Origin of the sequence: Nostoc sp. (genome assembly GCF_036916575.1) — a bacterium.
Classification (GTDB): domain Bacteria; phylum Cyanobacteriota; class Cyanobacteriia; order Cyanobacteriales; family Nostocaceae; genus Nostoc.
The window spans coordinates 1-115,343 of the sequence record NZ_JBALGC010000133.1; the positions used below are offsets into that span (position 1 = coordinate 1).

General features: G+C 41.1%; 112 protein-coding genes, 1 tRNA gene and 2 pseudogenes (1 of these 115 running past the window's edge). 38 read left to right on the plus strand and 77 right to left on the minus strand.

Annotated elements, in window-relative coordinates:
- Positions 1 to 274: 274 nt before the first annotated feature.
- The 7 genes from V7L29_RS29245 to V7L29_RS29275 all read right to left on the minus strand — a co-directional run bounded on the left by V7L29_RS29245 (position 275) and on the right by V7L29_RS29275 (position 4,343).
- Positions 275 to 655 (minus strand): DUF423 domain-containing protein, encoded by a 381-nt coding sequence (locus tag V7L29_RS29245; RefSeq protein WP_334689987.1) that lies wholly within the window; start codon positions 653 to 655, stop codon positions 275 to 277.
- Positions 656 to 705: 50 nt separating this feature from the next.
- Positions 706 to 1,185, minus strand: a complete 480-nt coding sequence (locus V7L29_RS29250; protein WP_334689988.1) for a hypothetical protein — start codon at positions 1,183 to 1,185, stop codon at positions 706 to 708.
- Between the two features lie 330 nt (positions 1,186 to 1,515).
- The gene (bchM, locus tag V7L29_RS29255) at positions 1,516 to 2,202 is read right to left on the minus strand and encodes a magnesium protoporphyrin IX methyltransferase (RefSeq protein ID WP_334737682.1); all 687 of its coding nucleotides are present in this window, start codon (positions 2,200 to 2,202) and stop codon (positions 1,516 to 1,518) included.
- A 488-nt stretch (positions 2,203 to 2,690) separates the two neighbouring features.
- Entirely contained in the window at positions 2,691 to 3,038 is a 348-nt protein-coding gene (locus V7L29_RS29260; protein ID WP_334737683.1) for a DUF5615 family PIN-like protein, read from the minus strand.
- Positions 3,035 to 3,355 (minus strand): DUF433 domain-containing protein, encoded by a 321-nt coding sequence (locus tag V7L29_RS29265; protein WP_334737684.1) that lies wholly within the window; start codon positions 3,353 to 3,355, stop codon positions 3,035 to 3,037. The genes V7L29_RS29260 and V7L29_RS29265 overlap by 4 nt, the downstream gene beginning before the upstream one ends.
- A gap of 257 nt (positions 3,356 to 3,612) precedes the next feature.
- Complete coding sequence (locus V7L29_RS29270; RefSeq protein WP_334737685.1) at positions 3,613 to 4,062, minus strand: HNH endonuclease; 450 nt, start codon at positions 4,060 to 4,062, stop codon at positions 3,613 to 3,615.
- A gap of 2 nt (positions 4,063 to 4,064) precedes the next feature.
- Positions 4,065 to 4,343, minus strand: coding sequence for a hypothetical protein (locus tag V7L29_RS29275; RefSeq protein ID WP_334737686.1), 279 nt, complete (start codon positions 4,341 to 4,343; stop codon positions 4,065 to 4,067).
- Between the two features lie 217 nt (positions 4,344 to 4,560).
- Between V7L29_RS29275 and V7L29_RS29280 the strand changes: the two genes are divergently transcribed.
- Positions 4,561 to 4,800, plus strand: coding sequence for a type II toxin-antitoxin system HicA family toxin (locus V7L29_RS29280; RefSeq protein WP_334737687.1), 240 nt, complete (start codon positions 4,561 to 4,563; stop codon positions 4,798 to 4,800).
- A complete protein-coding gene (locus V7L29_RS29285) occupies positions 4,797 to 5,027 on the plus strand; it encodes a type II toxin-antitoxin system HicB family antitoxin (RefSeq protein WP_094341749.1) in 231 nt (76 codons plus the stop codon). Before V7L29_RS29280 ends, V7L29_RS29285 begins: the two co-directional genes overlap by 4 nt.
- Before the next feature lie 102 nt (positions 5,028 to 5,129).
- Here the strand turns inward: V7L29_RS29285 and V7L29_RS29290 are convergent, their stop codons facing one another.
- Entirely contained in the window at positions 5,130 to 7,757 is a 2,628-nt protein-coding gene (locus V7L29_RS29290; RefSeq protein ID WP_334737688.1) for a tetratricopeptide repeat protein, read from the minus strand.
- Between the two features lie 44 nt (positions 7,758 to 7,801).
- On the minus strand, positions 7,802 to 8,230 hold the full coding sequence (locus tag V7L29_RS29295; protein ID WP_334737689.1) for a hypothetical protein: 429 nt from the start codon (positions 8,228 to 8,230) through the stop codon (positions 7,802 to 7,804).
- A 981-nt stretch (positions 8,231 to 9,211) separates the two neighbouring features.
- Here V7L29_RS29295 and V7L29_RS29300 point away from each other — a divergent pair.
- Positions 9,212 to 12,238, plus strand: coding sequence for an SMC family ATPase (locus V7L29_RS29300; protein WP_334737690.1), 3,027 nt, complete (start codon positions 9,212 to 9,214; stop codon positions 12,236 to 12,238).
- On the opposite strand, the gene V7L29_RS29305 is transcribed toward V7L29_RS29300, so the two are convergent.
- Positions 12,235 to 13,686 (minus strand): peptidoglycan-binding protein, encoded by a 1,452-nt coding sequence (locus V7L29_RS29305; RefSeq protein ID WP_334737691.1) that lies wholly within the window; start codon positions 13,684 to 13,686, stop codon positions 12,235 to 12,237. The genes V7L29_RS29300 and V7L29_RS29305 overlap by 4 nt on opposite strands.
- Before the next feature lie 268 nt (positions 13,687 to 13,954).
- On the opposite strand from V7L29_RS29305, the gene V7L29_RS29310 reads away from it, so the two are divergent.
- Positions 13,955 to 15,721: an MHYT domain-containing protein gene (locus tag V7L29_RS29310; RefSeq protein ID WP_334737692.1), complete on the plus strand. Its 1,767-nt coding sequence runs from the start codon at positions 13,955 to 13,957 to the stop codon at positions 15,719 to 15,721.
- 73 nt (positions 15,722 to 15,794) lie between these two features.
- Here the strand turns inward: V7L29_RS29310 and V7L29_RS29315 are convergent, their stop codons facing one another.
- The 12 genes from V7L29_RS29315 to V7L29_RS29370 form a co-directional block, all read right to left on the minus strand.
- Complete coding sequence (locus V7L29_RS29315) at positions 15,795 to 16,304, minus strand: SH3 domain-containing protein (RefSeq protein ID WP_334737693.1); 510 nt, start codon at positions 16,302 to 16,304, stop codon at positions 15,795 to 15,797.
- Between the two features lie 24 nt (positions 16,305 to 16,328).
- Positions 16,329 to 16,514, minus strand: coding sequence for a hypothetical protein (locus V7L29_RS29320; protein WP_334689471.1), 186 nt, complete (start codon positions 16,512 to 16,514; stop codon positions 16,329 to 16,331).
- Between the two features lie 56 nt (positions 16,515 to 16,570).
- Positions 16,571 to 18,082, minus strand: a complete 1,512-nt coding sequence (locus V7L29_RS29325; RefSeq protein WP_334737694.1) for an AAA family ATPase — start codon at positions 18,080 to 18,082, stop codon at positions 16,571 to 16,573.
- Complete coding sequence (locus tag V7L29_RS29330; protein WP_334737695.1) at positions 18,079 to 18,234, minus strand: hypothetical protein; 156 nt, start codon at positions 18,232 to 18,234, stop codon at positions 18,079 to 18,081. Before V7L29_RS29330 ends, V7L29_RS29325 begins: the two co-directional genes overlap by 4 nt.
- 786 nt (positions 18,235 to 19,020) lie before the next feature.
- Positions 19,021 to 19,539 carry a YceD family protein gene (locus V7L29_RS29335; protein WP_334737696.1) on the minus strand — a complete coding sequence of 173 codons (519 nt, stop codon included), beginning with the start codon at positions 19,537 to 19,539 and terminating at the stop codon, positions 19,021 to 19,023.
- Between the two features lie 145 nt (positions 19,540 to 19,684).
- Positions 19,685 to 20,212, minus strand: a complete 528-nt coding sequence (locus V7L29_RS29340) for a Jag family protein (RefSeq protein WP_334737697.1) — start codon at positions 20,210 to 20,212, stop codon at positions 19,685 to 19,687.
- Positions 20,209 to 21,360: a membrane protein insertase YidC gene (yidC, locus tag V7L29_RS29345; RefSeq protein WP_334689476.1), complete on the minus strand. Its 1,152-nt coding sequence runs from the start codon at positions 21,358 to 21,360 to the stop codon at positions 20,209 to 20,211. The genes V7L29_RS29340 and yidC overlap by 4 nt, the downstream gene beginning before the upstream one ends.
- A 99-nt stretch (positions 21,361 to 21,459) precedes the next feature.
- Positions 21,460 to 21,735, minus strand: a complete 276-nt coding sequence (locus V7L29_RS29350; RefSeq protein ID WP_334737698.1) for a hypothetical protein — start codon at positions 21,733 to 21,735, stop codon at positions 21,460 to 21,462.
- A gap of 43 nt (positions 21,736 to 21,778) precedes the next feature.
- The gene (locus V7L29_RS29355) at positions 21,779 to 22,171 is read right to left on the minus strand and encodes a PH domain-containing protein (protein ID WP_334689478.1); all 393 of its coding nucleotides are present in this window, start codon (positions 22,169 to 22,171) and stop codon (positions 21,779 to 21,781) included.
- Positions 22,158 to 22,580, minus strand: a complete 423-nt coding sequence (gene rnpA, locus V7L29_RS29360) for a ribonuclease P protein component (protein WP_334737699.1) — start codon at positions 22,578 to 22,580, stop codon at positions 22,158 to 22,160. The genes V7L29_RS29355 and rnpA overlap by 14 nt, the downstream gene beginning before the upstream one ends.
- 25 nt (positions 22,581 to 22,605) lie before the next feature.
- Positions 22,606 to 22,740: a 50S ribosomal protein L34 gene (rpmH, locus tag V7L29_RS29365; RefSeq protein ID WP_099102484.1), complete on the minus strand. Its 135-nt coding sequence runs from the start codon at positions 22,738 to 22,740 to the stop codon at positions 22,606 to 22,608.
- A 447-nt stretch (positions 22,741 to 23,187) separates the two neighbouring features.
- Positions 23,188 to 23,700 (minus strand): DUF2808 domain-containing protein, encoded by a 513-nt coding sequence (locus tag V7L29_RS29370; protein ID WP_334693664.1) that lies wholly within the window; start codon positions 23,698 to 23,700, stop codon positions 23,188 to 23,190.
- Positions 23,701 to 24,563: 863 nt separating this feature from the next.
- Between V7L29_RS29370 and V7L29_RS29375 the strand changes: the two genes are divergently transcribed.
- From V7L29_RS29375 to V7L29_RS29390, 4 genes are all read left to right on the plus strand, one after another.
- A complete protein-coding gene (locus V7L29_RS29375; protein ID WP_334693665.1) occupies positions 24,564 to 25,736 on the plus strand; it encodes a Re/Si-specific NAD(P)(+) transhydrogenase subunit alpha in 1,173 nt (390 codons plus the stop codon).
- Between the two features lie 73 nt (positions 25,737 to 25,809).
- Entirely contained in the window at positions 25,810 to 26,103 is a 294-nt protein-coding gene (locus V7L29_RS29380; protein ID WP_109009004.1) for an NAD(P) transhydrogenase subunit alpha, read from the plus strand.
- Positions 26,100 to 27,506: an NAD(P)(+) transhydrogenase (Re/Si-specific) subunit beta gene (locus V7L29_RS29385; RefSeq protein ID WP_334693666.1), complete on the plus strand. Its 1,407-nt coding sequence runs from the start codon at positions 26,100 to 26,102 to the stop codon at positions 27,504 to 27,506. Before V7L29_RS29380 ends, V7L29_RS29385 begins: the two co-directional genes overlap by 4 nt.
- A 173-nt stretch (positions 27,507 to 27,679) precedes the next feature.
- Complete coding sequence (locus tag V7L29_RS29390; RefSeq protein ID WP_334737700.1) at positions 27,680 to 27,970, plus strand: hypothetical protein; 291 nt, start codon at positions 27,680 to 27,682, stop codon at positions 27,968 to 27,970.
- A 439-nt stretch (positions 27,971 to 28,409) separates the two neighbouring features.
- On the opposite strand, the gene V7L29_RS29395 is transcribed toward V7L29_RS29390, so the two are convergent.
- The 4 genes from V7L29_RS29395 to V7L29_RS29410 all read right to left on the minus strand — a co-directional run bounded on the left by V7L29_RS29395 (position 28,410) and on the right by V7L29_RS29410 (position 30,252).
- Positions 28,410 to 29,219, minus strand: a complete 810-nt coding sequence (locus tag V7L29_RS29395) for a DUF3800 domain-containing protein (RefSeq protein WP_334737701.1) — start codon at positions 29,217 to 29,219, stop codon at positions 28,410 to 28,412.
- Positions 29,220 to 29,547: 328 nt separating this feature from the next.
- Positions 29,548 to 29,838, minus strand: coding sequence for a DUF5615 family PIN-like protein (locus V7L29_RS29400; protein WP_334737702.1), 291 nt, complete (start codon positions 29,836 to 29,838; stop codon positions 29,548 to 29,550).
- Positions 29,839 to 29,848: 10 nt separating this feature from the next.
- Complete coding sequence (locus V7L29_RS29405; RefSeq protein WP_334737703.1) at positions 29,849 to 30,028, minus strand: DUF433 domain-containing protein; 180 nt, start codon at positions 30,026 to 30,028, stop codon at positions 29,849 to 29,851.
- 89 nt (positions 30,029 to 30,117) lie between these two features.
- Positions 30,118 to 30,252 (minus strand): hypothetical protein, encoded by a 135-nt coding sequence (locus tag V7L29_RS29410; RefSeq protein ID WP_334737704.1) that lies wholly within the window; start codon positions 30,250 to 30,252, stop codon positions 30,118 to 30,120.
- A gap of 228 nt (positions 30,253 to 30,480) precedes the next feature.
- On the opposite strand from V7L29_RS29410, the gene V7L29_RS29415 reads away from it, so the two are divergent.
- Positions 30,481 to 30,615: a type II toxin-antitoxin system ParD family antitoxin gene (locus V7L29_RS29415; RefSeq protein ID WP_334737705.1), complete on the plus strand. Its 135-nt coding sequence runs from the start codon at positions 30,481 to 30,483 to the stop codon at positions 30,613 to 30,615.
- Between the two features lie 245 nt (positions 30,616 to 30,860).
- Positions 30,861 to 31,031 (plus strand): annotated as a pseudogene (locus tag V7L29_RS29425) (type II toxin-antitoxin system RelE/ParE family toxin); the annotation flags it as partial.
- 541 nt (positions 31,032 to 31,572) lie between these two features.
- On the opposite strand, the gene V7L29_RS29430 reads toward V7L29_RS29425, so the two are convergent.
- The 4 genes from V7L29_RS29430 to petN all read right to left on the minus strand — a co-directional run bounded on the left by V7L29_RS29430 (position 31,573) and on the right by petN (position 36,197).
- A complete protein-coding gene (locus tag V7L29_RS29430; RefSeq protein ID WP_334737707.1) occupies positions 31,573 to 32,328 on the minus strand; it encodes a hypothetical protein in 756 nt (251 codons plus the stop codon).
- A 336-nt stretch (positions 32,329 to 32,664) separates the two neighbouring features.
- Entirely contained in the window at positions 32,665 to 35,784 is a 3,120-nt protein-coding gene (locus tag V7L29_RS29435) for a GAF domain-containing protein (RefSeq protein WP_334737708.1), read from the minus strand.
- A 154-nt stretch (positions 35,785 to 35,938) separates the two neighbouring features.
- Complete coding sequence (locus V7L29_RS29440) at positions 35,939 to 36,103, minus strand: hypothetical protein (protein WP_334693950.1); 165 nt, start codon at positions 36,101 to 36,103, stop codon at positions 35,939 to 35,941.
- Between the two features lie 4 nt (positions 36,104 to 36,107).
- Positions 36,108 to 36,197 (minus strand): cytochrome b6-f complex subunit PetN, encoded by a 90-nt coding sequence (gene petN, locus V7L29_RS29445; RefSeq protein WP_012408302.1) that lies wholly within the window; start codon positions 36,195 to 36,197, stop codon positions 36,108 to 36,110.
- Positions 36,198 to 36,523: 326 nt separating this feature from the next.
- Between petN and V7L29_RS29450 the strand changes: the two genes are divergently transcribed.
- From V7L29_RS29450 to V7L29_RS29465, 4 genes are all read left to right on the plus strand, one after another.
- The gene (locus tag V7L29_RS29450; protein WP_334737709.1) at positions 36,524 to 38,410 is read left to right on the plus strand and encodes an ATP-binding protein; all 1,887 of its coding nucleotides are present in this window, start codon (positions 36,524 to 36,526) and stop codon (positions 38,408 to 38,410) included.
- A gap of 30 nt (positions 38,411 to 38,440) precedes the next feature.
- Positions 38,441 to 39,706, plus strand: coding sequence for a sensor histidine kinase (locus V7L29_RS29455; protein ID WP_334737710.1), 1,266 nt, complete (start codon positions 38,441 to 38,443; stop codon positions 39,704 to 39,706).
- Between the two features lie 122 nt (positions 39,707 to 39,828).
- The gene (locus tag V7L29_RS29460) at positions 39,829 to 40,263 is read left to right on the plus strand and encodes a hypothetical protein (RefSeq protein ID WP_334737757.1); all 435 of its coding nucleotides are present in this window, start codon (positions 39,829 to 39,831) and stop codon (positions 40,261 to 40,263) included.
- Between the two features lie 192 nt (positions 40,264 to 40,455).
- Positions 40,456 to 40,599 (plus strand): hypothetical protein, encoded by a 144-nt coding sequence (locus V7L29_RS29465; protein ID WP_334737711.1) that lies wholly within the window; start codon positions 40,456 to 40,458, stop codon positions 40,597 to 40,599.
- Between the two features lie 65 nt (positions 40,600 to 40,664).
- Here the strand turns inward: V7L29_RS29465 and V7L29_RS29470 are convergent, their stop codons facing one another.
- The 21 genes from V7L29_RS29470 to V7L29_RS29570 all read right to left on the minus strand — a co-directional run bounded on the left by V7L29_RS29470 (position 40,665) and on the right by V7L29_RS29570 (position 62,892).
- Complete coding sequence (locus V7L29_RS29470) at positions 40,665 to 41,204, minus strand: WcaF family extracellular polysaccharide biosynthesis acetyltransferase (protein WP_334693909.1); 540 nt, start codon at positions 41,202 to 41,204, stop codon at positions 40,665 to 40,667.
- Between the two features lie 128 nt (positions 41,205 to 41,332).
- The gene (locus V7L29_RS29475) at positions 41,333 to 41,827 is read right to left on the minus strand and encodes a YdcF family protein (protein WP_334693946.1); all 495 of its coding nucleotides are present in this window, start codon (positions 41,825 to 41,827) and stop codon (positions 41,333 to 41,335) included.
- Positions 41,828 to 42,214: 387 nt separating this feature from the next.
- Positions 42,215 to 42,982 (minus strand): glycosyltransferase family 2 protein, encoded by a 768-nt coding sequence (locus tag V7L29_RS29480; protein ID WP_334693910.1) that lies wholly within the window; start codon positions 42,980 to 42,982, stop codon positions 42,215 to 42,217.
- A gap of 27 nt (positions 42,983 to 43,009) precedes the next feature.
- A complete protein-coding gene (locus tag V7L29_RS29485; RefSeq protein WP_334737712.1) occupies positions 43,010 to 43,666 on the minus strand; it encodes a class I SAM-dependent methyltransferase in 657 nt (218 codons plus the stop codon).
- 22 nt (positions 43,667 to 43,688) lie between these two features.
- A complete protein-coding gene (locus tag V7L29_RS29490) occupies positions 43,689 to 44,882 on the minus strand; it encodes a glycosyltransferase (protein ID WP_334737713.1) in 1,194 nt (397 codons plus the stop codon).
- A gap of 2 nt (positions 44,883 to 44,884) precedes the next feature.
- Positions 44,885 to 46,033, minus strand: coding sequence for a glycosyltransferase family 4 protein (locus V7L29_RS29495; RefSeq protein ID WP_334737714.1), 1,149 nt, complete (start codon positions 46,031 to 46,033; stop codon positions 44,885 to 44,887).
- A 6-nt stretch (positions 46,034 to 46,039) separates the two neighbouring features.
- The gene (locus V7L29_RS29500) at positions 46,040 to 47,326 is read right to left on the minus strand and encodes a hypothetical protein (RefSeq protein WP_334737715.1); all 1,287 of its coding nucleotides are present in this window, start codon (positions 47,324 to 47,326) and stop codon (positions 46,040 to 46,042) included.
- A gap of 137 nt (positions 47,327 to 47,463) precedes the next feature.
- Complete coding sequence (locus V7L29_RS29505) at positions 47,464 to 48,600, minus strand: glycosyltransferase family 4 protein (protein ID WP_334737716.1); 1,137 nt, start codon at positions 48,598 to 48,600, stop codon at positions 47,464 to 47,466.
- Positions 48,601 to 48,622: 22 nt separating this feature from the next.
- The gene (locus V7L29_RS29510; protein WP_334737717.1) at positions 48,623 to 49,681 is read right to left on the minus strand and encodes an acyltransferase family protein; all 1,059 of its coding nucleotides are present in this window, start codon (positions 49,679 to 49,681) and stop codon (positions 48,623 to 48,625) included.
- 10 nt (positions 49,682 to 49,691) lie between these two features.
- Complete coding sequence (locus V7L29_RS29515) at positions 49,692 to 50,444, minus strand: hypothetical protein (RefSeq protein WP_334737718.1); 753 nt, start codon at positions 50,442 to 50,444, stop codon at positions 49,692 to 49,694.
- Positions 50,445 to 50,731: 287 nt separating this feature from the next.
- Positions 50,732 to 51,610, minus strand: a complete 879-nt coding sequence (locus tag V7L29_RS29520; protein ID WP_334737719.1) for an FkbM family methyltransferase — start codon at positions 51,608 to 51,610, stop codon at positions 50,732 to 50,734.
- Positions 51,611 to 51,905: 295 nt separating this feature from the next.
- On the minus strand, positions 51,906 to 52,856 hold the full coding sequence (locus tag V7L29_RS29525; RefSeq protein ID WP_334737720.1) for a glycosyltransferase family 2 protein: 951 nt from the start codon (positions 52,854 to 52,856) through the stop codon (positions 51,906 to 51,908).
- 3 nt (positions 52,857 to 52,859) lie between these two features.
- Positions 52,860 to 53,756 carry a glycosyltransferase family 2 protein gene (locus V7L29_RS29530; RefSeq protein WP_334737721.1) on the minus strand — a complete coding sequence of 299 codons (897 nt, stop codon included), beginning with the start codon at positions 53,754 to 53,756 and terminating at the stop codon, positions 52,860 to 52,862.
- Between the two features lie 214 nt (positions 53,757 to 53,970).
- Positions 53,971 to 55,191, minus strand: a complete 1,221-nt coding sequence (locus V7L29_RS29535) for a glycosyltransferase family 4 protein (protein ID WP_334737722.1) — start codon at positions 55,189 to 55,191, stop codon at positions 53,971 to 53,973.
- Positions 55,179 to 56,375 carry a glycosyltransferase family 4 protein gene (locus V7L29_RS29540; protein WP_334737723.1) on the minus strand — a complete coding sequence of 399 codons (1,197 nt, stop codon included), beginning with the start codon at positions 56,373 to 56,375 and terminating at the stop codon, positions 55,179 to 55,181. The genes V7L29_RS29535 and V7L29_RS29540 overlap by 13 nt, the downstream gene beginning before the upstream one ends.
- 250 nt (positions 56,376 to 56,625) lie before the next feature.
- The gene (locus V7L29_RS29545) at positions 56,626 to 57,225 is read right to left on the minus strand and encodes an acyltransferase family protein (RefSeq protein WP_334737724.1); all 600 of its coding nucleotides are present in this window, start codon (positions 57,223 to 57,225) and stop codon (positions 56,626 to 56,628) included.
- Between the two features lie 14 nt (positions 57,226 to 57,239).
- Complete coding sequence (locus tag V7L29_RS29550) at positions 57,240 to 59,060, minus strand: ABC transporter ATP-binding protein (protein WP_334737725.1); 1,821 nt, start codon at positions 59,058 to 59,060, stop codon at positions 57,240 to 57,242.
- 108 nt (positions 59,061 to 59,168) lie between these two features.
- Positions 59,169 to 59,891 carry an FkbM family methyltransferase gene (locus V7L29_RS29555; protein ID WP_334737726.1) on the minus strand — a complete coding sequence of 241 codons (723 nt, stop codon included), beginning with the start codon at positions 59,889 to 59,891 and terminating at the stop codon, positions 59,169 to 59,171.
- Between the two features lie 46 nt (positions 59,892 to 59,937).
- Entirely contained in the window at positions 59,938 to 60,894 is a 957-nt protein-coding gene (locus V7L29_RS29560; RefSeq protein WP_334737727.1) for a GDP-mannose 4,6-dehydratase, read from the minus strand.
- Positions 60,895 to 60,974: 80 nt separating this feature from the next.
- Positions 60,975 to 61,403 (minus strand): hypothetical protein, encoded by a 429-nt coding sequence (locus V7L29_RS29565; protein WP_334737728.1) that lies wholly within the window; start codon positions 61,401 to 61,403, stop codon positions 60,975 to 60,977.
- Positions 61,404 to 61,515: 112 nt separating this feature from the next.
- On the minus strand, positions 61,516 to 62,892 hold the full coding sequence (locus tag V7L29_RS29570; RefSeq protein ID WP_334737729.1) for a glycosyltransferase family 4 protein: 1,377 nt from the start codon (positions 62,890 to 62,892) through the stop codon (positions 61,516 to 61,518).
- Between the two features lie 245 nt (positions 62,893 to 63,137).
- On the opposite strand from V7L29_RS29570, the gene V7L29_RS29575 reads away from it, so the two are divergent.
- From V7L29_RS29575 to V7L29_RS29595, 5 genes are all read left to right on the plus strand, one after another.
- On the plus strand, positions 63,138 to 63,371 hold the full coding sequence (locus V7L29_RS29575) for a hypothetical protein (protein WP_334737730.1): 234 nt from the start codon (positions 63,138 to 63,140) through the stop codon (positions 63,369 to 63,371).
- A gap of 896 nt (positions 63,372 to 64,267) precedes the next feature.
- Positions 64,268 to 66,535 (plus strand): GumC family protein, encoded by a 2,268-nt coding sequence (locus V7L29_RS29580; protein WP_334693947.1) that lies wholly within the window; start codon positions 64,268 to 64,270, stop codon positions 66,533 to 66,535.
- 241 nt (positions 66,536 to 66,776) lie between these two features.
- Complete coding sequence (locus tag V7L29_RS29585) at positions 66,777 to 66,908, plus strand: hypothetical protein (RefSeq protein ID WP_334693929.1); 132 nt, start codon at positions 66,777 to 66,779, stop codon at positions 66,906 to 66,908.
- Between the two features lie 164 nt (positions 66,909 to 67,072).
- A complete protein-coding gene (locus tag V7L29_RS29590; RefSeq protein ID WP_334693930.1) occupies positions 67,073 to 67,813 on the plus strand; it encodes a hypothetical protein in 741 nt (246 codons plus the stop codon).
- A 6-nt stretch (positions 67,814 to 67,819) separates the two neighbouring features.
- Positions 67,820 to 68,227 (plus strand): thiamine pyrophosphate-dependent enzyme, encoded by a 408-nt coding sequence (locus V7L29_RS29595; protein ID WP_334737758.1) that lies wholly within the window; start codon positions 67,820 to 67,822, stop codon positions 68,225 to 68,227.
- A 402-nt stretch (positions 68,228 to 68,629) separates the two neighbouring features.
- Here V7L29_RS29595 and V7L29_RS29600 read toward each other — a convergent pair whose 3' ends face one another.
- A complete protein-coding gene (locus tag V7L29_RS29600) occupies positions 68,630 to 69,985 on the minus strand; it encodes a hemolysin family protein (protein WP_334693931.1) in 1,356 nt (451 codons plus the stop codon).
- Between the two features lie 404 nt (positions 69,986 to 70,389).
- Here V7L29_RS29600 and V7L29_RS29605 point away from each other — a divergent pair, with 404 nt between their 5' ends.
- The gene (locus V7L29_RS29605; protein ID WP_334737731.1) at positions 70,390 to 71,445 is read left to right on the plus strand and encodes a M28 family peptidase; all 1,056 of its coding nucleotides are present in this window, start codon (positions 70,390 to 70,392) and stop codon (positions 71,443 to 71,445) included.
- Positions 71,446 to 71,695: 250 nt separating this feature from the next.
- On the opposite strand, the gene V7L29_RS29610 is transcribed toward V7L29_RS29605, so the two are convergent.
- Together V7L29_RS29610 and V7L29_RS29615 are read right to left on the minus strand one after the other, a co-directional pair.
- Entirely contained in the window at positions 71,696 to 72,148 is a 453-nt protein-coding gene (locus tag V7L29_RS29610; protein WP_334737732.1) for a hypothetical protein, read from the minus strand.
- 294 nt (positions 72,149 to 72,442) lie between these two features.
- The gene (locus V7L29_RS29615) at positions 72,443 to 72,664 is read right to left on the minus strand and encodes a hypothetical protein (RefSeq protein ID WP_334737733.1); all 222 of its coding nucleotides are present in this window, start codon (positions 72,662 to 72,664) and stop codon (positions 72,443 to 72,445) included.
- 126 nt (positions 72,665 to 72,790) lie between these two features.
- On the opposite strand from V7L29_RS29615, the gene V7L29_RS29620 reads away from it, so the two are divergent.
- From V7L29_RS29620 to V7L29_RS29640, 5 genes are all read left to right on the plus strand, one after another.
- A complete protein-coding gene (locus V7L29_RS29620) occupies positions 72,791 to 74,437 on the plus strand; it encodes an alpha/beta hydrolase (protein WP_334737734.1) in 1,647 nt (548 codons plus the stop codon).
- A 68-nt stretch (positions 74,438 to 74,505) separates the two neighbouring features.
- Positions 74,506 to 74,691 (plus strand): hypothetical protein, encoded by a 186-nt coding sequence (locus V7L29_RS29625; protein WP_334693935.1) that lies wholly within the window; start codon positions 74,506 to 74,508, stop codon positions 74,689 to 74,691.
- A gap of 844 nt (positions 74,692 to 75,535) precedes the next feature.
- Positions 75,536 to 76,249, plus strand: coding sequence for a DUF6875 domain-containing protein (locus tag V7L29_RS29630; protein ID WP_334693936.1), 714 nt, complete (start codon positions 75,536 to 75,538; stop codon positions 76,247 to 76,249).
- Positions 76,250 to 76,564: 315 nt separating this feature from the next.
- Positions 76,565 to 76,759, plus strand: a complete 195-nt coding sequence (locus V7L29_RS29635; protein ID WP_334737735.1) for a hypothetical protein — start codon at positions 76,565 to 76,567, stop codon at positions 76,757 to 76,759.
- Positions 76,760 to 77,742: 983 nt separating this feature from the next.
- The gene (locus V7L29_RS29640; RefSeq protein ID WP_334693938.1) at positions 77,743 to 77,946 is read left to right on the plus strand and encodes a CopG family transcriptional regulator; all 204 of its coding nucleotides are present in this window, start codon (positions 77,743 to 77,745) and stop codon (positions 77,944 to 77,946) included.
- A 40-nt stretch (positions 77,947 to 77,986) separates the two neighbouring features.
- On the opposite strand, the gene cls is transcribed toward V7L29_RS29640, so the two are convergent.
- From cls to V7L29_RS29675, 6 genes are all read right to left on the minus strand, one after another.
- Positions 77,987 to 79,429, minus strand: coding sequence for a cardiolipin synthase (gene cls, locus V7L29_RS29645; RefSeq protein WP_334737736.1), 1,443 nt, complete (start codon positions 79,427 to 79,429; stop codon positions 77,987 to 77,989).
- Position 79,430: 1 nt separating this feature from the next.
- Complete coding sequence (locus tag V7L29_RS29650; RefSeq protein WP_334737737.1) at positions 79,431 to 80,276, minus strand: endonuclease/exonuclease/phosphatase family protein; 846 nt, start codon at positions 80,274 to 80,276, stop codon at positions 79,431 to 79,433.
- 111 nt (positions 80,277 to 80,387) lie between these two features.
- Entirely contained in the window at positions 80,388 to 81,086 is a 699-nt protein-coding gene (gene aqpZ, locus V7L29_RS29655) for an aquaporin Z (RefSeq protein WP_334737738.1), read from the minus strand.
- 438 nt (positions 81,087 to 81,524) lie between these two features.
- Positions 81,525 to 83,012, minus strand: a complete 1,488-nt coding sequence (locus V7L29_RS29665; protein ID WP_334737739.1) for a helix-turn-helix domain-containing protein — start codon at positions 83,010 to 83,012, stop codon at positions 81,525 to 81,527.
- 219 nt (positions 83,013 to 83,231) lie between these two features.
- Positions 83,232 to 83,486: a YhjD/YihY/BrkB family envelope integrity protein gene (locus tag V7L29_RS29670; protein ID WP_334737759.1), complete on the minus strand. Its 255-nt coding sequence runs from the start codon at positions 83,484 to 83,486 to the stop codon at positions 83,232 to 83,234.
- Between the two features lie 18 nt (positions 83,487 to 83,504).
- The gene (locus V7L29_RS29675; protein ID WP_334737740.1) at positions 83,505 to 83,714 is read right to left on the minus strand and encodes a hypothetical protein; all 210 of its coding nucleotides are present in this window, start codon (positions 83,712 to 83,714) and stop codon (positions 83,505 to 83,507) included.
- Between the two features lie 417 nt (positions 83,715 to 84,131).
- Here V7L29_RS29675 and V7L29_RS29680 point away from each other — a divergent pair, with 417 nt between their 5' ends.
- Entirely contained in the window at positions 84,132 to 85,628 is a 1,497-nt protein-coding gene (locus V7L29_RS29680) for a peroxidase family protein (protein WP_334737741.1), read from the plus strand.
- 413 nt (positions 85,629 to 86,041) lie between these two features.
- Here V7L29_RS29680 and V7L29_RS29685 read toward each other — a convergent pair whose 3' ends face one another.
- From V7L29_RS29685 to V7L29_RS29700, 4 genes are all read right to left on the minus strand, one after another.
- Positions 86,042 to 86,524: a hypothetical protein gene (locus tag V7L29_RS29685; RefSeq protein WP_334693019.1), complete on the minus strand. Its 483-nt coding sequence runs from the start codon at positions 86,522 to 86,524 to the stop codon at positions 86,042 to 86,044.
- 91 nt (positions 86,525 to 86,615) lie between these two features.
- Positions 86,616 to 86,915 (minus strand): hypothetical protein, encoded by a 300-nt coding sequence (locus V7L29_RS29690; RefSeq protein WP_334693020.1) that lies wholly within the window; start codon positions 86,913 to 86,915, stop codon positions 86,616 to 86,618.
- 417 nt (positions 86,916 to 87,332) lie between these two features.
- A complete protein-coding gene (locus V7L29_RS29695; RefSeq protein WP_334693021.1) occupies positions 87,333 to 87,788 on the minus strand; it encodes a CAAD domain-containing protein in 456 nt (151 codons plus the stop codon).
- A gap of 91 nt (positions 87,789 to 87,879) precedes the next feature.
- Positions 87,880 to 88,047, minus strand: a complete 168-nt coding sequence (locus V7L29_RS29700) for a hypothetical protein (protein ID WP_334693022.1) — start codon at positions 88,045 to 88,047, stop codon at positions 87,880 to 87,882.
- Positions 88,048 to 88,683: 636 nt separating this feature from the next.
- Here V7L29_RS29700 and V7L29_RS29705 point away from each other — a divergent pair.
- From V7L29_RS29705 to V7L29_RS29715, 3 genes are all read left to right on the plus strand, one after another.
- A complete protein-coding gene (locus tag V7L29_RS29705) occupies positions 88,684 to 89,547 on the plus strand; it encodes a DUF2382 domain-containing protein (protein WP_334737742.1) in 864 nt (287 codons plus the stop codon).
- A gap of 127 nt (positions 89,548 to 89,674) precedes the next feature.
- Positions 89,675 to 90,112, plus strand: coding sequence for a hypothetical protein (locus V7L29_RS29710; RefSeq protein ID WP_334693024.1), 438 nt, complete (start codon positions 89,675 to 89,677; stop codon positions 90,110 to 90,112).
- A gap of 32 nt (positions 90,113 to 90,144) precedes the next feature.
- Positions 90,145 to 90,666 carry a hypothetical protein gene (locus tag V7L29_RS29715; protein ID WP_334693025.1) on the plus strand — a complete coding sequence of 174 codons (522 nt, stop codon included), beginning with the start codon at positions 90,145 to 90,147 and terminating at the stop codon, positions 90,664 to 90,666.
- A gap of 117 nt (positions 90,667 to 90,783) precedes the next feature.
- Here V7L29_RS29715 and V7L29_RS29720 read toward each other — a convergent pair whose 3' ends face one another.
- Positions 90,784 to 90,939: a hypothetical protein gene (locus V7L29_RS29720; RefSeq protein ID WP_334737743.1), complete on the minus strand. Its 156-nt coding sequence runs from the start codon at positions 90,937 to 90,939 to the stop codon at positions 90,784 to 90,786.
- 100 nt (positions 90,940 to 91,039) lie between these two features.
- Here V7L29_RS29720 and V7L29_RS29725 point away from each other — a divergent pair, with 100 nt between their 5' ends.
- Together V7L29_RS29725 and V7L29_RS29730 are read left to right on the plus strand one after the other, a co-directional pair.
- Entirely contained in the window at positions 91,040 to 91,879 is an 840-nt protein-coding gene (locus V7L29_RS29725) for a class I SAM-dependent methyltransferase (protein ID WP_334737744.1), read from the plus strand.
- Between the two features lie 399 nt (positions 91,880 to 92,278).
- Positions 92,279 to 92,707 (plus strand): KTSC domain-containing protein, encoded by a 429-nt coding sequence (locus tag V7L29_RS29730; RefSeq protein ID WP_334693027.1) that lies wholly within the window; start codon positions 92,279 to 92,281, stop codon positions 92,705 to 92,707.
- Here the strand turns inward: V7L29_RS29730 and V7L29_RS29735 are convergent.
- On the minus strand, positions 92,697 to 92,945 hold the full coding sequence (locus V7L29_RS29735) for a response regulator (RefSeq protein WP_334737760.1): 249 nt from the start codon (positions 92,943 to 92,945) through the stop codon (positions 92,697 to 92,699). The two genes, V7L29_RS29730 and V7L29_RS29735, sit on opposite strands and share 11 nt — an antisense overlap.
- A gap of 57 nt (positions 92,946 to 93,002) precedes the next feature.
- A pseudogene (locus tag V7L29_RS29740) lies at positions 93,003 to 93,554 on the minus strand (GAF domain-containing protein); the annotation flags it as partial.
- Positions 93,555 to 93,654: 100 nt separating this feature from the next.
- Here V7L29_RS29740 and V7L29_RS29745 point away from each other — a divergent pair.
- A complete protein-coding gene (locus V7L29_RS29745) occupies positions 93,655 to 94,140 on the plus strand; it encodes a molybdenum cofactor biosynthesis protein MoaE (protein WP_334737746.1) in 486 nt (161 codons plus the stop codon).
- Positions 94,141 to 94,694: 554 nt separating this feature from the next.
- A complete protein-coding gene (locus V7L29_RS29750) occupies positions 94,695 to 95,015 on the plus strand; it encodes a hypothetical protein (protein WP_334693032.1) in 321 nt (106 codons plus the stop codon).
- 27 nt (positions 95,016 to 95,042) lie between these two features.
- Here V7L29_RS29750 and V7L29_RS29755 read toward each other — a convergent pair whose 3' ends face one another.
- The 7 genes from V7L29_RS29755 to fbp form a co-directional block, all read right to left on the minus strand.
- Positions 95,043 to 95,366, minus strand: a complete 324-nt coding sequence (locus V7L29_RS29755; RefSeq protein ID WP_334737747.1) for a DUF2103 domain-containing protein — start codon at positions 95,364 to 95,366, stop codon at positions 95,043 to 95,045.
- A gap of 5 nt (positions 95,367 to 95,371) precedes the next feature.
- Entirely contained in the window at positions 95,372 to 95,698 is a 327-nt protein-coding gene (gene clpS / locus V7L29_RS29760) for an ATP-dependent Clp protease adapter ClpS (RefSeq protein WP_334693034.1), read from the minus strand.
- A gap of 284 nt (positions 95,699 to 95,982) precedes the next feature.
- The gene (locus V7L29_RS29765; RefSeq protein WP_334737748.1) at positions 95,983 to 98,037 is read right to left on the minus strand and encodes an FAD-dependent oxidoreductase; all 2,055 of its coding nucleotides are present in this window, start codon (positions 98,035 to 98,037) and stop codon (positions 95,983 to 95,985) included.
- A 464-nt stretch (positions 98,038 to 98,501) separates the two neighbouring features.
- Positions 98,502 to 99,878: a glucose-6-phosphate dehydrogenase assembly protein OpcA gene (gene opcA / locus V7L29_RS29770; protein ID WP_334737749.1), complete on the minus strand. Its 1,377-nt coding sequence runs from the start codon at positions 99,876 to 99,878 to the stop codon at positions 98,502 to 98,504.
- A 318-nt stretch (positions 99,879 to 100,196) separates the two neighbouring features.
- Positions 100,197 to 101,726 carry a glucose-6-phosphate dehydrogenase gene (zwf, locus tag V7L29_RS29775; protein WP_334693037.1) on the minus strand — a complete coding sequence of 510 codons (1,530 nt, stop codon included), beginning with the start codon at positions 101,724 to 101,726 and terminating at the stop codon, positions 100,197 to 100,199.
- 148 nt (positions 101,727 to 101,874) lie between these two features.
- Positions 101,875 to 103,020: a transaldolase gene (gene tal, locus V7L29_RS29780; RefSeq protein WP_334737761.1), complete on the minus strand. Its 1,146-nt coding sequence runs from the start codon at positions 103,018 to 103,020 to the stop codon at positions 101,875 to 101,877.
- 337 nt (positions 103,021 to 103,357) lie between these two features.
- On the minus strand, positions 103,358 to 104,407 hold the full coding sequence (gene fbp, locus V7L29_RS29785; RefSeq protein ID WP_334693038.1) for a class 1 fructose-bisphosphatase: 1,050 nt from the start codon (positions 104,405 to 104,407) through the stop codon (positions 103,358 to 103,360).
- Positions 104,408 to 104,635: 228 nt separating this feature from the next.
- Here fbp and V7L29_RS29790 point away from each other — a divergent pair.
- Positions 104,636 to 104,707: transfer RNA gene (locus V7L29_RS29790), tRNA-Val, on the plus strand.
- Here V7L29_RS29790 and V7L29_RS29795 read toward each other — a convergent pair.
- Positions 104,681 to 104,905, minus strand: a complete 225-nt coding sequence (locus V7L29_RS29795; protein ID WP_334737750.1) for a hypothetical protein — start codon at positions 104,903 to 104,905, stop codon at positions 104,681 to 104,683. The two genes, V7L29_RS29790 and V7L29_RS29795, sit on opposite strands and share 27 nt — an antisense overlap.
- 221 nt (positions 104,906 to 105,126) lie before the next feature.
- Between V7L29_RS29795 and V7L29_RS29800 the strand changes: the two genes are divergently transcribed.
- The 3 genes from V7L29_RS29800 to V7L29_RS29810 all read left to right on the plus strand — a co-directional run bounded on the left by V7L29_RS29800 (position 105,127) and on the right by V7L29_RS29810 (position 109,433).
- Positions 105,127 to 105,696, plus strand: a complete 570-nt coding sequence (locus tag V7L29_RS29800; RefSeq protein ID WP_334737751.1) for a hypothetical protein — start codon at positions 105,127 to 105,129, stop codon at positions 105,694 to 105,696.
- 62 nt (positions 105,697 to 105,758) lie between these two features.
- Entirely contained in the window at positions 105,759 to 106,496 is a 738-nt protein-coding gene (locus tag V7L29_RS29805) for a calcium-binding protein (protein WP_334737752.1), read from the plus strand.
- A gap of 564 nt (positions 106,497 to 107,060) precedes the next feature.
- Complete coding sequence (locus V7L29_RS29810; RefSeq protein ID WP_334737753.1) at positions 107,061 to 109,433, plus strand: two-partner secretion domain-containing protein; 2,373 nt, start codon at positions 107,061 to 107,063, stop codon at positions 109,431 to 109,433.
- 260 nt (positions 109,434 to 109,693) lie between these two features.
- On the opposite strand, the gene V7L29_RS29815 is transcribed toward V7L29_RS29810, so the two are convergent.
- Positions 109,694 to 110,008 carry a hypothetical protein gene (locus tag V7L29_RS29815; protein WP_334737754.1) on the minus strand — a complete coding sequence of 105 codons (315 nt, stop codon included), beginning with the start codon at positions 110,006 to 110,008 and terminating at the stop codon, positions 109,694 to 109,696.
- 179 nt (positions 110,009 to 110,187) lie between these two features.
- Here V7L29_RS29815 and V7L29_RS29820 point away from each other — a divergent pair, with 179 nt between their 5' ends.
- A complete protein-coding gene (locus tag V7L29_RS29820; protein ID WP_334737755.1) occupies positions 110,188 to 113,421 on the plus strand; it encodes a two-partner secretion domain-containing protein in 3,234 nt (1,077 codons plus the stop codon).
- Between the two features lie 756 nt (positions 113,422 to 114,177).
- Here the strand turns inward: V7L29_RS29820 and V7L29_RS29825 are convergent.
- Positions 114,178 to 115,343 carry the 3' portion of a CHAT domain-containing protein gene (locus V7L29_RS29825; protein WP_334737756.1) on the minus strand. The gene runs 1,672 nt beyond the window's last position, so the window shows 1,166 of its 2,838 coding nt (coding positions 1,673-2,838); the start codon falls outside the window, past its right edge; the stop codon is at positions 114,178 to 114,180.

The window sequence follows — 115,343 nt, forward strand, 5'->3', positions numbered from 1 at the left end:
TGGAAACTTGATAATGTTCCTCAAGTCTTAGCTCATCGTTGTGCTTATCTTAATGGATTAATCTTTGCCCACTAAATAAAAACTGGGATGCTCCCGAATAAGAATCCATTTCAACTCTCAGAAATAATTTAGCTAAAATCCACTGTAAAAGAGAGGAAATTGAGCTTCCAACAAATAGAGTTAGGAGTTAAAAACTCTTAACCCCTGTACAGACGCGATTAATCGCGTCTCTACTCCTAACTCCTGTACAGACGCGATTAATCGCATCTTTTTTTTACAACTTAAAATTCCAAGCGGCAAAAGCTAAAGCACCCCAACCAGCAATCAAGGCTGCGCCGCCTAGTGGTGCAATCGCTCCTAAGGATTTAATATTGGTTAAGCTAAGGGCGTACAAACTTCCTGAGAAAATAGCGATGCCAATGATAAACAGCCATCCACTGGCTACGAGGGTGGGTTGAGGAAATTCGGTACGACTAATTAGTATTGCTACTAGAAAAAGTGCCAGAGCATGATACATTTGGTAACGAGCGCCAGTTTCAAAAATTTCTAGCGCTCGCTCACTAATTTTTTCTCGCAAGGCATGGGAAGCAAAAGCACCAGCAGCAACTGACAAACCGCCTAAAATGGCAGCTACGGTCAAAAAAATCTGCGTCATTAGAACTAGCCGGAAGTTGGTGTCGAATTTAACGAGCCATTAGATATCAATTAGACATCAAAATGATATGATATAGCCCCTTCTTCGTTCACCCTAAAGTTTGCATTGAATTCTTTAGCTTTTTCATCTAAATATTGCCTAGCATGGGCTGCGGGTAGTTGTGACTGCATGGCAAAGCCTAAAACAGTTACGCGCCCATGATTTTCTTGTAGCATCTCATAAAAAATCGATTGCAGGCGATCGCTAACTTGTTGATTAAGCGCTTTTTTCTCCTGTCGGCTTTGACGGTACAATCCCAATGCTAACCATGTGCCCAGTGTTAGGGTAGGAACGCCAAAAATTAGACCACCAACAGCAGCATTATCATCTTCATAAGTAGCATTTGGTGCGGTAAAATCATACTCATCTTTCACTGGTATGTACACCTTACGTGTAGCAAATTTCTCCAATGCCGCTGTTGCTGATAGCGTTAAAAACATGAATCCGAGTGTCAATAGCCAACCAGCAGCCAATTTTTCAGCAGTTTTCATAGTTCCACTTCAAATTTGAACTTTGCTAGCGATTTTAACCTGACTTTCCCAAAGGTTCTAGTATATCAATGTCTCCTGACGAGAGTTTTGTAAGTCTTCTCCTACTTCAACGCTCTCTCGATAGTATCCAGGCGCTTACGGTTCTCCACTTATCCAATTTTACGCCCATCAAAACGACTTTCTCTTCCCCTGCCCCCTGCTCTCAAAGCGTACCCCTACGAGGAAGCAAGCTACGCGTAGCGTCCCGCAGGGATGGGATATTTTTTTATTTGGAAGTCCCTTGTCGAATCGCAGCAAAGGTATAGTATTCATCTTGCTGCGATTTTAATTTCACTTACGTGTAGCTTCTAGTAGGCGGGAAAAATAAAAACGAGTCCGAGTCATAGACTGTCGTTGCAATGAAAAGCCATTACTTTCTAAAATTTTCACCACATCAGCGTGACGATGCAAATATGCACGAGTGGCTTTACTTGGCCCAGGAAAGAAACTGCCAATTTTCTTGAGTATACTCAGGGCGCAGGTCTTCGGCGCAAAACTGAGAATTATCCGCGACTGTGCCAAAGAACAGAGGTGAGAAATCATCTCATCGGCTTTTTCTTGGGGGTAGTGGATGAGAACATCCAAGCAAATAACGGTATGGTAACTACCACTCAACGATTCCAAATCCTGCACGGCAAAAGTGGGATTTTCGGTATTTGGCAAAGTTTGCTTGGCTCTATGCTTGCCTTCTTCCACCATTTTTTCTGAAATATCGGTGGCATAGACTTTCGCACCATCTACCGCTAGGGGGATGCTAAGACTACCTACACCACAGCCTGCATCGCAAATTGATAAATCTGGCAAATTGTTATCAGCCTTCAGCCAGCCGAGAACTGTATCTACGGTTTGCTGGTGTCCATTGCGGATGTCTAGTTGGATTTTGTTGACTTCGCCATCGCCGTAGATTCGCTTCCAACGGTCAAACCCTGTGGAATTGAAATACTCGCGAACAATCATTTTCTCGTCGGCTGCGTTCATAAACTTTGATTTTTAAGGGTTCCCAATGCTTAAAATTATCATTGATAGGAACCCATAAGAGCGGTTTTCCAGATTTTTCTAGATATGATGCACAGATGTGCGTCTCTAATTATTCAAACGAAAAGCGCTATATTTAAGAAAATATTGTCGTTCTATGAGTTTTTAAGACTATTTACTACTATTTAAACATCCATTATTTACGTTACTATAACTTTCATTCTTATTTCACCGTGTAGATGTAGATAACCCTTTCTTAAGGTAAAATCATGATTGCGATCGCAACATTTATACTGTTAAAGATTTAATTTTATGTAAACAATATAAATTAAAAATATAAAAGTTTTAAGAAACATTTTTTATATTTAGTGTACATTTACTATTTAAATTTATTTATTACACATGTCATTTTGGGTCAGTCGATGAATGTATCATTGATAGGAATCGACAACAGCGATCGCATGGTTTCCATGTCATGTTCTCTACGAGTTTTACAAAGGTAAATATTGAACACGATTGCTTAATTCTTCAAGATAGGCTGTTTTAGCAATAATTTCTAAATCACGAACACAATCGCCAACAGTAACTCTGATTTTATGAGCATAAATAACACCAGCAAAATTTATTTGTTTGTCTTGACGATGGTTGGCTTCAGCTAGAAAATCGTCATCTTGGGAAAACAAAACACGCTCAAGTTCTGTTGCACGGTCAAGTATAAGAGGATCAGAAAAGTTAGTCCGCCCATCTTCTTGTACTGTTAATACATCTACACCCCGAATCCGTAATCCATCTGTAATTCCTCGATGCACATTCTCATCAATATAAAGAGCAACGCTCATTTAATTAATCCTTCTGCACGGAGTCTTTTTGCTAATGAAGATTCTCCTGTTTCTAAACGTAATCTTTCCGCATACTCAAAACGTTGCTGCATATCAGCATCAATTTCTTCTTTATGTTCCCAATAATAAGCTAAAGCAGAATAAATCTGGCTCATGCTCAAATGTGGATATTGAAAATGTAATTCTTCTGGACTCCAACCATAAGCATGAATGGAAGTAATTAATTCTACAACTTTCATTGATGTTCCTTTAATGAAAGGAATATTGTCTTCATTAACTAAAATATGTTTATACTCAGTAGTTGTTGCTTGAGCCATGATTTTTGTTTATTAATTTATCTATAGCGCTTCTGGGTTGAGTGCGATATTAGACCGAACAATAACAGCCCCTTTCCTACTATCGTTGGGGAGTAAGATTCAAAGCCTCTCTCCTTTTAGGAGAGAGGTTTGGAGAGAGGTCAAAGTGTACTGTACCCAAGTGAGAACCGCTATAATTTTCATAACTTTTAGAAAACTATAGCTTGAATTTGGTTCATCTTACTACAAAACACATCTTATTACTTGATGTTTATGAATTAACTCATATCTTCGATAGGATCTTCTGGTGGAGGATGACGGTTAACTGCTTTGTCAGCAGCACGAATATTTACAATTCTTTCTCGATTTAAATTTAGCGCAGCTATTGTTGCTTGACCAGTTTGTGTTAACCCATTAATTTTAAGTTTATCAGCAGACCAAATAAAATGTTCACTCCAGAGACTTTCTCTTGGATTAAATAAAGCAACCTCTAAACCAGATTCAGGATCTACGGCTGTGGTTTTGGCTGATTTTTTGCGGTTACAATGGAAACAAGCTAAAGCCAAATTATCTATAGTATCTTTGCCATTTTGGCTTAAGGGAATAACATGATCTACTGTGAATAATACATACTGCCACTTTTCTGAAGCGTGGCAATATTCACACAATTCAGAGGCTCGCTGACGTACTTGTTGCTGAATTGCATTAGGAATTTTACGACTAGCCACTTTTACACGGTCTGATTATTGGGATTTTGTAAAATATTTCTAGCTATACGATTGAGAAAACTTAGGTAATCGTCAATTTCTTCGTAGCTATCTAGTTCTTGTTCTTCTTCGGAGTTGAGTGGAGAAATTTGTTGTTTAGCTAGTAAAGCTGCAATGCGATTCTGGACAATGCTAGAAGCTCTAAATATGGGTATTCCCTCTTGCAACTCAATGCTGATTACACCTTCTAAAGATAAGCTAGCGGGTAGATTTTGAAGCGTTGGTAGCAATGGAGTTGTCATAGTTAATTCTATGAAATCTTGTGATTGATTATAGCGTATCTCTTTTTCACCGCCGAAACCAAGCGCGAACCCAACGCCACAACCGACGCAACCACGCTCAAAACCCACGGCGAGAAACTACTGTGTACTATGCTGATGCTCTGACGGTTTGTTGAACTTGCGATCGCACTATATTCCAATGATTATAATAAATTAAGAAGTTGGTAACTAAGGAGCAATGCCAAAGAAAGTAAGAGAATTGAAAGCAATGGTAGCAAAAGTTGGGTATATCCTTCAGCCAGGACGAGGCAAAGGAAGCCATACATTTTGGAAACATCCAATGCTACCGGAAGAACCCCTTACTATTCCTGGTAAAGATGGTGATGATGCTCCGCTATATTTAGAAAGAAGCATTCAACGGGTGCTGAAAAAGCTGGAAGAACTCGAAAAACTTGTAAACGAGGAAGGTGAAGAATGATCTATCACTACAGTATGGTGATTCAATGGTCGCAAGAGGATCAACTTTTCTTAGTTCACTTGCCTGAGTTCCCTTGGCAACAATTTCATACACATGGTAGAACTTACGAGGAAGCTGCCAAAAATGGTCAGGAAGTAATCGAGGCTTTTGTGGAAATGCTTTCTGAAGAGAATAAACCATTACCAGAACCTAGAATGCTACCTACAAAGCCTCTGCAAGTAGCTTAGTTGTGGGTTGGTAGAGATTTAGGTGTGGTTAGTGCGTTACATTTCATTAACATATTCTGCAATATCGCACTTTATAAAGCCTCTTCTCTGCGTAAGACAAAATTACCGCCGGAACCAAGCGCGTAGCCAACGCCACAACCGACGCAACCATGCCCAAAACTCACGACGGGAGACTATAGGCGTCTTTGGTTGAGAAAGACGCTCAATTGCATTGTTGCAAAGTTGCACTTTAGCATCAAGTTCTATTGCCTGAAACAGCTCACGAGCATTGCGATAAGCACCCAGCGCGTCTAATTCCCGATTGACATTTTTTAACACTGTAGCCAGATTCAACCAGGCATCAGCTTCTTCCCTGCGGTCGCCTATTTCTCTAGCTATATCTAACCGCTGCTGACAGAACTCAATTGCCCGTTGGTAATGTCCTAGCGAGTTGTAAGCAAGTCCCAAACCACCTAAGCAAACGCCTTCACCCTCATAATCGCCTATCTCCCTGGCTATCTCCAAAGCTTGCTGATGGAAATTAATGGCTTGGTGGTATTGTCCCAGTAAGTTGTAAGCAAGCCCCAAATCATTTAAGGAAGAACCTTCCCAATTACGAGTGCCTATCTCTCTGGTTATTTCTAATTCCTGCTGGTAGAACTCAATTGCCTGTTGGTAATGCCCTAGAGAGCGGTAAGCATTGCCCAAATTACTTAAGCAAGAACTTTCACCATTACGATCGCCTATCTGTCTGGTTATTTCCAATCTCTGCTGATAGAACTCAATCGCCTGTTGGTATTGCTCTATAAATTGGTAAACATTGCCCAAATTGCCCAAGGAATAAGCTTCGCCATTGCGATCGCCTATCTCTTTGGTGATCTTCAATTGCTGCTGGTAGAACTCAATCGCCTGCTGGTATTGCTCTATAAATTGGTAAACATTGCCCAAATTGCCTAAGGATCTGCCTTCCCCATTGCGATCGCCTATCTCCCTAGTAATCTTCAATTGCTGCTGGTAGAATTTAATCGCTTGCTGGTATTGCCCTATAAATTGGTAAGCATTGCCCAAATTACCCAAGGAAGAACCTTCGCGATTGTGATCGCCTATCTCTTGGGTGATTTTCAATTGCTGCTGGTAGAATTTAATCGCTTGCTGGTATTGCCCTAGAGAACGGTAGGCAAGACCCAAATCACCCAAAGAATTGATTTCTACATCGGCAGCGCCTGTCTTTCTAGCTATTTCCAAAGACTTTTGATGGAATTCAACAGCTTGCTGATACTGTCCTATTGAGTTGTAAATAAGACCCAAATTGCCCAGGGAAATTGCTTCCTCAAAGCGATCATGAGCGCCTATTTCCCTAGCTATCTCTAAAGACTGCTGTTGGAATTCAATCGCCTGTTGGTACTGGCCCAAATAATTGTAAGCATGACCCAATGAAGTGAGAGCAACCCAATACTTCGAGTTTTCTCTCTCACCAGTTTTTTCCCAAGCTGCTATCAACTGTCCCCATAAGTCAACTTGCTCAGTATAAAAGCCCCGCAATCTCAAAAAATCATTGTAAGTGTTTAATATATCAAATGCCGAGTCATAATTTTCTAGTTGAAACCAGTGATAAAAAATTTCTAAATATTCTTTAATATCTTCTTTAGTCCGCCAAGGTTTTTGTTTAACATTCAAAAGATAGTAATTAATAGCTCGTTGATGTGCCTGTATCTGATCACCAGCCTGATACCGCACATACTCCAAAATCACGGGCTGAAAATCAAATCGCCGCTTCCCATTAAGTTTTTCTACCAACAAAGAACGCTTAACCAGATTCCTTAATTCTCCCTCAATCTCTGGTTCTGAACTTCCTGGCAACACTGCCACGGCTGCTGCACTATCAACCGCACCACGATAAACACTAATATTCAGCAATAACGCCTTTTGTAACTCATTCAACCGCTTAAAACTGGCATCCAACACCAACACCATCACCACATTTTCCCGGCGATGGATACCTACCACTTGGGAATCTGTCAAAAACTGCCGCAAATTCCCTAAGCCTAAATCTGCTAACCTCCTTAAATCCGGGTCTTGTGAATATTCTTCTTTTAATAAATCTGCTACCAATCTCAACAGTAGGGGATGCCCATCTACTAATTCCACAAACTGCGTTAAATCTCCGCGAATGCTTAATACAGTTAACAGTGCTACCCCTTCATCTACTTGCAAACCTTTCAGGGTTAGCCACTCAAAGCCTTTTAATTCTGGTCTTTCCCTGGTGGTGACTATTACCTTACTATTACCGCCATGTTCCACCCACGCTTGGAAAAAGTCGCCGTAAAATAGACTTCCCCACTGTCTATCAGGTTGTAATAAACTCTCCAGGTTGTCAATGATCAGTAAAAATTGCCCAGAACGTAAACACCTAACTAGCGCCTCTACTAACTGCGCTTCTTGTTCTGGAACCCGAAAGCCAAATTCACTGAGGACTTGGCGGGCTAAATCACTAAAACCTGCCCCATTACTGACATCAGCCCAAAATTTCTTAGGGAAACCCTCAATTTCATCATAAATTTTCGTAGCCAGCATCGATTTACCTGTGCCACCGATGCCTTCTATGCCAATTAGGAAAGTATTTTTATCAGTTAACCATTGCTGTATCTGAGCAATTTCTGTTTTCCGTCCCTGCCAGTAAGCCAAACTTTTGTTAGGGTTGCCTGCTTTGAGAACCCCTGGCGATTCTATTTTGGTACTGCGTTCTAGCAACTCTAATATTTCTTGCTGTTCAGCACCAAAAACAGCAATATTGGTTACTTTGGGTTATCGTACCTCCTAAAGTCATAGGTTGGGTTATTAACGTTACCTGCTGTATTTATTTGTGTACTGTCATCGTAAGACTGAGCATTGACATTAGAAGCGCTATTATTTGAACTTGTTTTTTCCCAAATCTTAGCTATTTCCTCTGCAAGTGCTGTATCCGCTTCTAAAATCTTCTTGAGTTGTACTCGCAAACTTGCTTGTAAATCTTCATCTTCTGGCTTTTGTGCCACATCCGTTGCTGCTTCTTTCGCTGCTTCCTTAGCCTCTACTTTGGGGTGTAACTTAGCCCAAATAGCTTTGGCTTTATTCCAAACATCCTCACCTACTTTTTTAGATGCCTTTTCTACAGCTTTATTTCCCACATTCAACAGAAATGGCAAACAGGGAGCGAGAAATTTAACGAGTAGAGCTATATCCATTGGTTTATGATATCTATCTCAGAAATGTACATACATTTTTACTAAGTATACTAACGCTTCTTCCCCTATCACCTTGATTCTTTTACCTTGAGGCGAAATTTAGCCCAATCATCTCAATACTGCGTAAGTTTTGAAGATTTGTAACGACTGTTTTAAAAGTCAAGTGTAGGCTACGCCTACGCACCTATATACTTGATTGCGGTGCGACAAAGTTTGAATTACTCCAACACGACTTTCAAGTACCTCAAAACGACTTTGAAGTACCTCAACACGACTTTGGAGTACCTCAAAACGACTTTGGAGTACCTCAAAACGACTTTGAAGTACCTCAAAACGACTTTGGAGTACCTCAAAACGACTTTTAAGTACCTCAAAACGACTTTTAAGTACCTCAAAACGACTTTTAAGTACCTCAACACGATTTTTAAACCGCGTCTATTTTGAAACCTGTAGTTCTTCGGTGATGAAAAGGATTTGCCCTCATCCCCTAACCCCTTCTCCCAAGTTGGGAGAAGGAGAACTAGAGAATTTGCCCCCCTCTCCCAATTTTGGGAGAGGGTTAGGGGTGAGGGTCAAACCTGGAAAGTTCGCCAAATCTAGCTTATACGTTAAGTTGACACTTATGGGCAATGCGTTACCCAACATTTTGTATGGTTTGTTAGGTTTCGTTCCTCAACCCAACCTACATTAGAGTCATTAGAGTGATTCTTTAGGCAAAACCTACGCAGTATTGCCACTCTTCTATAAATGTTTTTCTCTCAGATAAGAGGCAGAAATAACAACAAACCTCCACATAAGTTTTATTTTTCTCCAAAGACAGCAAAACTTTTTCATGCAACAAGAAAAATTTGCTGATTTTATTGTTAAATTTTGTAAAATTGATGTCTTCAAGACTAGAAACCTGATATCTAGATAGCTAAACTAACAAACAGTGCATCTGTACTGTTATTTATTAAAAGTAGATGTGGCGCTATAGCGTGAATGATCCCAGTACAACTTATCCTCAAAAATTTTCTTAGTTACCGTGATGCAACTTTAGATTTTGGCGGTTTGCATACGGCTTGTATTTCGGGTTCCAATGGTGCGGGTAAATCTTCACTTTTGGAAGCAATCACTTGGGCAATTTGGGGCGAAAGCCGTGCCACTACTGAAGATGATGTCATCTATTCTGGCGCAAAAGAAGTTCGAGTTGATTTTACTTTCAAAAGCAACCAGCAAAAATATCGGGTGATTCGTACCCGAATTCGGGGAGCTAGTAGCGTCCTGGAATTTCAAATAGAAATACCATCTGGGTTTCGCTCACTGACTGGCAAAGGGGTAAGAGCAACCCAAGATTTGATTTTAGAACACATCAAGCTCGATTACGATACTTTTATTAATTCTGCTTACTTACGTCAAGGTCGTGCCGATGAGTTCATGCTCAAGCGCCCGACGGAACGCAAAGAAATTTTAGCGGAGTTGTTGAAACTCAATCAGTACGATGATTTGGAAGAACGGGCAAAGGAATCTTCTCGTCAGTTCAAAGCACAGGCAGTAGAGTTAGAGCGTTCTTTGGAGTCGATCAAAATTCAGCTGCAACAACGCCAGACAACCGAAGCGCAAAGAGTGGAGTTAGAAGCCGAACTCAACCAACTGCAACAGGTGCAAGCTTTTGATAATATTCAATTACAAAGTTTGCAAGTTGTCCAGCACCAGCGCCAAAATTGGGAACAACAACTCAGTTTTGTGAAGCAGCAATACCAAAATCTTAGCCAAGATTGCGATCGCCTCCAACAAGAACAATCAGCTATTGGCTCTCAGCTATCAGATTTAGAGAAAATATTACACCAAGAAGCTGAAATTAAAGCTGGATATGCCGAATATCAAAGTCTCCAATCTCAAGAAGAAGCCTTTGCTACCAAATTTGAAGAATACACTCGCGCTGGGCAGACTCGCCAACAAAAGCAACAACAGCTTACCAAACAAATTCACGAAATCGAACGACAACTGCAACAAGCCCAAGCCCAAATCGAAGCTTTGCAGCAACAAGAGCGAGAAATTCAGCAAACTCTGACTAAATCAGGTGAAGTAGAAGCTGCTTTGTCACAACTAGCCGCAGCACGTCACCATGTTGCTCGTCTAGATCAATTGCAAATGCAAGTTACTCCTTTGTTGCAACAACGAGCAACTTTACAAAGCCAACTTGATCGCACTCATGCTGGTTTAGTAGCGCGACTCGAACAACTCCAAAGCACTGAGAACCAATTGCAACGCCAGCACCGCCGCCAACCGCAACTGCAACAAGCGGTGATGGATGTGGCAATCCAGATTGAGGAATTGGAGAAAAAGCGGGTTTATCTGCAACGAGTCCAAGAAAAAGGCCAAGAAAGGCGTCATTTTATCGAACGCCTGCAAGCTCACCAACGCGATTATGAAAAACTGCTAGGAGAATTAGAGCAGAAATTGCAAATGCTCCAAAATCCTGAAGCACTTTGTCCATTATGTGAGCGTCCTTTAGACGAACATCACTGGAGTCGGGTGGTGGAAAAAACCCAAACTGAGATAGAGGATACCCAAGGGCAGTTTTGGGTAGTGCGGGAACAAATGGCCGTGTCTGATAGAGAAATTCAGGTATTGAGGCAAGAATATCGGGAAATTTCTCAACAATTGGCGAGTTACGATGGTTTACGTGAACAACGGGGACAGTTGGCAGCACAGTTGGAAGCTACAACTGATGTCCAACAACAGTTACAACAAATTACTGGCGAAAAACAGCATTTAGAGCGATCGCTCCAAGCTGGTGATTACGCTCCCGATAAACAAGCCGAACTCCGGCAGCTAGATCAATATCTGCAACAAGTTAATTATAATGAACAAGACCACGCCCTCGCCCGGAGCGAAGTTGAGCGGTGGCGATGGGCAGAAATTAAACTCCAGCAGATTAAAGATGCGACTAAGCGACAAGCGCAACTATTAGCCCGAAAACCAGAATTACAATCCCAAATTGCTCAATTACAAACCCGAATCCAGCAAGATAAGACTGATTCTGAATGTGCTAAACAAATCGCGGCTCTTGAGCGTCACATTACCGAAATTGGCTATAGTTCCGAACAGCACAACAATCTGCGTATAGCTGTCCGACAAGCTCAATCTTGGCATTTGCGCTATCAACAACTGCTATCAGCCCAGCAGCAGTATCCCCAACTCCAGACGAGATTACAAGAGTTAGAGGAATCCAGAAGCGCCAGATTAACCGAGCGGCAAAAACTCGGCGGACAAATCGAAAGCATTATCCAGCAACTACAAGCCACAGCTAACCCATCTGCTCAAATTCCAGCTCTAGAGCAGCAGTTAGCAATACGCAGACGGCAACTTGATGAGCAAATAGCCAAGTTGGGGCGTTTAGAACAGCTGGCGCATCAACTGGAAACGCTGCAAATTCAGTATGAACAACAGCAGCAGCAACTACAATCTTGCAAGCAAGAATATCGTGTTTATCAGGAATTAGCGCAAGCTTTTGGTAAAAATGGTATCCAAGCATTGATGATTGAGAATGTGTTGCCCCAACTGGAAGCTGAGACAAATCAACTACTTTCGCGGCTGAGTGGTAATCAGTTTCATGTACAATTTATTACTCAAAAAGCTGGACGCAGTGCTAAATCAACCAAGAAAAATGCCAAGCTGATAGATACCTTAGATATCTTAATCGCCGATTCTAGAGGAACGCGAGCTTATGAAACTTACTCTGGTGGAGAAGCCTTTAGAATTAACTTTGCCATCCGTCTAGCCCTGGCGAAATTATTAGCGCAACGGGCGGGGGCGGCGTTGCAATTGCTAATTGTGGATGAAGGTTTTGGTACACAGGATGCTGAAGGATGCGATCGCTTGATTGCAGCGATTAATGCGATCGCCTCTGATTTTGCCTGCATCCTCACTGTCACTCATATGCCCCACCTCAAAGAAGCTTTCCAAGCCAGAATTGAAGTTAATAAAACCCAGGAAGGTTCGCAGTTGAGTTTGTCAATTTAATTGTATTTCACCCGTGCATCAAGACCATAGGAGCGGAGCTTTTTTGATAACGTTTCTGCTTGTGTGCGATCGCTAAATGCTCCAGCATTCACATAATCCCCTAGATTGGATTGCTCTGCGACAGCTCCAGGTATATACTGTTGCACTTTACTTAAAGTATCATTACTGGAAATTGGCACTATTACTCTATAAGGATTATTAGCAACTAATGTGTTGCGATTAGTCTCAGGTGCTACATAGTCATTAGTAGGAGGTAATACATAGCGATTAGTCTCAGGTGCTACATAGTCATTAGTAGGAGGTAATACATAACTATTAGTCTCAGCATAATTGCCCATAGCCGAGCTATTCAACCCTAATGCTTGCCAAGTTTGCCAATCTACATTTCCAGTAGAATTAAGTCGCGAAGATTGCTGGAATGCAATCACAGATTGTCTGGTGTAATCGTTGAAAAAGCCATCAGGACTGGTATTAGAGAAACCCAACTGCCCCAAACGCTCTTGAACTAATCTGACATTTTCTCCCTGATCGCCTATAGTCAGATAATTTCTGCCTTGTTGTTGAGTAGCATATCCACCTGTGGAGGTTCTACGCACTGACTCCAAGACTTGGGCATTGGCAATGCCATTAACAGGTAGGCGATAATTTCGCTGGTATTGAATGATAGCTTTTCTAGTAATTGGGCCAATATTCCCAGTGGGATTAGTCTTAAAATAACCTAGCTGCCGCAAACGCACTTGTAGTTCTCTCACTTGTTGAGTAGAGAGACTTGATCTGGTTGGAGTCGGAGAGGAACCCAGTAGTGTGTTCCAAGTTTGTCGATTTACAATCCCGTTAGCAGCTATGCGATAATTTCGCTGGAATCTAATTACAGCATTTCTGGTCATTGGGCCAAAATTCCCATTGGGATTAGCATTCAAATAGCCTAATTGTCGTAGACGCTGTTGCAACCTGGTCACGGCTGCACCAGTTTTGCCTTGAGAGAGAACAGGATATTGACCACTTGGCGAGCGCAATGTGCCACTGGTATTCCTACTAGAAGTTCTACTTTGACAGGCTCGTTGCAAGGCTCGTTGAGTATTACCACCCACAACTCCATCAGCAGGTATTCTATTGGCTTGCTGGAATTTGATCACAGCATTCTGAGTCAAGCCAGCAAACTTACCTGTTACTGGGCCGTTAAAGTAGCCTAACTTTTTTAAACACCTCTGGCTATTGGTAACTTCAGGCCGATTACTTCCTATTTTCTGAAGTGCTAAAGCTTGCCCAGCTATACTCAAAAGCCCCATAATCAGTGCCACAGACAAAAGACGCATCGCCGCACCGCTAGATAAATTTTTCCAATTCAAAAATTTGAAATTAGCTACGGTAGGAACAACCTTGACGCTTTCGGATGCCTCATAGACTAAGGCAAGCTTGGTTAAATAGCTATCTACCCCTGTTTTCACTTGCTTTTTTCAAGTTACGGCTACACCGGATTATACCACTTTCTCTGTATTATATTTTTTTTAGTATGATTATTTACAAGAAATCCCCGACGCTGATATGATACACAAGCTTTTGTAGGGGGGAATAATAAGCAATGTAAAGCTTTGGAGGCTTGTTTTTCATTTGCCTGACAAAATTTTTGCTATACCCATTTGGGTTTAGAGCATGAAGAATGCAGACAAAGAGTGGGTCTAGTCTTCCATTGAATTGCGGATAATATTCAACCTAATGCTCCACGGGATCTACGATATTCGTTTAACTTTATTCTCCGTTGCCATTGCCATACTTACGGCTTACACCACACTTGATCTAGCTATAAGAGTCACAGACGCTAAATCGCAGCAAAGGTGGTTGTGGCTGCTAGGGGGAGCGATCGCTATGGGAATCGGCATTTGGGCAATGCATTTTATTGCTATGCTGGCATTGAGTCTGCCGATTCCGATTGACTATGACTGGTTAACAGTTTTGATTTCGGTGCTACCTGCAATTTTCGCCTCTGGATTAGCCCTGCACCTAGTTAGCCAGCCAGAATTTGGTATTTTGCGGTTGTTGAGTGGTAGCCTCCTGATGGGCATAGGGATTAGTGCAATGCACTACATCGGTATGGCTGCGATTCGTTTACCAGCCAAAATGTCTTATGACTTGAGTGTGGTTGCACTCTCGATTGCGATCGCCATTCTCATCTCACTGGTTGCCCTCTGGCTGGGATTTAACCTCAGAGCTAATAGTACAGTAACAGGACGCTTTTTGAGGATTTGCAGTGCAATTCTCATGGGTGCTGCCATTCCGTCAATGCACTACACAGGGATGATGGCTACCCATTTTTCAGTCGTCGAATTGGTCGATTTTTCAGCAGTTGATAGCGCTGCAACCTATTGGATGGCTGCGATTATTGGCTTATTCACATTACTGCTTCTAGGATGGACGCTGATCACATCTTTTTTCAACGAACAATTGAGTGTTCAACTAGTCAAAACAGCTGATCTTAAAGAAAACGAAGAACGTCTCAAACAAGCCTTACAAAACCAAGAAGCGCTAGCTGCTCTAGCTGAGTCTCGGTCTGAAGAATTAGAGACAGCCATGTTGGCACTTCAGAAAGCTCAATTGCAATTTCTTCAAGCAGAAAAAATGTCGTCTTTGGGACAAATGGTAGCGGGAGTTGCTCATGAGATTAACAATCCTGCTAACTTCATTTATGGAAACCTGTTTCATATGGAAATTTATCTGCGACAACTCTTAGAATTAATCAATACCTATCAGCAACATTATCCGAAACCAGAGCTTGCGGTTCAAGCGAAATTAGAGTCTATTGATTTACCATTTTTGCTAGAAGATTTACCTAAACTGCTCAACTCAATGCAAGCTGGAGCCAAACGTATTAAACATATTGTGGAATCCCTGCGTAACTTCTCTCGTCTAGACGAGGCACAATTGAAAGCTGTGGACATCCACGAAGGGCTTAATTCGACACTGCTTATTCTTCAGAATCGTATTAGTTATCCGCCGAACAATCGCCCAGAAATTATTGTAATTAAAGAATATGGTAATTTACCCTTAGTAAATTGCTATCCTGGACAGTTAAACCAAGTATTTTTTAACATCCTTGCAAATGCTATTGATGTGTTAGAAGAAAAGCTGAGTAGCTTAAAATCAAAGTCCAGTTTTACACCTTTAATTCGGATTAAAACAACCATTAATCAAGTCGGTTGGGTCAAAATTCAAATTTTCGACAATGGATCTGGCATTAATGAAAACGTACAAAATAAAATCTATGATCCCTTTTTCACAACTAAACCAGTTGGACAAGGAACTGGATTAGGATTATCAATTAGCTATCAGATTGTCGTTCAAACGCATGGTGGTAGGCTCAACTGTATTTCTGCCAAGGGGCAAGGAACTACTTTTCAAATTGAGCTTCCAATTGATACATTGATACATACTTCCTGTTTTCTAGGAAAGCAATCTCAAGTAGTTCCAGATGAAGCTATTGAGTAAACACATCTTATTTTTGGTCTTGTTTTCTTGTTTGTGATAGTTGTGGTTCTTCTATTTGCTCTGATTTTTTAGGCTATTGTTGATCAACTTTTTCAGTATTACCTGCTTTTACCCAACCTTCTTGTTCGCTACCTTCCAAACGGATCTTTTGCCAGGCTTTATCCTCGCTTTCTGACAAAACAATAATTTTTTGATTAAAACCAACCCCACCAATCTTTTCAGCTTCTTGATTTGGTTGCGATCGCAAACTCAAACCTTCAGCCCAACTAACACGCCCTCGGTAAGCTCCCGATGGCAATGGTTTTGGTGATGGGGTAGCCTTTGGTGATTGTGTAGGAGTAGAAGTTGAGCTTGAAGACGATTGAGTCTGAGTCCCACGTTTAAGAGTGGGTTTACCTTGTCCAGGCTCAGTTGCTTTTGGAGCTTGGGCTTTCACCGAGGGGCTATCATTAGAAAAAACGGGTTTGGCAGGGGGTATGCCGGTGCGATTCACGAAATATAATGCAATTGCAACACCGCCACCTACTAACACAGCGATCGCTAAGAAAAACCCAAGTAGAAATTTTGTTACGCTAGACAACATAGTTAAAACCCTGATTATTAAGAATCAAGTGGCGTTCAAGGGAAACAACGGAAGCCAGCCATGTGCGTATTTCCCCCGTTGAGGAGCCACCCCTGTCGGGAGGTTTGCTCCATTGAAGGGAGTGGCGTTGAACTGGCTCTCAAAGGTTACAAGTAGAGAAGCAATGTAACCCATCCATACAAGAATCAATAGTCCATAATAATTGATCATTAACTATTGACTATGATCTTTTGACTAACTCTTTATTGTAGCTACTACGAATGCGTTCACGTAGTGCGCCGGAGGCGTTCGCTTAAAGGGTTGTGTTTAGATGCTAAACGCGCTCTCCCAGCAGCAGCCCATTCTTGGAGTTGCTGAATTTGCTCTACAGCAGTTCGCGCCAAGGGTATGATCTGACTAGCTGCTTCTAAAATGTCATCGGTAGCAAAGTCGCGATTTTGGCTAAATCCAATATGCATCGCTTCAATTAAAGTTTGCTCAATTTCTGCCCCAGAAAAATCCGGCGTTTCATAAGCTAACCTGTCGATGTCATAACTTTTTAAGTTATGCGGGCGCAATCGGGATAAATGAACATCATAAATTGCTTTTCTCTCTTCTTGGGTGGGCAAACCCACAAAGAAAATTTCATCAAATCGCCCCTTACGGAGCATTTCCGGCGGTAAAGCTTGAATATCGTTGGCGGTGGCGACGACAAAAACGGGTGAGGTTTTTTCAGCTAGCCAGGTAATAAAAGTACCAAATACACGACTGGCTGTTCCGGCATCACCTTTGCTACCAAGTCCAGCAAAAGCTTTATCTATTTCATCAATCCATAAAATACAGGGAGCAAGGGCTTCAGCTACTTGGATCATTTGGCGAGTCCGAGATTCTGATTCACCCACTAAACCACCAAATAACCTTCCCACATCCAGACGTAGTAAGGGTAAATGCCAGTGATGAGCGATCGCTTTTGCTGTTAACGATTTACCAGTTCCCTGAATACCTACCAACATTAAACCACGGGGGTGCGGTAATCCGTACTGTCGCGCTCGATCAGTAAATGAACCTCCCCGCCGAATCAACCAATCTTTCAAGTTATCCAGTCCGCCAATATCAGAAATTTGCTCAGTGGCAGGGTAGAAGTCCAGGATTTGGGTTTGGCGGATAGTTTGGCGCTTTTCTTCCAAAACCAGATCCACGTCTTCTGGTCGCAATTCGCCGTGGGTAGCGATCGCCTTTGCCAAAACCCGGCGAATCCGTTCCATCGAAAGTCCTTGACAAGAGCGCACCAAATCATCTAAAACTTTGCCAGAAAGGGAGTTACCAGTGCTTTGTAGTAAGCGTTCTACCTCAGTTTTAATTTCTGGGGCGGCGGGTAAGGGAAACTCGACGACTGTCAGCACTTCGGTTAAGTCGTCAGGGATGGCGATGCGCGGCGACAGTAGGACAATATTTTTTGGTTGCGACTTCAGGAGTCGGGACAGATTGCGGAGTTTGCGGGCGATCGCTACATCATCTAAAAAGCGATGATAATCTCGGAGAATCAATACTGCAGGTGCGGAAGCTGGTAATTTTTCGATAAATTCTAAAGCTTGCAACGGGTTACGTCGCCCAAACCCTACATCATTGGGGTTTCCTTGGTAGCCATCGACAAAATCCCAAGTATACACTGGGCGATTACCCTGTTTGGTTGCTTCTTCTCGGATAGCTGCTTCTACCCGCTCCTCCTCATAAGTAGGAATATAAATTAAAGGGTAGCGGGCGCGTAGCAGCAGTTTAAACTCTTCACGGAAGTTCATATTTGGCTATCGTTATTAGTTCTTCTCTCATTGTTCAGGTTTGTATCACCTCTAACAACTAAAAAACCAACATTTAGCAATTCATTGCGGTTGCGAGTGCGATCGCTTGTTCTACGTGAGATATTCCTCAAGGGTGAGTATAGTTGAATCATTTGTCAGGATAATCAGGTACTTAAAACTACTCAATTCAATAGGAGGCAGGCTCAAATCATCATCTTTAATTTGCAACAAATGTGCTCCGCACTTTGATAGCATAGATGCTGCTCTTGGTAAGCAGCTAAATACTATAGGTTTAGTTCTTGATATCAAACGCGATAGATATAAGAACCCATACACTAAAGCAAAAATAGTTAGCACAGGTGAAGAGGTATCTTTAATTTGTGGTGGCAAAATAGCATGAATTAAACCAACTCATGAATTAAACCAACTATTGATGTGAGATACGATGGAGATAATGTCTACCTTTCTGTCTCTACTAGGATGAAAATCAGATGAGAAAGGGAAAAAATATCAAACAATTCTATTCTTTTGATGTTATAGGTCAAAAAACTATAGATAAATCTATTGATATAATCTCTCTAGAGATGAAATTTTGAAGATTATACAACTTCGAGAGAATAACTTACCGCAAATTCATAATTATTTCAATTGCCTATTTCAGGTCATAAATAATAAGCAAATTTATGAAAGCTTTAGCAAGCAAGTTGAAAACGTTGTGGAAAATTACTTCAAAGATATTCCACAAGATACAGTTTTTACTAAATAAATGTCATCAGAATTAGCTATAGAATGTACTGATAAAATTGCTGCTTTGCTGCACGAAAAAGGATTTTTTAATCAGGAGTAAAGTTTATCAGGCGCATTTGTAGTCTAGGCAATTTCTACTTACAAATAGATAATTAATTGCGCCGTAATACAGCAAACGGCGCATGAAATATCTATCCCGGAAGTTGCTTTTTCAGTGCTTCTAAAGAAGCCCAACGATGATCGACTGGAGTTTCAGGACTATCAGAAGTATCAGCTGTAGTACTTACAGGAATACCTGGACAATTGCGATCGCATAGCTGGCGTTGGGGAATTGCCAAGCACATCTGCTCATACAACCATTCGTTGGGATAAAAATAACCATCGGGTGGTAGGGTTTCCACCAAATCTTCCATAGTCACTTCCCGCTCTAGGGGCAAGTCATTTGTCTGATTTGCAGTTTCGTCTAACCAGATGATTTCTTTCGTATCAAGCCCTAAACGTCGATTGTATTGCTGCAAACAGCGGTTGCAGGTACAAGTGATAATTGTTTCTGCCTGACCGGACACTTCCAAGTAATTGCCATGATGCTGCACGCGCACATGACCGCGAACTGGTGTCAACGTTTCCAGACCAGGTAGAAATTCCTTAACCTGAACTTCCTCTGTCCGCTCCGGGGCTTTAGTTAGCTGCGGAATATAAATTGCGTCCATAGGATTTGTGAGACATCCTCACGAAAATTTATCTTGATTATCAACAATTAGGCTGATAATACATTTTTATTTTATCTGTTAGGGATAATAGAAATTTTGAAATTATATGGTTATGAGTTTTCAATTAACTCCTAACTCCTAACTCCTAACTTCTAACTCCTTCCAACGAAGCTAGACGGACAACCAGATGACGATGCGGCTCTTTACCACGACTGAAGGTTTCCAAATCTCCAAATTCCTTCAAGAAGGTATGGACTTGACGCCGTTCAGCAGAACTAAGGGATTTGATTTCCACTTCTCTACCAGAAAAGCGCACTTCATCGGCTGCTGCTTCTGCTAATGCGCGAATTTCGGCTTCTCTTTTGACCCGGTAGTCATTCAACTCAATGGTGTAAGAGGCTTGGTCTTCCGGGGGTTGGCTTAGGTTTAAAACCGAATTTGCTAGATACTGAATCGCATCTAGCACAGAACCATCGGCACCAATTAATACCTGGATTTGTTCTAACGTCAAGTTGGTTTGGTCAATTGTCAACCAGTAGTTATCTGGTTCTGGGGAATCGCTGTCTTGAGATTGGGCAGTTTCTAGATGACCTTCAATCTCAGAAGGTATTCCAGTGAGTTCCAGCAGTGTTTTTAACCACTGCTGACCTCGCTGCATGGGAATATTACTCATGATCCCCCTGTAGCCTTTTTCTTAGAACTTTTTGGTTCAAATGGCAATGCCTTTTGTTCTGTGACTACTGCTTCTTTCTCCTGAGTTTCTACGATTTTTTGCAGTTCTTCTGGTAGAGGTTCGCGGGAGAGAAGATAAGTTTGTGCAGTTTGGAAAATATTACCAATCACCATATACATCAGCACCCCAGCTGGTAGGGGGAAGAACAAAAACATCCCAGAAAAGATGACTGGGGTGATTTTGTTAACTGTATCCTGCTGCGGATTGCCACCGCTGGAATTTTGCCCAGAAAGCATTTGGCTAACATAAAGGCTAATTCCAAAGAAGACGATCATGGCGACAATATCCCAGTGGATTGTCCCATCTGGATCAGTTGCGCCAACCCTGCCTAAGGCATCAATGAATAGAAAGCCTTTTTCTGCTGCTAGTCCAGGAATTGTTCCTTGAATGGTAACTTCTCCCGGTTGCAAAGCTTCTACATTGCCCTGAGCATCAATTTTTATCCTATCTTCACCTTTAGTCACTTTCCAATCAGGAATCAGCTTATTTTCTGGGTGTTCTGCTAAGAGCACCTGAAATGGTTTGCCCTCAATCGTTTGATACTGTATCTTGGTTTGTTCTCCCACCGCTAGCTTGTTACCGCTGGGAAGGATTGCAGCTACTTTAACATGTTCTCCATCTGCAACGTAAATATTTTGAGGAGCAGTGGCAAAGGCTTGCGGTTGAATTTGTTCGATTTGTTCTGCGGGAAAGATTTGCAGGTTAACGCTGTAGTTCGCACTTGCAAAAGGTGAACCCCGTAAAGTGGCGAACAGCGCTAACAAGACTGGCATTTGCACTAGTAATGGAAAACAGCCTGCCAAAGGGTTGCCAAATTCTTTTTGGACATTGACCATTTCCTCCTGCTGCTTTTGCGGATCATCCTTATAGCGCTCTTTGATTTCTGCCATCCGCTTTTGCATTAGAGGTTGTACAATTCGCATTTTCCGCATATTGCGAATTGAGCCAGCACTCAGGGGATAGAGCGCGAAGCGGACTATCAGTGTCAAAGCAACGATCGCTAATCCGTAGCTAGGCACAATACCATAGAAAAAATCTATGATTGGCAGCATCACGTTGTTCGAGAGAAAGCCGATACCAAAATCCATTATTCTGAATTCAACCTGAGGTACTGTAAACTGACTGAATCTAATTTATCTAAATGATCATTTGTCGGCGACTATCCTTCGCTACGGATAGCCGCACCCTCAAATGGCGCATTGGGCACTTGTACTGAGCGAACGCAAGAGCGTCTCTAAGAGTTGCCGTAAAGCCTGCGGCATAGCTACGCTTAGGGCGCAGCCCAAGGTAGAGAAGTATTGGACATTGGGGAGCCAGCGCCGTGGTGTTAGCGCAGCGTTAGCGACGTTGGAGCGTCGGCAGTCGCTTAGAGGGGGTTTCCCCCAGGAGGAACTGCCTTTATGGTTTCCCGACTTGTTCGCGTAGCGTCTCCCTTCAAAGAGGCGACTGGCATCATTGGGCATTGTGGTTCTTCTCCCTCATCTCCCTCATCTCCCCTTGCTCCCATCACTTGTTGGCAGCGGCGCTATATTCGGGATTTTTCGCAGCAATTCTTTCATTAATATAGTCATAGACTTCCCGAAATTTGGGAATTGCACGCAATTCGAGACGACTGCCGTTTCTTAGGGTTAGCACCATATCTCCCCATAAGCCAATGCCACGGGGGACTTTGACGATTTTGACAATTTCTGAGTAAATTACGTCAGTGCGATCGCGCCCTTGCCAACCTCCCGTCACCGTAATTCGGCGATCGGTGATGCGGAAACGCAGCCACAATGCCCTGACAATTGCCCCGACTGTTAATGGTATCCCGACAATGGTTAGCCCAATCAGCAGGTTGATTATTAAATCCCCAAGATGGGGGCCACCTTCATAATAAACATCTTCACGAATTCCCATCGAACACCTCGGCTTGTGCCAACAACTGCTCTAATTCTTGCAGAAATTGTGGGCTTACGCACTTAGATTCTGCTGCTGTGGGTTTGACAATCACCACTAGCCGCCATCCTGGTAATAATTTGGGCAGCAAGTTGTGTAAAGCAGCAGTAATTTGCCGTTTGATTCGGTTGCGAACCACTGCCCTTTTGCTAACTTTTGTACTTATGGAAATGCCAACCCGCGTGCTGGCAAGATGTGCTGAGTCAATTGCTTGTGTAATCTGGGTGGCAGTGTCCAAAGAAGATTTTGCTGAACCTAACGGCTTTAAGGCTCTCAATGTAAAATAAGAGCCATGATGCCGAATCCCTTCCCGGAAAACTGCCTGGAAATCCTTTCGGGATTTTAGCCGATTTGCTTTGGGCAAAGCCACAGATGCTCTTTTAGCTTGATATACTCTAAACGCTCAGACGATGACGTCCCTTTTTTCTCCTAGCGCTAATCACGTTTCTGCCGTCTGGTGTCCGCATTCTGGCGCGAAAACCAGAGGTTCTTTTTCTCTTACGGCTAGTGCCACCCAGTGTTCTTTTCATACTGTTCTCCTCTTAGGTGATTTTTATAAAAACTCACAATCTCTAATTGTATCACTTTATTAGGAAATTGGGCATTGGGCAATTCAATTTTGGATTTTGAATTGACGATAGCGCAGCGTTAGCGAGTCTGCGAACGTCTGACTCGCTAACGCTGCGCTATCGAGGTCTTTTGGATTAAATTTCAATTCTTTAATCCGTCTTGGAAAGTTCTGATGCCTACGGTGGGCTGCGCCAACGGATAGCGCAGCGTAAAGCCTTCTCTTCTCTTTCAGAGACGAAGACAGCGAACGAGAGGCTTGTCTGCGACACGCTCCGCGAACGCCAACGGCATAGCTTCTCTTCGAGAGGCTGCGCCAACGCTTAGAGCGAGTCTGCAAGCGTCGGAAACCTCCGCTCAGACTTTCCGCAAAATCTAAAATTTAAAATTCTTATTCCCCACTTCCTAGCTTAATTGATGCTCAAAATCCATGTTCCCATATAGCGCAGTAGTGGCACATCGCCAGGAGAGAGCACTTGACAGTTAAAATAGTAAACTCCGCCGAAGGCTGGGTTTTTCACGTTAGATAAGACTACCTCAACTGGGCTACCTGCTGGCACCGGATCTTGGGGAAAAATATTAATCAGCTTACCTTCTTTGTCCCACTTCACCTCAGAAAGCGGAACTGCTTTGCCTTTGACTCGGACTTCAATTTTTTTCTGGTCAAAAGTTCCTTTGTAATAATCAGGGTAGGTAATGGCAAATTGACCAACTGCCAATTTCATCCTTTTGGCTGGAATCCTCAATATGTAACGATCCCAACCATTAGCTTGTCCACCAAAATCTAACCGAAAGGGCAGCTGATTTTCTTGTTTGATGCCGCTAAACAGCGTAAATCCAGGTAAACTTTGCGCCCAAGTCAGGGCTGGGAATCCAGTAACCAAAAAGCCAGTCACGGCTAAAGCAGAAACTAAACGTCGCATAATTAGGCTTCCTCTACCAAAATATAAATCTGTTATCTAAATAACTATGTGTTAGTATTCGTTACTAAAGTTTACTACTCACTTCCTGACAATTGACGTTCAGTAACAACAAAAAGTGCCATCCTCTCTAAGGTTTGGGCGACAGTAAAATCACTTAGTTAGAAATTTAACGTTTAATCAATTTACTTCATTACCCTTATAGAGTGCTGATTTGATGACTAGTACAGGTCGGCGGAAATAAACCTACCATTTCATTACAGCCAGAAAGCCCAAAATTAAAACATGAGTGACTTTTGACTTTTGACTTCCGCCTTGCAGTACTAGGTTGGTCAAATTTTGAACTAGATAGAAACACAGTTAGGATTAGATTGTGTTTCCAAATATGTATAAGTGTATCTAAATTTGAGAATTTTGTTATAAAAATTGAGCCGCGCCATTAGCGATCGCCAGTTAACTTGGGCTAAATTGATTAAAATGAGTTTGAATCAAAGTCGTAATCATTAAAATTTGATTTGGAAATTATAAAGCTTTCAAAATTGGGTCAATATTACTCTATAAGAAAGGAATACCAAAATTTCTCAATCCCGAAAATAAGCTGAAGATAAAGATGCAAAATTTGGGAATCAATTTAGGATGTGCAATATGTAACCCTGTTTGCAACTATCTGAAAATATGACATCTGCAAGCGGCAAAGTCAGGCTTTGCCTGGAAAGCTAAGAGTGGGAGAGGAAAGATTCAAAGTTCAATCTACTAGTAAAAGTCATGGCTGATGTTCCTGCCTAAGTACTATAGAGTGCGGGACACGCCTCATCTAAACAATCGCTTACTTAGCACAGATTAGGTATTTATCTTCAGGAGATTTCATGAGAATAGCAGTTGCTAAAGAAATTGAAGTTTGTGAACGTCGTGTGGCATTAATTCCTGACACCGTTGCCCGACTGGTAAAACAAGGTTTGGAAGTGTGGGTAGAAACAGGTGCAGGAGAGCGAGCTTTTTTCAACGATACTGACTATGAAGCAGCAGGAGCCACAATAATCAGCGATACTGCCAAACTATGGGGCGAAACAGATATTCTGTTGAAAGTCAGCCCACCACAAGAACGAGAAGATGGACGCTCAGAAATTGATTTGTTAAAGGAAGGGGCTGTATTAGTCAGTTTCCTCAATCCTTTGGGAAATCCTGTTGTGGCAGAGCAACTAGCAAATCGGAAAGTTACAGCCTTGAGTATGGAAATGATTCCCCGTACCACCAGGGCGCAAAGTATGGATGCTTTATCCTCGCAAGCTTCACTAGCAGGTTACAAGGCAGTATTAATTGCGGCAGCTGCATTACCGAAATATTTCCCGATGTTAACCACAGCCGCAGGTACGATCGCTCCAGCGAAAGTATTTATTATGGGCGCTGGTGTAGCCGGATTGCAAGCGATCGCCACCGCTAGACGTTTGGGAGCAGTGGTAGAAGCCTTTGATATTCGTCCCGCCGTCAAAGAAGAAGTGCAAAGCTTAGGGGCAAAATTCGTTGAAGTCAAATTAGACGAAGAAACTGTCGCCGCAGGTGGTTACGCCAAGGAAATCTCTGAGGCTAGCAAACAACGTACCCAAGAAGTTGTCGCCGAACACGTCAAAAATTCTGATGTTGTAATTACCACTGCCCAAGTACCTGGGAAACAAGCACCACGGCTTGTTACAGAAGAAATGGTGGCACAAATGAAACCAGGTTCAGTGATTGTGGATTTGGCCGCTGATCAGGGTGGTAACTGCGCCTGCACCGAACCCGGTAAAGATATTGTGTGGAACGGCGTGACAATTATCGGCCCCATCAATCTCCCATCATCGATGCCAATTCATGCCAGTCAATTGTATGCCAAGAACGTAACATCGTTGATTCAACTGCTAATTAAAGACAAAGCTTTGCAGGTTGACTTTAACGACGACATCGTTGATGCAGCTTGCGTTACCCACGCAGGTGAAATTCGCAATCAACGAGTGCGGGATGCATTACAAGCATCGAATACTCAACAACCGGCGGTTAATTAGGGACTGGGGATTAGGGACTAGGGAAGAGTTTTCCCAATGCCCAATACCTATTTATACAAGGAGTTTTGATTTCATGACAGAGGCATTACTTGCTGCTTTGTTTGTATTTGTTTTGGCATCTTTTATCGGTTTTGAAGTCATCAACAAAATACCACCGACTTTACACACGCCCTTAATGTCAGGCTCAAACGCAATTTCTGGCATTTCGGTACTTGGGGCAATAGTGGCCTCAGGTGCTAGAGAAACAAGTGTCTCAGTGATTCTCGGTTTAATTGCTGTAGTACTAGCTACAGTCAACGTTGTAGGTGGCTTTTTAGTCACAGATAGAATGCTGCAAATGTTCAAAAAAAAGGAGATTAAGGCGTGAGCGACTTTTTACCAACTGGCATTCAGCTGACATATTTAGTCGCTGCATCCTTATTCATTTTTGGTTTAAAAAAGCTGGGATCACCTGCTACAGCGCGAAACGGTAATGTGATCGCATCTGTGGGAATGCTGCTGGCAATTGTGGCGACATTGCTAGATCAGCATGTATTGAACTACGAGATGATATTGTTGGGCTTGGCAATTGGATCGGGAATTGGGGCGATCGTTGCCTATAAAGTCCAAATGACGGAAATGCCCCAAATGGTGGGTTTACTCAACGGTTTAGGTGGTGCAGCTTCAGCATTAGTCGCCGTTGCCGAATTCTGGCGATTATTGGATTCTGGCGCACCCGTACCCCTAGATGTGAACATTTCCATGCTATTGGACGTGTTAATTGGTGGCGTTACCTTCACAGGTAGTTTTTTAGCCTTTGCTAAATTGCAAGGTTTAGTTAGCGGTTCCCCGATTACATTTCCTTTCCAGCAACCATTTAACCTGTTGCTTCTGGGTGCTTATTTGGTAGGTAGTGCCTATTTAATCATCACACCAGATAGCTTACCTGTATTCTTGGGAGTGGTAGCTGTTTCCTTAGTGCTGGGTGTGATGTTCGTCATCCCCATTGGTGGCGGCGATATGCCAGTGGTAATTTCGCTGTTGAACTCGTTGTCAGGTGTGGCGGCATCTGCTGCTGGTTTCGTGGTGATGAACAATATGTTAATCATCGCTGGGGCTTTGGTGGGAGCATCTGGCTTAATTCTTACCGAGATTATGTGTAAGGCAATGAACCGCTCTCTCTTCAGTGTGCTGTTCAGTGCTTTTGGTACAGGAGCTACTTCTGGTGATGGTGCTGCTAGTGGTGGTGCAACCGATCAAACTGTCCGCAGTATCGATCCCGAAGAAGGAGCGATGATGTTGGGTTATGCCCGTTCTGTGGTAATTGTGCCTGGTTATGGTATGGCAGTTGCCCAAGCGCAACATAGCGTCCGGGAATTGTCAGATCAGTTAGAAAAAATGGGCGTTGATGTCAAGTATGCCATTCACCCTGTTGCTGGGAGAATGCCGGGACACATGAATGTGTTGCTAGCAGAGGCAAATGTGGCTTATACCCAGTTGTACGACATGGATGATATTAATCCCCAGTTTGAACAAGCGGATGTGGCTTTGGTAATTGGGGCAAATGATGTGGTAAATCCGGCGGCGCGGAGTGATGCAAATAGCCCAATTTATGGTATGCCGATTTTGGAAGTAGATCGGGCGAAGCAGACGATTGTAATTAAGCGCGGGATGAGTACGGGTTTTGCCGGTGTAGATAATGAGTTGTTCTACAAGGATAAAACTACGATGCTTTTTGGTAGTGCGAAGGATATGGTGGCGAAGTTGGTTTCGGAAGTGAAGCAACTTTAACGAACCGCGTTCACAACGCTTTTTGCACACAAGGTGCGAAGAAAAAAAGAATTAGTAATTGGGCTTGCTTTGGGAATTTGTTATTTCCAAGGCAAGTTTTTTAGTCATAAATAATTCTTATATTTGCTATTTTATAGTACAGATGTTTTATATTGTCCATTAGGAGGTTTAATATGGATAAAAACTCTATTCGCTTTACCTCGTTACAATACCCAGGAAAAATAATGAACAAACAATATTATTCACTATTTAGCCCAACTTTTTGGGCTACACCAGCAAATCAACAAAAACTAGAGGAAGAAACTCAAACAAGAAGTAACGAGTTAGCAAAAGAGCATGAAAGGAAACTGCACGATTATGAAATGACACTGAATGCTATTCATTTGGCAGTATTATACACACGAAGAAGAATGGAGCAACCACACAATTCACTATTTGGTTCATCTAATTCCCTATTTGGATGATAAAATCTAGCTACGCCAACACAAAAATCAGAACAATAAACTCAAAGAAGAACCCAAGAATTAAACAAGAAGTTTTGGTTTGTGAAAAAAAGCGAAGCGATCGCTCCCCTTCTTCGTCTATGTCTTCTGCGCCTCTGCGGTTAGTTAAAAAAAGCGAAGCGATCGCTCCCCTTCTTCGTCTATGTCTTCTGCGCCTCTGCGGTTAGTTAAAAAAAGCGATCGCCTGCTAAATACCACAGTGCGATCGCTCCTCCTCTTCCTCTGTGCCCTCTGCGCCTCTGTGGTTCGTTAAAAAGAGCGATCGCACCTCCAAACTTCCATTAAGTGGTTCTGAGTTGACAATCAACAAGTTTGAAGATATTATAGTGATTAGGCACAGCCTGGGGGTAGTCGTATGACTGCCGCATCACAAACCGCTAACAAGGCGGTTTTGTTGTTTTTAGGGGTTGTCAAAGCAATAGTACTTAATTCCTAATGTATTAATCTGATTCTGGGTCAAGTGACAATCGACAAGGAGATCAGCATTCTTGAGGGACAAAAATGCTTGGTTCTCAGGATTATCTTTGCTACGAACAATGGGATACAAACACAAATCAGCAATCTGCATAATTGCGTTTGCCTTCGTCTTACTGTCTATTCCACGTAATGTGTTTGATAAATCTTCAGCAGATAAAGGTGAATATTTATCCGATCTATTAGCATCAAAAGGATGTCCTTTTGCTCTTAAATCATAAAAGTATTGCTTGAGTAAAGTATCTTCGTTTCTTCCTGCGGCTTCAAAATAAACCATTAGACTACTATTATTCATTCCAGCATACTTGGCACTACGTTCAACTACAATAGAGAATGCACTTTTCATCATTTCCCAGGTTTCCTCGCCATACTTTTCAAGATAACGATTGAGATATCCTTGACGAGACACTACGCAGGCATGAACAATTATTGGACAATTAATAATAGTAAATGTCAAGTCTTCCAAAAATCTATCTTGCTCTGGTTTTTGAAGCTTACCTAACCAAGCAAAGCCTTTTTTTCGAGAGCGTATTTCATTACCGTGCAAGGGTTGTTCTAGAGGAATAAACCAGCGACTTTTAAACTCTGATACTAATTGTTTAATTATTTGTTCATCGTTTCTTTTGATTAAGACACCACCCATCGCAAAGAAGGGATATTGGTCTTTAGGGTCTGGCTTTGGACTTCCAGAATCATCAATATATATAGCAAATTCACATATATATTTTTCATTCATTGGTATAATATTTGTTGCAAAATAATTAAATTAACTAACCATATTATATTTTTTTCTTGCTATATATCAACAAGCGATCGCCACTCACCCACCAAAATGCGATCGCTCCTTTTCTTCCTCAGTGTTCTCTGTGTCTCTGTGGTTCGTTAAAAAAAGCGTAGGCGTTCGCCTAGCGTCTCGTAGAGAAGGCATCGCCTGCAAAATCTCCACAGTGCGATCGCTACGATAAGCTACACTAGCAATTAATCAACTTTACTTATATCGGTAATCGCCTTATCCGGAAAGTTTCGTTACTAACAGAAATAATCGCCCCTAGTTCTAAATCTGCCTAACATTCCCTTAAAACTTCTGTCAAACGCTCATTAATTGCGTTGTAATTTTCATTTCCTAATCTAAACAAAATTACACTGGGTAAATTATCCCCATTAGTGGCTAAAAGTTGGGCAAAATCCAAGTCTACAGTTAATAAAATCCTCTCTTCTGTACGAGCTTTCACTAAAATCTGATCATCTGGTAGTCTTTGCAATCCTTGATCGCGCAAATGTACCACATCATAACCAGAACTACGCAACCAAGACACAGTGCGTAGAGAAATTCCCATATCAGCTAAAAATTTCATTTTATTGAAATTAAGCGGTTTTGAAGGGATAAACCCGTTCTTGAGTTAACCAAGCTGCGTAAAGTAAAGATTGACGAATATCCTCTGGTTCTAAATCAGGATATTCTTCTAAAATCTCTTCTACAGATTTGCCATTAGCTACCAAATTAACCACCAATGAAACTGGAATCCGCTTAACGTTTTTGATCATCTTTAGCTTGAAGAACCAATTGCAAGGCTGATTCAGCTATCTTCAGGCGATCGCTTATGCTCAGGCTTGGAAGTGCTTGAAGAATTTCTTTAGTTTCCATATTTATTCAGAGAGCAACTTATATTACTAATGGTAGTGAAATTATGATCAGCGATCGCCTGTAAAAATCTCCACAGTGCGTAGGCGTTCGCGTAGCGTTCCGCAGGAAAGCCCGCCAAAGGCATCGCTCTCTTCTTACTCTGTATCCTGTGCACTTGTGTGGTTGGTTAAAAAGAGCGATCGCTCTCTTCTTCCTTTGCGCCTTTGCGTGAGATAAAAAAGCGTTCGCCTAATTTCATCTCTATGACAAATGTGATCGCATTAATCTTTCAGTTGAAAACTGAGCCGTATTCGTTCGTCAAGTCAATTAGCGATAAAATTTGAATACAGTGAAGTTAGTAGGGTTATTTGCAATGAATATTTCCCTCAAACCTGAGCATGAGCAGTTTATTCAATCCCAAATTCAAAGTGGGAGATATGCTAATGCCGAAGAAGTAATGAACGAAGCATTCAAATTGCTACAAGCACGAGAACAACGTTTAAAATAACTTCGGCAAAAAATAGTGGTTGGGAAAGAACAAATTGATAGAAGAGAAGTTACAGATGGTGAGATAGTATTTGCTAAACTACAAGAAAAAATCAATAAAATTGCTGAGTCTAAAAAATGAGTAACTACTCTTTTTCTGATGAAGCAGTCAAAGATTTAAATACTATTTGTGAATATATTGCCCAGAATAGTCTCAGTGCTGCTAGTAAACTTTTTGATGCAATTCGCTAGAAATGCAAATTAGTTGCTGGATTTCCCAACATGGGGAAGAGTTATGAGCAATTATCTGCGAATCTACGGGGATTTAACATTGAAGAATATATCATCTTCTACTATCCCAGAGAAGATGGAATTGATATTGCCCGTGTCATCAGTGGATATAGAGATTTAGAGTCACTGTTTTTAGAATTAGAGTGAAATAGTCATAGTCTAATTGCACCTTCATAATAAACGCGATCGCTTAATTCCATTTTCACAACAAATGCGTTCACGAAGTGACTCTGAAAGAGTATCGCCACTCACCCACCAAAATGCGATCGCTCTCTTCTTCCTTTGTGTTTTCTGCGCCTAGAAAGGTTCGTTAAAAAAAGCGTAGGCGTAAAGCCTGCGGCATAGCTTCGCTTAAGGCGTAGCCTTTCGTAGAGAAGCCCGCCGTACTCCTACGGAGAAGCAAGCTACGCCTTGCGTCTCGTAGAGAAGGCATTACCTGCAAAATCTCCACTATGCGTAGGCGTTCGCGTAGCGTTCCGCAGGAAAGCCTGCCAAAGGCATCGCCTCTTCTTCCTTTGTGTCTTAGTGTCTTTGTGGTTCATTAACAAATAATTTGGTAACTGAGATAAACCAGTTGTAAAACACGAAAACGTAGTGATGTGATTATATAAAACACCCCACTCCACATTAGCCTCAGCCAAAGTGAAATGAGGTGCTTTTATTATCGGTAATTAAACAGACTTTAAAATTAATCCAATGACTTGCCAGCTTTACTTAAAAGCTTACCCAATCTTTGAATTGGCCCCTTAAATCCCCTTGGGGCTTCAGTTGCAGCTTGTTGAGTTTGTTCGCCCAGTTTCGTCAGCACCTCGGCAAAGTCAGCACCTTTGGCAGTTTTGCGCTTCAAGAGTTGCTTAAGTTCTTTAAGTCCATTAGCAACTTCTTGGAGATTCTCGTTTTCAGACTTATGCAATAAGGTGTACCACGTATCAATCGCACCTTGCGCCGCCTCAGGTTCAATTTTAGTCAAGTCTCCTTCAAGGGTTTCTATTACTGATTCTATGTGTTCAATCTGTTCGCGGTCTTCCGCTTTACCCAGTGAAACACCTATATTACGAAGTTGCTTACCCAACTTCTGTAACGGAGTTTTTAGTTCTTTATCAGTATCAGAAGCAACATTACCTGTTTGCTCACCAATTTCAGTTAGCACTTCACCAATTTCATGACCTGTGGCCTTACCACTTTTCACCAGTTGCTTGAGTTGCTTGAGGCTATCAGCAATTTCTTTGATTTCTGGCTCTTTAGCTTTGTGTAAATAAGTATACCACTCATCGATTAAGCCAGTAGCAGTTTCGCTATCAAGAGCAGTCAAGTCTCCTTCTAGTGCAGAAACAAGTGAATCTAAATCCAAGTTATCAGCTTTATCAGCTTTTTTAGCTGCTGTGCTTTCTTTCTTGGCAGCAGTCTCCCCTTGTTTACTATTGGATTTTTGTTGAGAACTCATGGTGTAATTTCCGTAACAAAATTAAATAAATGTACAGGTATCACTTTATAAAGACTCTACGGAATTGCCCTCATTCTTAGGTAAGACTTACGCACTATATAAATCTATAATTATGTATATTAATAGGAATCAAACTTTTCAGGTCTTTAGTGAAAGCCCAACAACAAGTATTCACTTTTTCTGTAGGCTTTCCTACAGAGTAGCTGTTCTCGAAGCTAGGGGCTGATTGTAGCATAGATGTAAAAGTGTTAATAAATATTTCTACCTTTAAGCGAAATATAAAAAATTATCATCGTCTGATAGTGCTGTGTTAGGCTTGGAGTTTTTCTAGCTAACTTACCGTTTCATCGGAATTGCTATCCAGAATTCACAGCCGTTACCAGGTTCAGAAACACATTTGATATTACCGCCGTGTTTTTCCACAATAATTTGGTAGCTAATAGATAAACCCAAACCAGTACCTTGTCCAGGTTGTTTGGTGGTAAAGAAAGGTTCAAAAATACGCGATCGCATCATCTCTGGAATCCCGCAACCATTGTCAGCAATCCAAATCAGAATAGTATTCTCTTCTATGACTTCTGTACGAATCCAAATTTTGGGATTGTCAATTATTTTTCCAGCTTTCTGTGAGTTTTCCAGTGCATCGATCGCATTGTTGAGAATATTCATAAACACTTGATTTATCTGGGCTGGATAGCAGACTAATGGGGGCAATTCACCATATTGCTTAACTACCTCAATAGCAAAAGAATTAATCTGTGATTGCAGTCGATGTTGTAAAATTAGCAAAGTACTGTCGATGCCTTCATGAAGGTCAACTGTCTTCATTCCTGCTTCGTCAAGTCGAGAAAAACTTCGTAACGACAAGACTAATTGAGAGATCCGATCTGCTCCCATCTTCATTGAAGTAAGAATTTTGGGCAAGTCATCACTAATGAAATCTAAATCCAGTGCTGCTGCTTGCTTTTGAATTTCTCCTGTTGCCTTAGGATACTGTTTCTGATAGAGGCGCAGTAATTTAAATAAATTTTCGGCATGTTCAGTAACATAAGTGATGTTGCCATAAATGAAACTAATCGGGTTGTTAATTTCATGTGATACACCAGCAACTAACTGCCCTAAGCCTGCCATTTTTTCACTTTGAATTAACTGGCTCTGAGTGTGCTGTAATTCTTTAATAGTCTGGGTGAGTTCTTCTTTTTGATGTTGAGTTTGTTTAAGTAATTCCGCTTGCTGAAGTCCTACCCCTAACTGAGTACCAATCTGCATCAGCAAATCTACTTCATCTTCTTGCCAATCACGGGGTTTAATATTTTGATACGCTGCTAATAATCCCCAAAGTTTCTCGCCTTGAAAAATCGGCACAATCATATATGCCCTAGCCTCAATTAGTTCGAGCAGGGCAATATGACAAATAGAATAATTGGCGCTATAAATATCTTTAATGACAAGAATTTTACCATTAACAAAATCTCCGCCTTGGGTTTCTTGCAAGTAATCATCTGCAACTATAGGTATAATTTCCCTTACTGGTGTCCAACCTTGGGCTAAAGACTCAGCAACAAATTCGCCACTCCAATCAGGTCGAAATCGATAGATTGTCACTCGATCAACTTCCAATAGCCGTCGAACTTCTTCTGTACTGGTGGCAAAGATGGTGTCAATATCAAGAGACTGGCGAATTTTCTCCACCGTTGCGGCTAAGGCCTTCTCCCTTTCGGCTGCTTTCCGTTCTCGTGCAGCAGCTTGAGCCAGTTTTTGGGCTTGTACCTGCACCTGTTTCAGGGACTCAGCTTGCTGTAATGCTACCCCCAATTGGACGCCAACTTGTGCTAGCAAGTTGATTTCCTCATCTTGCCAATAACGGGGCTGGGAGTTTTGATAAGCTACTAGCAATCCCCACAGCTTTTCGCCCTGAGAAATTGGGACAAAAACTTCATTACGTGCATACTTACCCGCTTGCTTTCCTTGCACAAGAACGCCTTCTGTCACAGGCTGCGGCTTAACCATTGGCGTCCAGCCATCAACAATGGAATCGGCGACAAATTCGCCACTCCAATCAGGATAGAAGCGATAAATTGCGACTCGTTCTACTTCTAATAGGCGACGGACTTCTTGAGTAGTGGTTTTAAAAATTGCTTCAATTTCAAGTGACTGACGAATTTTTTCTACGGTGTTCGCCAACGCCCTTTGCCTTTCAGCAGCTTTGCTGATCTCTGCTGCTTGGATCTGCATTTGTTGGATAAATTCCGCTTGCTGCAAAGCCACACCTAGTTGAGTGCCCACTTGGGTAAGCAAGTAAACCTCATCTTTTTGCCAATCACGGGTTTGGGCGTTCTGGTACACCGCTAACATGCCCCAGAGCTTCTGACCGTGATAAATGGCAATGATCACATAAGCTCTTGCTTGATATATTTCTAAGATTTTAATATAGCAGTCGCTAAAGCCTGCACTGTAAATATCATTACAAATACGGTAAACTTCACACTCACTGAAGCTACCACCTTCGGTATCTTGTAAGTAAGTGTCAGCAATTGGAGGTTTAGCTAAATCTTTGGTGCTACATTCGCTGACGTTTTCTTTCAATTCCGGGCGCTGCAACTGCTGCTCCATGAGGGAGATCCAACCCTCTGCCACTGATTCAAACACGAATTCACCGCTCCAATCAGGATTGAAGCGATAAATAGCCACGCGATCAGCATTTAGCAGCTGCCTAAGTTCTGCAGTGCTTGTGCGGAAAATGCTTTCCAAGTCTAGAAATTGACGAATTTTCTCAACGGTTATGGCTATGGTTTTCTGCCATTGAGCTGCTTTTTCTCTGGCTTTTGCTTGTGCTAGTTGTGCCGATTGTAGTTTTACTTGTTCGAGGTAATCTGCTTGCTGCAAGGCAACTCCCAGATGTTCGGCAATTAATTGCACAAACTCAATTTCTGATGCTTCCCATTCGCGAGGACTACTACACTGATGAATACACAACAATCCCCATAAATCTTGACCTTTTATTAAAGGAGCAGCTATATTGGCACGGACTTGGAATCTTTCTAGCATCTGGACGTGACAATCACTGACACTAGCTTGATAGATATCAGCCATTGCTTTAATCCGACCTTGCTGATATAGTCCTGCAAACTCCGCAGCAAAGCAGTGGTCTCGCAATTTGGCTGCTAGTGCCGAACCCCATTCTGCTCCCACATCTTCATAGAGAAATTCTCCTTCCCATCCCAATTCGGGATAAAAACGAAACACACTAACCCGATCGGTTTTCAGAAGCTGACGTACTTCAGTGACTGTAATTTTGAAGATGGCGTCTATGTCTAGAGACTCGCGAATGCGGGCAATAACTCCAGACAAGGCTTTTTGTTGCTCATTCTGACGCAGGGAGAATGTCACATCTGAATGAGATTCTTGCTGTTCTGAATTTGGTTGTATGGGTTGAATAGTAGAGGAGTTTTCCATTCCCAGTGGGACTTTAAATATTGAAAATCTTCTATCTTATGATTCCCGTGGCGATCGCAAAGGTAACAGTTCTTTCCTGGGAATAGCAGATAAAATAGTGTAGGGACATGATATTATCGTGTCCCTACAAAAACATTTTTCAACCACTAGTGAATTATCGCCGTTTGGGAGTGGCGCTGCGGGTGGTGCGTTTCTCTTCATCTTGGCGACGGCGATCGCGCCAATCTGCCAAGGTCAAATAACCAATACCACCAGTGACTACTACGAGCAGCACTACAGCAAATAAAGCCAAAATACTCAAAAATGGACTTTCCACCATGCCTTTACAGTCCGTTACGTCCCCAGACTACCATTGCAATTGACCAAGTGAACACAACTAACAGTGATACCCAACCTAGTGTCAAAATCTCCATAGTCCCAGTTTTCAAATAATTACAAAAGGTTTCTAATATTTATCATACAGGGATTGAGCAGGCTGAAATTTTTTTATCAATGACATTGTAAGTTTTGCGGGCGATGTTTGTCTTGAAAAGTTCAGATCGGCAAAAGCCGCCGCTCCGACTTTTCGCTACAACGGGCGTAGCTGCCTCAAACCAGACACCATCTTTTCTTGATACGCTACTACTTTACGTAATCATGAAAACGAATGTAAAAAAGTAGCGATCGCGCTTTTCGACTTGATAGTTTGGGAATACTAAGGTTATGGGTATATATTTCAAATCCAGCAACCCCTAATATCATGCCGACATTTTTCAACTATCCTTTCCACTCCAACGGTTTTATTCCCCACGGACATTGTTATCTCTGGCAAACTGGATTAGTTTGGCTCCACATTATTTCTGATGCGACGATTGCTCTTGCCTATTATTCTATTCCCTTTTTACTGATTTACTTTATTTCCAAGCGCCAAGACGTTCCTTTCAATGGAGTCTTTCTATTATTTGGTGCTTTTATCATTGCCTGCGGTACTGGACACTTGATGGATATTTGGACACTTTGGCATCCAGACTATTGGATTGCAGGTGGTTTAAAAGCTTTAACTGCTATTATTTCGATATATACGGCATTTGCGCTATTTTATCTCATACCTCAAGCTCTGACACTACCCAGCCCAGCCCAGTTAGAAGCTATCAATCGAGTGCTTTCAACTGAAATTGTCGAGCGCAAGCGTATCGAGAAACAACTACGCCTTGCAGAAGAAGTCGCTCAAAACTCCAGCCAAGCCAAGAGTGAATTTCTTGCAAATATGAGTCATGAACTACGCACACCCCTGAATGGCATCCTGGGCTATACACAAATCCTCCAACGCACAGAATCTTTGACCGAGAAAGGACGCAAAGGAGTTGGCATTATTTATCAATGTGGTTCCCACCTACTAACTCTAATTAATGATGTCTTGGATCTCTCTAAGATAGAAGCCCGGAAATTGGAATTGCATCCTGTTGATTTTTATTTGCCTGCCTTTATAGATAGTGTGACTGAAATTTGCCGCATCCGTGCAGAACAAAAGGCGATCACATTTCATGTCCTACTCGATCCTGATTTGCCAACGGGCATTCATGCTGATGAAAAACGCTTGCGGCAAGTACTGATTAACTTGCTTGGTAATGCGATTAAATTTACTCATCAAGGCAGTGTCACCTTCAAAGTTCAGGTGATTGCTCAAGAATCAAATGCTAATGGACAGACTAACTACAAAATTCGCTTTGAGGTAATAGATACTGGCACAGGTATAATCCCTGAACAAGCCGAGAAAATCTTCCAGCCTTTTGAGCAAGTGGGAAATCAGAAACGACAATCTGAAGGTACAGGCTTGGGATTAGCAATCAGCCAAAAAATTGTTTTGTTGATGGGTGGTCAAATTCAGGTGCAAAGTACCTTATGCAAAGGTAGCACTTTCTGGTTTGAGGTGCAATTGCCAGAATCTCAAGACTGGGCAAAGGTTTCTAGAGTAGTTGAACAAGGAACCATTATTGGTTATCAAGGACAAAGGCGCACTATTTTAATTGCGGATGACAAATGGGAAAACCGATCGGTAATTGTAAATTTACTAGAACCAGTTGGGTTTACTGTTGTAGAAGCTAGTCACGGTCAGGAAGGATGGGAACAGGCTCTAGTGCACAAACCAGACTTGATTATCACTGATTTAGTGATGCCTATATTGAATGGATTTGAGTTGATCAGTCGTTTGCGTCAGTCTGAGCAATTTAAAGAGATTGCTGTCATCGCTTCCTCAGCCAGTGTGTTTGCAATCGACCAGCACAAGAGTATTGATGTAGGTGCAGATGCATTTCTACCAAAGCCTATAGAAGCTGAAACACTGCTGGAAATGCTACGACAATTTTTGCTCCTAGAATGGATTTTTGATGGGAAGGTAGACGCAATCAAAAAAACCTATACAGGTGATTTGGATCAACCAAATGAGATGATTTATCCCGCCAAAGAGGTTTTACAAGAGTTACTCGATCTGACACAAGACGGTGATATTCAAAAAATTTTGGAACTGGCTGGGCAACTTTCTGCATCTGAGGAACGGCTAAAAGTTTTTACCCAGCAAATTGTGCAGCTTGCTAGTAATTTTCAACTCAAACGTTTAGAAACTTTTATTCAACAATACATCAATTAATTTGAGTACAATTGTAATTTTTAATTCATCATGAGCAAAACTCAAAATAACGGATTTATTTTGATTGTGGATGATAATCCAACAAATTTATCTCTCCTGTGTGAAGCGCTCAATAGTGAGGGTTTTCGTTTCCGTGTTGCAGTCGATGGAGAAAGCGCGATCGCTCAAGTCGAACGCAATCAACCAGAGTTGATTTTACTGGATGTACAAATGCCAGGTATTGACGGATTTGAAACTTGTCGTCGCTTCAAAGCCAATCCAGTTACCCAAAACATTCCAATTATTTTCACCACTGCTTTAGCAGATACAGAAAGCAAAACCAAGGGATTTTCCCTTGGTGCAGTAGATTATATCCCTAAACCGTTTGCACAAGAGGAAGTTATTGCTAGAGTGCGCGTACATTTACAACTCAAACAATTGACTGAATCTTTGGAACAACAAGTTAGCGATCGCACCAAGGCTTTGAAACAAGCCAAAGTCAAATTGGTGAAGCAAGAGAAACTATCAACACTGGGAGAGTTAATCGCTGGTATTGCCCATGAAATGAACAATCCCATTAGCTTTCTTTACAACAATATTCCGCCTTTAAAGGATTACATTGCCGGAATAACTAAGCTTCTTCTAATCTATGAACAAGAGTATCCAAACCCAACAGCCAAAATCACTACTGCTATTGAGGATTTGGATCTGAAATTCGTTCTCGAAGATTTGGCAAAAATCCTGAGTTCATTCCAGCTAGGATCGGAACGAATTCAGAAGCTTTCTAATTCACTTCGCAGCTTCTCTCGCTTGGATAGTGATGCAAAAATACTTGCAGATTTGCATTTAGGATTGGATAGTACACTGATGATTTTACAACACCGCCTCAAGGCTAATGGCGATCGTCCCGGCATTGAAGTTATTAAGAGTTATGCAACATTACCACTGGTAAATTGCTATGTCGGGGAGATGAATCAAGTATTTATGAACATTCTGGCAAACGCAATTGACGCCCTTGATGAAGCTATTATGCAAGGCAAAATGAGCAATAAAATTCCTCAAATTCAGATTGTAACAGAAATAGATTCTGAACAATCGCTTGTAATTCGGATTGCTGACAATGGGATTGGTATTCCTGAACGGGTTAAACAACGCTTGTTTGAGCCGTTATTTACCACAAAAATTGTTGGGAAAGGCACTGGACTTGGCTTGTCGATAGCTTATGAAATAGTTGTAGAGAAACACGAAGGTGTATTAGATGTGAATTCTCAACCAGGTATAGGAACCGAGTTTATAATCAAAATTCCTACAGAATAGCAACATTTAATTAATTACAAAACTGCTCTAGCATTTATCATACTAAAGACTGGGGAAGAAATTTCCCAATACCCAATCCCTAATTTCTATATAGAGTGAACGCAACTTTAGATCCTCAATTAATGGCAGAACGCATAGAATCCCTCAAAGCTGGAATAATTGGGGGATTATCTGTGTGTTTCGCTTTTGCAATCGCTAGTCTGTTGAATACTTTAGTACTGGCAAAGTATTTTCAGACACTCGCATGTCTGCAAAGTGATGTTAACTGGCACTTGTGGGTGAGTGGTGCAGTTGCAAGTTTTACTGGTTTCCTATTTGGTGTCACTTACCGCTATATCATCCGCTCAGATCAAAATCCCCAGCTCAAAGCCGGTGGTGTGCTGGCCTTTAGCTTGGTGCGAGGATTAACTCAAATAGAACTTGGCTGGAATTCTCATCGCACAATTTGGCCTTTTTTGGTGTTGGCTTTTGAAAGTGTATTGTGGTTTGGAATAGCTGCTATCGCTCTTAATATTGCTATTCAACTCCGTTGGGTTAAACCTTTTTCATCAATTTAAATTCACTTTCCTTAAGAGGATGTTTGAAAAGATATATTTGTTACCAAAAGTATCTAATACCCCCCAACCCCCCCTTTTTAAAGCAGGGCTGTTTCATTCCACAAGGATAAGAGTTTGTCAATATCATTAGAGGTAAATCTCTGGGCTGAGGTGAGCCAGGAATAACCATTTCGGCTGATAAATACACAGCAAGTGCAACAACTAGGAGAAACCGTCAAAATTGGCGATCGCCTGCAAATTAGAGTCAATCGTAACGGCAAAAGACAAGCGATCGCTCAAGAAATTAACCAAACTTTTGGTAACTTATTACCTAAAATATCGCAACCGTCGTGCTGAGTATTTGAATAATTGGTGAAATGGTAGCAAACTGAATTATGTGATGCAATCGCAAAAATTGGGTATCATAACTTTCTCTGCTTGATCGGTTGAGCCGGATTCCCAGCATAAATAGTCATCGGCTCTAATGATCTGCCGGTAACGCCACCTAAAGTCAGTATTGCTCCCCGACCAACAGTGACTCCTGGGCCAATTAAGGATTTGGCAGCAATCCAACTACTCTCTTGAATATGGATTGGAGCATCAATCAATTTAAAATCGGGATGATTCCAATCATGATTTCCTGTGCAGAGATAGACTCCTTGAGATAGACAAACATGGCTTTCGATGGTGACAGGAGCAAGGTTATCTATCCACGCATCTTCTCCAATCCAAACAAAATCACCAATGTTTAACCGCCAGGGAAACTTGATCCGCACTCCAGGTTTAATGCGGACACCTTGACCGATTTTAGCTCCAAAACTGCGGAGTACCGAAAGCTTAAAAGCTGAAAGTGGTAGCCAATAACTTTCAACTAAGGGTGACCCAACGAAATACCAAAGAAGTTGCTTCCAGTATGGTGCGCCTGGAGTGTAATTGCCGACTGTGTATTGATCTAGACGCATGGGGTGGGTAAACAAGAGTAGGTTCAAATAATTCGTAATTGATAATACTCGCCTCCGGCGAGAAGCAAGCTACGTAATTCGTAATTGAATTCTTAACTACGAATTACGAATTACGAATTAGTAATTAGTTAAAGGCTCGCTCCTGTATGACCTGTGACGATCCAAAGTAAAGAGCGAACAATATCACGAATAATATGCAAGAGGGATTCTTGAGTTCGGTTCGATGGTACAGACACAGGAGTAAAGGCAATGCCTTGACTACCAAGTACAAGGGTAGCGATCGCCTTGGCTCTGGGCATATGATAATCTGAAGTAATTAGAAATAAGTGTTGTATCTGCTGTTGCTGAAAAACCCTTACTAAGGTAGTAAAGTTAGTCACAGTATCTCTAGCACGGGAATCGAGGAAAACGCGGCTATCCGCAATACCTGCGTCTTGGAAAATTGCCCGTGATTTGTTGGGAGGGCTGCCAGAAGAAACCCAAATTTTTAGGGCTGGATGAAATTCGGCAAACTGGGCAGCGAATTCTTCTCTGTCTTCGCCACCACCAAGCACCAGGATAGCTTGGGGTTGGGGTGCTTGGTGATCGGCGATCGCTAACCGTACTGGAATGAACAGTAGCATTACCAGAATCAATGCTGCTAGAGCTAAAAGACCATTTTTTTTACATTTGCGACGATCAGAATATTTCACCAAATATACTGATTTATCCTGTCGTTTAGCCCTCAGTGTTGTCAAACTGTAAAAAATACTTAGTTGCTTATGAAAGTAGCAAATCTTGGTATAAAGTATACAACTTTAATAATTCAAGTTTAGATGAAAATATGTATAAGTGTGAACGAATATTTTAACTTTATTTTTTATAAATAGAGGGCTTTTTAATTCCATGTTTAACAATTTTACGAATTCCATTAGGTAGGGCAGGATCACCTTGTAATATGATATCTTTCAACTTTTGTTCTGGTTGTACTCGGAATGAGGTAACGTCAAAGTAATCACATAACGCAATAATTAGGTTTTAAATTTCTCAGCTTCTATAAGTCGAATGCTCAAGAGTATTTCTGCTAGAACACGCTGAAAGGCATAGTACCAACCATGCCAACCATCTAGAATACCGCCTTTGATAATCAAGCAATAAAATAAAATTATAAAAGGAGCAAGAATTTTTTGTCTGCGGATGCGATCGCCTAAACTAAGTTCACTAGTAGGAGTCTCTAGTAATTTTTTTACTTCCAACACCGTATAACGATCCTGTGCCCATAACCAACGGTTTAGGGGTTTGCGATCATCGTGGTGAATATAGGCAGAAAGTGTTGCAGAGTTACCAAACAGTTGCAAAAGTTGTGTGTGTCCATCATCAATATACGTAACTTTGCTTTTACGAAAAAGCACTTGACGGGGTGGAAGTATACTACTACGCATTGGTTTACCAAACACACAATACTTGAATCTTGCGAAATAGCCATCAATCTTTCCATCAACTGGCAAAGCAGCAATTTCAGAAATTAACTCATTAGTGACTATATAGTCTGCATCTAGAGATAGCACCCACGGCGACTGAACTTGCTCTAAACCATAATTCCACTGCCTAGTATGGGTATCAAATTCCCGTTGCAATAAGTGAACTTGTGGATAGGAGTTAAGAATTTCTAGAGTTTTATCAGTACTATAGCTATCAATAACTATAATTTTCTCTGCCCAAGTGAGTTGCTGAAGTGTGCGTTTAATATTTGGGGCTTCATTATAAATGAGAATAAGAGGAGTAATTTGCTTTAGCATATAAAAAGTAAATATATCAAAATAAAATCAATTCCCTACTAAAGTACTACAACAAAGCATAGACTTCCAAAGATAGGGAAATCTGCCTACAAAACTAAACTTGATATTTGTATAATTCTCTGTTTCGAGTAAAGTAGTCATAGTTGCTACAGAAAAAAACTTTATGTGACCGCCATCCCAGAGAGTAGTGAAGTGCTTATCCATTTTTCCTGAAACAGCAAGCATGATATTTTTGAGATAGCCATGATAAGGGGTAGTAATAATTAAATGACCATTTTGCTTCAGGCATTGTTTGGCATTTCTAACTAATTCTTTAGGATAAAATAAATGTTCAATTACCTCAGCAGCAATAACAATATCAAACTTTTCTCCTATTTCTGTATAGGGTAGATTGTAGATAGTGCCTTGAATAAAGTGGCAGTCTGGAAAAGTTTGGCTAGCAAATTTAACACCAGACTCTGATTCTTCAATACCAACAACTTCATAGCCATGCTGTGCAATTAAGTTACTCAAACTGCCATTACCACAGCCAATATCTAAAATACGAAGCTTTTGTTGAGTTTCCAGACGATCAGTATATTCTGATATTATCTCTATAAGAGGCTTTATGAGATAAATATGATGGTGTGAATGATTGGCAGATTGGTATTGGTATTCGTATTGGTTAGTAATCTTTGAATCCATATGTTTAATCACTTATTATTTATTATTTATCTTGGCTGATAGCAGGAACAGTCTGATTTTCAAGAATGTCTGTATAAACTGAGATCAGTTTTGATGCAATCCGATCCCATGTGTAATTTTCACAGATCAATTTACGAGCGCGATCGCCCATATTTTTCGCTTGTATGGGATCTTGCAAAAGTCCAATTAAGGCATTAGCTATTTGAGTGACATTAATGTCAACTACACTAGCTGCTTTAGCCTCCGCAGCTTCCGGAAAATTACAGCCAGTCGTGATCAAACAGGGTAAACCCGCAGCCATACCCTCCAATACAGACATACTAAATCCTTCAGAATAGGAAGGAGCAACATAGATGTTTGCGGCTGCTAAAACTGCATATTTAATAGCACCTGTGAGCATTCCAGTAAAAGTGACAGCATCCTTACAGCCTGCTTCGCTAAAATAACTTTCAGCAGTGGGTAAAAATCCTGTATTGTCTGGCCCAGCAACAATTAGGTGAGTTTCAGGAAATTTTTCGTGTGCTTTAGCAAAAGCAGTGGCTAATAAATCTAATCCTTTTTTTGGATCAATGCGACCTAGAAATATAATTAGTGTTTTATTGCGAGTATTGGGAAACTGTTCATAAAAAAGCTCCGCGCTAGGTAGAGATTCAAAATCTGTGCTATTGATACCATTAGGAACAAAAACTAAAGGCGTTTTTAAATTAAGTGTATTTATGTGTCTAGCTTCAGTAGAAGCTGTCATTTGAATAGCATTAGCTTTTTGTAATAATGGGTTTTCAAACAAAGTAAAGTAAAATTTTTTCTTCCAACCTTTATAAGCTAATGCCCAAGGCTCCATCATTCCGTGGGGAGTTGCAATATATGGAACTATCCGAAATTGACAAGCCAGATGAGCAGCTAGAACCGGATAAGAAAAGATGGCATTAGTATGTACTATGTCATAGTCAGATACATTGTGAAATAACCATTTGGTCATTGACCAAGTAAACTTGTAATCTAAAAAAATCAAATAGGAAAAATACTGGACTCTATAATTTTTTTTCGCAATCCATTTATTTAAAGGTACATCTAGAGTTGTAAAGCCATTAGCATTAGTAGCTATGATATCAACGCTGACACCTAATTTACCAACTGATTCTGCTAAATCAATAACAATTTTTGTCGGACCACCATAGATATTTCCTAATGCAGGGATAACCATTAAAATTTTCATTGTTATTTTTTGCTATTTTTATGAACTACTAAAGCATATTCAACTGCTTGCATTAGTCCTTGAGCAAAATAGTCAGGAGAGAATTTTTGAATATGTTCTAAAGCAGCTTCGCCTATTTTCTGTAAGTCAATATCTGCTGAACTCATTTTCAGCATTAACTCAGTTAACTGTTGAGGATTCTCAGGATCAAAGCCAAAACCATTGACTCCTTCAATGATTAAATCTTCATAACAGCCACATCTATTGGAAACTAATACTGGTAAAGCTGCTGCCATTGCTTCATTGACTACTAAACCCCATTGTTCTTGAATACTGGCATGGATAAAGCAACCTGCATGGGCAAAGTAAAGCAGCATTTCATCTTGTTGAAGAAAGCCAGGAAGATGAATATGCTTTTTTAAGCCAACTTCGAGAATTTGTTGTTCAATATTTAGCCGCATCTGTCCTTCACCACATATAACCAAATCCCAAGCACTCTCCCCCATTATCTGATGATAAATTGCATAAGATGAGATCAAAAATGAAAGATTTTTTTTGGGAATGAAGCGATTAACCGCTAAAAAGTAAGGATTATTGACTGGTTTAGGAAGAGATTTAATTCTATTCGGATGAAAGGCATCATTTTCTACTACATCATATCCTACAAATGTTGCTTCTCTGGGCATACCTAATTTAACTAAATATCTTTTATGTGGTTGTCCTCCTACCAAAGCAGATTTATATTTTGTAACAATAATACTTTTTAATGCCTCTCGCCACCAGGAACGAGGGGAATCATTTTCAGTAGTTTCTGACAGTAAAATAGCAGGCTTACGATGCCATAAGCACCAAGCTAGAGTGAAAAGCATTGCAGGTTGAAAATAACCCGCAATTGCTATAACACTGGGATTTACTTTTTTAAGAATAGAATTCAGCTTTTGCACTAATTTAAAAATACTAGTTTTTTCAAGAGCTTGTTCTTGAATCACTGAAATTAATGACAAATGTAAATTATCAACTTTTATCTGCCAGGGATATTCGTCTTGATAACGTGCTAATTCTATAGCCACTACCTGATTTTGCAGGTTTTGATTGCAATTGGCTAATCCCTCTATTCTAGCAATATGATAAGGTCCATAATTAGAAAATAAAATTCCAATGGTAAGATTCATAGATTTTCAAGTATTGTCTCTTAATCCTGAATTAATCGCAGAATATTTATACTTAGCTCTAGAATAGTGAACTGTTAAACTTACAAAAAAAACTTGAAATATTGCTTCTTGCCAAAATCTTCCTATGCCGTGCGTTAATCCTACCATTGCTGGACTAACTAAACCCATATAAAGTAGGCTGCTAAAAATACTTTTTTGATAAACAGCAGATATCCAAATATTTTTAAAAAAATATGCAGTTAGAGCAAAATAAAAACAGCCTAAGTAGCCAAATTCTGAAAAGGAATCTCCAATACCAGTCTTCGTACTCCCAGTAGGAATTATATAACCATACAAATTATTTAGTGTATCTTTTGTTATTAGATTGAATTGTAAAGATTTTTTTAAGTCATAACCTACGAGTTGTCCAGGAACATATTGAAATACGATGCTATCCCACCAACCACTTCCATATCCATATCTACCTGTCTTCTCGGTTGCATCTGCTATTAATGCAGCATTTCTCAATTCCAATATGTCACCTTTTTGCTGTGTTTCAAATGCTTTTTGAGAGGCGGATAATACTTCCTGCCACTTACTGCTAAAAACCAAATCCCAAAAATGGCTACGTAACTCCCCAACTACAGGAATCATAAAAACTAGAAGCACTACAGCTGTGATAATTGCCGCTCTTGGGGGTACATAGCGCAAAACTAGCCAGAATGAAAGACCTATAATAATTATGAATGTCATCGTGGATTGCCGTCGTCCCACAAAAATTGGTTGTACTACAGGCCAACCAGTAACAATTGTTAAAATGATATTAATAACTTTGGGACGCTTTAATGTCTGTAAAAGAAAAATCCCAAAAGCTATGTTGATAACTTGAGCTAGAAAGACATATATAGTAGCAGGTCCTGTCCATGTCCCACTATCACTTCTTTGGATAGTTGTAATAGACAGTAAAAAATTAAACAAGTAGCCCTGAAACATCAGGGCTATTCCTGCTCTAAATAACTTACGTTCGTCGATAATTATGTTGAATTTTTTCAATAATTTTGTATTGGGTTTCATTGTATAGCCTATCCAACAGGCAGCAGCACAGAGACATGACATCAATAAAACCCTTTCTAATGCGTCTTGAGTCACTAGACCAGGATTGTTAATTAATGCAAATACTTGTGGCAGAAGAAACGAAATAAACATACTACCCATGAAGAATGGATATTGATAAATTCGCTCTATGCGAATTACTCCCCAACCAAATAAGCATATGCAAATAATAATTAGTAAATCTCGATATATTTCAACCATAAAATATAAACTTAAGAGCTTATAGCAATTTTAGTTAATTTGTAAAAATTGGGAGATGTAAAAACCTCTTCAAAAAATCGGATTTCTGAGTGCTTGCAAAATACTTATTAATTAAGTAAAAATCAATTCAAGCTTGCTTATGCATTAGTATCGTGTGCAAGACAGTCACGAAACATTTGTAAGTAACTTGGAGCAAGACTTTGCCAAGAAAAATTTATACGTACAAACTCTTTGCGCTGAATTCTGTCTTCCACTAGTTGCGGTCGCTCCAATAGATCAATTAAAGCTGTACTCATAGCACCAGGCTTTGAAAAGTCGGCAAACACTCCCTGCTCCCCCAAAACATACCTCATGACTGGGTGATCGTTAACAATACAGGGAAGTCCGTGAATCATAGCCTCTAGATAGACTCTCCCAAATCCTTCTTTCAGGGAACCAAGTACAAATATATCAGCCGCTTGGTAATATTTAGCAACTTGCTCATAAGGTACTGAGCGAGCAGTAAACCCATCTTTGCCTAACTTTTGAGATGCTAAATCAATAATGGGAGGGCTATTAGCGTCCATGTATCCTAACATGACTAAGTACGGTCTAGGTTCTGGTAAAGCAGCTACTTCATCAACTACATAGTCCATGCGCTTATGTATAGCACTAATCCAGCCTACACTGATAACAATTGGGCGATCGCTAGGTAAGCCTAGCTGTTGTTTAATATTTTGTCGTCCTTCATGATTGAGCAAAGGATCTCCATCTGGTACGTTAATGCCGTAGGGAACAAGAAAATGCTTTGAGGGTGGTTCTCCAGCTTTTAATGCCAGTTCTCTGTAAAATGGTGCTACTTGTTGAACATAGTCAGTTCTAGTAAAAGGTGGATTACAAGGGCCTCCATTAGAAAAGAGTAACTGATAAGGTATACCAATTTGCTTACGCCACCAGTAGAGTTGAAAACCAAGGTTAGAATCGCTATAGAAGATGATATCTGGCTTGCCCTTTTTAATATGGTAGACAAAAGGAAGAAAAGAAGATAATTGTTCAACTACATAGCCATTGCGTCGGATAAACTTCCCCAAAAAAGGTGCTAGTTTTCCATTGCGAGGCAAATTCCACAATCGATGTTCATCTAATTTTTCATCTCCTGCACCCTTAAATAGTTCAATTTGTAATCCTTTACTACTTTGTAGCCCATTAAAACATTCACTGGCAAAGGTTTCGATACCTCTGTTGATGATACCTACACCTGTGCAGGCAAGATAAACTTTTATTATTTTGTTCATATAAATCTAACTTATATATAATTTATGTGTATTCAAAACTCTTTTTAAAATTCAAAAATAGTTTTTCATATTTTTCATAAATAATATATGCAACTAAATAAGTTAAGCTAAAAGAAATTAATAATTTATTAATGGGATGAATATAGTCGTTTGTCTCTGTAAAGCTATAAATTAAGGGATGAAAAACGTAAAGTCCATAACTTATTTTTCCTGTAAATACTAAAAAACGATTTTTTACAATTCGAGACATTAAATTCTGAGGATTTTGGATTGATAAATAGGCGACAACACAAAAATAAAATACAGCTATAATGGTAGGTTTTATAATCTGTACTGAATCCCTATGTTGACCACCAGTAAATAGCCAGCTAATCAACAGTAAAACAAAAGAATAAATTCCAATATTTAAAAAATATTTTCTGTACACAAAAAGCTTATTCGTACATTCAAGATAAGCAAGTAATGAACCAATAGCTAGGGTATCAAATCTACATAGAGTGAAGTAAAACACGCCTATATCAAAATTAAGTAAGATGATGCGAAGGACTATTGATAATAAAATAATTCCAAGGCAGGCCCATATTAAATGCTTTCTTGGTAAAAAATATACCAACAATGGCCAAAAAAGATAAAAGTGTTCTTCAACTGCTAGCGACCAAAAATGACCAGGGCCACTACTATGTAAAGTCGGAAATGTATCTGGAATATTTTGCATATATAGGTAATACCATATCTGATGACTAAACGGTGGTGTCTCACCTATTTTAAACAGTGGCAAAATAAAATACGTTGCTATCAAGAATCCATAATATAAAGGAAAAATCCTCAATGCCCGTCTGATATAAAAATTAGTAAAATAATTTTTTTGACTTTTTGTAGATATTAGAATTCTAGTAATCAAGAAACCAGAAAGCACAAAAAAAAGATCTACACCTGTTTGCCCAAAAACTACAACTTTATTTATCAATAAAATACCTAGAGGTAGCCAGTTAAAATGAAAAAACATCACCATTAATGCAGCAATTCCTCTGAGACCATCTAGTCCAGGAATATGACTTAATTTTTGTATAGTTGTGTTCATTTGATTATTTTTATTTTAAAGGTTCCATCCAAAACCAGGACATCTGCTCTGGTCGCCATTCACTAACTGCCCAGTCAATGTATGAATTAGGTAAAAGTTGAGTGTAAAAGGTATGGTAAGGAAAATCGTTTTTATATCGATCTTTTTGCCATATTCGCTTTATGTAATGAGTGGATTCAAATCTAGAGTAGATTTCTTCAGCCAAACCTCTGGTAATAAAATCGTGTAACTCAACCAAAATGCAGGTATTTTTAAAAGATGGTACTTTATCAGGATTAAGCAGATTTAGCTCATAGCCTTCAACATCACAAATAACTAACTTTTTAGTGTTTCCCAAAAGCTCTTGTTTTAAGTCTTCTAATTCACATTTTCCACAGATTTTAATTTGGTCAAATACAGAGTTTAGTTTTGCCATTTGAGCGATCGCATCCTGTCCCTTGGCTTCCATTTCGTAAACAATAATTTGTGTTGATGGATTTTTCAAGGCCATTCCTACTGCATAGTAACCTTCTCCCCCACCAATATCGATTATCTTTTGAATATCTAACTGGCAAGCCTTTTCTATAAAGGGGTTGAGTTCTCTTTCATAGATGCCAAGTAACTTAGGGATATAAGCACTCCCAATAGATTTTTCAATGTATCGCATACCAGCAAAGGGACCAGCTTGCACTTTATAAGTAGTCTTAGCTTGGGTTAAATGGGTTAAATAACCAATTGGACGCCAGTTCTCTGGAACAATTTTTCTCACAAGCTTGGCTAGCATAATTTATATTCGATAAAGAACAAGAAATTCAACTATACTAATGTCAATTATCGATAAAGATATACTTAATTTAAAAAAGCGTAGACACATATCGGCTTCCCGTAGGCTACCGTCAATAACGCCCAGGAAAATAGGGCTACTTATTAAGTGCTTAAGTGCAAGTTTATAGAGAATTGGTATAACTAAGCTGTTCCACATTTAAATTGCATAATTAGGGCGCTCATGTTGCCCACCCCACAAAAGTTATGTTTTATTCGGTTATGCAAATTAGATGTTTTTCAGCTTAGTTAATTGCTTGGGCGGCAAAGTAACCAGAAGGTATGAATTTGATCGTTGAACCAAGACGCGCTGCGTTGCTCACCTCCCAAACTCCAGAATTTGTAGTCGAGTCCGCGCAGATAAGTTGTGATATCATCTAATCGGTATCCGAGCGGTTCGATCAACTCTGGGTGAATCTCCAAAAAGAACTCTGTTCTTTGGTGTCGCAGAATCTTATCCATGCCCTGTAGGCAAGCTAACTCATGTCCTTCAACGTCAACCTTGATTAGGTCGGGATGAAAGTTCAATTCTTCACATAAACTATCTACGGTGCGAACGGGCACTATCTTCACCTGCTCCGATTCTGCGGCGGTTTGATCGGCGATAACTTCTAAATGATGCCAGTTCAGCTTCATTCTTAAGTCGCCAGGAGCACTGCCTGCGGCAATCTGTAAAGGAGTAATATCGCACTCCGGGTTCAACTGAATATTACGCTGGAGTATAGGAAAAGCCAATGGCGACGGATCGAGTGCCAATGCTTTCGTGCCGGGGCGACCGAAAGTAAAAGCCAAGGAATAAACTCCATGGTTCGCGCCAATGTCGATGAAGCGACTCCGGCTGACACGGAGTTTAAGGAAAAGGTCCAGTTCACCAACCATTTCTGGAGAGCGGTAGCAGAACCAACTAAAGGGGTCTTTTGATTGAGGATCAACAGTCCAAATCAAGTCTGGGCGCATGGCGATTTGCTCGGCGCGTAAATCACGGTTAAGAGCCTCGAAATCATCCTTAGCTTTTAGCACGAGCGGATTAGGGGAGTGGCGGTGGGCACGCGCAGACTGCACGATATCAACCAGAGGAGCGGGCAGAATGCGCTTGAGAGTCTTCTTGAGTTGGTTTGCTGATAGCATAGCTTTGATTTACCTTGATATGTTGAGATGATTGGGCAATTATTAAATTGAAAAAAATAAAGCACATAATCAAAAGTTTTTGGCTTTATGTTTTCTCAAAAGTATTGGTAATTTCGATTGATATTTTTTTTAAACCACAAAAGTTAAATTTTGCTATTTTTGCTTTCGTTTTCTGTCGATTTGTTTACTTTCATTTTAAACGGTTTCTCTTATATCAAAACCACATCCTCCATGAGGTAAAACACGTTGTACAAGTTTTTGCTAACGCGCCCAATTCATCCTGTTTATGTTATTTTTAACTCAATTCCTTGATAAGTAGTTTATTAATATCTTCTGAAATTGGTTGTGGTTGAGTATCTTCAGAAAAAGCAGAACGAGTACGGTCTAGAATTGGCAGTAAGGAAGCATGAATTAATCGCTGTACAAACCGAATATGTGGCGGTCTTAAGTGATTTGTGAACTGGTAGCGTGGTAAATTTGTACCTGGTTTCCAGTATTGCAATTCAGGTTTGTCGTTACTCACAACAAACTTATGCCAATCTGCTTCTGACCATCTTCTGACCAATGGTTCTGACCAATTTTTGCGATTAGTTGAATCAGCCACCATGATTGCTCGTAATCGATTGCGACGAATTAGTTGAACCGGATCGCGGTGAGGATAGTGTCGAATTGGTAGTCTTTCCCTTGCCATCAAACCTGCATTAATAGGAAAAGAGCAGGTTTCAGGCCATTTCATAGTGCTGCGATAGCGACATAAGCGGGGTTCGCTATAATAGCTAGCCGTAAAATAACGCCGACGTTCCGCAATTGGGCGTTGGCGATCATTAATAGTTTCTTCATCTCGTTCCCATGCTGCTACTTCTGCTTCGGTTAATTGGAAGTCATAGTACTGGTGATAAACAATAGTTTCAGAGGGGCGCAGATATGTTTTCACAAATTCAGGTGGTGGAATGTGGTGAAATTCATCAGCATCAACTCTTAGAAACCAATCACCATCTCGCATTTGCTCACGGGCAATATGAAACATATAGCCACGCAATTTATTTTCAGAGAAATATACTGGTTCTTTACGAATTGGCTTAACGCGCTGGTCATGGGAGGCAACATCTAAAACAATTTCCCATGTATTATCAACACTACCAGTGTCAAAAACGTATACAGCATCAACCCATTGGAGGAGATGTTCTAAACACTGCTTAATAATATCTGCTTCGTCACGTACAGGAAGTAAAGCATGAAATTTCATAATTTATTGAAAATAATGTTCGACTTCTACTAAAGGTACACATTCTCTTTGTTTAAGCATCCGATAAAGTTGGAAGCAGTCTGAATTGACAGGAGAGCGCATAGTAGAATCAGTCAAAGCTAATTTAAAGCCTTGCACCAATCCCTTGAGCATATTTATTGGACGCTTAACCTTTATACCGTAAAGTATTCCTTTGACCGATGTACCCAGCAGATAGGGTAAAAGATACTGTGATGATGCGTTGCAATAAAGGAAAAGAATATCGTTTTGTCGGCCAAATACATCGGCTTTAACCGAAACTCTATTAGGATGTTGAAAATGATGAATAGGGTCAGATGTTCCTAAGCGAACAAAGAAATTATTTTGCATAAGGCGAATACATAAATCTCCCTCTTCTCCCATATAGAAGAAAAACTCTTGGTATCCCCCAGCTTTTAAGAAAGCTGATTTCAGTACAGCATGAGCAGCTGCAACAAAAGCATGAGTCAGATACACCTGAGACTTATCTGGAGCTTGAGTATTTACTTTTTCAGTTTGAAGAATGTTACAAAAGGGAATAGCAACCGCTCCAATACGACTATGATCAAATTCTGCTAGGGTTTGCTCAACAGTGTAGGGAGATTGAAGAATAGAATCATCATCTAGGGGAAAAACTACTTCAGTGTTAGCTAGTTCTACTCCTCGGTTACGGTGATAACAAGGACCTCTATTTTCAGAGGAACGATGATATTCAATTTTAGGAAATTCTTTAGACATCATTTTCTGAGTACCATCATTAGAAGCATCATCCATAATTAAAATCTTCACCGTGACACTTTGATTCTGAGCTGCATGGATTGCCTGATACAAAAACTCACGTCGATTATGAGTTGTAAACACAATTGTGGCTTTTGGTAGCATACAATTTACTTCACTTGGTAAGGTACATCATAAAGATGCGAGTCCTGATGTTGAAGACCATTATGAGTTTTTTAAGCAATTTAAAGTAATCGCTGTCTATACTGCAATACGCTTGGGATAAGCCTTTTTCTCTCCCCCGCTTCCCTGCTTCCCCTGCTCAAGAACAACCTGCCTAAACAGATAAATTTCCTTAATCCAAGCGTATTGATCTATACTAAATGAAGTGACTCAATATGGATTTTTCTAAAGCCATTTTGCTCATTGTTACTAGTAATTCAGGTTGAGTACAAAGTGACTCTAATTTCGTAACAATGGCATCTACATCGCGTATTGGTACGATAAATCCATTAATGCCATCTTCTACGATGGAGCCAGTGTTTGGTGTTGCGATCACAGGTAAGCTGCAAGCTAAAGCCTCATAGGTTGCAGTAGCAGAACCTTCGCAAATGGAGGGGAGTAAAAACACGTCTGCCCAATTATAATGAGCGATAATTTGGGAGCGGGGAACTTGCCCTACCAATTCCAGGTTCTCCTGCAAAGCTGCTACTGCATCAGGCAAAACTTGAACTGGACCCACCACACGAAATATGGCTTTCCCTTTCAATTGTTTAGCAGCTTCCAGTACGTAAGGTATTCCCTTACGCAATCCTACAGAACCTACAGTTAATACTCGCAACGGTCCTTGGTGTGGGGTTTTAGCAGAAAGCTGAAAACTGGCATCAATATCATAGGGAACAACGACACAGCGCTCTTTTGGTCCTTGGCATTGTTGAATAGTATCACGCACAAAGTCTGAACCGCATAGAATTACATCAGCCAGTGACCACTCTTGTTGTTCTCGTTCAATGTACTCTGCTAGATATTCATTTTTCTGTAAGGGTTCTTCCCAACCAGGATGCAAAGCTTGTTCTTCTTGCAGAAGCTGCTTCTCTATTTGGTAAGGAGCGATAGTTTGTTCCATCACTGTTTTCAATCCGGCTTGTTTTGCCGCCTGTAGAAGTTCCAGCCCTGCTGTATTGAAAACATACACGCCATTGCCACGTAATCCTTGACGCAGAACAAGCTGCCCAAAAGTTTTTCCTGCCCAAAGAAATGTTTTTGTAGTCTCAAAGGCAGAACTAGCTTTGCGTAAGCGAGAAATATATTCAAAGCCAAAACCAGAAAAAGCTGTGATTAGGTTGGGGTTAATTCCATAGGGAATTCGACTGGTAAGCCTTGTTAAAGACTTACTCTGAAATTTTGGGGGAATCAAACGCAAATATTTAGGAAAACCTTTAACAGCACATATATCAGTATAAAAGTGTTCTAACTGTCCGGCTTGATGTAAAATACGTGGAATAGCGTAATGCCTTCTAGCACCTAGTTGAGCTACTGTGATCTTATCTTTATTTTGCCCAACGTTAGATTGATAAATAGATTGTATTACTGCTTGCATAAGTAAGAGATCCAAACCTTTTTTAATACTGAATAAGAATATCGTTCTAAATAAAACTGTTGTAACTGAGCTTGATCAATTTCACGTTGAGCTAGTTTATATACCATCTGTTTAATAGCAGAGACGAATACGGGCGTTTTGCCAGAAGATTGATTTCCCTGTTCAAATGATTTGTCTTTATTTTCAACATCTGCATAAACTCTTGCCTGATCTGTCCTCCAACGTTCAGGCGCAACTATTAAAACATTCAAATTATTAACTCCATAATCAGGTATTCCACCAACTCCATAGGCTACAAAAGGCACTCCACAAGCCATTGATTCTAGCAGTACTAAAGGCGCTCCCTCAGACCCGACGGTAGGCAGTAAGGTCAAGTCATAAGTGCTGATTAGGTCAACATAGGCTTGTCCATCAGGATATCTCCCAAAACATTTAACGCGATCGCCAATACCTTGAGATGCAATATATTCTCTAATTAATTCTTCCTCTGGCCCGCTACCGTGAATGTGCAACTCATCCAGTACATCTTTGAGGTATTCCCATTGCTGCACTAGCCAGAAAGCTTGCTTATGTGGTACTAAACGACTGAAAAGAGCCGCTTTAGCTTTTCCTAATTCAACAGTTCTTGAGATAGGCTGAGGCAAACAAGCAGTCAACTCTAAAGGTTCTGGTATCGCTGGAATAGCTGTAATTTGTTTTTCCCAGCCAAAACTCTCTGCAAAATTTTCTGCCACAATCGGAGACTGTCCTATTACTTCATGAAAACACCACCGTACTATCCATCGAGAATGACGCCAGCTACGGACAAAACCCGACATCACTTCATGAAAAATCCGCTTAGTCTGGGAACCTGAAAAGAGAGGCGGGAGAAATAAGTTCCAACCTGTACCAACTGCGAGATATATATCTGGAAAAAACTCTCTAACATGTGTTGTAATTTTTGCTAAATATTGAATATTAGATACCAAATCTTTTTTTATTTCTTGAGTGTGACAAAAAATAAAATTGACCTGCTCACTCTGAAAATGTTGTATATCTTGTAAATCTAAAGGCGAAGGTAGTTGATTTGCAATTGAAATAACAAGAACTTCAAATCCCTCCTCTCCTAATGCTCTAGCTAGCCATCTCAAATGAGTCTGGATACCACCTTGTCCTAAAATGTTTCCTGCAAGTAAAATTTTCATTTTTTCTAGAATAATTAAATATGTCAATAATATATTTAAAATTAATAAGATTTTAGGAGATTCAGTACTAGGCCTGCTGACTTAATCTGTAAAAAAGCTACAAATATTGCAGTAAAACAAAAACAGTGATTATTTTTTTGGGCAGCTTTAGGGATTTATGTGTTCTCAGCTTGATTTTAAAGTCCAACTTTGATGTTTAACTAATAGTTTTATATAACAGGTACTGAAGATATACATTTTTATATCTTACTTATCCAATCGGTTTTAAAGTTCTTTTTTCAACTAAGGTAAAAAAAAGCCATGCCACTAATACTGCTAGTGAAGATGCAATTAGTGCAGGAATCAAAGTTATAAATCTTTCTCCCAAAGGAACTACAGAGGTTTTAATAAATAATAAAATAGGTCGATGTATCGCGTATAGAGAGTAAGAAAAAAAACCAACTTTAGTAAATAAACTTCCTAGTTTACAACCCCAAAATTTATTTCCTTGAGGTTTTATGCTCCAATACAATAATGGGTATATTCTCCAGATACGTCGGATTGCATACTGTTTGAGATTTAGGCTGGCTTTGGAGTCAGAGATTAACTGCTGTGCGCCTCGTCGGTGGATGCAGTAACCACTAATTATAAAAAATAGATTTACAGCTAGACCACCGAAGTATAAAGGGGCTGTAGCATAGCCTAACCAAGAATTAATATCTATACTCAAACCATATTGCTTCCATATCTCCCCTAAACCAACCCAAAACATAGGTCGAGCATGGTAGAAAACAACTGTGAGGGCAGCTAAACCTCTTAAAGCATCAATGGAGTTTAAGCGTGCTTGGTAAGACAGGCTAGTAGATGTCATAGAAATTTTTGATTTCAAGTTGATTGAATAATTTGCCCTTTAACAGATACTTGAGATTTATACAAAGACCAATACTCACCCTGAAGTGCTAGTAGTTCTTCATGCGTTCCTTGCTCTGCAACTCTACCGTTATACATAACAATAATCTTGTCCGCTTTCTCAATTGTAGAAAGGCGGTGAGCAATTACAATTACAGTGCGATCGCGGCTTACTTCTTCAATTGCTCTTTGAACAATCCTCTCAGAATTTGAATCTAATGCACTAGTTGCTTCATCCAGAATTAAGATGTCTGGATCGCGCAAAATTGCCCTAGCGATCGCTATTCTCTGCCTTTGTCCACCAGATAGCCTTGCACCACGATCTCCTACAACAGTATCAAAACTTTCTGGCAATTCTCGAATAAACTCATAAGCATAAGCTTTTTTAGCAGCTTCGATAATTTCTAGTTCCGTCGCATCTGGACGACCATAGGCAATATTTTCCCGAATTGAACTATGGAACAAGAATGTTTCCTGACTAACCATTGCAATAGAGTTTCGCCAAGAAGCAATTTGATATTCTCGTAAGTCAATTCCATCAATTTTGATACTGCCGCAATCAGGATCATTAAATCTCATCACTAAATCGACTAGGGTTGATTTGCCACTACCTGATGGTCCAACAATGGCAGTTATCGCGCCTTTTTTCAATTTAAAACTTATATTTTTCAGTGTAGGTTCGGAATTAGCAGTGAAAGTAAAATTAACATTTTTAAAAATTATCCCTGATGCCAAACTTATATAGGGCTTATGACCATCTGGTAAATGTAGTTCATCTGTAGATGACAAAAAATCATGAATTACTTCTAAACTACCTGATAGTAATGCTAGTTGAGAGCGTAAACCATTAAGATGATTCATTCGCGGTATAATTCGTAATAATGTATACGTATAGGCTAACAATAAGGGTAACCCTCCACCTCCTGTGGCAGAAACTACGCTTGAACCTACACCAAGAAGCAACAACAGTAGGGTAATTCCTGCTGTTTCAGTCAGGGGAACTATTGCTGAATTATATTTAAAAGCTCCTAGTTCTGCCACATAGCGGTTTGTTAGATATTTATCAGCACGCTTTAGCTCCCTGAATTCGGACTTAAACGATTTAATCACTCGAATTCCACTCAGTAACTCTGTAATCAATGAAGAAAATTCGTCGATAGAGTTAGCCGCTTTGCGTCCATAAATTCTAACAGAATTTAGCAATGCTTTTAACATAAAAGATACTACTAATAAACTTATTACACTAATTATTGTTAATATAGGTGATAACCCAATAAGTACAATTAAAAGTATAAAAACCATCAGAAGTTCTCTAATGATTTCTATCACTTGAGAAGATAAAATTTCACTACGTTGAGCTTGTTCATTTACGAAACTTAATAGCTTACCTATATTTGAGCGATTATAAAATGATACTTCTAGTTTTAAAAAGCGTTCAATGCAAACTTTACGAAGTAAAAATCCAACTTTGAGTTGTAAATTATTAATATTAATATTTGAGAAATATAAAAATATGTTTTTAAGAATTGTTAAGCTCAGTAGACTGATGAACAATATTAGCAAATGCCAACTTTTAGGAAAAATGGCATATAGTTCAATTATGTTTTTGACAATTCTTGGTGATTGACTGATATTAGATAAACCACCCCCCAATTCTTGAAGAATTAGCATCACAAGAGGAGTAGAAATTCCCTCTAAAACAGAGGTAAACAATGCTAATATCAAAGATTTAATTGCCAGATATCGTTGAGCAATAATTAATTTTATAAGTATACTGATAGCTTTATTTTGCAGCATTACTTGCTAGCTAGCGATATTTTATTGTGATAAAGTTTAGAAAAATTTTGTTTTGGCTGCTCTAAGGAGTTAGATAGCTTGTGCCTAAAGTCTGAAATTTTTGAGCTATCAGCGTTGCCAGACTAGAAGCTTCTGTCCATTAGCCTCTACAGGCTCAACTACCAAGTTTAGTCCTACTGACTTTAAAGAATCATAGATTTCATGATGAAGTTCTTCAGAGGCATTGTGCAATTCCATAAAAATTAAATTTACCTGCTTGAAGATATCTAGATGGGAACGTACAAAGGCAAACTCACCTCCCTCAATATCTATCTTCATCAGGTCAATCACTCTTTTACCCACTACTTCTTGTAAATCAATAAAAGAAATATTGAAAGGTTTTGTTCCTTGGCTGTACTGCATATTCGTAGCCAAATAATTCTGGGGTTTAATCCAAAGTGTTGCGCTACCATCTTTTTCTCCTAGAAGACCTTGTTTAAGTTCAACTCGGTGGCTTAGACCAGCATTTGATATATTTTTTTGGACAATTGGTAAAAGATATGGATTGGGTTCAACAAGAATATATTCAGTATCTGAAGTACCAAACTTACTCTGAAAACAAATGTCTGCCAAAATACTGAAATGACCGCAATGTGCGCCACAGTCCACTACTAATTTTGGAGAGCTATTAACCCATTGAAATACTTGCCAGTAAAATGGATGACAAAAAACATCTTTAAAGCTAGCTATTTCATATTTATTTTTAAGTGTAACTTTGGATTGATTTTGCAAATTAAATTCGCAAGTGATCCAGCGAGCTAAACGTCTGTAAAGAAAGAATGGTAAACTCATTTAGCAATAGCAGTAATATTAAGTTGTTAAATTTCGGAAATTTGCTTTAATTAACTTGCCTTGCTTCCACCATCATCCGCACCACATCCTGCATCTTATATTTCGCCTGCCAGCCCAATTTGTTCTTCGCCTTAACTGGATTCCCTCTACCTACTGCCAAATCTGTAGGTCGCAGTAGGCTATTATCTATCACAACATGTTCACGCCAATCTAAATCTACAGATGCAAATGCTGCTGCTACAAATTCCTCTAATGAACTGCTCTCTCCCGTAGCAATTACATAATCATCTGGCTGCTCCTGTTGCAGCATCAAATACATCGCCTCAACATATTCAGGTGCCCAACCCCAGTCACGCTGAATCTGTATATTGCCTAAATACAGCTTTTCATTACTACCTTGAGCAATACGACAAGCACCAGCAACAATCTTTTGCGTCACAAATCTTTCAGGACGCAGAGGAGATTCATGATTAAACAGAATCCCAGAACAGGCAAACAAACCATAAGCTTCCCGGTAGTTAGCAACTTCCCAAAAAGCAGTGGCTTTAGCTACAGCATAAGGGCTTCTGGGTCGGAATGGTGTTGTTTCATCAGCGGCGGTTTCGCCAGTATCCCCAAAACATTCACTGGAACCAGCATTATATAGTTTGATTGGAACACTCAAAAAACGAATAGCTTCGAGCAAATTGAGAGTACCAGTGGCTATGCTTTCTAAAGTTTCTACTGGTTGTTCAAAAGACAAACCAACTGAACTTTGTCCTGCTAAATTGTAAATCTCATTTGGCTGGATTTTTGTCAACACTTGCAACACACTGCGAAAGTCATTTAGAGCCATTGACTCTAACTTTACTTGGTCTTTGATACCTAAGTTAACCAAGTTTCGGAATGGGGAAATCTGGGCATCTCGTGAAGTACCACAGACAAGATAGTCTTTATTAATAAGGAACTGTGTCAGGTAAGCTCCATCCTGACCCGATATTCCACAAATGAGAGCTTTCTTCATCGGGTTATCTTAGTTAATCCAAATTGTTTGCAGTGTTTCAAGAAGAGAGAAAACTTGAATTTGAAATTCATCTTTAAGGTTTAACTCACAAATTGGAAACCATTAAGACCTTGATAACCAATCTGTCTGGCACTCCTACGAGTAAACTCCCCAACAGAAGGGTTCCCCAGAGAATCAATTACTCCCGTGACTTGCTGCCATAGTTCTTGTGGTGCTACCGAAATTTCATAACTCTGATCATCACATTTACGAATGTGATACCAAGTTGTTTGCTGACACTCTTCACACCAAAAAGCTTCTAACCATTCCCCTTCTATAGGCACTGCGGTTTGGTTAGCTACTAACATCAACGCATTCCGCCGACTCATCCCTCGTTGCTGTAATTGACCTGCTTGGTCAGCAAACATTTTATATTTCTGACTGACGCTATCGATATAGCAGCTATGAATGGGGCAATAAATAGCCCGTCGTTTGGAACGTTTCCGATTTTGGTCACACCTTCTCTGCAATTTCACCTCCTATATAGACAAAAACTATGAGCAAGGAAGGCTATGTTGAAGGGACTGAGATCAATAAGACCATCAAAGCCCAACTCCTAAAAAATACGGTAAAAATATTCAATTAACTCCAATCTGCTTGCTTTACATCGCTTTCAGACATGGTTTTTATCTCATCAGACAATAGTGCCTGCTGCAAAACATCTAAGTATTGTTGAGAGATAACTTTCGGTGTAAAGTGCGACGATCGCAAATACTGGCGACCTGCTTTGCCCATCTGCTCTGCTACTTGTGGATCTCGATTCAGAAAGCGAATAAATTGCGCTAGACCTTGAGCATCTCCATTGTCAAATGTCCCACCACAGTTGGCTTCAGACATCATTTCTCTGAGATATGAAGTCTGTGAGCAAATTACTGCTATTGGTCGCCCAGAGGCTAAAGCTGAATAAAATTTGCAGGGAACAACTAAACCCTCTGTAGTTGCATCCACACTTACTAGTGATAGATCACAAGCTGTTAAAGAATAGGGTAACACTTGCTGATCTTGATAAGGTAAAAACGTAAAATTGTTCAGCCCTAACCGATTTACTTCCGTGATTAATTCATCGCGTTTGGCACCACCACCAATACAGACAAACTGAATTGGCTCATCTTGTAGTTCCTTTGCAGCTTCCAACATCGTGTCGATGTCATGGCAGCGACCCATATTACCAGAATAGAGTACGGTAAATTTGTTAACTAAGTTATACTTCCAAGCAAACCAGTTTTCTCGCTTGGCAATCGGCACGATCACTTCTGGGTTTGCCCAACTGTGAATTATAGAAATTTTATCAGCTACTTCGGGACAATGTGCTACTACCTGTTGTTTCATCGCCGGACTAAGTACTATAATCCCCTTAGCATTTAACCAAACCTGTTTGTTGATCCCACGCCACAAGCGTACTAGCCAGTTACTTTTTGAAATTACGCCTAGTGCGATCGCAATATCAGGGTATAGGTCATAGAGTATACACACATAGGGCAATCGGAACAATAAATAAGCCAAATATCCTATAACTGGCAAAAATGGAGGAGCTGTAGTTAGTAGTAATATATTGTTGCGACGCCAAGCTTTGAGGAGATACAGCGTAGCACGTAAGGTATATAATACCCCATTAACAGCTTTACCACGAATCCTTCCCGGCCAGAGTTGGGCTGTGCGCGATCGCTGAATTCTGATTTGGTCAGCCCATTCAACTTCTGAGGCCGTATGAGAGCTAAACGCATATCCTGGCTGACTTGTAAAGACTTCAATATCCACCCCTTGCTTCTCTAACTGTCTCACTAGTTCTTCGAGCAACTGCCCTGTAGCAGCATAATCTGGGGGAAAAAATTGGGTGACTACAGATAATTTAATTGATTTTTGAGCTTTTACAGAAGGTTTATTTCTTGAATCTAACTCAGTAGAAATCGATTGCAAAAATTTTTGATTAATCCATTCATTTAGTTCATTAAGTCTCATCAGCTATGTTCCTAGTCTAGAGTAGAAAAATGCTTGTCTCTTCACTCAATGTTTGAAGGTTAAAGCTATATATTAAAGTCTCACTGAGCGTAAAAAATTAAAACAAAAAATCTAATTTATTGTCAGGACTGAAATGCTTTACCAAGAAATAATAAGGATGTCAGTCGTCAGAATAAAGCCCTGAATTTTGTCCGACTAGCGCATGAATAAAGGGGTTTAAAACCCCCACTAAATCTGTAGATTTAGTGGTCAACTTTCGTAGTGGTGGGTTTGTCTTGAAAAGTGACGCTCCTCTGTTACAAAGTTCTGATGCCTACGGCATAGCCCGCCGTAGGCTTTACGCTGCGCTAACAGTTCGCCTTTGGCGTTGCCGCAGGCATCGCCAAAAGCCGGCGCTCCGACTTTTCGCTGAATCCCCCATTGATAGCGCAGCCTCTTCTCTACGAGAGGCTACGCCAACGAGTCTGCGAGCGTCTTGATTCTGACTCCTGAATTCTTCTTTAATTTGGGGCACTACGCACGGGAGCAACACGAAAAAGTGAGAACCAACAAATCTTGTCACGTTGTCACTTTAAAAACTTTTCTCAGCTAATAGCATCAGTAAAAACACTAAAAAAACGGTAATTTTGCCAGTTTCTTATCAAGAAAATTAGTTTATTGATAAGAAAAATCAAATCTCACAAAATCGCGTTGCTCCCTTATGCACCCTGTGGCAAAGCTTTTCTCCGATAAGCTACTTAAATGTTAATATTAATATTCTACGTATAATTACATAAAGTTTATGAACAATATATTTTATTCTAGACTTTATTTTGTTTTTTACATGTAATATATTTTGCCCAACACGCTATCATGTTTAAATTTTGAAGACCAAAACTTCATCAAAATATTATAAAAACTTAATCTTTAAAAAGAAAATTTTGCAAAATCTTTATAAAATCAATATTTTTAGGACTTATACACTGGATAAATTTATTAGTATATGCATACTACTATAACGAATATAGGGCGTTTCAGGCTTCTCTCAATTATCCTTTGATAAGTAATTCAGGCATAACCGAACCCTGCTATCACTGGAAAAACGTCGATAAATCAAGTTTGAATAGCTGAAAATTGTATTGGATATTTGGTATTTTTTGTCAATGTTTAAATTCTATTGTTATACTTTGGGTGAGCAGATAACAAAAGTTATAATTTTACAAAATCCTTACGTAGTCAATTTAAGGATAAATACTGAGTCTTAATCAAAGATAATCTCAACTAAATATTCTTATATTTGGTATATATTGTTGCTTATCTTGCAAAAACCTAACTGAAACTTTCAAAAGCCTTTCTACTGTTCGTGTTCAGTGTATTACCAAGTATTAAACACATGATGCAGAATTATCCTTCTCAAAACTCAAGTTCTAATCGCAGTAATAACTCTGTGCCTTCATTCCCTGAAAATCAACCTGTTCGCTGGGCTGAAGAACAAGAAGACGACTGGAGCTTTCAAGAATTTCTAAGTATTTTACGGCGACGCTCGTTACTCATGGCAAGTGTAACGATTGCTGTGATGACACTTGTAGTGATTAACTTGGTGGTAAATCGGAAGCCCCCAGAATATGAAGGCAGTTTTCAACTGCTGGTAGAACCTGTAGAACCTGTAAATAATGACAGCAAAGTTATGGATGTTGTCAAAGACTTTAACCCACAGAAGTCTAGTCTAGATTATGAAAGCCAAATTCAGGTTCTTAAGAGTCCTGAACTGATGAAAAGCACTCTTAAACAGTTGCAAGCCTCTTATCCAGAAATCAACTATTATTCTCTTCTCGAATCTCTGAAGATTAATCGGTTAGGAGAAACCAAGATTATAGAAGTTCGTTATCAAAGTAGCAATCCAAAGCAGACTCAAGTTGTACTAGAGCGAATAGCAGAAAATTACTTAGACTATAGTCAAGTAAAGAGGCAAACCCAATTACGTCAGGGAGTTCAGTTTGTTGAAAAACAACTGCCATTTATACAAAATCGGGTCGATCAGATCCAAAAAGAATTGCAACTTTTTCGACAAAAGTACAATTTTAACGACCCAGAAACCCAAGTAACGCAAATTGCTTCACAAACTGTTGATTTTTTTCAACAAAAACAAGCAATTGATCTACAGTTAGCCCAAGCTCGTGCTAATTTGGCTATCCTACAAGGAAAAGATGGAGTAACGACAACGCTGAATAATGCTATCCTACAAGGAAAAGATGGAGTAACGACAACGCTGAATAATGCTATCCCACAAGAACAAAATGGATCAACGACAACGCTGAATAATGCTCCTTTGTATCAACAGTTGATTACTCAAATACGCCAATTTGATGTTCAGATTGCTACAGAATCAACTCGTTTGCAAGAAGAGAATCCAATCATCCAAACATTGAAAGAGAAACGAGCTAGTCTTTTACCTTTGCTACGTCAAGAGGAAAAGCGCTTATTAGATGTAAAGTTTGCCGAAGTGGCGACACAGCTTCAAACCTTAGAAGTAAAAAACCAAGAACTTGCCAAAATCGAACAAAAACTTGCACAAAAACGCGAGCAGCTGCCAGTTTTAGCACGACAATACGTTGATTTACAGCGGAGATTACAGATTGCTACTGAAAGTTTAAATCGATTTCTCTCAACCCGCGAAAATATCCAAATTGAAATCTCCCAATCAGATATTGGCTGGCAATTACTTCAAGTACCAACTACCCTAGATACTCCTATTTATTCTTTTTCTACTCAACGCAATTTTATACTGGGATTAGTTGCAAGTATCCTCTCAGGAATTGGTATTGTCTTACTTGTAGAAAAGCTAGATAATACCTACCATACTGTTGATGAACTGAAAAAAAAGGTCAAACAGCCATTGTTAGGAAATATTCCTTTTGAAAAGCAAGTTACAACTAAGAAAAACCGCACTCTTAATCAGAAAGTTACCTTAGCAAATATACAAAATTCTCTTTCTCAGGGAGTTGCTGGGTTGGCTGTTTTACCAGATCATGAGTATGATTATTTTTCTACCAACTTTTCAGAATCTTTACGGGTACTTTATAGCAATATTCAACTACTCAGTTCCGATCACCCGATTCGTTCTATAGTTATTAGTTCAGCTATGGCTGGTGATGGTAAGTCTACAGTTGCCCTCCATCTAGCTAAAATAGCTACAGCAATGGGGCAACGAGTCCTACTTGTAGATGCTGATCTTCGTAAACCCACAATTCACGACCGAGCAGCTTTAAATAATCTATGGGGACTAAGTAATTTAATTTCTACAAACTTGCCAGTGGGAGAAGTAATGCGACAACTACCTTCCATGAGTCAATTATCTATAATCACAGCTGGCCCAATACCACCCGATCCCACAAAGTTGCTTTCATCTCAAAAAATGAAGCAACTAATGGCAGATTTCCATAACAGTTTTGACCTAGTGATTTATGATGTCCCTCCCTTGGTGGGATTAGCTGATGCTAGCCTGATAGTACCCCATACTGATGGGCTTTTGATAGTAGTCAGGATTGAGAAAACAAATTCCTCGATGTTAAAAGTAGCTTTAGATAATCTGAAAATTTCTCGGTTGAATATATTAGGTATAGTTGGTAATGCTCATAAAAGTACTACTAATAGTTATTATTAGCAAATAAATAGTCGCGTCAGCACTACCACTAGCTAACTACAACCAAAGTGCGTTGGCGCAGCCCGCCGCAGGCATCGCTTTTCTTCAAAATACTGCGTGGTAAGCACTAGGAGTTAAAGGCGAGAAGTTGCCAATTGCAGGCAATCGAATGACAGTTGACGAAATTGCCATGCTGTTAGCTCTCATAGGGGACGTGTAGTAACTGAACAGCTTGGCGCTTGCCAACCTTAGTTCGCAAATCATGGTTCAAGTTGAAGGGGCCATTGACAGTGCAGCGATCGCCCTAAGGTCAGACATCAGTTCCCCATCCCATAAGGATTTTCTTGAGATTTCCTGTTTGCGACACCGAATAGCCCGTCGTAGACATCGCTAGAAAGAGCAATTAGTTTAGATGTGTCTAAATCTATGTTTGCCCGAATGTATGAAAAGGTAACAGTGGCTCAAGCATATTTGACAACAGAGAATGCAACAGCAGAAATTGACAGAGTTTTAAGTATCTGTCTTCTCCATAAATTACCTGTTTAGATCTCCATACCTATGGATGTTGCTAAACATGAAGTGGCTATACCGTCTGATTTATTGATACCCTCTGTATTCCAAAGCGCAAATGCTACTTTAGTTGAAGCAGTTGATGTCTGTGTAACTATACTGGAGAAAGCCCAGAAACCAGTAATTCTTGCTGATGTTGGTGTGGATCGCTATCGCCTACATCAAGAATTGCGAGAGTTGCTGGCAGCTACCGGATACCCTTATGCCACCATGAACATGGGAAAAGGACTGCTGGAGGAAACGCACCCCCAATTTATCGGCATATATAATGGTGCTGCTAGTGAGGATTATGTGCAAAAACGTATTGAAGAGGCTGATTGTGTCTTGAGTATTGGTGCTTTGATGACTGATTTCAACACAGGAAAGTTTTCTGCCAAACTCGATCCAGGTCGAACTATTGAAGTGCATGGGCAGTATCTAAAGATTAAACGTGCGCGGTACAACAATGTAGCGATGCCAGATGTGTTATCTGCTTTAAGCAAACGCTTGCAGCGCCGTGATCCTCAAACCTTGGACTTCAAGTCTGCAATGGAGAATTTGGATGCTGGCTTCACGACTCCTTTCCAACCCAACACGGATGCAGTTATTACACAACGCCGTTTTTGGTATAGGCTAGCTCATTTCCTCAAAGAAGATGACATTATCGTTAGCGAGACTGGAACTTGTTTGTTTGGAGCCTCAGTAATTCCTTTGCCAAAGAGAAGCACCTTCGTTGGGCAAGTCCTTTGAGGTTCAATTGGCTATTCAGTTGGCTCATTACTTGGCTGTTGCGTCGCAGCGCCACAACGACGAGCTATTTTACTAGTAGGTGACGGTTCTTTTCAAATGACAGCACAAGAACTCTCAACTATATTACGCTATGACTTGAAGCCAATTATTTTTCTGATTAACAACGATGAATATACCATAGAGCGTGATATACACGGTGCAACCATGCCATATAACGACATTCAACGGTGGAATTATCACAAGCTCCATGAAATTTTTGCTAGTAATGGCTGGGGGATTAAAGTAAGCACGGAGTCTGAGCTAGAGTCGGCATTGCAAAAAGCCGAGCAAAATCGCGACCAACTTGCTTTCATTGAGGTCGTGATGGACAAAATGGACAGCCCAGAAGTTCTTTTGAAGATGTTGCAAAATTAGGGTATTTACCAGTAATAAAATGCCCTGCCATCGATGAAGCCTCGAAAGCGAAAGCGCCTAAATAATGGCTATAGTGGGTCTTACTTTTTAATAAAAGTTTTGCACCCGGAATGTGGCAGCTGTTGCATAATTACGCTTTGCCACATTCCTTAGCAGAAAAGGCATTTCCTATTTCATTTAATGGAGAAGCCACACCTGAGTGAAAAAATCTAAGTCAATATAGGGGAGCCGCCGTGTGGGCGGATTTCCCACGCCAGTCCGCACAACGGGGGGAAAATACGCAAGCGGCTGGCTCGACTTGAGCGGACTGGCGTTGTGTTACGGCGCTCTCTTACGCACCAAGAGAAGGTTTTGGTGCGTCCCGGCAGTGACAAATCGGAAATTGTTGCGGACTACTCGGAACTAAGCGGGTTTCTGGAGGTGCGCTGTGGTAGGCGGGTGCATTGGCACAACCAACACTTTATCTACTCGGTTTCCATCCATACTAACTACTTCAAAGCGTAGTCCCGCCCACTCAAAATGTTCAGCAAGTAGAGGAATATGTCCAAGCTGGTTCACGACAAATCCCCCTAAAGTTTGATAGTTGACCCCTGCTCCTGGTAACAACTTTATGATGTCTAAAATTTCTTTCAACTCGTCAATCGGCAACAGTCCATCTAACAACCAAGAACCATCCTCACGTTGCACCACATCGGGGTCAGCTAGCTCTTCACTGGTTGGGATATCACCTACTATTGCTTCTACAATATCAGTGATTGTAACCAGACCCTGTGTCACACCATATTCATCCACGATTAAAGCAAGGTGAGTACCAGATTTCTTAAATAAATCAAAGAGTTTCAAAGCCTTCATGCTTTCTGGCACATATAAAACTGGTTTTAATAAGGCTTGCAGTTCAATGAGTTTCGCTGGATTTTTGGCTAAAAATTCTTTGGTTTGCACGATACCTAATAAGTTATCAACGCTCTCTTGACCGACTGGAAAGAAAGAATGAATACTTTCGATGACTTGATTGCGGATTTTTGACAACGGGTGCTCAATGTCAAGCCAAACCATCTCTGTACGTGGTGTCATAAATGCACTGACTTGTCGCTCCCCAAGACTAAACACTCGCTCTACTACGTCTTGTTCGGCTTCTCCCAACAGACCCGCTTCATGGCTAGCCGCTACTAAAAGTTTCAATTCTTCAGTCGAATGAAGCAATTCTTCGCCACTTCCTGGTTCCAAGCCTATAAGCTGAAGAACGAAATTTCCCAAATTGTTCAAACCTTGGACAGCTGGGCGAAATATCGCTAAATATAGTTCTAAAAGATTGATTACCGCCAAGGCAGTTCTTTCCGTGCGTTGGAGTGCTATACTCTTGGGAGCCAATTCTCCCAAGACGATGTGGAGAGACGTGATGATTATGAAGGCAATCACTACTGATAAAGTATGAGCACTAGCTTGCGATAAAGATTTCGGCAGCCAGTGGAAAGCGGGTTCGACCAGTACAGCAATCGCTGGTTCTCCAAGCCAACCTAAGCCCAAGGAGGATATCGTAACGCCAAGTTGGGTAGCTGCTAGATAAGCGTCCAAGTTAGTCACTGCCCGTTGTAAAGCTTTCGCACGGGGATGGTCTTGTGCAACCAACTCCTCAACACGACTACGGCGAAGCGCAACTAAGGCAAATTCAGCTGCTACAAAGAATCCGTTGGCTAGCACCAAGAAAATCACGGATAGCAATTTGCCCGCAGTCAGCCAACTCAATGGATTGTTCATGACTATTTATTGTAGCCTTTCATCTCAATTACTACCGCTATTATTTTGTCCTAACTACTTGCTGCTGAACCATTTGTGATCAAAAATTTCCTAAAAGTCAGGACTTAGGCAAAATAATGAAAAAACGTAGACGCTTCCTCGGCTTGCCGCAGCGAAAAGTGTATCGCGTCGTTTCCCCCCGTTCTGTTAGCGCAGCCTAAAGTCTGAGCCGTTCGCGGAGCGTCTCGTAGAGAGGCTTCCTTGCAGCGCAAAGTCTGAGCCGTTCGCGGAGCGTCTCGTAGAGAGGCTTCCTTGGATCAGAACTTTGTAAGAGAGGAGCGTCACTTTTCAAGACAGGCTTTAGATTTAGGAATCATGCTTTGAAATTCGCGCTACCCTAAGTCTGGAAGCCAAGGATAAATGATATGAATAAATGGATTTGGCTGATGCTGTTGGTGCTAATGGCAGTTGCAGTGGTGGGTAGTAAGGGTAGCACGTTTTTTGAACAGCGTCCCTCACCGGCAATTGTTGAGCGCATTTCAGTGAAAACACCCCAACTACAGCCAGAATCAAAGGAAGTTAATAGTACCCTACAAGTGTCTACTGATAAGCTGTTAACCCATATCCAAAAGTTGAATTTTCAGCGCTACACAACAAAAGAGCGATCGCTTACTCGCACTTATATCACAACTGAATTGAGAAAATTAGGCTGGAACCCGAAATCGGAAAAGTTCTCCAACGGTGTGAATATTTTTGCCGAACGCCCAGGAACTAACAAAGCCGCTAAAGCAATTCTCGTAGCAGCGCATTACGATACTGTTGCCTTATCCCCTGGTGCTGATGATAACGCCAGTGGTGTAGCCGTGCTGCTGGAAGTAGCCCGGTTGCTCGGTTCCCATTCCACACCACGAACGTTACAGCTAGCTTTTTTTGACAAAGAGGAAGCAGGGCTTTTGGGTAGTCAGGCTTTCATTAGCAAGACACCACGCTTGCAAAACTTGGGTGGAGTGATCGTTATGGATATGGTAGGTTATGCATGTTACACTGCTGGGTGTCAGAAATATCCTGCCGGATTGCCTGTTAGCCCACCTAGCGACAAGGGCGACTTTTTGGCAGTAGTCGGTGATACAGAACATTTGCCTTTGCTGAATGCCTTTCAAAACTCACAGATGCTCCCCTCAACCGCCCTGAATAAACAGGAATCAAATCTACCACCAGTTCTAACACTACCAATTCCTTTTAAAGGTTTACTGACACCAGACACCCTACGCAGCGACCATGCACCATTTTGGTATCAGGGTGTGGGTGCTGTGCTGGTGACAGATACCGCAAATTTACGTACTCCGCACTATCATAAACCTAGCGATATTCCAGCGACTATCGAGCGATCGTTTTTCACAGGAGCAGCACAGATTGTGGTCAATGCTACTACTGCTTTGTTAGATAAAAACGAGGTTTTGGAAACTCAACCACCAAGCTGAGTAAATAATTCATAATACTCGCCTCCGGCGAGAAGCAAGCTACGTAATTCGTAATTAATCAATTCAGGGATAGAGTGATTTAATTTATTACAGCAGTTTTCATTTTTTTTGAACCACATATGTTGTATGGGCAGAGCAATGCTGTGCGCGTAGGGCGTAGTCTATTTACCTGAAAACATCTGTAATGAAAAAATAAATTTCTTCATTACTTTGCCTACGGCACGCTGCACAAACAGGCATGGGGCTATAATTACGAATTATGTTGACCAACTTTTAGTTCGGGGAAAGTCAACGTCCAGTTCTGTTTATCATTGATCTGAAAGTACAAACCTTGGAGAATGAGCCGCAGAGCTATTCGAGTTCTAATAAACTTTCTCACCAAATAAGTCCCTGGTTCAGCAAAGATATCATTAAAGTTTTTTTTCTGACTAAATTGTTTTGAACAGTAACTGCCAGCACCTTGGACTGTTAATACAAAAAATGGAGCTTGTTTGTATTCATTAGGAATCATGAAGATTCCATATACATGATGACGACCACGCCACGGCTGAACAATAACCTTAGTAGCATGTACTTGGAATTTTGTAGTTTTTGATGCAAGAATTGCCTCGAAATTGCAATCAGAATCATTCACAGGCCACCACAGTGTAATAATAGTTAAGGAGAGCAGCAAAATCAAAATATAGCGGAGTCTGCGATGCATAAAGCCAAGAAAAATTGTTGAGGCGGCGGGGAGAATTTGATGAGTGATGATAGTGCAGCTACAGCAGTAAGACTATCCACCTGCAACACCTCTGCAACACCTTCTAAAGGGCAAAGACAAAACATTAAGCGATGGGTTAAACTTTCCTGTCAAAAAAAATTGCAGTCAAGACATCAGCCCACAAAAAGTGCAAATTGTAGATGCGTAGTTTACTGCCGCAGGCATCGCTTACCCTGTTCTAGAGCTTTGTCACAGTATTAAACTAGCTGAGAAACAATCGGGCTTTTGTGGCTGTTAACACTGATTTATGCTCAAATTTTTAGCTGTGATGAATTCTACAATTTGTTGCTTTTGTGATGCTTTTGATGTAACTCTGTTCGCATCTGCTGATGCTTTGAGGAGATTAGGGCGACGCCGATAGTGTACCCCTACTCTTAAGCAAGCTAGCAAGAGCGTCTCGTAGAGAAGCTCTCTTCGAGTCTTGTCTGCGACACGCTGTTCACGTTCGAGCGTCATAGCCCGTCGTAGACATCGCCATCAAGTTCAAGAAAAAATATGCTTTGATTTTTAGGCAATTAATGGAGTAGTCAAATACACAAATATTAGTTATATTCCCGTAAGTAACAAATGGTATAAAAGTTTATGGCAATAAGTTGGAGAAGTCTTAAGACAGTTGCAGGTTTGTTTGGCGCAATTGTACTTACACAGTTCGGGGCAAATACTTCGGCTATTGCGGCTGACACAGTTGTTGTGCGTTTAGGTTTATTTACAGAATCAATCTCCCTTGCTGAGTTGCAAAAGGCTACAAAAACTGGGGAATTGCCTAGAAGTTTGAAGCCTTACACTAAAGGATTATCTGAACAACAACGCCGCTTTCTCTTGGGGGCGCTGGGCATGAATATACCAATGAATGTTGTCACAGTTGATAGGTTAGTTAATACCCAGATTGGTACAACTATTCTCAATGACTTTGCTACGGTCTTAGCCCGAAAGGACAAAGCTGGGGTACAAGCACTCAGAGCAGGATTGGTATTAGGCTCTATTGCACCGCAGGGTCTTTCTGTACTGAGTTTTATCGCTGCTTATCCCAGTAAACGCCTAGAAATTAATTTGCCACAGGCTTTTATAGTTGCAGGAAGTTTGAATACAGCTTTTTGGCGTACCCAGCAATTTATGCTAACCATCGCTCCCCAACTCGACCACAAAACACCGCAGATTGCTTTCCCTTTTGACCCTAGCCAACCAGGAAGCGCTCAAGTACAAATACTCAAATTAGACTGGAATGACCAAAAGCGTAACCGTAATATTCCAGTTGATATTTACTGGTCAACTGCTGCAACTGCCAATAAACCCGTAATTGTCTTTTCTCACGGTTTCGCGTCAGTCCGCACAGACTTGCGTTACCTAGCAGAACATTTAGCATCCCACGGTTATGTAGTAGCAACTTTAGAACATCCCGGTAGTAACCAGGCAAATACTAACTCAGCATTACAAGGCAAAACCAGAGTTATGAAGCCTCAGGAGTTTTTGGATCGTCCTCAAGATATTAGTTTTGTCCTCGACGAATTAGAAAAGCTCAACCAAACGGCTAATCATCCGTTGCAAGGGAAACTTGCAACCACGAACGCGATGGTCATTGGCCATTCTTTTGGTGGTGGTACAGCTTTAGAAGTTGCTGGAGCCGAGTTACAACTAGAACGACTAAAACAACGCTGTAAAAAGAGCTTGTCTATCTTCAGTGAGGGAGAAATTATGCAGTGCATTGCTCAAGAACTGCCAGAAAATACCTATCAACTACGGGATACCAGAATAAAACAGGCGATCGCTCTCAATCCTACAACTTCTCTGATGTTTGGCGAAACTGGGTTAACTAAGGTGCAAGTTCCTACTTTAGTGTTAGCAAGTTCCGCAGATAAAACCACCCCAGCTTTAACTGAACAGATTGTGGGATTTGACAAAATCCCATCCCCCAAATGGCTAGTTGGTATAGTTGGGGGTACTCATCTGAGTGTAAAAGACCCCAGTAAGACTTTGGATCAGATAGGACAACCAAATACACCGATTAGTGGCGGTGAAGTTGTGGGTGAACAAGCAGCAGATGTTCGCAAGTATGTTAAAGCTATAGCTTTGGCGTTTGCTGCACAGATGACTCCAGAAGCTAAAAACTACGCTATCTTTCTGACATCAGATTATGCCCAGTTTGCTTCGACTGCGGCATTTCCATTCCGCCTAATTACACAGATTCCCCCTGATGCTATGGCAGTGGTGAAAGAATTTGTTGAGAAATAAGGGACTGACAATTAAAAAAATATCCAATTTTGTAAGGGAGCTAGTGCGTTGCTAGAGTTGTCGGAGCGGTGGTTTCCGTTAAAGCTATAGCTTTGGCGTTTGCTGCACAAATGACTCCAGAAGCTAAAAACTACGCTATCTTTCTGACATCAGATTATGCCGAGTTTACTTCGACTGCGGCATTTCCATTTCGCCTAATTACACAGATTCCTTCTGATGCTATGGCAGTAGTGAAAGAATTTGTTGAAAAATAAGGGACTGACAATTAAAAAAATATCCAATTTTGTAAAGGAGGCAGTGCGTTGCCAGAGTTGTGGGAGCGAAGGTTTCCTGACTTCATTCATGTGGGCTACTGACTCAATGTCTGACTAGAGGTAGAGCTTCTAATCAGCCATTCCCATGCAGAGGCTGGGAACGAGAACTTATTCCAACAACAAATTTTTACGCCAACCTATTTAAATAATATACAGCTTATAAATTTGAACTTAATTTTTGATATTTTTCTTAGATAAAATTATATCGACTTGATATTAAACCTATAATTGCTGTTCAATAAATCCTAAAGTTTTATAATAAAAATAACTATTCAAACATAAAATTTACCTTGAAAAGATTATACTAGCTTGATATTAAATGTATAATTGCTGTTAATTAATTACTAAACTTTTACAGAAAAATAACTATTTATAGTTAAACCTTGAATTTACCTATAAAAAATTATACTAACTTGATATTAAGCCTATAGTTGCTGTTAGGTCATTACTAAATTTTTACAGTAAAAATAACCATTTAAACATAAACTTTATAATATTCTTCTTAAAAATAATAGAAACTTAAAAGTGTAAAATAAAATAGGAGCATCTGCTGAATAATACATACGTATTCTAGCTAAAATGCCAAGAATAAATGAACATAAGTTGCTTATTGCAAAAATATGTTTGTGTATATCTTGGCGTGAATTTATTTAAATTCACAAAAATGCTCTAGCATTTTTATCTGCTATAAGCCACAGATGAACCCAAAATAAAAATTATCAAAGCTGGTTTTATTTTCTTAGATAATAATTAGTTTAAAAAAGATAATTTTGTAAAACTAGTTTTGGATTTTGAATTAAACAATTATTCCATTTCACTCAAGCTCATGCAACTCTATACAACTCTTGAAATCGAACAGCAATATAAAGACCTTCTTTGCTTAATTGAAATTATGGAGTGGGTAAAAAAGTTTTTAGGAAGGCCTCATCCTAACTTAGGAAGACCCGGTGTAGTTTGCCCTTTTGTACCTTTTGCTCTCAAGTCAAACAGTATTCGTCTGGCAGTTATTCACACAAAAAATTTGTATCCAGAGGAAATAGAAGAGATTGTTATCCGCTACCGAGATATATTTCTTGATATGGAAGTTCAACAGCCGGAATTAGCAATCAATAAAGCTTTTTTACTTATATTTCCTGATATCCATATAGAAGACACTTCTGAACTAATAGATGGTGTCCAACAAAAACTTAAACCTTTGTTTGTTGAGTCAGGACTGATGATAGGAGAATTTCATAAACGTAATGAAAGTCCTGGTCTGCACAACCCAAATTTTCGTCCACTTCGTAGCCCTATCCCTTTGTTGGCTATCCGATTTATGGTTGAACTTGACCTCCCCTTTCTTCAGAATCCGGCTGATCCACGCTTACGTATTCGGTATCTGGAAGCTTATTTAAAGTATTTTGGTAATAAATTTACAGATGAAACAAAGTTTAAAAATGCTCATCAAGCATTGGCTTTAGCGAAAGAACAACTTAAAGACCAAAATTTGGTATATTAGAATATAAAAAATTCAGGAGTTAGAAGTTAGGAGTTAGGAGTAAAATTTGCTCTATATCTGGCTCTAGAGTTGAAAAGGTGTACCTCATTAAGTATTCCTGTAATCATTTCACTTCTTCAAAGTCAAACTTAGAGGCTTGTATCTTCTCGGCTGTTTGATGATTTTCTGGGGTTAACTCAGGTGATGACTGAGTATTTACCGTAAATTAAAGGGTTTAAGACCCGCAACGCGATCATCTTAGGTATCTGGTGTCATTTGAATAAGGAAAATGGTAGAGTTAAGAGCGATCGCTACTTTGAAAAATGTAAATAAGATATGGCTGACCAAAAAGATAAAGCTCAAGAAAAAAACCGCCTTGAACAGCTTCAAGAAGAACAAGGGAAGACGGATTCTAAACACTCAGGGGGTGCTGGCGCTTCTGGTGGCAACTCAGGTGCAGGTAAATCTGGCACATCAAAAATTTCTGCCACTGGTACACCTGATGATATCGAAAAAATTGATCACGAGTAAAGCTGACTCCGACGAGTCAAGGTTTAACTGCGTCGGCTCTCATTAGTAACTCAACTTAACAATGGTGGATTAAATACCTTATTATTTAGTCCACATAAGCTTTCGCAACGCGATCGTCAAAAGGCGCACCGGAAAGTTAAGTAATGTTCAGCGCGGTGCAATATTTGTGAGACTTGGGGAGCGATCGCAGCTACCCTAATTCCATAAGGATAAAAATATTACAAGGTACTACGTAAATAGTTACCCAAATCACAGTACCTATTTTGATAGTCCAAATTTTCCCTTTCCCTTTCTTCAGTAAAAACTCAGTCGTTGTTAAAGGAAGATGAAGATATACATAAAATGTATAATCATCTGAGATAACAGTAAGAGGATTGTAAAATCTCAATTCACACTAGTACAGCACAGCGTAAATAAGCAGACTATTGAAAAGCCCTAAAGAGCTTATTCCATAATACTTTTGAATGAGTGACTTTTGACTTTTGACTTCCGCCTTGCGGTACTAGTATGCCACGGCGTAAATAGCGCAAAGTCGAGCCAGTCCGTTGGTGGGGTTCCCCCACTTAAAGCAACTGGCGTTGAGCGGTGGTTCCCGCCGATAGCGCAGCGTAAAGCCTTCTCTTCTCTTTCAGAGACGAAGACAGCGAACGAGAGGCTTGTCTGCGACACGCTGTTCGCGAACGCCAACGGCATAGCTTCTCTACGAGACGCTACGCGTAGCGTCTCGTAGAGAGCGTCTGCATGCGGCAACGCCAAAAAGGCTACTACTAAAACAGCAATGACAACGAAGATGTAGAAAATCGTGGTTCTAATTTTGGGCAATCTTCGGGAATTACTGTTGTGGTTTTGAGGCATAGTAGAGGTGAAAAACTAATAATCAATTTTAGGCTAAAGCTGAAAATGTCGCTGAAATATAGGATTAAAACCATTGCCAAAGTGCTTTGTAAGTTTAATTTCTCTTTCTTTGATTAATAGAGCAAGTCATGAACAAAAAATGGGCTATCAAACGAATCACGATAAATCTCGCATCAACTGAGAGCGAAAAACTTGAACGATATTGTGCAAGCACAGGCAGACTAGCAACTGATGTCATTCGGGAGTTAATTCGCTCTCTTGAAGTAACTCATCCTGAAGCATTTGAACATTCTGCACCCATGAAGGCTAGCTCTGTTACTCATGCACCATAGCCAGTTCGTATATATTAGAGGTAGGGACAATTATTAGTGATTAAAGTAAAGGAGTCAGCAATCGAGAGACTCTTACAGCTAACTTAAACCAAAAAGGTTTTTTATCGTACTCATCAAGATCAACAGCAACACAGACAGCTAAATCATCCTCTAACATCTTTTTCACACTTTGGACAAACCGAGGCTCGGTAACAAAACCCATAACTTCAAAGTTTAGTGAAAAAGAGCGACTATCTAAGTTAACAGTTCCTACCCCTGCTATATTCTCATCAATGACTATAATTTTCTGGTGCATAAACCCATTTTTGTAACGATACAGCTTGATACCGATTTTTTCCATTTCGGTGTAGTAAGAGAAGGAACATAAATAAACAAATAAATGATCGGGTCGGTTTGGTAAGAGAATTCGCACATCTACACCTCGCATAGCTGCCAGTTTTAAGGCTGACAATGTTGCCTCGTCCGGCACAAAGTATGGACTAGCAATCCAGAGGTGAGTTTGAGCTTGATTAATTAGTTCGACGAAAAAAAGCTTACAAGTTGGTAGTGTATCTGCGGGGCCTGTAGGAAGAATGAATACAGTTTGATTAGTTTCCTGATTAATTTTTACCTGCCAATTAACTTCAAGAAGTTTTCGAGTCGCCCAATACCAATCTCGCAAAAAAGAGTTTTGTAGGCTTTGTACAGTTGGGCCTTCGAGCATCATGTGGGTGTCGCGCCAGGGACTCAAGCGAGGATTTTTTCCTAAATATTCGTCACCAATATTCAGTCCACCTACAAATGCTATTTCTCCATCCACCACCAGAATTTTGCGATGATTGCGAAAATTATATTGGAGCCGATTACCCTGACCTTGGGTAGTGTTAAATGCACTTACTGCAATTCCATGCTGTTGTAGAGACTCGATATAAGGGCGAGATAGTTTCTTGGAACCAATTTCATCGTATAGAAAGTAGATGTTTATTCCTTCCTTGGCTTTAGCAATCAATGCTTCTTTAAACTGATTACCAGCTTGGTCATCGTTAACAGTATAGAATTGGAACAAAATATAATTTGTCGCCAGTGCAATCTTTTTCAGCATCGCTTCAAAGGTTTGCTGACCATCAATCAGTAATTCGGCAGCATTGCCTGATGTGAAAGGAATTTCTGTAAAAGCCTCCGCTAATGGTTGCAACTCGGCTAGATTATCTGGTGGTGCAACCTGAAATTTAGTAATTTCACTATAAATCGGCTGAATAAGGTTGTAGTGTTGTGCATAGACTGAGCGCAGTGTTTCAGCATATCCATGAAATTTAGTCCTTCCTAAAATCCAATACAACGGAATCGCTAGCCAGGGAAAGGTAATTAGAGAAATACTCCAGGCAATTGCCCCTTGAGAAGAACGCACATTCATCACTGCATGGGCTGCATGTGCAACTCCCACTAGATGAACAACAACTGTAGCTGTGCTAAAAATAGCTAGAACACCAGCATCTACAAGCATCTTAGTTTTTTTGAATATTGGTATAAGTAAATTCTGCCAGCAATGGCTTATGATCGGATGAACAAATTTGGTCTAGCACCTTAGCACTGGCTTTTTTCGCACTGATATCTCGATAGAAGATATGATCTAAAGGGGGTGATAACAGGAAGCGTTTAATTTTCTCCTTCTCATCAGGTGCGAAAATTACAGGCGTTAATCCTAATTGTGTTGTTACTTGATTGAGGATAACTGCTCTTTTTCGACTCCAAGTATTGAAATCTCCTGAAAATATTAGTGGACCACGATGTATAGATAATATTAGTTCTAATTCATTTAGTTGTGTTTTAAATTTATTTAAATCTACAAAATTGATTAGATGACTATTGATTGTCAGAAGAGTTGTGCTTTTATCAGATAGCAGATACTCAGTAACTAAAGAAATTTTAGGAGTTTTAACAATCGGCTCATAATGTTTAGTAGTTATAACTTTTTTGGTGAGTGGACTGATTGTAGATGCTGTGAAAATCCCCGAATAGGTTTGATGATGAATATCTACAAAGCTAGGAGCAAAAGTCCAATTCATTTTTAGCCATTTTGGCAATTCATCTGCTTCTAACTTGAGAGAAAATTCTTGTAGAAATATGAGGTTTGGTTGATAAGTTTCAATGATGTTTGAAAAATCTTTTAACCAAGTGTTATTATAGTTTTGTTTAGCAATATTCCAACTGAGAACTTGAATTGATTTACTATTAATTTCTGTTTGGAGTGAATTATCTTTATCAATTGTGAGTTCTTGTAAACGAAGAAATCTATAACCCGGAACAAATTTTGTAAAGAGAGTGTTTACGTGTTCTTGAATATTAGGCATTACTAATATTAAAATGGATTTATTCTAGCTTAACGCTATTGAACAGTCGTTACACAATTAGAGACTTCCAAAGAATAAAGTACTCACTAATTGGTAATCATAATCATTGTATTAGATGTCTGGTTCTTGCAGCCATCGGGCGACCATACCCGCCAAAACTCCACCAAAAATTGGAAACACAATGAAAATCCAAAGGTCAGCCAATGCCCAACCGCGAGTAAATATAGCTGTGGCTAGCGATCGCACGGGATTGACGCTGGCGTTTGTCACAGGAATGAGGATCAGATGCGCCAAGGTCAGCCCGAAACCGATGGGGATGGGTGCAGACCGCTTCAGAGCAGGAGAAGATGTGACGCTCAAAATCAGCAGCACAAAACCACAGGTAACAGTGAATTCAGCTAATGCACAAGCCCACCAGCTATAGTTACCAGGGGAGTGAATTCCCACCCCATTAGAACCAAAGTTAGCTGTTGTAAACTCCGGCTTGCCCATGCAAATCAAAAACAGGATAGTAGTCCCCCAAATTCCGCCGAGAACCTGACTGCCGATATACGGTAAAACGTCTTTAGAAGAAAACTGCTTGGCTACCCAAAAACCAATTGTGACTGCGGGGTTGATGTGACATCCGCTTATAGAGCCAAAAGTATAGGCAGCAGTCAACAAACTTAAGCCAAAAGCGATCGCCACCCCAGTAACTCCAACCCAAGGTATTGCACCAGAGATCACCGCAGTACCCACGCCCATCAGCACCAACCAAGCTGTACCTAGAGCTTCCGCCAAACATCGTTTTGCTAAAGAGTAACGATTCATTCATCAGAAATGCCATAAATGACTAGACGTGATTGATATTTGTACACATTAGCCGAATCAGACTAAGAGGTTGTCTCTAAAGAAATGTAAAGAAAGTAAAGTAAGGCGATCACTATTAGAGGCTGTTTGTAAATGATTATGAAGTGGACAAATAAGACTTTGCCAGTCGTTTCAACATTAAACGAATCATCACTGTGTAAATCATAGACTCGCTCATTTCTGGTAAAAGTTCATAATCCTTAATCAAGCGACGATATGGATTCCACCATCCAATCACCGCGTTACTGCTTTTTACATTTCTTTAGAAACAGCCTCTAAACTAATGCTCGACTTTAACACTTTAATTGAATTCTCAAGCACTTACTGCATTGAGATTTGTACCTTTCCCTATTCGCTATTCCCTTTTAACTCAGAAAAACGATAAAACTTTAGTTGAAATCAATACCTGTCAAGGTGTAGTTCCAGTGTATTGAGCAACTTGGGCAAGTCCTTTTGAGAAACCTGACGTGTACCTGTCTCGACTGCATCAACCCAGGAAACGCTTTTCCCCATCGTTGTAGCGAAAAATGCCCTAGACCAGCCTTTTGCTTTTCTAGCTTCTCTAATCATATTACCTGATAGAGGCTGGATATTGTTTGCACTTAGCTGATTCGAGTCCAGGGTCAAGCGTTCCTGTACTTCTGCTGGTAGATGAAAACGCCATCTAGAATTCAGTATTTCACTCCAGTAACCTATAGGTCTTTTAGTGCTTTTGCTGCTTGTTAACCAAGTTGGACCTGTTTCCAGTTCTGCTTGCCATCCAGCTTCTTTAACAACTTTCAAGTCAGTTTCAAAGTCATCAGCCATTTGCCGTCTGAGCTGTCTGTCTTGCTCTGCTGTTGACACTTTCTCTGCGCCATAAGCAATCTCCATCAGAGTCTTGCCCGTTACACAATCCTGAAATTCCGGTTGGATTTGAAAGGTTAGCCAAACTAGCATTCTAGCCGCGCCAGCATTTTGTTTACCAATACTAAATAGTTTTTGTACGGTTTTTTTGGTAATAATTCCAGTCTGGTAGTGGTATTTAGATTTGTTGAGAAAGTATTTTGTCCATACTCCAGGTTGACCTATCACCTTTAAACCCACTAGCTTGTTATTGCCAGCTTTATCTGTTTCAAAATCTCGTATTATGTTAACGTCCCAAATCTTCAAATCAGCAACAGTAAAAGCTCCTACTTTGCCGTGTTTAGGCCATGCAATAGAGGCTAATACCTGAGCAGGTTGCCGTAACAAGTGGTACAAAATACTCAATTTTTCATGTTTACATAAGTCCCTGCGTTTAATAAGCCCTGTGTATTCAAGTAGTTGCCTGTCATCAATAACAAAATTCCCTTGCCAAGGTTTATCTAGACTAGCTACTAAGGCACAATAAATCAGGTGAATTGCACACGCTCTTGGGTCAAATTGATCTATAACAATTAGAGCAGCCTCTTCGGCCAAAGTTTCTGGTTGTGGGGTTTCAGGATTATCTGTTACATAATAACAAATTTTTCCTTTTCCACTTTCAATTTCTTTTTCGTAGCTGAAAGTACTATTTACTTGACCTTTCCATGACAGATTCATTTTTTGAGATAAGACTTCAGCAACTCCATGCAAAACTAGCGACAAGGCAGCAATACTGGTTTTACTGTCAGGAAATAAGGAAGCTTTTTTGAATTGTCGAGGTTTAACTGAATACTGGTGATTTAATAGTAACTTTTGCTCATTTTTCTGAACTCTGTCTGGAAGAGGAATTTTTTTTTCTAACTGAGCAGTCGGGTCTTCCAGAAAATCTTCATCTTCAACATCAGTTCTGTTAGGATTTGAATTAGAGTAAATGGGAATTTTTAGTATCTGCTGAAATAGATGCAGAAGTTTACTAGATAACGTTTTTGCTAACTGTTTCATTTATCTACAAATATGCTGTTAACGTAGGTAATTTACATAGTTTAAGAAGTCCACATAGCTCCAGATTGCAAAATCCTATTAATCATATTACCGAAAATACCTTCCATTTTTGAGAAAAATAATTGGTTTCCGGAAGCAGTAAGGTCTGCCGTCGAGAAGGTAAAGCGTGATATTTACGATTATATTTATAATTTTTTGTATCAGTGCTTTGATTTATTGTTAACTAGGACCTTCTTCAGTCAAAGTTACAGCGTTTTGGGCAGTTACAATTCTGGAGTTGTATTTTCTCGTATAAATTTTAGTAAACTCGCTTCCAAAAAAGAGAATCTGGGCAGAATAGTAAACCCAAACCAGGATGATTATTGGGGAGACAGCTGCACCGTATGTAGAGTTAAAACTACCATTACCCAGGTATATTCCGAAAAGAGATTTCCAACTGTGAACAGGACTGAGGCGATCACTGCACCAATCCAGACATTACTCCAGGTGATTTTAATATCTGGCAGAACTTTGTAAATTAATGCCAATAGCAGCGTAGTGGCGAAAAATGGTGACGCTGATTTCAAGTGTAATACCCAGACTGCGACTTAGGTGATGGGCTACATGCCGATGGAAGCGATCGCTATTTCGTAGAGTCAGGTTAAAGAATTTGCTAGGGACAATTGCTCTCAAATCAATGTTTGGAACGCCCCTTCCCACCATGCTGGCTAATTTCCCAAAATGAGAAAATCTCTAATGAGAAAATAAGCTCAGAAATTCTCACTTGCATTAATCCTTAACGTCACCAACCCAAACCAGTGAAAGTTTTTTAGCCAAAATTAGTAGAGAACAACGAACGCTCTTGATATAAGACGGCTATCCCGATTCAAGAGATGAGGTTTTCATCGCCAGAATAATCTTCGCCACTGCTTCAGAGATTGTCTATATTGAGGGTATGGGCAATCAGAGTAACTACCAAACTATTCACGGCAAAGCATGACTCGACACTTACACTCTGTTTTTACTAGCAGATGAGAAGAAAAATAGTACCCTAACGGGTAATATTAAAACTTGTTTTTCCACACTAGAGTGCAAGTATTCTTTGAACAAGAAAATAATTTTTTATCCAAAGGAGCTAGTATGGGTAGACAGCATGGATTCACCCCTCGTAGAGGTGAACATCAACCACCAAGTGAATTTGCCCAAACAGGTAAGTTCGGCAGATTGTTTCCAAAACTTCGTTTCTTTATTCCATCTGAGGAAAGTTTAAAAGAACTGGGCAATGCACTAAGCGATCCTAGCCCGAACACACCGGCGGGAGACAATGTAAGCATCCCCGCAGGCTTTACTTATTTCGGTCAATTTGTCGATCATGATATTACCTTAGACACCACTACTCTTAAAGAGATCATTGTCGATCCATTGGCTGTAACAAACTTCCGAACACCAGCACTTGATCTTGATAGTATTTATGGTTCTGGGCCTGACGTACAACCGTATCTATACCAACTTCCTGACCAGAATCTGTTTTTAATTGGCACAACTAATAAAGACCCTGGGGTAGGAGATCCCAGTGTTCCCCCAGAATTGCCTAACGATCTTCCTCGCGCTTCTAGTGGTCTGGGACTACTTGGAGATCCGCGCAACGATGAAAACTTAATCGTTGCACAGCTTCACCTGGCTTTTCTGAAATTTCACAACAAAGTAGTTACAGGTATCAAGAATAAAACCATTGAATCATCAAAGTCCATAGATAAGTCGGATTTTGAAAAGGCCAGAGAACTAGTAATTTGGCACTATCAATGGATAGTACTTCATGACTTCTTGACTCGCATTATTGACAAGGAACAGCTAGAACTAGTACTTAAAGAGGGCAGACGCTTTTTTATATTGAAGGAGGATCAGCAGCCATTTATTCCTGTAGAGTTTTCTGTAGCTGCCTATCGTCTTGGTCATAGTATGGTGCGTGCAGTTTATGACTACAACCGTGTTTTTACTCCTCTTCCTGGTGGATTTGCACCCGCGACTCTGGAACTTTTGTTTGCTTTCACTGCCAAATCAGGGCAGTTAGGCGACCCTTTTAATATTCCGATTCCCAGTGATTGGGTTATTGACTGGAGAAGATTTTTTGAGATTGACCCTGATGTGCAAGTTAATCACAGCCGCAACATAGATCCTTTTCTTGTTGAACCTTTAAAAAATTTGCCCAATGTTCCAGAGCCAAAATCATTGGCTGTAAGAAATTTACTTCGCGGTCGGAGTGTCGGCTTGCCATCTGGTCAAAGAGTAGCTCGGTTCCTGAAATTAAAACCTTTGACTAGGGATGAAATCTCCACTGGCCCTGATGGAGAAGTTGCAGCCAAGCATAAGTTTGATATTGAGACACCGTTGTGGTACTACATTCTTAAAGAAGCCCAAATTCAGAATCAAGGCCAACGTTTGGGTCAGGTAGGAAGCCGGATTTTGGCTGAAGTTTTTGTTGGCTTATTAGAAGAAGATAGCAACTCATTTTTGGCGACTGACCCAGATTGGAAACCAACATTGCCTGCCGAAAACCTTGGTACATTTACCATTGTAGATTTGTTGAAATTTGTTGGAGAAATTAATCCTATTGGCGATGTCAAACAAGAATCGTAATTGTACCTTACATTCTGCACTTCATTGTGTAATACATGAAGATTTCTAACATCTGGCTAATGGTGCTTAAGGGACTTCCAATTAAAAAAATATTCTATCCCTGCGGGACGCTACACAACGCTTTGAGGGCAGTTCTTAGCAGTGAGATCTTAGTAGGGAAGAGAGTCGTTTTGATTCGCTGAAATTGGATAATTTATATTTTGGAGTTCCCTAAATAGCAATCACAAATCCCCAATCATTGCCAGTATTAATACTTCATGATTGAAGATAGATTATTAGGAAATCTTTTTGAATACCAATGTATTACATATTGAAGTGCGGAATGTCGGTTGTTAACTTTAAATATGGAAAAAACTTTATATTAAAAAATAGAATGACGGTTACACGTCATCTATTTATAATATTTGCAAAAATTAATTTGTCGGAACAGGAGCTTCACTCAAACCCCTCAAGTCTCGCCCTGTAGGGCTGTTATTATATCCTTGAAAGTTACGGTATTGTTGTGCCTCCTCTTGTGGAACACGAATCCCCTCTTGTGGCGGTGTTACCCAGACAGGGCGATGTTGAGCATCTCGATAGTAAACACGCCCATTCTTAGAAAGGTAGTATTTCCCCTGCGCTCCTGTTCCTTGGGCATTCTTTCGCTGATTGTAGAGGTAGTAAAGTCCAGCGGCTCCTGCCAAGATTGCCACTTTCTGTCCTGTACTCAATCCCCTCCTAGCTTGGGGTTGATTTACGGGGGCGCGATTATTTAAATTTCTACCAACACTATCGTCAATCGGAGGTGACGCAGCATTTCGGGAACCTCCGCCGCAGCTATTAAGCAGCGGAACTGTTAGCAATATTAAAAGAAATATTGCTGCGGTCTGCGAAGCTAGTCTATTTGTTTTGAGCATAAATTACCTTTTCCTTCTAATTTAGCTGACATGGTATAAGGCAATACATTTAAGTTAAGCATTTATTCGTTCTCTTTGCGACGGCAGTCGTTCATGGGGAGCCAGCGCGGTCTTCTCCCAAAGGGAGACGCCAAAGGCGATGGGGGTTTCCCCCATGAGCGACTGGCGTCCGGCTCTGCCGACTTGTACCCTTACAGGGAAGCAAGCTACGCGCAGCGGCGACCACAGGAGAAGCAACTGGTGTGGAAACCCCCTGTAAGAGCGCTGCCTCTCCTTTGCAGCCTTCTCTACGAGACGCTGCGCGAAGGCGGTAGCCTGCGGCAAGCCGCTCCGCGTCTACGTTAAAAAAATTGACTTTGACAAATAGTTTTAGCCTTACAGCAGTTTTCATGTATTTGAACCACATCTGTCGTAGGAGCACAGCAATGCTGTGCCCGTAGAGCGTGGTCTATTTACCTGAAAATAGCTGTAAACCAATTCTTCACTTGTTTGTGCAGCTCCATTATGATTATCTATCACGCCTCAAAACATAATCAGCATTTGCTGCTACAGTTTTCTGGGCAAGGGTCTTTTCTTTTTTACAGTCGCTCATGGGGAGCTACTACTTTGCGTATTTTTCCTCCGTTGTACTCCTACGGAGAAGCAAGTGGTGTAGAAATCCCCGCTCCAGAGGGCGCTGCCTCACCGTTTATGAATGATTTTTTTGCCAAACCCAAATATTGTGGCGCTTTCGCCTTTTGGGCGAAAGGTAGACGTGAGCAGCATTTTATTATTTATAAGTGCCTAACCCTGCACCACTATACTGTCGTTAGCTCAAAGTCTGTGATTCTTTTCTGCCTAGAATTTGTTTTTTAAGCAAGCGAATTTCTGCTGCTAATTCTTGCCGAGTGGAATCTTTGAGCAAATAGCGGAAAGTAAACCAAATTGTGTAACCAAGTCCAATGAACTGTAGAATTGGAGAAACTAGTGGAATATCATTTATTGCATTCAGTACCGCTAGAAAAATTCTCAGTGCCGTAACCACTATCACAAGCAAAGCAAAGCTGATAATCGGTAGTTTGTATTCTTGGTAGAATCTACCTATGTACTCAGGTATTTTTGCCAAAAATATAGAAATCTGTCTACCAACTCTTTGCCATTGTTCTTCATTTTCCAAGGCGGGTGGTAACATTGCTAAGTTTCCAGACTCTGAACCTTTAAGTGCTTCTATCTGGTTTGGGGAGGCAGCATCGACATACTGCTGTTGCTGAAATTCGCTTTCCATAATTATCTCCTGATTTTCTGCAATGACAACAGTTTTATTGTTTGACTTTGTTGTTATCAAGTTTGGCAACGATTGCTTGGCAACTACATTTTTAACGCCGATCATAGATTTGCCACTCTTGAATTCTATACCTGCTGAGAATTGAGCCAGCGTCACGAAGCTCATCGTCAGCTTTATCACCAACGCACTCCCTAACTTCAGCACCAGCAATATTATTATTGCCGTCTGCATCCTGCATAACCACAGATACTCTATCCATTGCCAAAGTCAGAATCTCTCAACTCATGCAGCGCTTGTTCCGCATCCTGATGATGAGTAAATACGCCTATAGCACGCCGATGTACACCTAAGACCATGATTTATCCTTATTACTCTCTAGCAGCAGAGGTAAATATTTATTTACAAATTTATTAGTACCTTCATAAAGTTTAGACGTTTTTAGATTTACTTTTCATCAATCTTTTGGAAGAAATTTTGTCTTTAACAAGAGTGATAGAACAAGTATTACAACTCAAACAGTAAACGTTAAAAAATGTCAAGCTACTTGATTTCAATGTAAGGTATCCATAAATATATTTAACTAGCTGAATTTGATGATATATATCAAATTACCTAACTTTAGACCTGACATTTAGTGCTAGAAAGTAGTCACAAAAAGGCTAGAGACTAGTCACATAAATAATAAAGTTTTAGTTATAATAGATTTGATAATTACTAATACACAAGTACTAAGTTATTAACTTGATATCATACTTTCTGGTTATAAAACTATATTTAGTTACTCCTATTGATTAAATATCAAGATGAATGAAATCAATCTTGGGAAAGAAGATTTATATAAACTAAATTATGTAATTTCTAAAAAAGACACAGCAAGATTTTAAGGAATAAAATAATGCCACTCCAGAAAATAAGTGAATTTGATACAGACTACCGTAATACTATTGAAGGTAACGATATCAAAGGAATGGGTGTGTATGTTCAGGGAACTGATGAGAAGATTGGCACAGTAAGTGATGCTGTAGTAGACGACCAAGGAGCATTCCGCTATTTAATTGTTGACTTAGGCTTTTGGATTTCTGGCAAGAAAGTCTTACTACCAGTAGGAAAATCGCGTATTGACTCTACAGCAGACCGTGTATATGTCGTTGGTATAACAAGAGAGCAAGCGGAAAATTTACCTGAATATCAAGAGCATACAACGCTTGATTACGACTATGAAGAACGAGTGCGTCGAGGATATCGCACACCGTCTGTAGAAAGTTCAGCTGGGGTAGCATCTACAGTTGGCCGCACTACTCCCAGTCTTGATCCCAACACCTACACCTACGCACAAGACGCTGATCTATATGATGTCAGCGAAGACCAAACCTTCAAACTCTATGGAGAAAGGCTAGTTGCTAATAAACAGCGTCGGAAAACCGGAGAAGTAGCGATTGGTAAGCATGTCGAAACTGAAACTGTAACAGTTGCTGTTCCGGTAGAAAAAGAGCGAGTCGTGATTGAGCGAGTCACTCCTGAAGACGCAGGCAAAGTTGTGTCTACTGAAACTGCTAACTTCCGCGAGGGCGAGGTAGCACATATAGAACTCTATGAAGAAGTTGCAGACGTCCATAAGGAAGCTTTTTTGCGGGAAGAAGTTAGAGTGCAAAAAGTTGTAGACAAAGAAACTGTTGAGGTTCAAGAAACAGTTCGACGCGAAGAATTAGACGTTGAGACTGATGGAACTCCAATAGTCAATAAAACTGACCGAGTTTAACCTACTTAAACTACAAAGGTCATTGCATTTGAGTTAGTAGGAGCGGGTTTTGTACCTACTTATACTCAAAATACTTTAAGTAGATTGATATTGCAAAAGAGTCATTAGCTTAGATGAGGTGGTTAAATTGAAAATAATTCAACAGTTTCGTCGAGTTTTAACAGCTTTAGTCTTGGTATTAGTACTAACAACAACAGCCGCCTGTAGTGGTACTGTTCAAGCTAAACAACCAACTCAATTACTGCCCGAAATTAGTCGTAGTGGTGACTATGCCTTGTTATCACGCGGTAACAGTGTACAGGGTCAAGATTTTGGTAACTGGGTTGTTAGTACAGCTAAGGGAATTGTCCAGGATGCTTATGTACGTGACAACAACAAGTTGGGTGTCGTGATTGCGCCTCAAGTTCGTCCGACTGAGGTGCGACCATTAGCAAAATCCTTACTCCAAGGTTTTCACAAAAACTTCCCCAATCAAGACTTAAAAGTTTTGATGTATGCACCAGACAAACAACTAATTTTGACGGCTCAGTATGATACGCAATCAAATCAAATTGAGTATAAATAAATTGATTGCAAGTAGAAAAGGAGACATTTAAAATGAGCAGCAGTGACAAGTATAAACGCGAAATTCTCAACGAGTTGGCTCACGGGAATACAGAATCTTTAGATGATGTTTCGTCTGATCCAACTCAGGAATACCAAAATTTTGACGATTTTGCCCAGCGCTCATCTCATAATGAACGTCGGCAATTGTTTAGTCAGTCTTTCAACCATAACAGCATTCCACCAAGCCAACTGGAGCCAGAACTCCAAAAAGCGATCGCTCAGATTAAGCCTAACGAACGGGATGATGTTGCACGGGCATTTTTCAAGCACTTAAAGCAAAGAGGTCTAGACGAGCGTCATCTAGAGCGAGATTTAGGACTTTCTACCCACAAGCCCAACCACATAAATGCAGATGACCTCAGCAAGCTGGCATCTTTCACATATCATAGCCATCCTGATATTTTCCAAGAAGTAATGGCTGAACAACCAACGATTATTAAGTTTCTCAGTAATCCAGTGGTAGGAGCAGCTTTAGGAGCGATCGCCTCTAAATGGTTTAGTGGTCATAAGTAAGCATTTCCAAACTTAATACACATAGTTCTTTGTCTGAACGCTGCAAATATAAAGGAGACGATGATTGTGACTTAAAATAAGCAACCTTTAGATAAGTCTGACCAAATGAGGTCAGACTTACAAAAAATCCGCAACTCCCTCGCCTTGATTCATAACATCACCAACTACGTGTATTGAACCCTGTGAGACAGGCTCGGCTAGGGGGAAAAATTTAGCACCAGGAAACTGTTCACATGTCCAGCGTAGGCGTAACCCGCCGTAGGCATCGCTCAAAATCGGTTTGAATAAGAAGTCTGTTGTGACATGTTCTTTACCTCTTTGAATCAGTGTTCTAGCATTATGTCAGACAAAAAACACTGTTTGTAAGAGAATTATGAATCAACAACTTGATCTAAATGAATATAAGCAACAGATTGCGGATTTATACAGCTGTAGAGGCCAAACTTATGATCAGGGCGATTGGCATCCTCGAATTGCTCATCGTCTGGTTAAACATGCACAAATTAGCCAAGGACAGCATGTTTTAGACATTGCAACTGGCACAGGTATGGTGGCGATTGAAGCAGCACAGCTTGTCGGTTTTGCAGGTCGAGTTGTTGGAGTGGACATTTCAACTGGGATGCTTGAACAGGCAAAACGCAAGATTGAAGCGTTGGGGCTGAATAATCTTGAGCTTGTACTTGCGGATGCTGAGAAACTGAACTTTCCAGCCAACAGTTTTGATGTTGTCCTATGTTCCTCAGCCCTGATTTGGATGGCTGACGTTCCTGCCGCATTACGCCTTTGGCATCAATTGCTCAAACCTGGTGGGCTAATTGGCTTTCATGCATTTGCAGACACCGCTTTTGTGGGAGGGGTAACTATGCAAAAAGTCGCCCAAAAGTATGGCGTTTCACTTGCATTCAGTAAACCGACAGGCACTATTGAAAAGTGCCATGACCTACTAAAAACAGCAGGCTTTGAGACGATTGAAATTAAGTCTGAGCAAGACGGTAGTTATATTAGCCTACAACAGGCAAAGCGGATGTGGTCTGGAGGTTCTCATCCAGCACCTGGACAATTTCCAAATCCCATGAACCAACTCTCATCTGGGCAACTGGAGAAACTTAAGGCGGAATTTGAAGCAGAATTGGCAGTATTAGTAACGCAACAAGGCATTTGGAACGATATCACAACTTTTTATACCTTTGGTCGCAAACCATTAAGTAATTAAGTATAATTAATTACACAATATAATTGCAAGCGGGGCGAAGCAATCCCAGCCATTGCGATTGCTTCGTTCTGCTTGCAACTACTGTAAATATTTTTGTTTATCTACTTACACTAATACAGTTGAGATCAGAAATACACTTACCGATAAACCTTGGAGAGAGGCAAAATTGCACTGGGCTTCTCTACGAGACGCTCTTGCTAGCTTGCTTCTCCGTAGGAGTACGCCCCGCTACGCTAACGTACCGCAATGCTTTCGCGTCTCTACACACCTAAAATTCTCGCTTGGTGAAAAAAACTTGACAGCGAAGTGCCTTTATAGTATTTTTGTACTATAAAGGCACTTAAGTGTTGCATAAAACTTTAATACTTTCGACTATGCCAACAGGAGAGCAGAAAATAAATGAAGCTATCTAAGGTAGACTTGAGCAGTTTGGTAGCGATCGCTCACTCTGATGGATATTTGCAGTTGTTGCTCGACCGAGGCGAGGAACAGGAGTTTTTGGAAATTCCCGCGCTGATACAAGTTGATGAAGGATTGCAAGAACTGAACGAAGTTATCGCCGAAACGACTGCACTACCCTTTGAAGAAGAACCAATTATCATGCTACCAGTTATCTCCTCAATGGCTATGGCTGTAGGCTACGATCGCGGCGAACACATTTTGCAAGTTGAGTTTCAAAGTGGAGCTATTTATCACTACTTAGGCATAGACGAGGAGAGTTGGGAAGATTTATATTTTTCTGACTCAATTGGCAGCTTTTTCAATCAAGAGATTAAAGGTAGATATGACTGCGATCGTCTAGATAATGCAGATTATACTATTGACTAATAACTACATGTATGGTTTTCAATAATTCTTGTGTTGTGTAAGGTTCGGGTAAAAAGACTGTATGTTCATCTGTTTTGTCGATTGGTACTTTTTCACTTGTTGCAAGTCCACTGACAACAATAATCGGCAATAACGGATTGAGATTTTGCAATGTGCGAATGGTAGTTGCTCCATCCATATTGGACATAATCAGATCGATAATTGCAGCACTAATTTTATCTTTATGCTGGGCATAAATTGCTAATGCTTACATGCCATCACTAGCAGTAATTGCTGTGTAATTATAATTTTCTAATAGGCGATTTTGCATTGCTTCTGGCGTGAGTCCAAAGAACTTCGCTGTGGCGGGGTTATCCGAAATATGCAGGATGTCATTATTTACCAACTCGGCAATTCCCATCATCATCGGCGAACTGTCAAAGAAGCTGCCCAAAATAGATTTGCTTTGGTGTAATGCTTCTTGTGCCTCTTTGTACTTCTGTTTAATGCTTGCCAGTTCAACTAAGTTCCGCCAGATCTCTAGTTGTCTAACTACCATGCAGCTAAGAGTTTGCAGTGCTTCCACTTGTTTGGAACTGATTTGGCGTGGTACACGATCAACTATACACAGAGTCATGATCGCTTCTCCTCCTGGTGCTAACAAAGGCACGACTGCATAAAATCTCATACTCAATTCAGCATAAGTAACTAGAGGATTCGTCGCAAATCGTTCATCAGCCAAGGTGTCGGGAATAATTAAAACTTCGCCACTCTCTATACAAATCGGGCATAACCCGGTATCTCGTGGCATTTCCTATACATCTAACCCCACCTTGGCTTTGAACCACTGACGGTTAGCGTCAATTAGATAGGTAGGCGGTAATATATGCAACTAGAGCAACTAAATATACACCAGCAGCGTTTTGTTCAGAGACAATAGAAAAAGCCCACATAATACCAACGCAGTTATGACGACTACACTTGCCTCTGCTGTTAAACCAAGAGCCGAAGATAGTTTTGCCATTAGCTTTGCACCATTGTCTCTTGAAGAAATCTATGCCAAGTCTGACGATCCAGCCAACGGTGCTGTGGTTATAATGAGTGGCGTAGTTCGCAATCAAACTGATGGTAAACCTGTAATTGCTCTAGAGTATCAAGCTTACGAACCTATGGCATTGCGGATATTTTATCAAATTGCTGCTGATATTCGCTTATCTACGTCTGATGTGAATCGGGTAGTGATTCATCATCGCACCGGACGTTTGCAAGTTGGAGAAATTAGCGTTTTAGTCGCGGTGGGTTGTCCTCATCGGAGTGAGGCGTTTGAAGCTTGCCAGTATGCTATTGATACTCTTAAACACAATGCCCCCATTTGGAAGAAAGAACATTGGCAAGATGGTTCTAGCAGCTGGGTGAGTATTGGCGCTTGTGAAACATCAACACAAAATTGTTAAAATTTCCGAAGCTATTGTCTTCAAACAAGTGCAATCTCTTGAACACTCAGCAATTCATCCAGCAATTGGCGAACCATGATCTGTGCTGCGCTAGTTGCTTGATGACCTTCTTTAACCTATGTTTATCAGAGATGCCCCATTCGTAGATCCATTTGCAGATAAAAGCTAGGCAGAATCGCTTGGCTTAGGATTGATGAGTGTTGAATTCTCCGTTAAGCGTCGCCTATTATTGTTCTTGCGCGTGATCGTGGGGAGCGATCACCAGCAGCGATTAATTTGGATAGTCTACTAAAACCGTATTAGAAGCTCTGGAATTATTAGCAGCGCGATCGCTTGTTGAACCGCAGAATTGATATTTACCGCTTCAATCTGCGATGCCTGCTTAACAAAAATATTTAATTTTCATTAATAATATCTAGATTTGCAAAACAACAATTTTTGTTGCATTTCTTTACATCTGAATGACTCTATTGAGGTTTGTAAATATTTTGTATTTCTGTAAGGAATATTCCTTTAGACTGAATTTCAACTGAAAAATGTGGGGATAAACACAAATGCATTCGTTAAATATATTTTGTCACGAATTTGTAGTTGCTGTTTCCTTTGTCGCTTGCGTTATTGGATTGGTGTTACTGTGGGACGGTAAGCAGCAAAAAAATGATGTGGAAGAAACAGAGCGGATTCTGTTTAGAATGAGCTTTACTTACTGGCTAGTTTACTGTGTAGCGTTTGGCATAGAGAAAATAGTTTTACCCGACTGGGAATCTGTAATAATGACTTTGAGAATAACTACTGCTCTGTCATATTTTTTAACTTTTTCTTGCATTGTTAGTCTGCCACTACACAAATTTGCAGTCCACCGTGTTGAGGAATAGTCATGGGGAATGGGGCATGGGGGATGATTAAGATTTCATCGCGATCGCTAATGCCGTTTCCAGTTCTGACTGCGCCAAAGGGGTCAAAATAAACACCTCTTGTACCGTCTTCCCCTGCCGTGCAATTACTTTATAGCCGCCGCGAATTGGTACTGAAACACGCAGTTGCATTTTTGGACAATGACCTTTTGACCGTCCAATCACTCCCGGCGTCACGGTTTGGATGCCATCCTGCTGACAAAGACGTTCTAAAATTGGGATGAGACCAGAAAGGTGTGTTGAGTGATTCCAAACCAATCTGCCAGCTTTTTGCGAAGCCGCTCGCAGGGGATCTACGGTGGGTTTGCCCATGATAATTAAGCTGCTTCTAGAGGTGCCATTGTCAAACCTGCTCGGCGCAGCTGCTGGTGATAGAGTTCCGCAGGTTCTTGGGGACCGACCCAGACGATCGCTTGACCTTCATAGTGTACCTGATTAGTCAGATCCCACGCGCGATCACCACTCATTCCTGGAATATATTTCATCAAACATTCAGCCACATGTTGGAATGTATTAAATTCATCATTTAATACAATCACTTTGTAATTCGGATAAGTCTTACGGGTAACTTGATTAGACCGTTCAGGAGCTACAGTTGGTGCTGTGGCCATCCCGTAAACATCTGCTGAAAGCGTCGTAACCATAGAGCAATTAAGCAAGATAATTTTACAAAACTACATTATAAGTAACTAGTTTAGTCCATTGTCTAGGGACTGGGAACTGAGGATTAGGAAGTTAAGAGTTAGGAGTTGGCGATTAAGTATTCTGTATTCGGAAGAATTCAGTTCCCATGCTCAATACTTCTCTAGCTTGGGCTACAGCGTAAGCGTAGCTATGCCGCAGGCTTTACGGCTTACCTCGGCTTTGCTCGGCACAAGTCGCTCAGTAACAAGTGCCCCATGTCCAATGACTAATAACTAATGACTATCTACCGCCAATTATCCCAGTTTTCGTTAAAAATAGATGTATCTGGGAAAGCGGTAGGGTTACCATTTTGTTGCAAAAGCCGTTTGAGTGCTTCTAGTTGTGGTTCTTGTTTGGGTAAGTCATCGACTAATTGGTAAGGTGCGATCGCATTTTTGATGGCAAAACTAGCAACAGTTCCCGCAGCTGCGCCGGCCGACCATTCAAAGGAATGGACTCGATAGGCAGCAGCGGCAATATGACTAGTAGCAATACTTTTGCCTCCTACCAGCAAATTGTCAATTTTCTGGGGAATCATCGCCCTCAAAGCAATTTGGAAGGGATAAGCTTGGCCTGCACCACGTCTTTCACCTGGATGTTCTGTATTACCAGGGGCTTCCGGGGGACTATTCACCATACAAGGATGGAAATCTATAGCGTAGTGACCAATACCTACAGCATCAGGAAAGATAGTAGAACGAGTCCGTCGCATTGCTTTGTCTGGTGAAACTTTACCGTCAATTACTGATACTGCTTCCAAACCTGCAAGTGCTGCTCGTAGTCTACGATACATATCTGCTGGCAGAGTCTTGGGGTAATACTGATCATTGTAATCTCGGCGGGAAATATCAATTTCCCAAATACCAAAGCCTTCGGGTTGCCCCCAACTAGGACGGCCAATGATGCGCCGTCCTTCGCGCATATAGGGATATTTCGATAAGCCATGCACTGTCCCCATTGGAGAATTTAGCCCTGACAACAAGCGGTTATTGGCTTGCTGCTGCTTTACACCTTCTCCCAGTTGGGAATCTGTAGTTCCAGCTACTAACCAGTAATAGAAAGATAGGGCATTTTCCTCAGCGTTGCGGAGGGTTTCTGTTCGCAGTCCTCCCATCCAGCCCCCTGGTTTTAACTGCCCAGTAGCTTGTAACTGTTGGCGAGTGTAAATCAGGTTATCGTTAGCAGTTCCGGGGCGGTAGTCGTTACCCCAAGTCCAGTTTTGCATGGAAATGTCCCCTGGTATAGGAGCAGTAAAATTTACACCGCCAAATTTTTCTGGTTTCCCTTTGTTTGGACTCCAAATGCGCCGATAGGTGAAAACCAAATCAAAGTTAGCTAGTCGCGGTAATTCATAGCTGAAATATGGCGCATATTGTGGATAAAATGCAGGCATTGTCTGCGGTTGCGGTTCCTTGGTTGCCTGCATTGCAAAGGTGTAGGTAAAGCCTTGAGGGCAATAAGGGTCATTGTTGGTGCTGGAAGCAGAAGGTTCCAGGTAGGAACGAGCATCAATGCCTAATCGGTAGGGGACATCAGCAAGGGCGATAATTTCTCCAGTTTCGCTGGTGTCTACGACGTACCATTTAGGAGCATCCCCTTTCGCTGCTTTGGGGATAAAATGAAGAATAGTTTTAGTAAACCGAGATGAGTTTTCGTAGCTATAAGAATCTTCAATACTTTGAGATAAAGTAAAAGTATTGAGAGGTGGTGCGCCTTTTGCTGGTTGATGTTGGATAGCGATCGCACTATTAATTATTTTGCCATCAGCAGCGATTTCCAAATCCTTAATTACCGTATTTGGAAACCATTGCAACTTCCCTTTGCCCTGTTTCTCTGCATCTTTAAGCATCTGGGTCAAAATGGTGTGAGCATCGCGGGGAAGAAAACAAGATTCACTTACCCAGCAGTTACCGGGGTTAAGTTTACCGTATTTGCGCCCAATCCGGTTTCGCAAATCTAGGTAGCCGCGAGAATAGAATTTGAGAGCTCGCTGAGTTGGGCGTTCGTCTAACGCAGATGTCCCTTGAGCAGAAATTTGTCCTCCCAGCCAGTCAGTAATTTCCGTGAGGCAAACCGTTCGTCCTGCTAGCAACCCCTCGTAAGCCGTGGCGACGCCAGATAGTCCACCACCCACAACTAGAATCTCGCAATTGACACTTTTATCTGGAGTTCTCGGTGGTGTGGCGTTCACGGAAAGTGTTGATCCTGCGTTCGCTCTATCAAATGCAACTAAGGTAAATATTAAATTGAGACTGATCAACGATGTCAAGCTGTAAGCTTCTTTGTATCTGCGCTTCATGGTTAAAAAAACTGCTCCAAATCCTGTGTCATCTTGTAGAAGGTAGCATCCAGGAAATGTTCATCACAAGTTTATAAGAGTAAATACAAGTTTTACACCTAAAATACTGAATGTGTAGACTAAATTTACCTTGAAGTTATTAAAAACTATAAATACCTATAGCAATCCAAAACCATTTGTGAAATTCTTTCTCCTCTCCTTCTTCTCTACGAGACGCGCAAGGGACGTATCCTACCCTGCGGTCAGCCACTTCTCTACGAGACGCTCTCGCGTTCGCTCAGACTTTGCGCTGCGTCGAAGAGGCTGCGCTATCAAAGACGCTCTCTACGAGACGCTCTCGCGTTCGCGGACTTGCTTTGCGTGGCGCATAGAAAAACCCTCCAGATTATTGGAATATCCAAAAATCTGAAGAGCTTGTGTTTGATTTTCGCAATTTTGGTAACTTTTATTCTTTTCAGGCGAAGCTAACTATTCGTTTCCAATTTGAAAATATTCGCTGTCACTCCCAGACTTTCTTCAAAAAGTGACTCGCGGCCCCAACGTTGCACCTGCTGACTTAGCAATGCTTCCGCCTTTTGTTCGGAAAGTGAAGTGACTTGTTGAAACAGACCCGCGGATTGGGCACCACCGTGGGTTTCCATCCGCATACAGCCACCAGTTTCCGAACAGATCACTGTACCACAGTCTGCCTGCGGATTTGTCGAGCTGAGGCGCAAGGCAATCAAGTCGCCGGCAATCTCACCCACATCAGCAAGAGGGACACCCGCTAATTCGGCTTCGACTTGCCGTTGGTCTTGGGCAATAAAGCGAATGCGAGTGATGTCGTAATCTCCGCTTTCCTTTTGATAAGAAACTGGCTGCCATCCTAGACGACTTGCCAGCCAACCCAAAAACAGCAATGCCTGTGCGGGGTTGCCTTTTTCATAATCAATCGTTACTCGATCAATTTCCTTAAGGGCAGCCCGACGGTGAGGTGAGTCGTAGGCTTCAGCTGTTAATTCCTGCCATGCTGAGAGGCGACGCCAGTTTAGGTCAGCTAGGGGAATACCACTTTCCACCAATTCTTGTAGGCGGAGTAAATCACTTTCTGGCTCGTTAAAGCGGCAAGAATCCACAATAACATTGTTGGATACTGCTGCCAGCCGCTTGAATAGAGCATTATTGGGGTCTGGTGTTGCTTTCCACCAAAGAAACTTTGGTAAGCCGCCAATCAACAATGCTGGAATCATGCCCCCTACTCGTTCCAAGGCAGCGGCAGTTCCACTGAGAGTTATATACTCGCAGCAGATTAGTGTGCTTGACGATTGCTTTTGGATGGGGCAATAAGCAGAAACTTGAGCCTTGACACCTTTATCTTCGCCAGCAATGGGAAACAGTGCAATAATCCGGCAGGGGTTACGGAGGGCGATTTCATCGGCAATTCTGGGGCTTGGGGCATTTAAGCTGGGAATAGCAACAGAACCATTATCCCCCGTAGCCCCGTTTCCTTGACGTTTGGCGAATTCTTCTCTCAAGATTGCCAGGGTTTCAGGTGTTGCTATTCCAGTTTCTGGCAGTGCATATTTTATTTGCACTTGCCGCAGTGCAGCTTTCATCTGAGGCCCTAAAATTCCGTCAAGCGGGCCGTTGTAAAATCCTAAAGTAGCCAAAAGATACTGGGTTTCTTCCGGTTCGTAAACCACTAAGGTAAATGTAGTGGCGCGAGTAGCAGCAGGAAGCCCACCGTTTTCGCCAGTAATGCCGTAACTTTGCCAAATTTGATTCAGTTCCGCATCTAATTCATCAAGCGAAATATCTTTTGGTGCCTGAAGTGAAAAAATTGTAGAAGCTTGGGGAGCCATAGTATTTTTGGGTTGTCAGCTTTGTTTGTTGAATAATTTAGGAGTTAGGAGTTATACCAATTCGCAATTCGCAATTTGCAATTCGCAATTAAGAAACGCAAGATACAGCAGGACTTTGGTAAGAGAGCATCTGTTGCCTAATTTTAAAGAATTGGTATTAGAAGTTGGAAGTTAGGAGTTATAAGTTGGAAGTTAGGAGTTGGGAGTTAGGAGTTAGAAGTTAGAAGAACTGAAATTCTTAATTCAAAAACTCATAATTTATAACTCATCACTCATAATTTATCACTTCATAACTCTTAACTCATCACTCCTAACTTTCTACAGTCTGCGCCAGCGACGGCCATCCTGGTTAATTAAGAATTCTGCTTCTGCTGGTTCCCAAGTACCGGCTTCATACTGGGGAATAGTAGTTGGGTCGGCGGGTGCATCCCAAACGGAAAGGGCTGGCGTTACTACCTGCCAAGCTGCTTCTACTTCGTCGGCCCGGGTAAACAATGTTTGATCGCCCATCATACAATCGAGGAATAGGCGATCGTAGGCATCAGAAGTTGCTTGGATGCCAAAGGAACCATAACTAAAGTCCATGTCAACGGAACGGGTACGGAATTCTGCCCCCGGCATTTTGACATCAAAACGCACGGAAATTCCTTCATTTGGCTGAATCCGCATCGTCAAAATGTTGGCGTTTGTCTGTTGGGCGGCAGATTGGAACATCCGAGATGGAACTTCGCGGAAGTGGATGGAAATCTCACTGACTTTTTTCGGCATCCGCTTACCAGTACGCAGGTAGAAGGGAACACCTTGCCAGCGCCAATTGTCTACCAAAAACTTCATCGCTACATAGGTGGGCGTTGTCGAGTTGGCATTAACGCCTGGTTCTGCCCGATACCCTGGCACTGCTTGACCTTTCATCCAGCCAGCACTGTACTGACCACGCACTGCTGAACGTGATAGATTGTGCACATCCGCTAAACGAGTAGCTTGGAGTGCCTTCACTTTTTCTGTGCGGATGCTGTCGGCATCCATTGCGTTGGGTGCTTCCATAGCCGTTAGGCAGTAAAGTTGCATTAAGTGGTTTTGCAACATATCCCTTAGTGCGCCGACGCTTTCATAGTAACCAGCCCGGTCTTCCACGCCTACGGTTTCTGCCACGGTTATTTGCACGTGGTCAACAAATTGACGATTCCACAACGGCTCAAAAATCGCATTGGCAAAGCGAAACACCAGCAAGTTCTGGACTGTTTCTTTACCCAAATAGTGGTCAATGCGGTAGACTTGGTTTTCTTTGCAAAATTTCTGTACCACTTGGTTAAGACTCTGGGCAGAAGCCAAGTCGCGACCAAAGGGTTTTTCAATTACTAGACGATGTTTGTAGGGATCTTCTAGCATCCCGGCGCTTCCTAACTGCTTAATCGCTTCGGGAAAAAATGAGGGGGCAACTGAGAGGTAGAACATTCGATTTCCTCGTGTGCCCCGTTTTTCGTCTAATTCACTCAATAATTTTTTTAGTTTCTGGTAGCCTTCGGGGTTGTCTATATCCCCAGGACTGTAAAACAGACCTTGAGAGAAGTCTTGCCAGAGTTCTCCTAAATCGACATCAGCATGTGCCTCTTCCATGCCCTTTTGCATTTGTTCACGGAAGTAGTCGTGGCTCCACTCTCGACGTGCCACACCGACAATAGTAGTTTCGGGTGGAATACGCCGTTCTCGCCGCAATTTGTAAAGTGCTGGCACTAGTTTGCGCCAGGTGAGATCACCAGAAGCGCCAAAAATGACTATAATCTGGGGTTCGGGCATCCCTTGTTGTTGCAGACCAACGCGCAAGGGATTTTCTAGCAGACTGACCATAGGAATTTTGGATTTTGGATTTTGGATTTTGGATTGGGGACTGGGTATTAGGAACTGGGTACTGGGTATTGGGTATTGGGTATTAGGAAAATTGATTTACCAGTTTCCAGTCCCCAGTCCCCAGTCACCAGTTCCTAGTCCCTAGTCCCTACACTGGCGACAATACCTTGATCTTCTCTTCTAAAGAGTTCATCAAGGACTGGAAGGGCTGGATAAACTTGTCAATACCATCGGCTAACAGTTCATCCATAACGGTATCGAGATCGATGTTGATGTCGGGATCTTTGAGGTTTTCGATCAGCGTGTAAGCATTATCTACATTTGTTTCTAAGCGATCGCCTACGTTACAATGATCGGCACAAGCTTTAATCGTCGCTGGTGGTACGGTGTTAACGGTATCTCGGCCTATCAACTCCTCGATATACATCACGTCTCTGTAGTTGGGGTCTTTGGTGCTGGTGCTGGCCCAAAGTATGCGTTGTACTTTGGCTCCTTTTGCTGCCAAGGCTTTCCAACGATCGCTCTCAATAATTTTCTTGTATTCTTGGTACGCAACCTTGGCGTTAGCGATCGCTATTTTCCCTTTAACAGCTAAGAGCTTTGCTTCCACGGCAATATCATCAACGCCTTTTTTCAACTTAGCATCAATTTTGGCGTCAATGTTGCTATCGATCCGGCTGAGGAAGAAGCTGGCGACTGAAGCAATTTTACTGATGTCTTTACCTTCAGCCAGCCGTTTTTCTAAGCCACGAATATAGGCCCAAGCTGTATTTATGTAGCTTTCTACAGAAAATAGCAGCGTGATGTTGACATTTATGCCCTCAGCTATCACCTGTTCGACTGCTGGCAAGCCAGGCTCTGTACCGGGAATTTTAATCATCAGATTCTCCCGACCAATTTCTTGAAAATAGCGCCGCGCTTCGTTTATTGTTGCTTCAGTATCTTGGGCGATGGTTGGCGGGACTTCAATACTCACGTAACCATCTAGTCTATTCGAGGCTTCATAAGCAGGGTGTAAAATATCACAGGCATTACGGATATCTGCAAAAACTAGCGATTCGTAAATTTTGTATGTCGCTGAGCCAGCACGAACTCCGGCTTCGATATCGGCATCATAAATGACGTTACCAGCGATCGCTTTTTCAAAGATAGTTGGGTTAGAGGTAATCCCAGAGATACCTTGATTTTCAACCAGGTCTTTGAGTTCGCCTGATTGAATAATGTCACGGCTCAAATTATCCATCCAGATACTTTGACCGTATTGCTTAATTTCTAGTAGATGATTGGTAGCCATAGCTGTAATTTGTTTCACTCCTGTATAGTGATCTTTGCTAGTGAAGTTGACAAAACCCATCAACATTTGATGGTGACTTTTGAATTGTGGCGTTGCCAATCACTTATCGCATCGGCCAGCTGAGATAATCTTTAATACATCTTCGAGAAGTGCTATTGTGCATTCCCAATCCTAAATCACCATGATTAACTTTTAATTAATGCCATAGGCTAGACGCATCCTTGATGCTTTTGCCACTGTGTTCTAATGCAGTATGGCAAAAATAACTATCCAGTTAAAAAAAGTTAAAGAGCTTTATCTACAAGCTTTATTTTCTTCTGTCTTCTGCCTTGTGACACTAGTGTCCGTTTTGAATAAAAGACTCTACCTTTGCTACATCCTCTTTGCTACCAATAATTAAAGGCGTGCGCTGATGCAGTTTTTTCGGTACCACATCCAAGATATCCATCAGTCCTGTAGTAGCACGACCGCCTGCTTGCTCAATCAAAAAGGCTAGAGGAGCGGTTTCATAAAGCAAGCGCAATTTCCCTTCGGGGTTTTGAATTGTGCCTGGGTAGAGAAACACGCCGCCTTGAACCAAAATTCTATGGATGTCGCTCACCATTGCTCCGCTATAACGAGCGGTATAGCCTTCTGTGCGATGAACGTAGCGGATGTATTCTCGAATCGATTCTTCCCACTGCCAGAAGTTACCTTCATTTACGCTATAAACAGAACCGTGGGTAGGAATCCGGATATTTTCTTCTGTGAGAATAAACTCTCCTAAGCTGGGATCAAGAACAAAGGAATGAACGCCCTTACCTATAGTATAGACCAGCATTGTGCTAGGGCCATATAGGATGTACCCGGCAGCGAGTTGCTTACGTCCATTGGTGAGGAGGTCAGTTGCTTTACCATCGCTATCAGTTCCTTCTTGTTGGCGAATGGCGAAAATGGAACCTAAGCTGAGATTGTTATCAGTGTTGGATGAGCCATCAATTGGGTCATATAGCAGGGTATAGCGTCCAATGGGGCAATTTTCCGGGATGTAATAGGGATTTTCCATTTCCTCAGAAGCTAGGCGACAGACTAAGCCGCTTTGCTTAAACACTGAGATAAATACATCATTGGCATAGACATCCATCTTTTTGACGGATTCTCCTTGCACGTTAACTTCCCCAGTAAATCCGAGAACGCCTTCCATTAAACCGGCGCGACTCATGCGACGAGCAACCAGTTTGCCGGCTAAGGCAATGCGATTCATTAGCGCACTTAAATCCTGTGCATCTGGCGAAAAACTCTGGAGTTGCTGTAGAACGTGACGGGATAAGGTTGTACAATCACGATCTAGGGATTTGTCTGTAGCGTCGTAGGTAGATAAATCTAAAGATTCTGGCGCTTTAGCCATTTTTTGTTCTCCGCAGCCACTAGCTGTTAGTAGGGTTTTAGTCGTGTATGACAACTTATAGTTGCTGCTTCTATCTTAGAAAGGTAATTTCAGAAGTTAGATGCGACTTTAGATAAACTAAAGAAATGAATCTTTGGTGACGACTGTGCCCAGAGCCTAGTAGGGTAGCGGTAGCGAGTCATTTGCTCCCCGTCAATCTGAGTAAGTTATAATCAGATAAAAAGTCTTGGGCGATTAGCACAGGGGTAGCGCACATCCTTCACACGGATGGGGTCACTGGTTCAAATCCAGTATCGCCCACTTATATACACCAAGGTTTTCAAATCCGCTGTGAGCGGCAATTTTTTGGCGAGTGCCTATAGCAATCATCCAATCTATGTCACTATCATTTAATTCTCCCAAAACAAACAGTAATAAGCTTGTTACGCCTAAGTGGAGTGATTCTGTCTGAAAGTAGAATAGCGATCGCTCGATCAAAGCAGCAAGCAAAACCGACATCGAAGCGATCGCTTCAAACCCCTCTATCTCTAAACTGGGCGTTATGGTTTGGAAAAATAATTGCGATGCAGCTAAAGCGGTGGATAAACAGAGGATAACTTAATACTGATAGTGTTAATGCTTTCGGTTGGTGTTAGGAAATTTGTGAATGCTGGGGGAGCGCTTTGTTTTGTTTGTTAACCAATCTCATCTGTAAGGCTAATTGCTAGGTAAGATAAACAGTGGAAACACTAATTTATCCGGGAGTAATGAACGTGGCAATTATTCAAGGCACCCCTGGAAACGATTATCTAGTTGCAATTCAAGGAAATAATCAAATATGCGGTTATGCAGGCAATGACACTCTAATAGGTGGGTCGGGTAAAGACTACTTAGTGGGAGGAGATGGTAATGACATTCTCACTGGTGGTAAGGATCGTGACACCTTTGTCCTGAATTACTCAGGTGGCGGTATTGATACAATTACAGACTTCTCAACTCAAGATGATGTTCTTAAAATTACTACCTCTACTATTGACTCCTCTGCATATTTTATCGGCACACCATCATCTCTGACCAATTATCAACTGGCTGAAGATGCTTTTGTTGACTCTACTAAGGTTACAACTCGTCCACAAACACTCGGATCGAGTAACGCTAGCAAACCTCCTAATTTTTTTACATATAACGCAGGCAATGGTGCTTTATTTTACATGAATCAGCAGTTAGCCTGGCTACCTCCTAACCTTAATTGGAATACAACTGTTGTTGTAGCTTCAAAAACTAATAATATTAATGAATTTAATGAATAAAAAATCTAACTCTCCAGCAGAGTTTTTACTAGAGTTGGGGAGAGCCAAACTCCCCTTCTACTATGTATACACAAACGAGGGGTTCGCGTTTTGATTACGGAATTGGTGTTCTAGCTGCGATCGCCTTGTTTTGTTTGTTAACCCATCTCATATGTGATGTTAATTGCTGGTTAAAATTATCAGTAGAAACACTCATTTATTTGGGAGTAACGAACGTGGAAATTATTCAAGGCACCCCTGGAAACGATTATCTAGCTGCAATTCAAGGAAACGATCAAATATTCGGCTATGCAGGCGATGACACTCTAATAGGTGGACCGGGTAAAGACCTGTTAGTGGGAGGAGATGGTAATGACATTCTCACTGGTGGCGAGGGTCGTGACACCTTTGTCCTGAATTACTCAGGTGGCGGTATTGATACAATTACAGACTTCTCAGTTGACGACGATGTTCTTAAAATTACTACTGATTTTATTAGCCCTACGACTAACGCCAGCTTTAAAGGTTATGAAGGCGATGACACTATAACAGGTGAACCGGGTAAAGACCAGTTATTGAGAGGAGATAGTAATGACATTCTCACTGGTGGCAAGAATCATGACATTTTTGCTTCGATTAAATCTTCTGAGAATGATATTAAATCTACTGAGTCTACAACTGATCCTTTGGTAGGGACTTCAATAGTTTCGCCTGGGAGTAGCAGACTTCCTGATTATTTAAGTTATCAGGAAAACACTGGTGCTCTATTTTATCTTGATCAGCAGTTAGCTTGGCTACCTCCTAACCTTCACTTTACTTAGAATTCAGTACTTATGTACGCTCGCGGACTCGTAAAGCCTGCGGCATAGCTACGCTTAGGGCGTAGCCTCTCGTAGAGAAGAGGCTGCGCTATCGGCAAGAACCGCCGCTCAGACGCCAGTTGCTTCTCCCTACAGCCCTTCTCCTAAAAAAGACGCTGTTCGCGTTCGGGCATCTTACGGCAGACGCTAGCCTCTCACGAATGGGAGAAGGGGAGACGCTGCCCGTAGCTGGCTTAAGAGCGAGGTACAAGTCGGAAACCCGCAAGGGCGCACTGCTCGACTTTTCGCTGCGGTTATTGCTAGCCTACGCCAGCGATAAAGAGTGATTTGCAAAAAGCTGAAACGAGTTATTTAGGTTGATATACAAGATGATTCTTTGGTAAAGTGCGTAAGTCCTAAAATTCATACACTCACTACTGTCACAACAGCGAATTAGTAATCAAAAACCTAACCTTCCAGCAGAGTTACCTAAAGAACGGTAGGGGCAAAGGTTCGCACAAGCATTACTAAAGTGGTGTTCTGGCTTGCAATCAAGTAAGTTTCAAGGGTTAGGAGACAAGTTCTGTGAGTTTAAGAAGCTGGTTTAGTCACGGTTGTCACTTAGGATTGTCGGGCTTGGTGATTCTAATGGGTGCGATTGGAATAGAAGGAGGCGATCGCACATCCGCTCAAGTCACTCCTGATCCTTCTGTGGGAACTCAAGTAGAGCGAATCGACGACACTACCTTGGAGATTACAGGGGGTACAACCGTTGGCAATACAAATTTATTCCATAGTTTCAGCAACTTTAGTGTTAAAAGCGAAGAGGTAGTAGATTTCCGTAACGCCCCTACCATCAACAATATTTTGGTGCGAGTTACAGGGAGAAATCCCTCTGATATCGAGGGAACACTTCAAGCTCAAGGTAAAGCTAATCTCTTTTTAATAAATCCCAACGGCATCATATTTGGAGAAAATGCCTATTTAGATATTGGCGGTTCATTTATCGGCACAACAGCCAATGCAATCCAGTTTCCGGGTGGTGGAGAATTTTCCATGACTTCACCCGTCAATCCGTTTAATCCCTTGCTGAGAGTGAATCCTTCTGCATTTCTATTCAATCAAATTCTATCTCAGCCTGTTAAGCCGATTCAAGTCAATGAAGCAATTCTATCCGTTCCTAAGAGTCAGAGTTTAGTGCTATTGGGAGGCGATGTGAATTTAGAAGGAGCGATACTGGAGGCTCCAGATGGTCGAGTCGAATTAGGAGGATTAAATGGAGAAGGAACGGTAGGGTTGAACATTGATAACAACAATTTCCGCTTAAGTTTTCCTGATAATGTAGCGCGAGCAGATGTATCTCTTAGCAATCTAACTACAGTAACTGCTAGTGGTGAAGGCGGTGGTGGTATCCAGGTACAAGGCAAGCGCGTTTCACTCGATGAGTCAGATATTGCGGTTGATACCGTAGTCTCAAAATCGGGAGGAACATTAGTGGTGAACGCATCGGAGTCAGTAGAACTCTTGGGAGGAAGCCGTCTGTTGACTGAGACAACAAACTCTGGAACTGCTGGAGAATTAAGGATTGAAACTGGGCGGTTGATTGTTCAAGATGGCTCGCAGGTTTCAGCTTCCACTTCTCCAGAATCTACAGGAGGGGGAGGAACGTTGTCTGTCAACGCCAGCGACTCTATCCAACTCATTGGAACCTCGCCAGAAGATAAACCCAGTGGCTTGTTTACCATAACACAAGGCGCTGGAAATGCCGGAGAATTGAAGATTGAGACTGGGCAACTGATTGTTCAAGATGGAGCGCAGGTTTCAGCTTCCACTCGTAGCCAGGGACAGGGAGGAACTTTGTCTGTCAACGCGAGGGACTCTATCCAACTCATTGGAACTTCGGCAATAGGTAAAGCTAGTGGCTTATTTGTTGGGACTATAGCTAATGGAGATGCCGGAAACTTAGAGATAGGAACTGGGCGGTTGATTGTTCAAAATGGAGCAAGAATTTCTGCTTCCACTTCTGATGAGTCTACGGGACAAGGAGGAAGCGTCATAGTTAAGGCTAGAGAATTAAATGTCTTAAATAACGCTGACATAACTGTGAGTAGTCAAGGCACAAAAAAAGCAGGTGATTTGGAAATTACCGCTTGTTCTACCAAATTGGATGACCAAGGTAAGCTCATTGGACAAGCTAACTCCGGTGATGGTGGCAATATTACGCTGAACCTGCAAGACTTATTGCTACTGCGTCGCAACAGTCAGATTTCTACCTCAGCAGGCACTGAAGGGGCTGGTGGAAATGGCGGTAATATCACAATCAATGCTCCTGACGGCTTCATCGTCGCCAAACCAAATGAAAACAGCGACATCACCGCCAATGCCTACAATGGTAATGGGGGAACAGTCCAAATTAACGCTACTAAGATTTTTGGAATTGCCCCACTAACTCGCCAAGACCTCCAGAGGTTAGGCGCAAAAGATTTAGACCCGCGTCAACTTGTGACAAATGATATTACAGCAATTTCCCAGATAAGTCCTAATTTAAGCGGCATTGTCGAAATTAATACGCTTGATGTTGACCCCTATCGAGGATTAATCAACTTACCAGCCGTACCAGTCGATACTCAAGTGTCGCAAGCCTGTCAAGTGCATACAGCACAAAATCAAAGCAGTTTTACGATCGCCGGACGCGGCGGCTTACCACCCAACCCCAGAACCGAACCCCTCAGCAGTGACGCTACTCAAGTAGATTGGGTAACTCTCAACCCAAATGGTGAAAATCGCGTTAGTACAACTGTTTCAACTCAGGCAAATAATTCCAGTCCAGCCCCAATTGTGGAAGCGCAAGGGTGGGTGAAAAATGCTAAAGGAGAGATTGTACTAACGGCTGATGCGCCCACAACTACGCTTCATAGTTCGTGGCAGAAACCAGTTAATTGCCGTAGCGATTTTTAGATTTTAGATTGCGGACTGGGTAGTTGCTCTGTGACCATCAATTATGAATTATCAATTATAAATTAATAATTATTTCGTCACTCTGAATGCAGAAGCGATCGCGACTCACCTTGCAACTTTCGTGAGTTACATTGCAACTTTCGTCACTAATAAGCTATTCCACAAATAACCTTATGGTCTAAATCCCGGATTTTTATTTTCAAGGAATGATGCATAGTAATCACCCAATTGATTGTTTTTCCTTAGATGTAGAATCACGTCTATTCAATAACCTTATCAGGGTATTCCGCACAAGTTCCGCTAGGCATTATAGGTGGAATGATCAACGGAGGAATTGGTTTAGTAGCATGATTTAGAATAGCTTGACTACCTAGAATAGCTTGACTACTTAAAATAGCTGGACTTTTATCATTACCAGTCTGATAGTCTTCAAGTATAATACCTGTGTTATCTAATACTTTATTTATTCCTATTCCACCTACAATTTTTTCAGCCTCCACAGCTGTGATGTTCTGCTCAACAATTGATTCAATATGGTCTAAATCCCGGATTTTTATTTTCAAGGAATGATGCATAGTAATCACCCAATTGATTATTTTTCCTTAGAGGTAAAATCACCTCTATATTAATAACCCAAGTTGCAGTATAAATTTTTCTGCCAATTGTGCCATTTCTTTACAAAACTTTATAATTTGTGCTGTCCAAACAGCACAAAAAGTCACACTCACTTCTGTTGTTAAGGGAAATTCATCAAATGACTGAAAACTTACGCACTTCGTGCTGGCTTTTAAGGCTAATGATTTCTTTAGCTATTAGTGGTGCATACCTGAATGCTGGGGATTGCACCTTTGCTCAAATTATGCCTGATAGCACTTTACCGAATAATTCCACTGTCAAATTAGAGGGGAATACCAGAATTCTTGAAGGAGGAACTCGAGCTGGAAGTAATCTTTTCCACAGTTTTGAGCAGTTTTCTGTAGCAGGTGGCAGTCAGGCTTACTTCAACAACGCTTTATATATTCAAAATATCATCAGCCGCGTCACGGGTGGTTCTGCTTCTTTTATTAACGGTTCGATTAAAGCCAATGGCTCTGCTAACTTGTTTTTTCTCAATCCCAATGGAATTATTTTTGGACCTAATGCCCAATTGGACATCAAAGGTTCATTCATCGCAACTACAGCAAACCGCCTCAAATTTGCAGATGGCGCTGTGTTTAGCGCGTTTCCTCCCCAAAGCACACCTCTGCTAACAGTAAGTGTTCCCATTGGCTTGCAATTTCAGGGAACAGCAGGAGGTATTCGTGTAGAAGGATCTGACCTAGAAGTGCAACCTGGTAAAACTTTAGCACTCGTGGGTGGTGATGTAACGTTGCAGGGAGGTGAACGAGCAGCTTTAGAACAACCGAATTTGCTAGTTCCAGGAGGACGGATTGAGCTAGGTAGTGTCGCTGGTGTTGGAGAAGTGAGCTTGAACCAGAAAGATAACAATTGGGTATTCGGGTACGCCTCTGTCAAGAATTTTGGCGATATTCGGTTGGAAGATGGAGGGTATGTTGATGTTAGCGGTGCTGGCGGTGGTGATGTTCAGATTCAGAGTAATAATTTGGCTTTAACTCAAGGCTCATTGATTTTTGCTGATACACAAGGTACAGAGGCTGGGAAAGAGGTGCTTGTCCACACAATAAAGGCGGTGACTCTGACTGAGGGTTCGCAGATTACAGCCGATGTTTATCCAGAAGCGACTGGAACCGGGGGAGACGTAACGATTGAAACTGGACAGTTGAGTATCCAAGGGGATGAGTCAAGGATAAGTGCTGGCACCTCCGGCAAGGGACGGGGGGGAAATCTCACGGTTCGCGCCTCGGAGTTTGTGGAACTAACAGGAACAACAACAAGCGGCTTGTTTACTGAAACTTTAGGTGCTGGAGATGCTGGAAATTTGACAATTACCACTCGAAGGTTAAGTTCTCAAAATGGAGCGCGAGTATCAACTTCTACTTCAGGCGTGGGACAGGGAGGAAATTTGACAGTAACCGCCACCGATTCCGTGGAAGCAATTGGTGCTAATGGCGGCTTGTTTACTGAAACTCAAGGTGCTGGAGATGCTGGTAACTTGACGATTACTACTCGACGGTTAAGTTTTCAAAATGGAGCGCGAGTATCAACTTCTACTTCAGGCGAGGGACAGGGGGGAAATTTGACAGTAACCGCCGCCGATTCCGTGGAAGCAATTGATGCTAATGGCGGCTTGTTTACTCTAACTTTAGGTGCTAGAGATGCTGGTAACTTGACGATTAATACTAGGCAGTTAATTGTAGGAAATGGGGCACAGATATCTACTGCTTCTTATGGTCAAGGAAAAGGTGGAGAGATAGAGGTTAATGCTGCTGACTCCGTGGAACTAATTGGTGCTGGTAGCGGCTTGTTTACTCTAACTTTAGGTGCTGGAAAAGCTGGAAACTTGACAATTGACACCAAACGCTTGAGTGTGCGGAATGGAGCACAAGTATTAACAGGTACCCGAGGTGAAGGAAAGGGGGGAAATTTGTTTGTGGCTGCTAGCGATTTGGTGGGATTGCAAGGAACAGGAATATCATCAAATGGGCAGGTAACCCCTAGCGCTTTATTTGCTCAGACTGAAAATGTTGGAGATGCTGGTAATTTGACGATTAACACTAGGCAGTTAATTGTGGGAAATGGCGCACAAATATCTAGTGCTTCTTTTGGTCAAGGAAAAGGTGGAGAGATAGAAGTTAATGCTTTTAATGCTGTTAAATTTTTTGGAGTTGGCAGTGATGGAACGGCAAGTGGGTTATTTTCACGTACTATTCAAGGGGGGCAGGGAGGAAATATCATCATTAATACCAATGCTTTTCGGGTAGCAGACAATGGGGTTGTAGATGCCCGCACTCTAGGTGAGGGAAATGCTGGTAATATCACGCTGAACGCAAATACTTTGGAAGCGGTTAATGGCGGACAAATCCTTGCCAATGCTTTCACAGGCAGCAGTGGGTTTGCAGGTAATATCACAATTAATGCTACTGATAGGGTGACTATATCTGGCAGTGCTCCCTTCAAACGGCTTGTCCGAGGAATTGATAGGCGTCTTGTTGAGGATGAGTCTCTTAACAGTGGCTTGTTTGTTAGCTCTCAAGGGTCAGGGAGTGCAGGCAACCTTCAGGTAGGATCTCCTTTGATTCGCTTAGACAATCGAGGGGAAATTACTGCTGAAACCGCATCCGGTAATGGCGGTGATATTACACTCCACGACCTAGATTTATTATTACTAAGCGGCAACAGCCAGATATCTGCTACCGCAGGCACTCAAGGGGCTGGTGGAAACGGCGGCAATATCACTATCAATGCCCCTGACGGCTTCATCGTCGCCAAACCAAATGAAAACAGCGACATCACCGCCAATGCCTATAATGGTGAAGGGGGAACAGTCCAAATTAACGCTACTAAGATTTTTGGAATTGCGCCACTAACTCGCCAAGACCTCCATAGGTTGGGCGCAAAGGATTTAGACCCGCGTCAACTTGTGACAAATGATATTACAGCAATTTCCCAGATAAGTCCTAATTTAAGCGGCATTGTCGAAATTAACACGCTTGATGTTGACCCCTATCGAGGATTAATCAACTTACCAGCCGTACCAGTTGATACTCAAGTGTCCCAAGTCTGTCAAGCGCGTACAGCACAAAATCAAAGTAGTTTTACGATCGCCGGACGCGGCGGCTTACCACCCAACCCCAGAACCGAACCCCTCACTCCTGATGCAGTTCAACTAGATTGGGTAACTCTCAACCCAAAGGGTGAAAACCGCGTTAGTACAACTGTTTCAACTCAAGCAAATAGTTCCATTCCAGCGCCGATTGTGGAAGCGCAAGGGTGGGTGATAAATGCTAAAGGTGAAGTTGTACTCACGGCTGATGCGCCGACAGCTTTGCCTCATAGTTCCTGGTTTACTCCTGCTTCTTGTTTGTGACATACCCACCAAAAACCTAACCCCTAACCTCCTTCCCGACGCTCTAAGGGGGAAAATTCAAATCTCTCCTTTTAGGCTACAGTGTACACACAAGTATGACCAGCATAGGTTTCAACTCTTCTAGTAGTTTCGTAGTAGCGCGTATTGGCTAAAATAGTGCATTAGGTGTAGGTTGGGTTTCGTTACGTCAACCCAACCTACAATTTTTTTGCAATATTTGAGTAATGACACGCCAGTAGAGTGCGTTATGTACACGCCAAAATAACAAATGCGTTCGCCAAAATAACAAATGAGTACGCCGAAATAACAAATGAGTTCGCCGAAATAACAAATGCGTTCGCCGAAATAACAAATGAGTACGCCGAAATAACAAATGCGTTCGCCAAAATAACAAATGAGTTCGCCGAAATAACAAATGCGTTCGCCGAAATAACAAATGAGTTCGCCGAAATAACAAATGAGTTCGCCAAAATAACAAATGCGTACGCCATGATTCCAACAATTTAGCTTTGTCACGCCAGCGGAACGCACCCTTCTCCTATCGGAGACGCTACGCGTAGCAAGAGCAAGATCCCGAAGGGTACGGCTTGGTGCAGTCGCCTGCGGAGGGAAACCCTACCAAGAGCGCTGCTTCACCGCAAATCTTTGGTGGATGAAGTTTTTCCGACTTGGTGTACACCGTAGCCTAAAAGGAGAGAGGTTTTCCAGATACCGTGAAAAGTCAGTTAGTTAGAGAAACCGGATTGATGGCGGACATTACAGCCAATTGCCTACTAAAACATAGGGTGCCCAGAAATATGGAGCTTTTTCCTTAGCAAAAACAGCTAATTGGGCACGCTGGAGTGCCTCGGCTTTATTCACCCTAGCGTTTAGCTGTCGATAGAACTCACTCATTACATCGATGGTGGAGCGATCATCTATTGACCACAATGTTGCTAGTGTACTGCGTACCCCCGCCCGTATAGCTATCCCAGCCAGTCCCAAAGCTGCTCGTTTGTCTCCTTCAGCAGTTTGACAAGCACTGAGGACGAGTAATTCAATGCCGTTAGACCTGTTTTTGTCGCTAACTCGCAGTAGATTATCAAATTCCTTAACCTTAATCAGTTTATCCCAGGTGAGAATAAAGGTTTTTTCAGCATCAGAACTAAATTCACCGTGAGTTGCTAGGTGAACCACGGAAAAAGGAACTGTTTGCAACTTATTTTGCAGGTTTGTTTCGGTAAACTGTTGATTTAACAGTTCTTCACTCTTGGATACCTCAGATTTGATTTCTTTTAATTCCTGTGGTACATTTTGTAGTTCGGGAAATTCTCTGCCTTCAACTGGACGTTGGACGCTGACTCCGGCAGTTAAAGCATTTAGCTGTATCTGTCGCAAAGGTTTGGGATCAAGGAGTTGCAAACCCGGTGTCAAGGCGATTGCATATTTCTCTACCAAATATTTTTTCTGCTGTTTGTCATAGAGAACCGCCATCGGGATATTCTGCAACTCACCATCCAGTACAAACACTAAGGTTTTTATCCCACTTTTGGCTAATTCTGCTGACGCAGGTCGAATTAACCAGTCATATATCTGTTGCGACTGCTGCTGAACCCGAAAAGTCGCGGTGACATCTAGTAAGTTTTTCCTCAGTTCTGCTATTATGTTTTCCACATTATTTTGAGCTATTACAGTCTTGTAGTGGCGCAAGTCTTGATTAGGCAACTTGAGGATAACATCTAGGCGGTCTGGTAAAATAATCGGATAGATCACTGCTGCTCGTTGGTCTTTTTTATCAACCACTGGATCAAGTTCCTGCGTAGGATTTAAACAGGCTGACCGAAAGAAGTTATCCAGTTCTGCCAATTGCAGAGATTCAATTACATCACGAGCTTGCTTGAGATTGTCTTGATTGATATTCTGTTGGGGCGATAGCGTTAGCG

What these genes read in the sequence shown, in the direction of transcription:
- aqpZ (WP_334737738.1), bottom strand. Translation starts at nt 81,086, where the DNA reads ATGAATCGTTACTCTTTAGCAAAACGATGTTTGGCGGAAGCTCTAGGT.
- V7L29_RS29545 (WP_334737724.1), bottom strand. Translation starts at nt 57,225, where the DNA reads ATGACATCTACTAGCCTGTCTTACCAAGCACGCTTAAACTCCATTGAT.
- V7L29_RS29265 (WP_334737684.1), bottom strand. Translation starts at nt 3,355, where the DNA reads ATGGCTCAAGCAACAACTACTGAGTATAAACATATTTTAGTTAATGAA.
- V7L29_RS29640 (WP_334693938.1), top strand. Translation starts at nt 77,743, where the DNA reads ATGAACAAAAAATGGGCTATCAAACGAATCACGATAAATCTCGCATCA.
- V7L29_RS29495 (WP_334737714.1), bottom strand. Translation starts at nt 46,033, where the DNA reads ATGAATCTTACCATTGGAATTTTATTTTCTAATTATGGACCTTATCAT.
- V7L29_RS29280 (WP_334737687.1), top strand. Translation starts at nt 4,561, where the DNA reads ATGCCAAAGAAAGTAAGAGAATTGAAAGCAATGGTAGCAAAAGTTGGG.
- V7L29_RS29435 (WP_334737708.1), bottom strand. Translation starts at nt 35,784, where the DNA reads ATGGAAAACTCCTCTACTATTCAACCCATACAACCAAATTCAGAACAG.
- cls (WP_334737736.1), bottom strand. Translation starts at nt 79,429, where the DNA reads ATGCTTGTAGATGCTGGTGTTCTAGCTATTTTTAGCACAGCTACAGTT.
- V7L29_RS29550 (WP_334737725.1), bottom strand. Translation starts at nt 59,060, where the DNA reads ATGCTGCAAAATAAAGCTATCAGTATACTTATAAAATTAATTATTGCT.
- V7L29_RS29665 (WP_334737739.1), bottom strand. Translation starts at nt 83,012, where the DNA reads ATGAAACAGTTAGCAAAAACGTTATCTAGTAAACTTCTGCATCTATTT.
- V7L29_RS29795 (WP_334737750.1), bottom strand. Translation starts at nt 104,905, where the DNA reads ATGTCGGTTTTGCTTGCTGCTTTGATCGAGCGATCGCTATTCTACTTT.
- V7L29_RS29805 (WP_334737752.1), top strand. Translation starts at nt 105,759, where the DNA reads ATGTATACACAAACGAGGGGTTCGCGTTTTGATTACGGAATTGGTGTT.
- V7L29_RS29415 (WP_334737705.1), top strand. Translation starts at nt 30,481, where the DNA reads ATGAATATTTCCCTCAAACCTGAGCATGAGCAGTTTATTCAATCCCAA.
- V7L29_RS29540 (WP_334737723.1), bottom strand. Translation starts at nt 56,375, where the DNA reads ATGAAAATTTTACTTGCAGGAAACATTTTAGGACAAGGTGGTATCCAG.
- V7L29_RS29430 (WP_334737707.1), bottom strand. Translation starts at nt 32,328, where the DNA reads ATGAGTTCTCAACAAAAATCCAATAGTAAACAAGGGGAGACTGCTGCC.
- V7L29_RS29650 (WP_334737737.1), bottom strand. Translation starts at nt 80,276, where the DNA reads ATGCCTAATATTCAAGAACACGTAAACACTCTCTTTACAAAATTTGTT.
- V7L29_RS29695 (WP_334693021.1), bottom strand. Translation starts at nt 87,788, where the DNA reads ATGGAAAGCGAATTTCAGCAACAGCAGTATGTCGATGCTGCCTCCCCA.
- V7L29_RS29400 (WP_334737702.1), bottom strand. Translation starts at nt 29,838, where the DNA reads ATGAAATTTTTAGCTGATATGGGAATTTCTCTACGCACTGTGTCTTGG.
- V7L29_RS29490 (WP_334737713.1), bottom strand. Translation starts at nt 44,882, where the DNA reads ATGAAAATTTTAATGGTTATCCCTGCATTAGGAAATATCTATGGTGGT.
- V7L29_RS29285 (WP_094341749.1), top strand. Translation starts at nt 4,797, where the DNA reads ATGATCTATCACTACAGTATGGTGATTCAATGGTCGCAAGAGGATCAA.
- V7L29_RS29515 (WP_334737718.1), bottom strand. Translation starts at nt 50,444, where the DNA reads ATGCTAGCCAAGCTTGTGAGAAAAATTGTTCCAGAGAACTGGCGTCCA.
- V7L29_RS29560 (WP_334737727.1), bottom strand. Translation starts at nt 60,894, where the DNA reads ATGAAGAAAGCTCTCATTTGTGGAATATCGGGTCAGGATGGAGCTTAC.
- V7L29_RS29250 (WP_334689988.1), bottom strand. Translation starts at nt 1,185, where the DNA reads ATGAAAACTGCTGAAAAATTGGCTGCTGGTTGGCTATTGACACTCGGA.
- V7L29_RS29755 (WP_334737747.1), bottom strand. Translation starts at nt 95,366, where the DNA reads ATGGGCAAACCCACCGTAGATCCCCTGCGAGCGGCTTCGCAAAAAGCT.
- V7L29_RS29245 (WP_334689987.1), bottom strand. Translation starts at nt 655, where the DNA reads ATGACGCAGATTTTTTTGACCGTAGCTGCCATTTTAGGCGGTTTGTCA.
- V7L29_RS29315 (WP_334737693.1), bottom strand. Translation starts at nt 16,304, where the DNA reads ATGTTGTCTAGCGTAACAAAATTTCTACTTGGGTTTTTCTTAGCGATC.
- V7L29_RS29355 (WP_334689478.1), bottom strand. Translation starts at nt 22,171, where the DNA reads ATGGGAATTCGTGAAGATGTTTATTATGAAGGTGGCCCCCATCTTGGG.
- V7L29_RS29815 (WP_334737754.1), bottom strand. Translation starts at nt 110,008, where the DNA reads ATGCATCATTCCTTGAAAATAAAAATCCGGGATTTAGACCATATTGAA.
- V7L29_RS29410 (WP_334737704.1), bottom strand. Translation starts at nt 30,252, where the DNA reads ATGCCTTTGGCGGGCTTTCCTGCGGAACGCTACGCGAACGCCTACGCA.
- V7L29_RS29440 (WP_334693950.1), bottom strand. Translation starts at nt 36,103, where the DNA reads ATGGTGGAAAGTCCATTTTTGAGTATTTTGGCTTTATTTGCTGTAGTG.
- V7L29_RS29275 (WP_334737686.1), bottom strand. Translation starts at nt 4,343, where the DNA reads ATGACAACTCCATTGCTACCAACGCTTCAAAATCTACCCGCTAGCTTA.
- V7L29_RS29580 (WP_334693947.1), top strand. Translation starts at nt 64,268, where the DNA reads ATGCAGAATTATCCTTCTCAAAACTCAAGTTCTAATCGCAGTAATAAC.
- V7L29_RS29605 (WP_334737731.1), top strand. Translation starts at nt 70,390, where the DNA reads ATGAATAAATGGATTTGGCTGATGCTGTTGGTGCTAATGGCAGTTGCA.
- V7L29_RS29610 (WP_334737732.1), bottom strand. Translation starts at nt 72,148, where the DNA reads ATGCATCGCAGACTCCGCTATATTTTGATTTTGCTGCTCTCCTTAACT.
- V7L29_RS29505 (WP_334737716.1), bottom strand. Translation starts at nt 48,600, where the DNA reads ATGAACAAAATAATAAAAGTTTATCTTGCCTGCACAGGTGTAGGTATC.
- tal (WP_334737761.1), bottom strand. Translation starts at nt 103,020, where the DNA reads ATGGCTACCAATCATCTACTAGAAATTAAGCAATACGGTCAAAGTATC.
- V7L29_RS29300 (WP_334737690.1), top strand. Translation starts at nt 9,212, where the DNA reads ATGATCCCAGTACAACTTATCCTCAAAAATTTTCTTAGTTACCGTGAT.
- zwf (WP_334693037.1), bottom strand. Translation starts at nt 101,726, where the DNA reads ATGGTCAGTCTGCTAGAAAATCCCTTGCGCGTTGGTCTGCAACAACAA.
- V7L29_RS29615 (WP_334737733.1), bottom strand. Translation starts at nt 72,664, where the DNA reads ATGACGCTCGAACGTGAACAGCGTGTCGCAGACAAGACTCGAAGAGAG.
- fbp (WP_334693038.1), bottom strand. Translation starts at nt 104,407, where the DNA reads ATGGCTAAAGCGCCAGAATCTTTAGATTTATCTACCTACGACGCTACA.
- V7L29_RS29585 (WP_334693929.1), top strand. Translation starts at nt 66,777, where the DNA reads ATGGTTCAAGTTGAAGGGGCCATTGACAGTGCAGCGATCGCCCTAAGG.
- V7L29_RS29685 (WP_334693019.1), bottom strand. Translation starts at nt 86,524, where the DNA reads ATGCTCAAAACAAATAGACTAGCTTCGCAGACCGCAGCAATATTTCTT.
- V7L29_RS29590 (WP_334693930.1), top strand. Translation starts at nt 67,073, where the DNA reads ATGGATGTTGCTAAACATGAAGTGGCTATACCGTCTGATTTATTGATA.
- V7L29_RS29730 (WP_334693027.1), top strand. Translation starts at nt 92,279, where the DNA reads ATGAAGCTATCTAAGGTAGACTTGAGCAGTTTGGTAGCGATCGCTCAC.
- V7L29_RS29475 (WP_334693946.1), bottom strand. Translation starts at nt 41,827, where the DNA reads ATGCTACTGTTCATTCCAGTACGGTTAGCGATCGCCGATCACCAAGCA.
- V7L29_RS29330 (WP_334737695.1), bottom strand. Translation starts at nt 18,234, where the DNA reads ATGATTCAACTATACTCACCCTTGAGGAATATCTCACGTAGAACAAGC.
- V7L29_RS29530 (WP_334737721.1), bottom strand. Translation starts at nt 53,756, where the DNA reads ATGCTACCAAAAGCCACAATTGTGTTTACAACTCATAATCGACGTGAG.
- V7L29_RS29510 (WP_334737717.1), bottom strand. Translation starts at nt 49,681, where the DNA reads ATGAACACAACTATACAAAAATTAAGTCATATTCCTGGACTAGATGGT.
- V7L29_RS29570 (WP_334737729.1), bottom strand. Translation starts at nt 62,892, where the DNA reads ATGAGACTTAATGAACTAAATGAATGGATTAATCAAAAATTTTTGCAA.
- V7L29_RS29480 (WP_334693910.1), bottom strand. Translation starts at nt 42,982, where the DNA reads ATGCTAAAGCAAATTACTCCTCTTATTCTCATTTATAATGAAGCCCCA.
- yidC (WP_334689476.1), bottom strand. Translation starts at nt 21,360, where the DNA reads ATGGATTTTGGTATCGGCTTTCTCTCGAACAACGTGATGCTGCCAATC.
- V7L29_RS29520 (WP_334737719.1), bottom strand. Translation starts at nt 51,610, where the DNA reads ATGCTATCAGCAAACCAACTCAAGAAGACTCTCAAGCGCATTCTGCCC.
- rpmH (WP_099102484.1), bottom strand. Translation starts at nt 22,740, where the DNA reads ATGAAAAGAACACTGGGTGGCACTAGCCGTAAGAGAAAAAGAACCTCT.
- V7L29_RS29690 (WP_334693020.1), bottom strand. Translation starts at nt 86,915, where the DNA reads ATGAAAACTGCTGTAAGGCTAAAACTATTTGTCAAAGTCAATTTTTTT.
- V7L29_RS29535 (WP_334737722.1), bottom strand. Translation starts at nt 55,191, where the DNA reads ATGCAAGCAGTAATACAATCTATTTATCAATCTAACGTTGGGCAAAAT.
- V7L29_RS29320 (WP_334689471.1), bottom strand. Translation starts at nt 16,514, where the DNA reads ATGATCAATTATTATGGACTATTGATTCTTGTATGGATGGGTTACATT.
- V7L29_RS29680 (WP_334737741.1), top strand. Translation starts at nt 84,132, where the DNA reads ATGGGTAGACAGCATGGATTCACCCCTCGTAGAGGTGAACATCAACCA.
- V7L29_RS29715 (WP_334693025.1), top strand. Translation starts at nt 90,145, where the DNA reads ATGAGCAGCAGTGACAAGTATAAACGCGAAATTCTCAACGAGTTGGCT.
- V7L29_RS29460 (WP_334737757.1), top strand. Translation starts at nt 39,829, where the DNA reads ATGGCAGAACGCATAGAATCCCTCAAAGCTGGAATAATTGGGGGATTA.
- V7L29_RS29820 (WP_334737755.1), top strand. Translation starts at nt 110,188, where the DNA reads ATGACTGAAAACTTACGCACTTCGTGCTGGCTTTTAAGGCTAATGATT.
- V7L29_RS29525 (WP_334737720.1), bottom strand. Translation starts at nt 52,856, where the DNA reads ATGAAATTTCATGCTTTACTTCCTGTACGTGACGAAGCAGATATTATT.
- V7L29_RS29335 (WP_334737696.1), bottom strand. Translation starts at nt 19,539, where the DNA reads ATGGACGCAATTTATATTCCGCAGCTAACTAAAGCCCCGGAGCGGACA.
- V7L29_RS29450 (WP_334737709.1), top strand. Translation starts at nt 36,524, where the DNA reads ATGCCGACATTTTTCAACTATCCTTTCCACTCCAACGGTTTTATTCCC.
- V7L29_RS29375 (WP_334693665.1), top strand. Translation starts at nt 24,564, where the DNA reads ATGAGAATAGCAGTTGCTAAAGAAATTGAAGTTTGTGAACGTCGTGTG.
- V7L29_RS29470 (WP_334693909.1), bottom strand. Translation starts at nt 41,204, where the DNA reads ATGCGTCTAGATCAATACACAGTCGGCAATTACACTCCAGGCGCACCA.
- clpS (WP_334693034.1), bottom strand. Translation starts at nt 95,698, where the DNA reads ATGGTTACGACGCTTTCAGCAGATGTTTACGGGATGGCCACAGCACCA.
- V7L29_RS29310 (WP_334737692.1), top strand. Translation starts at nt 13,955, where the DNA reads ATGCTCCACGGGATCTACGATATTCGTTTAACTTTATTCTCCGTTGCC.
- V7L29_RS29295 (WP_334737689.1), bottom strand. Translation starts at nt 8,230, where the DNA reads ATGGATATAGCTCTACTCGTTAAATTTCTCGCTCCCTGTTTGCCATTT.
- V7L29_RS29350 (WP_334737698.1), bottom strand. Translation starts at nt 21,735, where the DNA reads ATGCCCAATGATGCCAGTCGCCTCTTTGAAGGGAGACGCTACGCGAAC.
- V7L29_RS29725 (WP_334737744.1), top strand. Translation starts at nt 91,040, where the DNA reads ATGAATCAACAACTTGATCTAAATGAATATAAGCAACAGATTGCGGAT.
- V7L29_RS29600 (WP_334693931.1), bottom strand. Translation starts at nt 69,985, where the DNA reads ATGAACAATCCATTGAGTTGGCTGACTGCGGGCAAATTGCTATCCGTG.
- V7L29_RS29260 (WP_334737683.1), bottom strand. Translation starts at nt 3,038, where the DNA reads ATGAGCGTTGCTCTTTATATTGATGAGAATGTGCATCGAGGAATTACA.
- bchM (WP_334737682.1), bottom strand. Translation starts at nt 2,202, where the DNA reads ATGAACGCAGCCGACGAGAAAATGATTGTTCGCGAGTATTTCAATTCC.
- opcA (WP_334737749.1), bottom strand. Translation starts at nt 99,878, where the DNA reads ATGGCTCCCCAAGCTTCTACAATTTTTTCACTTCAGGCACCAAAAGAT.
- V7L29_RS29635 (WP_334737735.1), top strand. Translation starts at nt 76,565, where the DNA reads ATGGCTGACCAAAAAGATAAAGCTCAAGAAAAAAACCGCCTTGAACAG.
- V7L29_RS29555 (WP_334737726.1), bottom strand. Translation starts at nt 59,891, where the DNA reads ATGAGTTTACCATTCTTTCTTTACAGACGTTTAGCTCGCTGGATCACT.
- V7L29_RS29705 (WP_334737742.1), top strand. Translation starts at nt 88,684, where the DNA reads ATGCCACTCCAGAAAATAAGTGAATTTGATACAGACTACCGTAATACT.
- V7L29_RS29455 (WP_334737710.1), top strand. Translation starts at nt 38,441, where the DNA reads ATGAGCAAAACTCAAAATAACGGATTTATTTTGATTGTGGATGATAAT.
- V7L29_RS29700 (WP_334693022.1), bottom strand. Translation starts at nt 88,047, where the DNA reads ATGGATAGAGTATCTGTGGTTATGCAGGATGCAGACGGCAATAATAAT.
- V7L29_RS29765 (WP_334737748.1), bottom strand. Translation starts at nt 98,037, where the DNA reads ATGAAGCGCAGATACAAAGAAGCTTACAGCTTGACATCGTTGATCAGT.
- V7L29_RS29750 (WP_334693032.1), top strand. Translation starts at nt 94,695, where the DNA reads ATGCATTCGTTAAATATATTTTGTCACGAATTTGTAGTTGCTGTTTCC.
- petN (WP_012408302.1), bottom strand. Translation starts at nt 36,197, where the DNA reads ATGGAGATTTTGACACTAGGTTGGGTATCACTGTTAGTTGTGTTCACT.
- V7L29_RS29745 (WP_334737746.1), top strand. Translation starts at nt 93,655, where the DNA reads ATGACGACTACACTTGCCTCTGCTGTTAAACCAAGAGCCGAAGATAGT.
- V7L29_RS29395 (WP_334737701.1), bottom strand. Translation starts at nt 29,219, where the DNA reads ATGAATGAAAAATATATATGTGAATTTGCTATATATATTGATGATTCT.
- V7L29_RS29485 (WP_334737712.1), bottom strand. Translation starts at nt 43,666, where the DNA reads ATGGATTCAAAGATTACTAACCAATACGAATACCAATACCAATCTGCC.
- V7L29_RS29380 (WP_109009004.1), top strand. Translation starts at nt 25,810, where the DNA reads ATGACAGAGGCATTACTTGCTGCTTTGTTTGTATTTGTTTTGGCATCT.
- V7L29_RS29620 (WP_334737734.1), top strand. Translation starts at nt 72,791, where the DNA reads ATGGCAATAAGTTGGAGAAGTCTTAAGACAGTTGCAGGTTTGTTTGGC.
- V7L29_RS29405 (WP_334737703.1), bottom strand. Translation starts at nt 30,028, where the DNA reads ATGATCAAAAACGTTAAGCGGATTCCAGTTTCATTGGTGGTTAATTTG.
- V7L29_RS29325 (WP_334737694.1), bottom strand. Translation starts at nt 18,082, where the DNA reads ATGAACTTCCGTGAAGAGTTTAAACTGCTGCTACGCGCCCGCTACCCT.
- V7L29_RS29340 (WP_334737697.1), bottom strand. Translation starts at nt 20,212, where the DNA reads ATGAGTAATATTCCCATGCAGCGAGGTCAGCAGTGGTTAAAAACACTG.
- V7L29_RS29675 (WP_334737740.1), bottom strand. Translation starts at nt 83,714, where the DNA reads ATGGTGGGAAGGGGCGTTCCAAACATTGATTTGAGAGCAATTGTCCCT.
- V7L29_RS29500 (WP_334737715.1), bottom strand. Translation starts at nt 47,326, where the DNA reads ATGGTTGAAATATATCGAGATTTACTAATTATTATTTGCATATGCTTA.
- V7L29_RS29370 (WP_334693664.1), bottom strand. Translation starts at nt 23,700, where the DNA reads ATGCGACGTTTAGTTTCTGCTTTAGCCGTGACTGGCTTTTTGGTTACT.
- V7L29_RS29390 (WP_334737700.1), top strand. Translation starts at nt 27,680, where the DNA reads ATGGATAAAAACTCTATTCGCTTTACCTCGTTACAATACCCAGGAAAA.